We start from the raw sequence: 83,676 nt of genomic DNA, 5'->3' as shown, positions 1-83,676 counted from the left end.
GTCAATCAACCATGGCGCATCATGTCAATCGGACTGCGCAATTGGGCTCATGGGTTATAGCAATCAACGGTTGGTATTATCGCCTTGATGACGGCGGCTATTACTTCGTGGGCATGGATGCCTCGCCCCTGACGCATCTCCAACGCGCATTATGGACAACGATCCTGTGGGGCATTGCAGGATTTGGTCTGATAGGGGTAGCGGGCGGCCTTTTCCTGAGCAACCTGATCCTGAAATGGATCGAGACGATAAGCAGGACGGCACGGAGCATCATGCAGGGCGATATGTCTCGCCGCATCCCGCTACGTGGCACGGATGATGAGCTTGATCATCTCTCGGAGAGCCTCAATGCGATGCTCGACCAGAATGAATACCTGATTGCAAGTCTGAAACAGGTCTCCAATGACATCGCGCACGACATGCGCCGCCCGCTGGCGCGTATGCGCCAGAATCTTGAGCGCGCCATTGGGGCACATGGACCTTCCGATACCATGCATGAGCAGGTCGAGTGTGCAATCGAGGATCTGGATGCCGCATTGGAAATATTTTCCTCGCTGCTCAAGCTGGCGCAACTTGAGTCCGGGGCATGGAACAACGAAATGGAACCCCTCGATCCCGCACGACTTCTGGAATCAGTTCTAGAACCGTATCGCTCCGTTATCGAAGACAATGGACAGCGCCTGGAAACCGAAATCATTCCCGCCTGCCCTACCGTCACCGGTCATCCAGTCCTTTTACGGCAGGCGTTCTCCAACCTGATCGAGAATGCCGTACGCCATACGCCCGACCAGACCACCATCACAGCGACCATAATGCTTTCGGACAAGACCATCACGATAGAAATAGCCGATAATGGTCCAGGCATTCCGGACGAAGCCATGCTTCGGGTATTCGACCGCTTTGTCCGTCTTGATACAAGCCGTACGCATGACGGTAACGGGCTAGGGCTTACCATGGTGAAAGCCGTAGTACAACTGCACCGGGGCACGATCGTCTTGTCTCACAACAACCCTGGCGTAAGGTGTATCGTTAAATTACCCATAGAGCTCTAGCCTTCACGGCCTCATAGACAGCAGGCCTCCTGGCTGGTTAGAGATGTGCAAATACGACTGAAGATTGGGGCATTGTAAGCTGACATCCCCGTGAGCTTTCGCCAGAAATAATGATGCCGCGCGCCCATGCGATGTGGCCGCCTGCAACGGTCCCGGCGAGCAGGGATCCAAATCGGGATTCATACAAACCATGCTGCTCTGGTCCCTGATTCTGGTTGCATCAGCCGCGGCATTTGGCCTGAGCGCCGTGTCGGGAGGCGGTGCCGGGCTGCTCCTAATGCCCCTGCTGGGGCTGGTGCTGCCTGGCACTCAGGTGCCAGCCGCCCTGTCGATCGGGACAGTTGCCAGTTCGGCGACGCGCATCATCTCGTTCCGGCAGGCGATCCGGTGGGACATCGTCCGGCATTTTGCGCCCACCGCGTTGCCCTTCGCCGCCCTGGGCGCATGGGCATTGAGCCGTATGGAGCCAGCCTATCTGTCGCTGCTTCTTGGCGTATTCCTGATGGGCAATCTTCCCCTTCTCTTTCGCAAGCCTGCACCCCAGGTCACTGTGAAAACGCCCCACGCTATCGAACTGCACGTGCTGGGTGCTACCGCCGGCTTCATTTCCGGTTTTACCGGAGCGGTCGGCCTGGTGTTCAATGGGTTTTATTATCGACTTGGTCTGCGGAAGGAAGAAATCGTCGCAACCCGCGCGGCCAACGAAATCATGCTGCATGTGCTCAAGATCGCTCTCTACGCTGAGTTCGGCCTGTTGAATACCCGGGCCAGCATTGCGGGTATCGCTGTTGCTGCGGCGGCGGTTCTGTCATCAATAATCATGAAGTACCTGTTGCCGCACCTACATGATCGCTTGTTTCACCATATTGGTCATGCCGCCATGGTCGTGGCGGGTGTCATGATGGTGATCTCCGCCAGTAGTCAGTTAGCGCGGTAGGCAAATGTCACGGTGCATTTCGCCCACGTAGCCCATGAAGCCGCAGCGTCCGTGTCATGGCGGCAACACACTTTCGCGGTCGAATGGAAAAATGGTGATGAACGCGAGTTGAGCCCCCGAGTGCTTTCCAGACTGGCTTCATCCCCTATGATAACAACCCATTGATTTGAGTGCGGGAATCTGATTCAGGCTCTGTGAGGAGACTGGAGATGAGCGACCTGTTTTGGCTGCCGGACGAACAAATGGAGCGTCTGCGGCCCTTTTTCTTTAAGAGCCATGGTAGAGCCTGCGTTGATGACCGCCGAATGCTGAGCGGCATCATTTTTGTCAATCGGAACGGCTTGCGCTGGCGCGATGCGCCCCGGGAATACGGTCCACATAAGACGCTCTAAAACCGTTGGAAGCGCTGGGGCGCCATGGGGATCTGCGCCCGGATGATGGACGGTCTGGCTGCCGGAAAGGCAGAGCCCCAGACCATCATGACTGATGCGACGTATCTCCAGGCACACCGCACGGCTTCGAGCGTGCGGCTAAAAAAGGGGATCCAGGTCGCTTGATCGGCCGCACCAGAGGGGCATAAACACGAAGCTGCATGCGATCACCGACCAGAGTGGGCGACCGCTGAGCTTTTTCATGACTGCGGGACAGATAAGCGATTATACCGATGCCGCTGCCCTGCTGGATAGTCTTCCTGAAGCACAATGGATGCCGGGAGATCGCGGGGATGACGCCGACTGGTTCAGGGACGCCCTGGAAGCAAAAGGTATAAAAGCCCTGCATTTCAGGACAGAAATCTCGCGGAAAACCGGTCAGATACGACAAGAGAAAATATAAACGCCGCAATCGCATCGAGATCATATTCGGAAGGCTCAAGGGCTGGCGGCGGGTTGCAACCCGCTACAACAGGTGCCCGACCGTCTTCTTCTCAGCCATCTGTCTCACCGCAACCGTCATGTTCTGGCTATGTGTCCCGAGCCTAGAAGCCGTCCGTACTTTGGTAAAAATCTTTCAACACCGTAATAATAATAACGTCCGCTATCATTATATTACCCGCAACAAAGTGAACTTTTCACCTGAAGATTATATGAATCTTACTTCACACGAGATTCACTATGACTACAGTGATATTTTTTTCATCGACGGCTTCAAATGTTCTATCAAGTGTTTGAGGGAGGCATCATGCCAGGATGGAAAAGTGAGCAAACACATTATCCTGAACCACTAGTGAGATCCAGTAAGCTCATCCCATCGGAAAATGCCATAAATGCATCAACGGCCTGTACTATGAGATGGCGAGACTGACAAGCATTGCCCAGTATACACTGGTTATTGCCAGATGAGTGACAGGCACCAGGGGATTCTTTTTCAGTTTCCATGAGCCGCATAATATGACCGACGTTTATGTTTCTGGCAGACACAGCCAGACGGATGCCACCAGTACGTCCCCGGGTACCTTGTACGATCCCGGCATGACACAGGTGTTGTACAACTTTCACAAGATGATTGTGCGAAATGCCATGCAACTCAGTGATGTTCCTGACGGTAACACGCGAATCAGGATTACACGCCAAGTGGATCAACACACGGAAAGCGTAGTCGGTACGCAGCGAAAGACGCATCAACCCCACCACCCATAGGCACGTGTTGACTGATTTTCCCAAGCAGCCTCTCAGAATATTGCCAACGGGCTGCTACCAGGCAACCGTGACGCAGGGCATTCGTGACATAGGGGAGTAGAGTACGCAAAATGGAGTTGCCTGCGCGTCTGTTCCTCTACAGTCATGAATTAGGTTACCTTCGAGTTTGGAAAGGTGACACACACACCAAATCCTCTGGCAGATCCTGTAAGTGGGGAACGTAAGCGCAGAGTAACGTCCATTTGGGTAGCGATATTACTGGCAATGGCGAGACCCAGGCCACTGCCATGATTACCGGTCCCGCCGCGCACGAATGGGCTAGTCAGCCGCTGGAATATGCCGGGTGGCAGCGCGGGGCAGTCATTGGTGATGTCGATTCCACCATCTGGTAGCACGGCCACCCGCACGGGCATATGGTGCCCTCCATGCAGCAGGGCGTTTTCAAGCAGGTTGCGCAACATGATGCCGGTCGCATCCATGTCACCATGTACGAATATGTGGTGAATCCCGTCTGGCGCGATGACAATGCCCTGCCCGTCACACGGATTATGCCCAAGATCATCGACAAGGACACGCACTACGGTCATCAGGTCGAAACGGTCGCGCCGGAAAGCGACGCCGGACGAGGCGCGGGAAAACTGCAGCAGTTTTTCCACCGTGCGGCCCAGCCTGCGGGTCCGGTCGGCAATGACCTCCACCCGCCGGCCCGTATCCGAACCCGCCGGCATCAGTCGGCCCAGCATCTGTACCTGCGCCAGAAGGGCTCCAAGCGGGTTACGCAGTTCATGCGCAGCGCTTGCGGCAAAGGCGCGCTCGGTAGAGAGCGCTGCCTCCAACCGCGCCAACAGCGTATTGATCGAGCGCTGGATGGAGACTAGTTCGTCAGGGAGATCAAGGGGGGGAATGGGCTGAAGGTTGCCGCTGCCACGTGCGCGCATCTCGTCATGCAGCAGGTCCAGCGGGCGCAGGGCGCGCCGCACGATCAGGCGCACCAGCCACCAGATCACCGGCATGAAAAGCAGCATGGGCACGACAGAGATCAGCATCGCGCGCCGGACGGCCTCGCGCCGGTGGAAGGTCGGTTCCCCCACAAGGACACGGTATTTCTCCGCCACGGGTGACGCGACATAAACGCGAAAATGCGGGACGTTGGCAAACCCGGTCCGCCAGTTGCTGACAAATGCGGTTTGCGGGGCATTCTGGGAACGCAGCACGACATGTCCACTCACGTCCACGACCTGATAGGCCAGTGTGCGCGGTCCGGCCTCGGGCAGCCAGGCGATGGATGACGCCGCACCCGGTTCGTGCAGTCGCGTGGCCACCGCCGTCTGCAATCGCTCGGCCACTTCCTGCAGCGAGTTATCCAGCCGTTCCGTCACCTCGTAGCGGGTAAATCCGCCCACGGCGATACTGAGGATCAGCAGCCCCAGAATAACGACCATAAGTACGCTGCTGATGATGCGGGTGGACAGGCTCCAGCTTTTCATGAGCCGTTCTTTCCATCCAGGCAGTAACCACGACCGCGTATGGTCCGGATCACGTTATTGCCCAGCTTGCGCCGCAGGCGGCTGATGAAGACCTCGACAGTATTGCTGTCCACTTCGCGATCCAGCGCATAAAGGACCGTGTCGATCTGCTGGCGCGAATAGATCCGGCCCGGACTGCGCGAGAGCAGTTCCATGATGCTCCATTCGCGCGCGGTCAGGTCCAGCCGCTCGCCATCACGCGTTACGGACCGGTTCTCCCGGTCTATCGTAATCTCTCCCACGCGGCAGTGCGCCTGCCTGCGCGGCGATGCATACCGGCGGGCTACCGCCGCAATGCGGGCCACGAGTTCATTCAGGTCATAGGGCTTGACGATATAATCATCCGCCCCTTCGGACAGACCCGCGATACGGTCACTGATCTGGTCTTCTGCCGTGGTGATGAGGATGGCGATGTCAGACGATGTCCGGCGGACCTCACGCAGCAGGTCGCGCCCGCTTCCATCGGGCAGGCCAAGGTCGAGCAGTATGAAATCATAATCCACCGTTGCCATGGCCGCGCGTGCGTCCTCCAGCGTCGTGAACCAGTCCACGGCATGCCCGTCCAGACCCACGCGCTCCTGCACCGCCACACCCAGATCGTATTCATCCTCGACAATAAGGATACGCATCAGTCCTGATCCTTTTCCCGCATGACCCGGGCATACAGTGATGGCAGCACAAGCAGGGTCAGCAACGTGGACGTGACCAGCCCGCCGATCACCACACTGGCCAGCGGGCGCTCGACTTCCGCGCCCGCACTTTCGGAAAACGCCATGGGAAAAAAGCCAAGGCTGGCGACAAGGGCTGTGGCCATGACGGGACGGAAGCGGGATTCCGCGGCCGCAAAGGCCGCCTGTGCCACGGCCATTCCCCGTGCCCGCAGGGCTGCGATCTCACTGACCAGCACCACGCCATTCAGGATCGCCACGCCAAACAGCGCGATGAAGCCGATCCCCGCCGAAATGCTGAACGGCATGCCGCGCAGCGTCAGCGCCACGATGCCGCCGGTTGCCGCCACCGGCAGGTTGACGAACACCAGCAGCGCGGGCCGCACCGCGCCAAACGCCACCACCAGCAGCGCAAAGATCAGGCCAAGGGCAACGGGCAGCACGATTTCCAGCCGCCTTGTGGCTGATTGCAGGTTACGGAACTGCCCGTCCCACTGCATGGTATATCCTGCGGGCAGTTTCACCTCCCGCGCCACACGGGCCTGCGCTTCGGCCACGTAACCGGCCAGGTCGCGCCCGCGCACATTGGCCTGCACCACCATGCGCCGGCGGACCCGGTCACGGCTTATGCGCGGCGGGCCATCGACTTCATGCACATGCGCCACCTGTGACAGCAGGACATTGCCCTGCCCGTCCATGCGCCGGACCTGCAGCGCGGCGACGGCGGCGGCAGATGTAACAGTGCGGGGGTCAAGACGCACCTGCGTGCCGATGATGGCATTGTTCACGATGACCGGCCTTGTACCGACATGCCCGCCAACCGCCTCCACCGTATCCAGAATGTCCTGCACCGCCACATTGCGGCTGGCGGCCTGCGTGCGGTCGATATCGGCGACGATCAGCGGTACGGTGCCATCACCCGCCGCCGCGACGTCTGCCGCTCCCTTCACCCCCGACATGGCTGCCACCACCCGGTCACCCAGATCGGCCAGCGTGGTCAGGTCATCGCCAAAGATCGACACCGCGATCTGCGTGCGCACGCCAGACAGCAGGTCGTCCATGCGCATCTGCACCGGCTGGCTCCACGAATACAGCGCATCGGGCAGTTCGCGCCGCAGGGTGTCATCCATCGCGGCCACAAGCCCCGCCTGCGTGCGGGCGGTCTTCCATGTAGAGGGCGGGTTGAGGAAGATGAAGCTGTCGGTCTCGTTCACGCCCATCGGGTCGGTCGGAATGGCGGATGTGCCGGTATTGCTGACCACGGAGCGCACTTCGGGAAAGCGGCGCAGGATCTGTTCCTGCTTCGTGACCGACGCCAGCACGGTGTCGAGCGAGGCCGAGGGCAGCCGCGTGGTGGTGACCGCCAGCGCCCCTTCATCAAGCTGGGGAATGAACTCACCGCCCAGCCTCATCGCAAGCCCCGCTGAAAGGGCCAGCACCACCAGCGTACCGCCAAACAGGATGCGTGGATGGGTTTCCCCCCATGTCACCATATGGGTATAGGGCCGGCGCAGGAAGGCAATCAGCCGCGTATCACCCGCAGGCCGCACGCCCCCCAGCGCAAGGGCGGCCAGAACGGGCACGCAGATGAAGCAGTACGCCAGCGACGCCAGCAGCGCCATGATGACCGTCTGCGCCATGGGGCGGAACATGTGCCCCTCGATCCCCTGCAGGGTCAGGATCGGCAGGTAGACCATGATGATGACCAGTATGGCAAACCCCACCGGGCGCATGACCTGCTGCACGGACGAGATGACCAGCGGGATGAATTCCGCTTCCGGTTCTTCCTCCCGCCGCGACAGCACATGTTCGATCACCACCAGCGAACCATCGACAATCATGCCGAAATCGATTGCGCCAAGGCTGAGCAGGTTGGCCGAGATACCGAACTGCCGCATGCCCGCCATCGCGCAGACAAGGGCAACCGGAATGACCGAGGCAATGACAAGGGCGGCCTGCCAGCTCCCGATCACCACCACCAGCACCCCCACCACCAGCACGGCGCCCATGACCAGGTTGTCACGCACGGTGGCGATGGTCTGCCCGGTCAGGGTGGCGCGGGTGTAATAGGGTTCGATCGTGACACCCATGGGCAGCGCCTGCCTGATGCCCGGCAGGGCGCGGTCGATCGCGGCAAGCGTTGCGTTGGAACTGGCCCCGCTTTCCATCATCACCACGCCGATCACGATCTCGCCCTGCCCGTCACGCGTTACCGCCCCCAGACGGGTGCGCGCGCCTGCGCGCACGCGGCCAAGATCGCGCAGCCGCACGGCGGACCCATCGGGGTTGGTGCGCACGGCAATGTTGCCAAAGTCGGCCAGGCTGCCGACCAGCCCGCGTCCGACCACGCTCTGCTGTTCGGCATGGTGCGTGATCCATCCGCCACCGGATGCCGCGTTGCCGGCATCCACCGCACGATAGACCTCGCCTACCGAAAGGTTGCTGCCGATCAGCCGCGCGGGGTCCAGCGTCACCTCATAGGTTTCTTCCGCCCCGCCATTGACGTTGACATCCACCACACCGGGTACAAGACGCATCTGCGGCACCACGGTCCAGTTCATGATGCGGTTGAGTTCCATGAGCGAACGCCCCGCGCCACGGATCTGGAACTGCATGATTTCGCCCATGCCAGTGGCCAGCGGCCCCATGCTGACGGTAATGCCGGGCACGGATATGTTTGAACGCGCCTGCTGTATGCGCTCGTTCACGCGGGTGCGGTCCAGGTTGATGTCGGTATCATCGGCAAACTGCACATACACCACCGAGACGCCGCCGCGCGATACGGAACGCAGGTCAGTCATGCCGGGGATTCCGGTCATGCTGGTCTCGACGGGAAAGGTGATGAGTTTTTCCACTTCCTCCGTCGCAAGGCCCGGCGCCACGACCGAGACGAGAACCTGCCGGGGCGAAATATCCGGCACCGCTTCCACCGGCAGGCCCAGGACAGTCATGATGCCCGCGGCCAGCAGCAGGCCAAGACCGCCCAGCACCAGCATGCGCGCGCGGATCAGGGTGGCAAGGTAGGCATGTGCCATCAGTCTGCATCCATTCCGGCCAGACCGATGACGGAACGCAGGGCAAAACTACCATGACCCACCACCGGCTCGCCCCCTTTCAGGCCGGAACGCAGCACTGCCTGTCGCCCGTCATCCAGTGCCACATCGACCACGACCGGCCGGTAATCCGTCGCGTTCACCCGCACGAACACGACGTTGTGCCCGTCAATCTGCTGGATGGCTTCGGACGGCACGACAAGACCCGCCACGCTGTCACGCTGGGCCAGTGCAGAATCCAGCACCATACCGGGCACCAGCGCGCCAGTGGGGTTGGACACACGGCTTATGACCCGGACCAGCCCGGTCAGGGAACTGGCCATCCCGTCCACCGTATCGATACGGGATGTAAACGGGCCGTCTGCCGTCTGCGTTACCTGCTGGCCGCCTGGTGCGATCCGTGCCGCCTGGTCTGGCGGGATGTCGGAAACAAGCCATATGCTGGACAGATCCGCGACGGTGGCCACATCCATGCTCGGGTCCACATCACCCGCCACTGACGTACCGATCACCTGCACCATGCCATTGACAGGGGAGATCAGGGTTGAGGTTTCATCTTCCGCGCCCTGACTGTCCTGCTCCGATGAGGAATTGAACTCCTCGGCAAAACGGTGGCCCAACGTGTCCACATCCGCCTGGCGTGCGCGCATGGTGGCATCCGCCTGTGCCAGCACGTCCTGCCTGCGGCGCAGTTCGGCCAATGATATGCTCTCGCCAGCCAGGGCCTTAGCCCGCTGCACCGCACCTGCCGCATCGGTCCGGGCCGCAATGGCGGCAGCAAGCGCTGCACGCATCTGAACCGCCTGCAGGCGCGCAACATGCAGGGAATGATCCTGATAGCGCACCAGCGCCTGCCCCCGCTGCACGGATGCGCCGGGCTGTACCAGTACTGCCAGCACCTTGCCACTGCCGGCGGGGTGGATATGCACGACCTGCGTCGTATCGGGCATGACCCGGCTCATGACCGGCAGCATGGGTGCCATACGACCCGGCGTGGCCGTGACGATGGTGACCCCTTCATTGGCAACCGCCGCCCCGTCCAGCTTCACGATCGGGGGCAGTGCCCCCTCCCCGGCATGGGCAGGCAGGGCGGGCAGGCCGAGAAGAAACAGGATGGAGGCAATCCGCTTCATGGCACAACACCTGTTGCAATCAGCATGCGGATGCTGGCGACATGCCATTCCACCTCAGCCCGGGCACTGGCCAGTCGGGTATTGGCGGCCGCCTGCCGGGCGGCAAGCGCCGTATCCACACCGGCTTCGCCTACCCGCCAGGCCCGTTCCTGCGCCTGGGCCCGCTTTTCCATATTCTCTGCGGCACTGCGGGTAGCCTGTCGTGCCGTGGTGGCCGCGATCAGGCGTTCACGCACGCGCATCATTTCCAGATGCACCATGCGCCGCGCCTGCGTTTCCTGACTGGTGGCCGTGGCCAGGCGGTTGCGGGCTTCGGACATGATGGGCGTGTTACGGACCTCGCTGGGCAGGGGGATGCTGAAATTCACGCCCACACGATCATCCCACGGGCTGCCGTACTGCTTTTCATGAATGGCGTCCACGCCGATTTCCGGGTTGGGCATGAACGAACGGCGCGCCAGTTTCATGTTCGCTTCGGCGGCTTCCACATTGCGGTGCGCGACCTTTATGCGGGGATCGTTGTCTTCCATGTCGCGCGGGCTGACAAAACGGGCCTGCGTCACGTCGCCGCCACCATAACGGCTCAGGTCAGGCACAACCGGGCGCCCCAGCAGCACCTCCAGGGCCGTAGTCGCGTTCTGCGCTTCCTCCTGTGCCAGGGCCAGTTCATCGCGCGCGTTCTCCATCGCCGCCTGCGCCACCTGCCCGTCGGTCGCGGCCAGTTCGCCCCCCTGCACCGCGCGCGTGGCGCTGGCGGCCATGCGCGCGGTCGCATCATACAGGGTGCGGGCCACATCCACCCGGCTGCGGGCGATCAGGGCGGCGGCGCCTGCATCAAGCACCCGGATGGACAGTGCCATGTGTTCGACATTGAGCTGTTCATCAATCGACGCGGCTTCCGCGCTGGCGACCTGTTTCGTGGCGCTGCCCTGCCCCGGCAGCCATAGCGGCACCGACACGCCGCCCTGATAGGTTGTATAGCCTTCGTTACTGCCCAGCATGTGGTCATCCATGTATTCACCCGACAGGGTCGGGCCGCCGGCAAACCATGACCCGGCAGCGCTGGCGCGGGCGCGGGCGGAATGATGGCCGACCTGAAGTTCGGTGCGGACGGGATCGATCGCCCAGGCCATGCCGACGGCTTCATGGAAGGATGGGCCAGGGCGGGCGTCCTGGGCCAGGGCCATCCATGGCAGGGCACAGGCCATGGCGATCGACACGATGGGGGGGATGGCGCGGTTCATGCTTCAGGCCATCATGGAATGGCGCGACCACCATGGCTGATCCGTTCGGCCAAATCGCTCCACAGTCGCGCCATCAGCAGATTGATCTCGGACGTGACCGAAAACGGGGACTGCGAACGCGCCAGGGGCGAAAGGGACATGCGTTCCCCGATGACAAAATGCCCCTGCGAGAACAGCCGGGCCGAAATCGCCCCCTGCTGCCCCTGCCCCATGGGCCTCGTAACGGAAATACGCAGGTGTGGCGGCGGGTCGGCAATGAGACCGAAGACATGCCGTTCAGCTTCATCAGAGGGGCACGCCACGCCCTGCAGCACGGCGTCACGCAGTACGGAATGGGGATAACCCCCATACATGCCATCTACATGCAAACGTATACCATGCCGGACCGTCATACATATGCCCTCTGTCCCATCATCCGCCCAAGCGGCCGACACCCCTAGGAAGAAAATACAGGCTGCATACAGACTATCCCGCACTATCCTTTGCATAATAAGCGTCTGTTCCCCGGCGTACATAAAGTTCCTGCCATCACGACGACGACTTTCTGACGGTAACAGAGAAACCTGACGTGAACCTGAACATCCGGTCTACAAAAGAAAATTTATATTATGAAAATGATTATCATTTCTATATTTAGAGTAAGCGATAATTTCATATGTGAATTTAAGGCTCTGTTAGAGCCTGAATTAGAAAGCGGTTTGATTGATTTGTCTCAGCACGCTGCAGATATGGACAATCATCAACTGTGCACAGGATAACGAGATTGGTGCCTCGACATGTTTCGTGAAACGGCGGCAGCGTCCGAGTCATACGAAGCGACGCTCCACGATCCAGCGTTTCGGCATGATGATGAAGCCTTCAGCCCGATCGCTGCGCTTGACGATCTCGATCGTCCGTCGGCCACGTTCGACCAGCACACCACGCAACTTCTCGCCAGCATATCCACCCTCACCAATCAGATGGCGCAGCCAAGCGAACAATGAGCGTATTTTGCTTGCTGCCGGCGGCGCACCGTTATGATCCTGAATGTCGGCGGGATGCACGACAGCTGCCACGACATGACACAGCGTGTCGGTCGAGATATGCCGCTCGCGACCCTTGATTTTTTTTGCTCGCGTCATAACCACAGCGGCCGCTGTTGTAGCGGTTTTAACCGACTGGCTGTCAATAACACCCACCGAAGGCGTGGCGTCTTGCCCACTTGTGCTGCTCTGCCACAGCTGGCTAGGCTCGTATCTCGGATTTGAGCATCTGTTAAAGTTCCTTGCTACGGACGGACATGATGCTGTCGTGCCCTCGGTACCCAGCTCTGCCTTTTTCAACCCGATCACCGGTATCATACATAGGCCCGCGTTGTGCAGCCGCACTCATATGCGGGCTGATGGCTCGTCTAGCCGGTACCCGGCGTTTTGAACGCTCATCGGCGTCAGGATAAGGCTCCAGACTCACCCCGCACCCAGACTGAAACAGGTGATTTCACACCCCTGCCCAATTAGAGTACAAAACCCGACCACAGCCCGGTGCCATTGCTAACGTATAGCAACCTACCGCCAGGAATGTGCTGGCAGCCGCAACCGAACGTGACCCTGTTCGGCTGTGCTGCACATCTCATGTTTCCGTTTTCTGGCGCAGAGGCCAACGTTGCCCTGTATGTCGGCGTAGAACGTGGTTGATCGCTCATCAGACAAGCGCATGCAGCGTCGAACCTACAACACATATTAAGAAGTCCGGCAGGACATGTTTGAATACATTGAAATGTTCGGGCTTCCCTGTTTTCCTCGGCCAGCCAGTAATCTGGCATGCTGACGAACTGCCTCAATTTCCTTTGCCGAGACCTTTCCTTTGAGCTTCGCGTTCCGCATCCGCCAGTCCAGACTTCTCACCTGATCAGAGAGGACCACACTGGCGGGTTTTACTACTACGGCTACTTCAAACGAATAGCCTTTGATTTTAGTGGTCATGGGGCAGCAAAGCGTCATCCCCGCTTTGGCATTATAACTTGCAGGGCTGAGAAGCACCGCAGGCCGATGCACAGCCCGTTTCCGCCCCGGCTGAGGGATCAAATTCCAACCAGACAATGTCGCCGCAGTCCGGAACCCACGTGACCTGCGATTTGGTGTTCACCAGCTTTCGTCACCTACAGACTGTCCAAAGTCAATTTCATCATGCCCGTTCAGATCGGTAATCCCGGCGACGAGATCTTCCAGTTTGAGCAGTGTGGCGCGAACTGGCGCAATGATAACTCGAACATCTTCCTCATGAACATTCATCATCTGATCATCCTGACGTTCGGGTGATGCCTGGCTGCCTTATGACAAAGCCGGATAGGCTGGGCTGATCAGTCAGACCTTGGCCCCTTTTGCTTTCGTGCCGGTCTTCCGTACCGCACGCGGTCTCGCTGAAGTCTTGGAACCCGGCGTTTTCTTTGGCGATGCCGCGGAAGATCCGGTTTCAGTTGCCGACGACCTGGATCGCTTCGAAATCGTTTTTTTGGGGGGTAATACAGCCTCTGCAGTGTCGACCAACACTTCTTTCGTCGCACTATCGACAGAAGGTGCTGCGGTTGCTTCGTCCACGGGAGCGGTCTGGGGCACCAAAACCTTACGTCCGAGACCCGCGTCTCGCGCCAGAGTCGCCCGCATTTTGGCATACTCCGGAGCAACCATGGGATAATCCATAGGAAGCTGCCACTTCTCTCGGTATTGCGTTGGCGTCATTCCGTACCTTGTCTGCAGGTGACGCTTGAGCATTTTGAGTTTTTTGCCATCTTCCAGACAGACGATGTAGTCAGGAAATACCGACTGCGCGACTGGAACTGCGGGTTGCTGGGCAGGGATGCTGCTGTTTTTCTGTGTGGCCGGTGTTGTTTCGCGGATAGCGGCGTAGACATCGCGGATAAACGCCGGGACATGTTCTGTCGGCAGAGAGGTATTGGTATTGCCGAGATGCGCTGCCACGATGTCGCTCATGGCAATTACAATTGCCGGGGATAGGTCGTCTGATTGGTCCATGATAAAGCCTCTCCGCTATATTTTTGCCGAATAACATTGCCGGAGTGTAAGTCTTTATGCAATCGGCAAAATATGGCGTATCGAAAGCTGAATTATATATTGCGGTACGTTGCCTACATCGATCACATTGCACCATGAACATCAAGTTTTACGCAAATTGTATGCGGCGGAGCCTGCCCCTGATTACGCTATCAGACGGCGTAGACTGGCTTATGCAGCGGGCCTTTCACGAAAACTACGGCTCACCTCAATGTCGATGATAAGTTTTTTAGTCCGAATATATCCACACACGAATTTTCCATGACGTGGTGAGCGGATACAGTATTTATCTCTATCACCTGTCTGATGATCACCCCGGGTTATCCTGCAGATAATGCTGCCAGTCATGACTGTGTAACGATATAGCCGCGTTTCAGGCGATAACGGATCATCGCGGTCAGAGCATTCACCGCAGCGCCTTCGTCGGGATAGAGATCCACGCGCTGGGTGCCAGCTGTCCCGATCCTGCCCCAGTTACGAACAAGTGCAGCACCACCGAACAGGTCGGGCTGAACTGACAGTCCGTAATACCGCCACTCATTGAAACTGGGTTGAATACGGCGCAACTGGACCGATAGCGGGAACAGTCCAAGTTGTATTGTTTTCCCTGGGGGAACGGCGCTCCTTGATCTTCTGGATGTCATATTGGTCCTGCGCATCGCATGATGCTAACATGATCTATTATCCAAGTACAGATATTCTGAACTTCTTTCAGCCTTTTGCAACTCCGCGTGGAGCATGCATGGATCATTTCCTACGATCTATGGGTCGGATGATACGATGCGGATGTCTTCCGATACGTCAATCATCCAGCACATTGGTGGTTGCCTCAAGCCATGACCCGGTCGAAGATGACGTAGAAGACGCTTTTTCTCGCCACTCAGGCGTGACTGCCCTTCGATCAGCCAGAAAGTGCAGGGCATGTTTCGAACATGCGTTGCCCGCAGAATATTGACGAAACACTTGGTAACAATAATGAGATATACGTTACAACAAGACGGAATCGTGTAGATTGAGCAGCCTGATCATGATTCCGTGGAGCCAGGTGACCAGATTAAATCACTACGGAAATCGTCAACAATAGCAAAGTATATCGGGTTATGCCGCTCCAGCGCTCCGTAAGAAACATGGCAACCGTGCACTGCGTTGCTTCAGTGTGTTCGTCTTGATCCGTGTGAGGATGATATGAAGTTTGATGAACTTCGCTCGCGTTTCGAGCTTATCGATGACGAACAATCCGGACAGCTATGTCTGACGCTGGTTCAGGCGATTTTAGCGCTGAGATGCAATATTGAATACATTGCTTCTCCAGCGAAAACATCAACTGCCAGGCGTGAGCAGGCAAGATCATTGCACCCCATTCTGGTGCTTTGCCACGAAAAAGGCCGTCAGTTGAAAGACGACCACCCGAATTCCCATTATTTGCAACTCCGCGTTGATATTCTTGTAAAAATGATAAGCGAGATGTCGGTCGAGGAGTTAGGAAGCGAAGCAGAAGATACGTTTATTCTCTCCCCGATCCCCCCCCCTTTTGAAAATCTCCTGTCTCGAGAAAGGGGAAACGACAAGGGATGATTTTTTAATCGCAGTCGCATGATCAGGGCGTACAGGACATAGGTATTGTCCGGAGTCCGCCATGCGCTGTTTCTACGTGTTGCCATTTCTCCTGCTCATGCACGCGCCAGCGCGAGGACAGCAATGCTCTGTGTCTACTCCGATTGAGTCCAGGAGCGACACCATAGGGCCGACCCTGGAACATGATGATAAAGGTAGGACCGATGCAGTCGCCCACCTTGGGATCGCAGGGGCCAACATCGAAAAACTACCCGATCTCCACGGGTTCGAAGCTGGCATCGCCCATACCCGGAACGAACTCCTCGTCTTTTTCGCTCCGGAAAGCCATGCAATCGTGCTTAGCGGCACGATGATTCCGGTACCCTACGACACCCTACGTTCACTGGCCGGGTCGCGCGCCCACGATCTCGCACCGGTCGATGGCATCAGGGGAATGTTTGTTCGGGCAGATAATCGTTTTCAGGTCGTCTATGCGACCCCGGATGGCAAGGCAGCAGTCGCGGCCCGGATGTGGGGTGCCGCTGGACAGGACATCACGAAAGACCAGATCAGGGGCATTCCTGGAGCCGTCCCAGAAATCAGTATCTCTGGCGCTTCATCCGACGCTAACGAACAGTCCGAGTTCCAGGGGCTCTCGGGAGGCCTTATAGGGATACCTTCCGCCCCGGAAGTCATCATGTTCATAGACCCGCAATGCATTTACTCGATGAAGGCGATGCATATCCTTCAGCCCGCAATCGATGCAGGGAAAGTTCGCCTGAAAATAGTCCCGCTGTCATTGCTTGATTACGAGGATAACGGCGCCAGTACCGTCAATGCGAGAGCCATGCTATCGCTCCCGGCAAACGAGATGGCACAAGCGTGGGTCAACGGTCGTCTAAACCCGGGATTGGCTGCACCTGAACCGGATAGTGGGGAGAAGCTTGCCCGTAATACCCGGATTGCACGGCAGATAGGGCTCACAGGGACACCAACGTTCGTCTGGATGCACCGCAATGGCGGGACCGGCCGGCTCGACGGCGTTCCCACGGATGTCGCCACATTTCTCACCTCGGTCTCGCAATGAAGACACGACAGGACCAGACCGGCCCGCGGCGTTTTTTTGAAAGAACGCGCAAGGTGGCCCGCGTGGTGATTGGCGACCCACGTACATTGGTCGCCTGGTCCGATGTAACAAGGAATGCCGCGCTGATTGAAGCCCTCGGGAAGGCATTACTGAAGCCTAAAGCCGGTATGCAGGGCCCGCGGGCGCCAGACGGTACCCCTATTGATATCGCCGCGGTCGCTGCCGAATACGGCGTCGAACCCCGCGTTGTGGCGATCTTACTCGATCAGAGACAGCATGAGACATACAGGCGGGCGCTTGCTGCCAGTATGCTCGCTGTTGTTCTGGTGCTTGGCTGGACCGGAGAAATGCTCCTTTCCCACTGGAAGGGCAGCCAACTCCTTGCTGCGCTGGAGTTCGCACCCTTCTGGACATTTCTGACACTCGTGGCGTTTCAGAACGCGTGGCTCAACTGGCAGATCCGCGAACGCCGCCTGGGTTCCGCCCGCCAATTTGTCGCCACCGCCGACAGCCTCATTCCACGCAGGCCGTAACCGCAAGTCCATCTGCTTTACGCTGGTGAATAGATAGGATTGGCGGAGCACTCAGAACGTGCCGGGTGGCGCGTTCTTGTCGCCGCCCTGAGCGCCTGTTGCCCAGGAGGCATGTTCGTAATCCTCGCGCCCCGACATCGCCCGTGGATCATCAGGCCGGACGATCGTACCGGCGCGATCGTACGTAGGGGGTGTCCAGATTACACGTGTCGATCCGTAGGCCACGTGCGGATCATAACGCGCATGCCTGGTCGGGGGAGCCTTTGGGCCATGCACATGTGCAGCAGACGACACGTTGCCAGCGCTGCATGCCGCAAGCCAGGGGGAGAGGACAAGAGGTAGAATGAGATGTTTCACGAATGGTCTCCCGCTTAGAGGAGACCATCCTGACAAAGTATCTTGCGACTAGGACTGCCGCTTTCTCCATTCATTTTCCATGGAAAGATAGCCCCAAATCCGTCGTTCCATGTTCTCGGCTTTAGTCTTCAGCATTGTATGGTCGTCGCTAAGTCGATGGTATTTATCGTGGGCTGCCGCAAGATCGCACGCCAGGCGTTTCTCTCGGTCCCCAGCAGCCTTAAGTTGAACTGCCTGCCGCGCAGTTGCTGCATCTGCGAGAGCGAGAGTGTCTTTCAGGTCTTTGATCTGAGCCTCCAGACCAGAAGCATATTCCCTAGATCTGAGCAGATGCTCCTCAAGTCTGTCAGATTCCGCGTTCTTCTGTCGCAGTAGACTTGTCATCTGCGAAAGCAGGTGAGCAAGTTCATCGGCTTCTGTCGGTCGCGCAGGCCGTCGGCCGTAAAGCGCACGTTGTATGGAGTTCCCCAACGTCTGTTCGTACTGGTGCGATGCACGTCCCAACATGAACGCTGCAGCCCCGCTCAGGCCACCACAGTTCGACATCTCAGTTCCTCCTGACCCTAAAGTCAGACGCTCTTTTTCATTGTTGTATCACTTATCAGGGCTCGAGCACCAGAAGATATGCCACCGTTGCCTTGTCCCGGCCCATTCTGATTATCTGCTTTATTTCCTGCCAGAGACTGCTGAATCGAGAGCAACGTGCCCGCCATACCGACAACGGCGGCGTCCCGGCTGAACTGGTCGATGTCGACCCGGTCCACGTCACCAAATCCGATCATGGCGGGAACCCGCTGGGGCAGGATCGAGATCATCCTGAATGAAATGAACGCCAAAGTGACATGAATCATGACAAACAGGCTGACCAGAACAATCATGCCGAGGAAGTTGCTCACAATCCAGCCGTTTGACAGCACCAGCCCGGCCGCAATGCCGAAACACATGTGGATCAGCCACGACACTGAATCAAATATAAAATATCCGAGGAAAAGCCCGAATAGCATCAGTACCGGCCGGAAGATGACATTGAACAGAAGAGCATAACCCTGTTTTGCATGACCGTGCAGCCCCTCCCCGTTCATGGTCATATGCGCGAGCATCCACAGAGGCGCTGCAATCACGGACTCACAGACCATGATGAACCATCCAGCCACGGCAAACATCCACATGACAAACGGGATCATCGGGATGACATAGGCGATGGTGAGGCCTGGCATAAGCATGGCGAAACAGCCGCCGATAATCGGCGCGCCAAAAAAGTGCATCAGCGCGTGCCCGACCCCTGCCGCTACGGCACCTTCAGGATTCCCGCTCAGAAGCGACAGCACGCCGATACCGACGGTCCCGGCCGTAGAAGAAAGAACCGACGCAGTGCCCATCGTGAGAAGGGCGGTCGTGATCATCCAGTTTCCAAGTGACATGAGATTGCCAAACGGATCGGTCCAGTAGCCGTTCGTCCCGGACGGCTCGATAAATCCGGTCACGATCTGCAGGGCGTAATCGTTCAGGTGCAGGGCGCGGAACAGCTGGTCGAGCACACCCGCACCGTCTCCGCCCGGTATCGCGCCCGTGTACAGGTCAGCATTCCCGCCCGGCGCGGTCACGCCATCCTGCGTCGCAACCATGCTGTCGATGTTTTCCATAAAGGTGTCCGCAGACTGCACAAGAGGCGCAATGTCCGAGGCAAGATAGTTTCCGAGACCGGAATAGGATGGCGTGGTGATGGTTGGCGTTGCGGTCATGAGAGACAGGGTCTGGCCATTGAGGCGCGCGAATTCGAGATAGTAGGCTCCTGCGCCGGTCCACCCGAGAGTATCCATCTGGTTGCTGGTGTTGACCGAATCCCCGTTCGTCGAAATCCCCCATTGGTGGAGCGCGAGCGTCTGATTGTTGACCGTGTCCTGAAGCTTAGACCGCAGTTGTGCCGCCTGCGTCGTGAGACGCGACGCATAATCGTTGGTGGCATTGACGATGATGGTCATGAGTGGGGCCAGGGATGCTGTCGTTTTCGTTTGCCAGTAATTCTGCGCGACCTGCGCAACCTGGCTGCGAATGTCGCCAAGGATCACGGAATCAAGAACCTGTTTTTGCATACCCGCCTGGTCGACCTGGAAACCGGCCAGATTCACTGCGTCAGTATTGGGCGCCTGCAGACTTACGGCCCCGCAAACCGGTGTCCCGTCTCCTGCGCCGGCTGCCATATTGTAAGAATAGTTGATGATTCCCATCTTCCCGCCGGTCACGGACAGGACGGTCTGCCCGGTCGGGGCTGCAATCAGGTTCGCGTTATTCGCAGCAGTGTTAATAATGGCCCGGCAGAACTCATTTTTCACAAGACCAGTCACAATCCCCTTTGTGCCGGGGATAAGGGGCTGTGCGATGACCTTGCCGTCTGGTCCGATTGCCTGCTTCGCCTTGTCATAGACGACCTTCGCCATACCGATGCCCCAGAGCGAACCCTGCACGACAACGGCCTGCGCCGCATTGAAACCGGTTGTCGGAAGCGGCCACATCAGAATGGCCGCAATCCCGATCCGCACAATTGACATGCTGGTCTGGTTGTTACCAAGGAGTTGCGCTGTTTCTGCCCCCCGGTGGATGTTCATGAAGTAGATATAGCTTACGACCGCCATCGCAAATGCCATGACAAACCCGGAGAACCACCCGATCATGGTTCCTATGACGGTCGCCTCGTTGCCGATGCTGGGCGCGCCCGTATCCTGGCCGAAAACCGGGAACACGGACCGGATGACCTGCGCCGCCCAGTCACTGCCTGGATCAAGCAGGTCCCATGTCACGTTATAGCCCGTGCTGCTGGCTGCATCTCCCGAACCGGTCGCAACAACCGTCTGCGCTGCAGCGGACACGGTAAGAGCCGACAGAAACAGGACTGGCAGGATCGCGAATACAGGGCGACGAAAGGGCGTCATGGTTTGTCCTCCAGCAGCACGGTCACGGCGCAGGACTGGCGGTGGGACCGGGATGCATCCGCGTCATGAAATCCGTGACCGCAGTCACGGCCTTGTGCATCATCTCGCGGACTTTCTCGCTCATGTCTTCCAGCGCACTGGCCCCCTCTTTTTTTCCGGGCACTTCGGCAGCAGTCCTGCCAATCTCAGCATCGATCTGGGTGAAGCGCTGCGTCACACTGCCGGACATTCCCATGCGCTGGCCTGTTGCCTCGGCGGCTTCCCTTCCCTTTCCGTAGGCTTCGAGCCTGCTGGTGACATTCTCCAGTTGCGCCGCGAACGCCTGGTTATTCTGTTTCTCCGTCACAAACTGGCTATGCAGATCGGCATACCGGCCACCGGCCTTCATCTCTGACAACACACCGGCAACACCGTCAGGGTCGCCCTTTCCTGCATCTGAAATCGCCGCCATGATAGAGGAAGCTGGCCGCTCCATGAGGTCACGCAGGGCCTCCACCGCCTGCTTTCCCAGACGTTCGGTCGCCTCCAGGCTCTTTTCGTCACGCGCGTTGTGCAGCCGGGTGCTGAAATCGACGGCCTTTTCCATCCATGATGATGCCGGGCTCGCAGGCTGGCTATCAATGCGCGAGGCAATCGCTTCCGCAAGGCGGGCAAAGCCGCCACCGCGAATAACCTTGACGTCCTCCTGATCCCTGGCCGCCGCGTTCATTTCCCGCGTGTTCGCTGCCGCATTTTCCGTTGTTCCGTTGCCATCCATCGTCGATCGGCTTTCCGGCGCATCTTTTGCCGAACCTGTCTGTTTCTCTTGAAAATCCTTCTGAGGATCCATCGTATGGGTCTGTCCGGGTTGGCTGCTGGCCGACTGCTCCGGTCCTGGCGGAGCGCCCTCCCCCGGGGACGCCATTCCTCGGGTTTTGTCCGGCTGACCTTTTTCATCGTGAGCAGACCCGGCCGCATGGTCATGCCCTGGCGCTGGCTGGTGCCCTGGTTCGGGAAAGACGGTCGCCCTCAGGTTCTCGATGGTGTGCGCGATGTCCGGGTGGTCTGGATCCTGACGTCCTTCAACCAGTTCGCTGGCAAGTGTCCGGATTGCGTTTACTTCTGGCTGCTGAAGGCGATGCGTTTCACGCATCATCGCAGCGACCACAGGTTCGTTCAGACCTGGGTAATGCGCCGCGCGCTCTGTCATCTCGGCGCGGAGAGGATGCTCCTTTTCGAGCGTCGGTCCCAAAAGACGCTCTACATCCTGCACGGCGTATGCGATGCGCGTACGGAAGCCGGGATCATTATGGACGTCAGGCTCGCGGGATTCCTGCCGCAGCCGATCATATGCGGCGGCCTGCCCGGGTGCCTGCTTCCTGTATTCGGACTGCACGCGATCAAGGGTTTTCAGCACATCCTCGATATCGCCGGTTTTCTGCTGGGCCTCAGACATGGCAAACCTCTAGGGATTGATCGTGGGGGAAGGCATCGGTGTCAGGCCGTCCTTGAAGGCGACCTCTTCTTCCTGCGCGACCCGGGCAGCTCCCATGGTCGCGAGGTAGAGCCCGAGACGGTAGTTCTGCAGCGCAAGGTAATTGGACTGCGCCATCTCGGTGGCAACTTCGCGCATGACCGACGCGGGAGGCATTGCCTGGAGCGAGGCGTTCCAGCTTACGCTGGAGACCCTGCGATTGACTTCCAGCGCCATGGCCTGCAGCCACGACGCCTTGTCGAGCGGCGTAAGCCCCTCGGCCGTCATTTCAGCCTTCTGGTCCCGCGTGAGCGTGACAGACGGAACGCCAAGAGATGTGACGTAGCCCGTGACCCAGCGAGCAAGAGACATACGACTGTTATACGACCGGCGCCGGGTTGCGGCTTCACGTCCCCGAAGGCTGGACAGTTGCTCGCCACGCAGGGCCGCCGGTGCTACCGGCTGGATGAGCGTGGTCGCATAATCATTGGCGGCATCCACTGCGCCATCCGCGGACAGGGTATCAGCGCCGAACAGGCTGGCGGCACGCTGGTCGGCGTTCGGCAGCCGGGACACGGAAGAGCAGAGCCCCTGCGCCACGTCGTCGGATGAACAGTAGCGCTTGAGGTGCAGGGACATGTTCGCATCCGTGCCCTGTGACTTGCCGTAATAGGAGGGCGTCCCCTGACCTGCCTCACCGCGGGGATCACTCACGGTCGCAATGGCGTACACTGCAGAGCGCGCCGCTTTGGACGCGGCCACGGTGGACTGCTGGGCATCAAGGCCCGCGCAGAATTCCGGGTTCATCATATGCTCATCCCGGATTCCGGTTTCCTGCTGACGCCGTAGAAATCCGGCCATCGCCGCGTCCTGGGCATCCATGAGTTGCGACTGGGCACCGACCTGGGCTTTCGCGTAATTGGCAACCTGCGTGAAACCCTTCGTCAGGAGAGACGCAACGGAATTCGGGTTTGTAAGGCTACTGAGATTTGAATCGATGCTGTCCGTCAGGTTTTTCGTCATCGTATTGAGGGCATTGCCCGTGAACGCCTGAAGAAGCTTGATCGCTGCAACGACCGCGGCATCACTGAAAAGCGCGTATGCCGGACGCGGCGTGACTGCCAGCACGCAGACGCACGAAGCAGCACCAATGGCAACCATCTGCAGCCTGCGCATCAGAACACTCCGTCCACGAGATTGCTCAGGCTGTATCCGGTCGGAAGCTGGGGAGAGCCGTTGATATACAGGTCAGTCGTACCGCTCGACGTCCCCGCAATGGCAGTTGCAATTGGCGGCCCACCACCACCGAAACTCAGGCTCGGGCACATGAGTCCGCTACTTGAGCCAAAACCGAGCCCCAGGTTAACGCCCGACAGACTGAGTCCACATTGGGTCGACCCCATGGCGTTCCCCCATGCCGCCTGTGCGGCCTGACAGACCTGGCCACCTATCTGGCCCTCGACGGCCTGCAGGAGGGCTGCGGGGTCAAGGCCGTTCGTGATGAGATTCAGTCCGGTGCCGTTGAAAAAATTGCTCAGGCAGGACAGGCCGTTGACGCTATCCGGCTGCTTTTCATAGGCGTCGTTGGCCTGGACGCGTTCGTTTACGGCTGTTGCCGCCGCCTGGGTCAGGGCGGCGCAGCCGACGCTTCCCGTAGATGTCGTGGCACCAGAGGCGCCTGATGACGTGGTCTGTGCATGCCCCTGTATCGATACAAGAGCGGCAGCCACTGACAACAGGACACGGAAGCGAAGACGGATCATGCGGCCTCCTGACGTCTAGCCGGACGCGTCACAGCCTCCAGCAGGGCAATCCTTTCCGGAGCAAGAAGGCGATGAAGCGCCTGGCGCCTGCTTTCCGAGATCACGCCATGTCCAAAAGGGCTGTCCGCCGACAACAGGTCCCTGCGGCCGCGCAGATAGGGGATCAGCGCATCAAGGGAGCTGACCAGATCAGGCCATTCATGCGGCGCAACACCAGCGAGGATGGCGTGCCAGGCCGTCCTCGCTGTCATATCATTGTCCAACATCGCAATGACGTCCTCTCCGCCCCTGATGCGCCAGATCTCGCCGAGCGCATCCAGCGCAAGGGCGACATTGGGCATCGGGGAAGAAGGTCCGGATTTCCGGACGGATGAGGGCTTGTTCATGGAACCTTCCTCGGGTGATTACGACGAAGGTGTCGGGCCATCATGCGACCGGTCAGCGAATTCGACGTCGGACCGCGACTTTATTATGACCGACATCAATGACGTCGCCCGCCTGGGCTACCGTGGTCGCCAGAACCTTGTTCCATTCCCGGCCGCCCTGCCAGTCAACAGGAACGCTGGTGTCCACGTCCGCCGCGAACACGACACGCACCCCATGCGGAACGATCTGGCGTATGGCGAAGCCAAGTGGAACCTGCTTTCCGTATCCACTGGCGATATGGAAATATCGACGGGCTGGAACATTGCCGGATGTTCGAGGATCCGTACCAGTACCCGGCAATACGCCCGGCCCTTCCTGACCAGCATCTCCCGGTGAGGGTAAGGTCTCCCCGCCGGTCGTCCCCGTTGAGGGCAACGTCAATGCCAACTGGGGCGGAGTGTCCGGAGAGGTTGTCTGGACCAGATGAAACGCGGCAGGTGTGGCAGATATGGGGCCAGAGGCCAGCGCCATAACCACGGCAGGCATAACAGGCATATGAGTGTCTCCATCAAGTTCTCCTGACCAGAGCAGCGGCCTTTGCGACCTCAGACACCTTTTTTACGGGCTCCAACTCGACTATCATGACGTTCCGTCACGGCTGATCCGCTGTCAGGACGCGGCCAGTCGATATCTTCTGGATGTTGGAAGTTTCTTTTGCTGAGGAAAATGCCTGCCGTGAGAGTAAACGAAAATGTCCCATGACAATGGCAAGATGCAAGCCGAGGCTTTATTTGCGTCCGGCCAATTATATAAAGACATCGGGGAAATCATTTATGACAGGCGGACTGCGCTTGACTGGACGCAGGTGCACGTCGCCAAACTGGCACGGTTGAATGTATCGGTCATACGGAGCATCGAAGCAGGTCGTCCGGTTTCCCTGGAAACATTATCGGCGCTGCTACGGGTATTCGAGATAGATCCGCGCGATATTCTTCCGCAAGGTGCACCGGAAGGAACATGGTTTGCCCATCTGGATCTGGCGGCATCCGCGACGCAGCTGAAAAAGACCATGAAGCAGTGTTCGGACTACAATCTGGCGATCCAGAAATTACGCGACATTATTGGTAATATTTCCAAAACGTTTAACCTGCCGGAAATACCGGCCAGATTGCCGATCGATCATTATTCACACAGTGTCGCCTTCACCTCGGGGGAACGGCAGGACCTCCTCGAGATATTTGGGCGCAGGATCCAGATCTTCAGGACGCTTCAGGGGGCAACAGCGAGCCAGATCGCCCATAAATCACACGTTTCCCTGACCAGCCTGAGCCTGATCGAAGCAGGGCTGAGAAATCCAAGCCTTGAAACGGTTTATCGCATTGCCGAAGGCCTGGCCGTCTCCGTTTATTACCTGATCCCGGGAATACATGACGACGCAGACCTCTTGCGTTCCCTGGACATGACCGCGTGGGCAATGTCTGCGCAATCACAACTCGAAGCCCTCGCTGATCTCGAGTCCATTATTGGTCACCTCGACGATATCGCAAACCACTGACCGGGTGCATGAAGGTATGGAGACTGCCAGGAAAGGGATCTCCTTTCTTATGGCAGACACTATGCCTTGGGCTGTCCATTCCAGGTGATGTGCCCCGGCTGATCACCAACGCGGACCGGAAACCGCGTCCGGAGTCATATTAGCGCGTTCTGTGCTATTTATTTCTTGACGGTTATATAACGCTTAAGAGATATTATTCCCAAAACACTCAGACTATCCCGAAAACGCGATGACGAGGGCATACCGCCATGAAGTCAGCATCGTTCGGCCAGGTCATAAAACACGGTCTGTTTACATGGCTTCAGACCTATCCCACGCCAGAAATGACACGCGCCCTCTATGCCAGGCTGTGCGACGAGGTCCTTGTAGCGACAATGCTTACCCTGACAGTGCAGGAGGTAAAGGAGTCAGTCGCGCAATGGGCCGACCGACCCCAGAATGTTTTTTATGCAGCGCCTGCACGCAGGGGAGCATGGACAAGGACCCAGTTGCTCATCCTTGGCCAACGCTGGCTCTGTGGTGATAAAACCGCCGACATAGCCGAGATGGTTGGCCGCTCGGCCGGGAGCGTGCGTGCAAAAAGAAAGCAGCTTGGCCTGCCACCGCGCTTCAGGCTCTCAAAAATACAGGCGGAGACCATACTTGCCGAAAAGCGGAGTGCCATTCCCGCAGATCCCGAAGCTGTCCTGACATGGGAACAGGCCTCCCTGCTTCCTCATGAAGCCCGGCGGGGACGGACATGGCTTGTCAGGAACAGCCTCAACAGGCTGACCCTCACAGGACATAAGGGAGGAGACAAGGTACGGTGGCACGAGGCCGCCAACATTGAAATCGCCTACCGCCATTTTGCATTTCAGAACCCGCGTGAAATTGCGCGGGACTTCCTTATTTCGGAAAGCGCGCTGAAATCCCAAAGCTGCTGGGAACAGCTTCCGCCACGACGCGGCGCAAAAGTGCCCTGGTTCATTCACGCGAGGGCCGAATATTATATCGGCGAACACCAGTACATCCGGCGGGAATGTCTTTGCAAGAGCGGATGCTTTTTCTGGACCACCCGCAAGGGAGGCGACCGGGTCAGCAGACGGTACCGCCGCAGCATTGCCGCCACGCATGGCATTGCCGCCTGAGTAGTAGCGGGAATCATCAAAGAAAAAACGTGCCGGTCGCAAGATAGACTTCCAGCCTGCTCTCATCACCGTCGGGAAATGAGAGTAGAGTGATGATCGCCTTTTTTCATGCCCCCGTAAGGGAGGCGCGCCATGCGGCTGTTTAATTCCGCAGTAACCAGGCGGCTTACCGACCCCGACTTTCAGGGGATTGTTGTAGACAGATCACTGCTGCTCAACATCGCACTGGCGGGCGTGGTCATCGTGTTCGCGGCGCACGACGCCTATATCCGTGCACACCCGCCCACACCCCTCTATTTCTACGTTGACGGCCAGAATGCTCCCCGACCGGCCGTGGCCCTCACCAGTCCGGTACTTGGCCAGGACCAGCTTCTCGGCTGGGCCGTCAAATGGGCGATCGCACCCTACAACATCAACTATCGTGATTTTCCAACCCAGATGAACACCGCGGGCGCTCACTACACGCTCAACGGATGGAACACCTTTGCAAAGTCTTTCATTACGCAGGGGAATCTGGCGAAACTCAGGGATGCAAAACTGCTCTGTTATGCGCAGCCGACACGGGCCGCGACCGTACGCGCCGAGACAGTCGTGCAGGGACACGCGCGCTACGTGATACAGTTTCCTTTCATCCAGACCTGCGAAAACGTCAACCAGCAGAATACGCAAATGCTGATGGCAACCGTGACGATTGATCGCGTGGAGGACCTGGATCACCCGGATGGACTGGCCATCGAACAGCTTGTCGTCTCGTCGGGGAGGGAGTGACAACCGTGCGAATTCTCTCTCTCTTTCCGCTGACCCTGTCCATCCTGCCACTTGCGGCACTCGCACAGCAGCCATCACAGCCCGGGCCTGCGGCAACGACACCTGCAGACGATCAGGATCAGGCAGCCGAAGATGAAGCCGAGCATGAGGCCATTCCGTTCACGCCCGAAGAAATCCTTCGGCTGGGGGAACGCCTGAAGAACGTGCGTCGTGCCACGGAGCAGGTCGGTACGGAATTCGCGACCCCTAATGCGCGCCCTGCGATCCGTGTCTCCTTTGCGCCTGGTCAGCAGACAAGCCTGATCTTTACGACAAAAGGCTATCCGACCGCATTGTCCTTCGTGGACAGCACGGGACAGCCTTGGCCGATCGCATGGAATACGTCTGGCAATTCCGCCAACCCGGACGGCAGCACGAACTGTGCTTCCGGCAAAAGCGGCGCGTCGGCCGGGAATCCTGCGGTCGAGACAACGGGTTTCTATACCTGCGTCCCGTTCAAGGGCTCCAATACCATCAATATCGAACCGATGTCGCTCCAGCCCAGAGGTGGACTGCTCGTAACGCTTCAGAACGCGCCAAAGCCGGTCTCCTTCCTGCTGATCGCGGGGCGTGGATCCTACGATGACAACCTGACCGTTCGCATGTCCGAGGGAGGGCCCAATGCCCGGGAGCCGGTCGACAGCCGCCCCGGAGTGCCCGCGACAGGCGAGCCCTACATGAACGCCATGCTAAGCGGCATTCCACCAGCGTCAGCCGTTCCGCTGGCCGTCGAGGGTATTTCACCCGACGACGTGCGCGCCTGGCGGATTGGAAACGAGGTCTATCTTCGCACGCGCCTTCATCTCATGACGCCCTCCTCGGACAGCATGGAGCACGGTGAAGGGGGATACACGCTCTATGCCTTCCATGAGTCCCCCGTTGTCCTTCTCTCCGATGCGGGACGGACGGTCTCGGCCCATATCAGGGACGCACAGTGATGAAACCCAGATTCAACCAGCTATTCAGTGATGCGTCGCGGGGCGGAAACCGGCGTCTGCTCGCAATCCTTGGGAGTATAGGCACCGTTCTTGGTGTCACGCTGCTCATCTCCACCATCCACCGTAAGGAGCTTCCACGCTCGGACCCCGGCAGGCCGCCCGCCGCCAACCCCCTGCCCGGCGGCCTGAATTCCAATCCGCGCCAGCAGGAACTCCGCGAAGATCAGATCCGCGACGAGGCAGGTCGGGCACAGACTGCGGGACAATCGTATTCACCCGATATTGCACCGGGCACGCCCACCCATCCCGACGACAAGCCTCCCCCGCCCGCAGTCGCCCAGGAGGTCGGGGCGGACGTCAACCCGGCGATGGCCAAGGCCGCCGCGACGCCAGCCCCGCACGCGCCTGAGGTCGTGCCAAGCGTTCCCGTCGTACCAGTGCAGACGGATGCAGCCTTCCGTGCAGCCATGCCACGTGACCCGCAGCTCCAGAAAGACGCCATCACCGCATACAGACATGCGATCATGGATCTCGCGGGCCGTCTTGATGGACGCTTTCCGGTCACAAATGTCCTGTATGAAAAGACGGAAACCGGAAGGGAGCAGACAAAAAAACCGGTGGTCTCCCCTTCAATAACTTCGGCGGCGACAGCAAATTCCCAGACGGCCCTCTCCCGCGTCCTTGTTCCTGCCGGGCGGGGGATTTACGCCCATACGGTTTCAGCAACCAACAGCGATCTCGGGGGAGAAATCATCCTGGAAGCTGATTCAGGTCCACTCGCTGGCGACAGGATGAAAGCATCCGTCAGAAGGGCCGGGGGACATCTGAACAGGCTGGTTGTCCGCGTTGATCAGGTCTTCCATAAAAACGATCCGACCCCGATCCAGGTCGAAGGTATGGTGGTTGCACCGGACACCATGGAAGCTGCGGTGGCCTCAAGCGTTGACCAGCTATACGTTGAGCGCTTTGTTCTTCCCGCCGCTGCCGCCTTTGTCCAGGGTCTCGGGCAGGCGATCGAAATGACGTCGAACACAACCGGTTCGATCGGAGCCCTCGGCAACGTCAACTACGTCCAGTCACTGAATTTCCCGCAACAATTGGGCGTGGCGGCCGGTGCAGCGGCCTCGCAGGTCAATAGCGCGCTCATGCAGCAGATGCCGACCCAGCCGCGCGTAAACCTTGCCGCTCAGGTCAGTGTTGGCGTGATCTTCATGTCGGATGTCGTCATGAAGAAGTAAGTTTCGCGCACCGGTCGCATGATATCGGCGAATTCTGCACTCTCTACCAGAAGGCAGCATTCACCATGACCTCAGCCGCAACCGCAACGACGTCCCGGGATCCGTTCAGCGCGGATCGCGGCATTGAACCTGTGCCGTTCCGCAAGCTGGCCACGACGCCCGAGCCTGACCCTTCGCCCGGAGCGGACATAATTGCCGAGCCTCCCTCCCCTCACCCGCAACCTGTGACAGCAGCACCTGACAGGAACCGACCCGTTCCACATGCAATGGCCCTTTTCAGGGCGCTTCCGCGTCGCAGGCAGGTCATCATCGCGGGTACTGCCGTCGGCAGTCTGCTTTCCCTCTTCCTCGTGATGGGCATAGCAAAGAAGCAGGCGTCTCCCGTGGGCCAGGAAGTCGGAATGATTTCCGCCCCGCTGCCATCAGGCCCCAAAGCGTCTCCAGCGCCAGGGCACTCACCTACATCATCGCCATCACCCCCGGCACCTCAGGTCTCGGCTACAGATGAGGATCTCAAGGCACTCCTTGCTATGAAAAAGCCGCCCCATCCCGCCGTCCCGACACCGGCACCTCTGCCGACCGAGAACACGCCCGCGCAGAAACACGACACTGGCATCGAAAAGGCTGTTACGACGGACGATGCGGTCCAGAAAGCAACCCGCCTGCAAGCTGCTCCCATGACATCGGACGACCAGTTGCAGGTGCTGCAGCTTGTAACGGAAGAAGCAGCACTGGTGCAGCGGACCCGCAGCGACATCGCAGCACTCCGGCAGGATCTTGACCGGCTGCGTATCGCAGATACGGCAAAAGCTTCGGATCTCAACCGCCGGATGTCGCTCCTCGAAGCCAAACGGGCCGTGGCCGACGCCGAAGCGCCCCCGTCAGATGGACCGGCCGCAACACGCGCCGCGGCCGACAAGGCACGGGCAGCTCTGGAAGCCGCGGCGGCCGAGCCGCAGCCAGCACCAACGCCGCCACAATCTCCAGCGTCCCGGACAGCGAAAATGCGCCCGACACCTCCTGCTCCGCCCCCGACATGGACGCCGCACTACCGGATACTTGCCGCATCTCCCCAGCTTGCCATGGTGCAGGACGATGCGGCGCCAGCCGGGCAACCGCCGCAGTCCGAAATCGAAATCGGCACCGATCTCCGCGGATATGGTCGTGTGCGCGCCATCTCTCAACGCGGCACGATGTGGGTGATCCAGGCTGAACGCGGCATCATCCAGTAAGGCAAGGACACATCGACGTGCAAGGTCTGGTCAACCTCGTCAACGATCTCGCTCTCGCCATGGCCTGGCTGCTGCCAATGGCCTGCTATATTGCAGCGTGGATTGCCTTCCTGACCGGGGCATGGGGATTATGGCAGCAGCGCCAGCCCCAGAACCCGTTCGTCGGCCGTCCCTGGGTGCCCTGGATCGGGATTGTCCTGTCCGGCGTCTTTGCCTCCTTTGACAGGATACTCACCAAGTCCACCACCTCTGCCGGTCTCGATACGCAGGTTGCGCTGGGAGCTTCTGTCACCGGCTACACGGAAGCGACGACGGGAAGCGTCATTTCCGAGACTGGCCCAGAGGATGCCATCCTGTCAATCGTCAGTGATTTCGCCCTGTTCTTCGAAATGTTCGGCGCCTGGGCGGCGTTCATGGCAGTCGTTGCGTGGAACGCGTCGGCGACCGGAAAAACAAACCGCTCAAAACTCAGTTGCCTCATCCAGTTCGTTTTCGGCGTGATCCTCCTCAATCCCGTCAAGGAAGCAACCTGGATCCTGAGCCACTGGACAATGTCCGGCTAAAATCATGACCCAACCCGTAGCGCTGAGATTGGCCAAGGTTCGAGACTTTCTTCCTGCGCATTTTTTTGATAACCGATAAACATGATAAAATTGGGAAATAATAACCCGAAAAAGCAGGGCGCGCCCCATCTGGAGAGATGGTCACATGTGGCCGTGCGCCAAGGCTTTAACCGTGCTGGAGCAATCCGCTGCCTGATCGCAAGAGAACTTGAAGCCGCCGAACGCGATGGCTGGGATGGGTAATCCTGTTCATAACGAACGGACCAAGCTGCGGGCAAACCTGCTGAATACCGCTGCAGGATCTTGTCTTTCGCTAGGTGTTCTATCTCCTTTGGCTGCGTCATTTTTTAATCTGACAGCCAACCGCGTTCCTGCTCATATCGTTATCTTGGGAGTCGCTTTCTGGCTGGGAATGGCGTATTTTCGCCATCAGCGGGCACAGACCGTTTTAGGGGGGCTTCGAGAATGACCTTTATGCAGTTCTTCGCCTTTATTGGCATGCCAATCATCATTGGCGTTCTTGGTTATGGTATTTCTAAAATGCCTATCAAGGACAATTGAAAGTTTATCGTCCATTCCAACCAACGCTTGACCGTGTGAAACTTGTTTATGATGAGGGTAACAGACCCATCAAAGTTGAGGTCCGTGCAAAAAGAGGGGTGTATTCGCGGTAGTACCTAAACTACGCTCGATCACTTTCGCTTACTGTTCATATTTTCCAGAAATTAAACAAGAAATATTTCGTTATTACTAAAGATTCGGGCGATTCTGGATAAAGATATATGCGCCGGATTTTTATGCTATCGGGCATACGAGGTTGATGGCGACCTGTCGAAATGGCTAAAAGTTACGGGATACCCGTAGTTTTCACTTTACAATAACTACGGGTATCCCGTATTATCGTCTCATGGGTAACAGGTTTGACCCCGCAAAAGACCTCGCCAACCAAAAAAAGCACACGCTGTCTCTGACCTTTGGCGACCGTATTTTCGAGGACGATAATCACCTGATCTTGCCCACCATCCGCATTGAGGATGAGGAGGATCGCTACAAAGTGGTTGGCGTCGTGGGCGAGAAGCTGTTCACCGGTGTGTTTGTCTGGCGGGACGATCTGCCCCGCTTCACTTCCGTGAGAAGGAGCAACAAAGGTGGAGAGAGAGCATATCATTCAGCCTGCTGATCCGGCGGATTCCAAAGACCGCGCGGTATCCATCGAAGGCATGGAGCGTGGGCAAAGGGCGCGGTTGATCCGTAAAACCCGTAACGATCTCGGTCTGTCTCAGGTCGAGTTTGCCAGCCGTTTCCGCGTTCCTGTCGGCACGTTACGGGACTGGGAGCAGGCACGGGCGATGGCCCCCGACTTCGCTGTAGCCTACGTTCGGGTCATCGGACGGCACCCCGATATGGTAGCTCAGGCGGTGGCCTGAGCTGCCTTCCCAACGAACCGGGGATTCAGCCCATCAACCCCAAACGCCGGATAGCCATTTTTATACCGAAGTCATAGTATACCATTCGATAAGACAGATTTTTTCGGAAAAAACATTCGCAGTCGCATGTTACTGGCCGAAGACTCCCCCGAGGGACATGCCTCCCTCTTTAACGGAGCCCTTGACCATGAACCTCTCTCGCACAAGCATCCCCGACACGGGGCGATCGACGCGTCTCTTGACCAAACGGGTCGGATACAGCCAGCGTGCCGTCACGGCACTTGGCACATTGGCCGTCCCGATCCTCATTGCCAGCCATGCGCTGGCCCAATCCGCAACCGGCAGCGCAAACGGTATCGGGGCCCAGATGCAGGCCACCGCCCAGGAGGGGCTGACAGCGGGCGGCTTTGTCGCTGCAGCATGCATGTATGTCGCTGCCTTCATCTGCTTCATCGGCGGCGTATGGGCGGCCTGGCAGAGCCGCAACGAACAGAACCGTTCGCCCGGAAAGGTCGGTATGGCAATCGCCGGCATCGTGCTGTGCGGTCTTTTCGCAACGGGTCCGCAGTGGATCAACAAGGCTGCCAACACCGCGTCCGGCGGCTCGGCAACCGTTGGTACGCAGGCTCAGGCCTATCAGTTCACGAGCGGCGGCTAGGAACCCGATCGCAATGGCCCGTCTCACACAGTCTTTCCGGCTGCTGCCGCGCCCATGGGATCCGTCAGCGCCAGGCGCCAGGGAGATGGGTGAGCCGGGCCTTTTCACATGTGCCTGCTGCGGCCTGATAACGCCTGGTCGCAGGTTTCCATGGCATGGTGACGGACCCGGGCCTGTCTGCGCCTTATGCAACATCCTGCAGGATCCGACCCGTCCGGCCATTGAACGCGAAGCCGTCCTGATATGGTGGCCGAAACTGCCGCAGACCCGCATCATGACCCTGACCCGCTGCGCGCATCAGACCCTCATGCAGACGCTCGGCAATGGGCCAAACGGACAAGATATCGTCTGGCATCGTGCAATGGACGCGATCGCGTCAGGGGCGGATACCGCGATGATGCCTGCGCAATGCAAAAGCGCTCTCGCTGTGCTCCGCGCTCTGCACGCGCGAACTGCCGAAGCCCGGCGGCGGCTGGAGACGACGTCACCCCGGCTGCTGGCGACTGCACTGCTGATGGCGAACCGGGCAGACCCGCAGATCAATGAAAGCGCGACCGCCCTGATGGACGGCATCCGGCTCCTCCCCCTGGGCCGTCTCCATAACGGACCCACCGACATCTACCCGGCGCTTGTCAGGGAATGGCTTGATGCCGATCCCCAACCGGTCATGACATGACAGGATCATATCAATGGGCGGCATTCTTTCCAGTCTGCTGGCCGGCATCAGCCTCGGGCTACGCCAGCCCCTTGCCTCATTCTGCGATGTGGAAAGTACGCACGGGGACCATCTCATCACCAAACGCGGTGAATATGTCTCCGTACTGCGCATCAATGGCCTGCGTCGCATGTGCACGCGGCAGGAAGTGGAAGCGCTCGCCGAGCAGCAGCGTATAGAATTGCAGGGTCTCCTTGAAGAACGTGGCCATGCCATTGTGGGATGGTATATTTCCGATCCCGAGCGCTCGGGTATCGAGATTGACCGCCTGAGCCTCAATGGCTGCCGGTCCATAGCCCGACAGATCGGAGCGGACCTTTCGGACGTCATTGAAGAGAGGCGCCGGCGCTGGCCAAACGTCATGCGCTGGGAGGCCACCTGTTACGTCCTGTGGACCCGGCCCAGCGTGCTGACACGTGAGGACCGCAAACAGGTGGCAGAGGAGCGCAGGACCCTTGCCTCCCAGTTTCCCCGCGTGGGCAATACCCAACGTTTTGCCCTGCGCTCCGATATCATGGCGGCCCGCCATGAATCGTTCATTTCGCGCGTTCAGGCGGCCTTGCAGGGGGTCGATATTTCCTGCGAATTTCTCGGTCCACATCAGGCATTGCAGGTCGCGCGCGAGGCAACCTACCGTGAAACGGCGGGCTCCGTCTGGAAACCGACCCTGCTGGGTGACCGGGTCATGCCACGGCTTCCCGACGATCTGGATGACCCGCAGCCACATCCGCAGGGCCTGCTCTGGCCGGCGATCCGGGACCAGATCTTCAATGCCGACGCCGAAACGAAAGGCGGACAGCTCGTGACCGTGGGGGATTATACATACGCCCCGGTCGACATGACGATTGGCCCAGAGGATCCGCGCCCGTTCTCCGAACTCTCCAGCGTGCTTGGCCGCAAGAGACTGCCATGGCGCAGCGCCATGATCCTGGAGGGCGGTGGCCGCGCCGCCTTCGGCTTCAAGGAAGCCGGAGCCGGGTTTCTGGCGATGTTCCCCGGAAATAGCGACATTCGACGGGCGTTTGCCGCACTCAAGCTGGAGCGCCAGAAAAACAACCATAATTCCGTGCGGATGCGCATGACCGCCACAACCTGGGCTCCGGTTGGAGCAGAGGCGAAGCTGCGACGGCAGGCGTCGGACCTCTCCCAGGCGATTGATGCGTGGGGCAACAGCAAGACAACGCGGATCTCTGGCGATCCGCTGGAGGCGGCCATGGGTTCTGTCCCTGCCCTGGCGCTCGGTTCGACTGCGACCTCATCGCTCGCTCTTGTCGGTGACGCGTTCTCCATGATGCCGTGGGCACGCAGTGCGTCACCGTGGCAGAGGGGATCCATTCTCTTCCGCAAGCCCGATGGTTCAATCTGGCCCTATGATCCGACCGGGGGCGGGCTACGCCCATCCGTCGTAGACATTATCGTAGCCCCGCCTGGCGGCGGAAAATCCGTTCTGGCCAATACCATTCTGCTGGGCTTGATCCTCAGCAGCGCCGCGATCAGCAGCCACGGCACGAAGCTCCCCTATATCGGCAAGCTCGATATCGGGCCGTCCTCGCGCGGACTGATCGAGATGCTGCGCAACGCGCTTGGCCCCGAACGCCAGCACGAGGCGGTTTACGTCAAGATGCAGGCAATCCCGGGCTTCGAGGTCAATGTCTTCGATACCCAGGTCGGACTGGAATATCCTCTGCCACTCGAGCGCGTTTTCCTGCAGAATTTCATCTCGCTCCTTGCTACGCCGCTGGATGGCAGGCCGTGGGAGGGCATGGACCATCTGGTAGAGGACGTGATTGATGAAGCCTACCGCCTCTGTACCGGGGTGCAGGGGGGCACGCCCAAAATCTACACTCCGGGGATCGAGCCCGACGTCGATGCCGCAATAACATCGCTGGGCATCAGCCTGCCCCACCATGCGGGAGAGGACGATCCGACATGGTGGCGGGATGTCGTCGATGCCCTTGTCAATCTCAGGGAATACCGCCTTGCAGGTTTTGCCCAGCGCCATGCAGTACCGGTCCTGCAGGATCTGCTGATTGCGGCCCGCAGCCCGGAAATCGAAAAACGCTATTCCAAGATCACCCTGGAAACTGGAGAAAGCCTGATCGACACGTTTGATCGCTACATCATGAACGTGATCAAGAATTTTCCCATGCTGGCGTCCCCGACAAGGCTGGATATGGGGGACGCGCGCGTGATCGTTCTCGATCTTGCCGAGGTGGCACCATCCGGCTCTCCCGCGGCCAACCGCCAGACAGCGCTCATGTATATGCTTGGCCGCCATATCCTGGCCCGGAATTTCTTTCTCCATCCCGATTATGCCGACGACCCGCATATGCCCCCGTCCATGCGGGACTATCATCTCGCCCGCTTCACTGAGATGTATGAAACGACGAAGCGTGTCGACTTCGATGAGTGGCACCGTACCGAACCAGCGCCCCAGGTAGACAAGCAGGCTGTCCGCGACGGCCGCGAGGGGCGCAAGCACAACGTCCAACTCGCCTTCATTTCACAGAACCATACCGATTTCAGCGAGGACCTTTACAAGATATCAACCGCCCGATGGGTCCTCAAATGCGGTGATCAGGAGACGGCAGACAGCCTTATCCGACGCTTTAAGCTGTCCGATGCCAGCGCCTATGTGATCCGCAACGCACTGCCGGGACCGGGAAAGAATGGTGCGCCATTCTTCGTGGACATGTCGGCCGGAGAAGCAAAGTATGAACAGCTTCTGGTGAACGTCCTGGGGCCAATCGAACTCTGGTCTTTCTCGACGACGCCTGGCGACACGGCGCTCCGTTCGCGCCTTTACAAACGGATCCACTTTGCTCGAGCCCTGCGGATGCTCGCCACCGTATTTCCCTCGGGAACAGCAAACAGCGAGATCGAACGCAGAAAAAGCGAGCGCATGAATGTTTTCGGTCTCGCGACCGATGAAGCGTTTGCCGGCGTTCTGGATGAACTGGCGGATGAGATCGTGGAAGGTAGAGGCGTGGCCGCAGGATTGTATGAAACCCTGCGCGCCATTGATGAACAATCGGAACTCGAATTTACCATTGGGTAGAAGGTGACCGATATTTTCCTGACGGCCTCACATCCCGATCATTGCGGACACAATGATGTTGACCATGCTGTTCGATCAATAGCGCGGCGACGTCTGGCAGGGATAGATTCGACAAATTTATGTGTCGTATCTGGTATATTATACGATATTATCAGTCATATGTGACTATCAGATCGTTAGCGCGATCCCGATCTGATCGTTTATGAAGGCGGCTTCATAATGACGCGCCATCGCCCCGGAAACACCAACCTCTCGCAGAACAGGCCTCCACTCATCCGAAATTCGCCGCGCTGTCACGCGGATCATCTGCCGGGCCTCAGCAGGGGTAATTTCGAAGAATTCACACGCCTCCAGTGCCAGACGGATGGACCGATCATGCGGACCGCCCTCCAGTATCGCCGTTTCCAGATGCGGGTTACGGTCGGGTGCTGGATTCACATCGAAAACGGGGGATAACCGCCAGTGTCCAGCGCCCACATAGAGAAATCCATGATTTTTCAGATGATCGTCCTTATTTGACACGAGAATGGTATAAACCAGACGCAGGAAGAGTTCGCGGAACTCTGCCTGGGGATCGGCGGCATAGGTCCGGATAAAATCGACAATCTCCGTATAGGAACCAAGTTCCGTTCCGGTTTTCCCCAGAGCAGTCCTCGCCGAAATATAAGGAATCCGGCCAGGCCCACGCCGATCAAACCGCTGGATCAGAGCCACAGGAAACGGCGTTTCAGCCAGTTCCAGCCTGACCTCTGGCGTCCGGATTCCGCATGCCCTTGCCAGACGAAGCGTGGCAACTTCAATACGTTCTATTGGCCACTGGTCGTGAACCGAGGTAAATTTTGCAAGCCAGAGCACATCGCCGTCCCGAACATTGGCCTTCGGTCGCGCCCCACCCGCACCAGCAAGCGCCTGCATATCCCTTGCGGATACGTCCTTGCCCTGTTCATATGCCCGCGCAATAGCCGTAATAGCGGCAAGATCGACCAGACGCGGTATGGTGTCATCGGCGCCGCGACGAATGATTTCTCCGTTATCATCGGCGAAACGAAGCGCACCCTGCCGACATACGTCATCCGACAGTGTGAGATATTCAAACTCGGAAAGCCCATTGCCGTAGGCACGCTCGAGAAGCCTGCGCCCCCAACTGTCGGGCGCGGCATCAGCAAAGACACCCGCGAGGGCATCGCGCACGTTCCCTGGCTGGCCAGCCGCATGAAACGGCCCAGAGCCAAGGGGAAAGGTTGGCTGGATGGCAAAGGCCCGAGAATTCTCGACCCAGGCCGGATCATAGGTGAAGGTCGAAAACTGCCGCGGACCTGCCTGCGTGAAACGCAGTTGACCCACGGGAGTCAGGCTGTCGCCAAGAACGACATGGGCGCTGAAATCAGGCATCAGAACGAAGCACCGTCCAGATCAATAACATCCGTTCTCCCATGCGCGGCCTTATCCTTGTCCTGCTGCCTGCGTAACGTGGTCGCGGAAGTTCGGCCTCGACGAGGCTGACGTTCAGCAGCCAACGCCAGTCCCAGATCGTCCTTGCGGATATCAATCAGGTCGGCCAGCCGGTCCAGAAGACCAAGCACGTCGGCCAGAGTGCCGATCTCAACACCGGAATCTCCCTTTTCCAGGCGCGCGACAGAACTTGCTGACGTGCCGGTACGAACGGCCAGATCGGCTATCGCCATGCCGCGCCGAAGGCGCGCGCCACGAAGGTCATGGCCAAGTTGTTCAAGAGCCAAGCGAGATTTGGGTGAGCCCATGACTATAATTCATATTTGACATACAACACGCCTTATACCGTCATATGTGACCTTCTGCGAACTCTGGCACCCGCCTTTTACGGCACCGTTCCTACCAGCAGTCGGCTCCTCGCGTAGAAAACTGTGTCCGCACTCCCCACCATAGTGCAGGTGCGTATAAAAAAGAGCGCAGATCCGCCACCCTGCTCCCGGCGCAGCATCGGTCTTCAAGGCACCAAATTTGCCTTCAATGCTGCCCCAGGCCCCGTTCGTTCCCATATTGCCCGAAGCCCTTACGCGTGCCTCAATCGACTTCGAACTCGCCACCTCACAAGTGGTGTTAGGCCTCGCCTGCTGCATCACCCGTCGCGGAACGATCACCGCCACGCACCATCATTGACTAGGTAGGATATCTATATATATATCTATCCATCATATCCCAGGAGGGAATCATGGTCGCAGTCCCAAATCGAGAAATCACGAACACCGGCATTAAGCCGATAACTGGCTCTGTTCGTGAAATTCGCGAAAGTCTGCAGGATACAGACAACAATCAATTCGTTGTGTTTCAACTTGCACATGCCAATAAAAGCACCGCATCGGCATTTGCAGAGGCCGTTCGGCTTATTGCTCCCCTGATCATTGATCGGCTTGCCATTCATAAAACAGCGACCCTCAAGAAGCTTGTTGATGCACTTGTTCCGGCTGCGTCTCCTCCCGAGCACCTCATTACTGAGGCACGCATGAACGCAGATGCTCGGCAAACGGTTCTTGAGAGCGCAGAGTGGATCAGCGCTGTTCGACTATCTGAAATTGCAGGTTTCAAAGGCCAAAATGCCAGCGCCCAGCCAAACAAATGGAAACGCGAAGGAAAAGTTTTTGCTTTGCGACATGACGGGAATGATCTGTATCCGGCGTATGCACTCGACCGCGACATGCAATACCGCCCAATCAAGGGACTTGTCCCAATTCTAAAGGTGTTCAAAGGCAAACTGGATGCATGGGACATTGCAATCTGGTTTGCGTCAGCAAACAGCTTTCTTGGCGGCACGGCTCCTAAGGATTTACTTAAAAGTGCGCCAGAGCGCGTCTTAGCGGCAGCAGAAGACGAAATTGCAGGTGTGCTCCATGGTTAAACCGAGGCGGCCAACTCAGCCAAAGTCTCGTAGCACCGCGCATTCCGGTACAACGAAGATATCCACATCTCGCGCAAAACCGAAGACGACAGAGTCACCGTCGACCCCGCCTGTCGCCGTCACAACAACGTCCCGCACAATCGCGCGTCCCCCTCCAGACCTTAATGCTCTCGTAAAAAAAACGATTTGGTCGGCAGACAAGACAATCCACCGCATCCATCCTGAGACTTACGGAGCAAATACGTTCAATCCTGGTCCCCAAGGAAATGCCCGATTTAGCCCGATCATTGATGCAAATGGTATATCCATTCCGACCATTTATGGCGGCACGACGTTAGAATGTGCAGCCATGGAGACCGTCTTCCATGATGTTCCCCATGAGCCAGGACTGAAGACCGTTGCAAAGCGAAAGCTAAAGAACCATCAATATTCACAACTTCAGTCCTCGACTGACCTCACGCTTGCAGATCTTAGCAGCACAGCCTTGCGCAAGCTCGGTATTCCACGTGTTGATCTCATTGAGACTGATAAGGATATATATCCTCAAACGCGCAAGTGGGCCGAAGCCATTCACGCTCAGTGCCCAGACGTTCAAGGTTTAGAGTGGGTGTCGCGTCAGGACGACCGTGCGCGCGCTATCATCCTATTTGGAGATCGCTTGCCACCAGATCCATTGAGCAGTATTGCACCTTCGGTCGATATCGTGGAAAATGAAGACACTTATGCGGCTCTAGTCGAGTTAGCCGAGACCATCGGTGTCCAGATCACTGGGAAGTAATATCATTCTTTTGCCGATTCAGTTCCAGTCTCTATGGCATCAAAAATACCCATCTCGGCCAATGCACCAGCCGCCCGCCGGAAACTACGGACCGGATATGGACGCCCAGGTTTGGGATAAGCCTCCGTGTAAGCAATAGCAGATTCAATCTGTTCCTCGGTCAGGGTCGGATAGTCCGCTTTGATCTCCTTGATTGTCTGTCCCTGTGCGAGGGCAGCAACACGATAAGCAGATATATCCGTTCCCTTGATAACAGGATCAGTCCCATCCTCCTCTAATATATTTTTCTTGGCATCGAGGAGTTTCTTGTATTTGGATAGAAAGTTACGCTGAATTTCGGTAATATTGGCTTTAAAAGGACCAAAGCTTACGGTTCTGGCTTTTGCTTCATTTTTTTTGAAGGCCTGATATAGCTTCCGACGCCCCATCGGAGTTAGATCCGCATGCATCTGCTTTTCAAGCGCCAGAAACAACAACTCCGAGAGGCCGATCTTTCGTACCCGCCTACGCCCTTTCTCCACACCGTGAACCGGCATGCCCTCTTCCGGCTCGCTGATCTTCTCTACTTCCCCACGATCAATCGCCCGGTTGATATCCTTTTCTGACATACCGATTAGAAACTGCGCTTCGCGTGGGGTAACGGGCTGGATTTCTATCATGTGCGTCTCCAATTGATCCCATAATAGGGAATAATTAGGATATATCAAGTCGTACTAAGCGCCTGCCATGACCCTGCGGGTCAATTTAGCGAAAGCAAATTCCAAAGAAGACCCAAATCTGCTCTCGGGGCCTGCATGAAATAAAAAGCAACGCAGCCAATTTTTGCTGTAGCAGTCGCAAGATGATCTTCGAAGCTGCTCCCATTATCCGGAGAAGCTCATGAAACATTCTCTGCTCATTTTTCTTTTGCCCATGGCGCTCAACGCCTGTGCGCAGAGCCTGTCGTCACCTTCTCCCATTGCGACGACCGGCATGGCCAATCCTGAACTGGCCTTGCAGCGGTCAATAGCAGAGACCACGACTGATCTTCGGGAACTTGGCAGCATCCGCCCGTCTCCGGTCGTTGCATCTACCAACCAACCCCCGCTCCCCGATGACCTGACCCGCCGGATCTGGTTCGTGTGGGACGGCCCGCTGGGCAAGGCCGTCGCAAAACTCGGCCAGGAAATTGGCTATAGCGTGACTGTCACCGGCCATCCCCGAGCAATGCGCGTCGCGACCAACAGCGTTGCCGCTGTGGTGGATATCCTTCGGACATTGGGCGATCAGGCCGGAGATCAGGCCATGGTCTCGGTAGACCCGCTTCACCACGCGATAACGGTGGCATGGCATGCGTAAGATGGCGCTCTTTCTATCTTCGGCCATCGTCGTGACGGCCGCAGGCAGCCCGACCCATGCGGCTTCTGTCTCCACGGGGAAGGTTGTCATTGAGGGGGGGCAGCACGTCCGGCTACCGACATCGTCTCCATCCCCACCACCGGCCCGCAGCGGCACATTGGTCCCGGAGCCACAGCCGCCCCAACCGGGTGCGGATCAGGTGGACGGGGCTGACCCCGCCCTTGCCAATCCCATCAATAAACCGGTGACAGGGGCGTCAACGCTCGACGAGGTGGTCGGCGGCGAAGCGCCGCCCTCTCTTGAGGCCCTTGAGAACACCCGCCCCAATGACGAGCATGGCGATGACCTGAAACCCGGTCGAAGCGTCCAGCTTCGGGAAGCCGCGCATATTTACGGCGCGCAGGGCGGTCTGGCAGCCCGGGCATTCGCCATCAACGAGATGCTGCGGCGCCATGAGGAGACACTCGACGCCACTTATGATTTCCGGTCGATCGTGCTTCCGATCGGGAGTGGCCAGACCCTCATGCAGCCCCCCATCGTCACCGAGGCACAGATGGCCTTTGCACTCAATGACACCGGTCAGGTGGCGCACGAGACAGAATGTGTTTTCGAGATCACCCGGGAGGCACAACTGACATCCGCGCCCCCGGACTGGCGCACGTATCTCGTCCGGACATGGGGCAAACCGCATCATCCGGTAGCCGCGGCCCTGCCTCGCACAAAGGCGGAAGTGTCACACTGGAACCAGTGGGTAGCTGAAGGCTGGGCAGATGGAGAAAAGCAGGAAACCGAGATCTTCCTCTCCGATCTGTCGCGCCTGCAGCGCGACATTACCGGCATGGCCCGCTACCGGGTGCTGCTGAACGCCGGGCGCGTTGAAGAACCGCGCGTCGTGTTTGAGCATAAGGATGCGGTGGGGGGAGGAGACACCCTCCACCTCAACGACCGCACGATCCGGATCGCGAGCCAGCCCGGGCTTCAGAGCCACATCCGTCGCGGAAGCGATTACGGTTATCCGGAGCATTGCCGATGAATATCATCACCCCCGTCACGACCGACGAACCCTGGCCGGATGAAGGCAGGAAAGCGTTTGCCTGGGTCGAGGAGCGACGGCGTAACGCGCCGGGGCTGGACTCCCTCCTTCGTTGGGCGCATGGCCTCGGCGCCTCGCGCATCGACATCAAGACCGGCCATCCGGTCACGATCAAGGTGCACGGCGTGATCCGCTATGCCACATGCAAAGCGACGGACTCCCTCGCGCTGGCGGATATCGTCGGCCATGTCTATGCCTCTGACGGGATGGCCATGCTTGGTGTCGGCCATATCCTCGATACAGCCTACAGCGTGGCACTGGACCGCAAGGTCAATCTCCGTTTCCGGATCAATCTTTCACCCATTTCGGTCAAGCGGGGCAGCGGCGTCCACATCGTCATGCGTCCGATCCCCGCCCGCCCCGCAAGCCTTGACCAGCAGATGGTCGAACAGGAAATCCGGGACACGAACAGGCTCAAAAGCGGCATGGTGCTGTTTGGTGGGGCAACCGGTTCCGGAAAGACCACGTTGCAATTCGGGCTCGCCATCGAAAAACTCATGGACCCGACCGTGTATTGCGACATGGCAACTGGCGAGGAGCCCATCGAGTTCCTGCTGGACGACCTGCGACCGCCTTCAGGCTCGCGGATCAGCCAGACGGAGATCCGCCCTCCTACCCTGACTTTTCCCACGTTCACCCGCAGCCTGACACGCCGCGAGATGAGCGATGGCATCATCACGGAATGTCGGGACGGCGAGACCATGAATGCAGCCATCAATATTGCCATGATGGGCGGTATCCTGGGCACGACGCTGCATGCAGACAGCGTCTCCCTCATGATCCAGCGCGCGATCGCGCTCTGTCCGCCCTCGGAACGTGACAACCTCGTCTCGGCCCTCGCTCAGGCGCTTCGGTTCTGCATCAACCAGCGCCTTGTACCCCGCAAGGGCGGCGGGCGTGTTGCGATCCGCGAATTCCTCACTTTCGATCGTGATCTGCGCCGCAAGCTCACCCGGACCGAGCCGACGGACTGGCCCGACGTAGTGGCCGACGCGGTCGAGGCGCAGGGCCAGTCTTTCGGAAAGGCCATCCGCAAACTGCTCGATGCCGATCTGATCACCGAAGACACCGCTCTGGCGGAAGAAAGGAGAGACGCGTGATGTGGCGTGCAACGGCCTATCCTGTCCGGGTTTTCATTCTCGATGCCCGCAGTTGCTTTCCCATTCTGATCTCCGTGACACACTGGAGCCTCACCACCCTGCTGATCGGGGTCTTCGGCGTGGTGTTTTTCGGCACGATCTCGTTTTTCGGGCTGACGCTGCCGGCCGCGATACGCTCCATGCGACGCTTCCTCATCGGGCCGGTCCGCACCGCCCTGCCGACATGGCAAAGGAGGCGGTTCTCATGAGCACGATCGATCTGGCGGCGATCAGTGCCGCGCAGACACGGCTTCTGGCCGAAATCGGCAAGCCGATTGAGCTGCTGGACCGTGGCACCGGAAAAAGGGTGGTCGTACCACCGGCTGACGCGGCGCACCCTGAAGCCTATCTGCCGGTTTTCCTGATCAGCGCCGAAGCCCTGTGGCTGGAACTGACAGGGACGGGCTTTGCCCTTGATGTCAGCAGGACGCCCGACAGCGCGCTCGGCTATGCCGTCCGCAAGGTGCGCGCCGGTTCATTTACGGTCGTGATGTTATGTCTGATCGATGTCACGATGAGGCTTGCGGAGATGGACGACGCGCTGGTCCTCAATCATCTGATCGACTTCTGGGGCGAAGCCCATGGCCGGATCGCTGATGTCGCGCCGACCCTGCAGGGGGCGACATGATCCCCCGCCTCGCTCTGGCGGCACTCGGGGTATTTCCCCTTTTTGCCGCCAGCACGACCGCCCGCGCCGCGAGCATCCAAGAAGATGGCCGCCAGATTGCAGCCTGTCTGGAGGCTTCGGCAAAAATCTCCGGTGTGCCCCGTGGCGTGCTGCTCGTCCTCCTCTATGTCGAGGCAGGCCGTCCCGGAATGGTCAGCCCGAACAGTAACGGCACGGCGGATCTCGGGCCGATGCAGGTCAACACGACATGGGTCGATCGCATCGCGAGGCGATGGCACAGCACGCCCGCGCAAACATATGCGGCGCTGCGCGACAGTTCGTGCGCCAATATCGAGGCAGGCGCCTGGATCCTTGGTCAGGCGATGCACGAAGCACACGGCGACCTCTGGCAGGCCGTGGCATTCTATCACTCTCATACCCCACGCCATGGCAATGCCTATCTCCGGCGTTTCTACGATATCGCCCTCACGATGATGGCCAGAAACCGCAGGGGAAATCGCTCATGAGCACGAGCCGCGTCCCATGGTCATCCAGCGATGACTATCTGCTCTTTTCCTCGATCATCATCATCGTCGGGGTCCTGCTGTTCAGCTACATGGCCTGGAGCCTGTGGCATACGCAGATCACGGCCTTCTATCTGCGGGCCCTGCTGGGGCAGATCAACCTGCTGCATACGTCTAATCCCGACCTGATGCGCCTGCGCTTCCAGTTGCAGGCCGCGCAATATCGACCGGACCTGGTGCGGGCGATCCAGCTTTATTATGGCCTTGCGATCCTGGGCAATGCCCTGAAATGGCCGGTGGCCATCGTGATTGCCCTCATGGGCGGGTTATGCATGTGGCGTGCTGCCCCCGGCCGATTTGCAAAAGCGCTCGATCTGGAAGGTCTGATCGCGGTCCAGGCAGAAATGTTTCCAACACTGAAAGGCTTCGTCCGACGTCGACTGGACAGGCTTGTAACGCCTACGGATGGTACTCCCCTGCCCGCGGACCCGGCCCTGACACGTGCCGAATGGGGCGCGCGCTTCGCTGTCGATGCACAGGACCGCTACAGTGAAACCGGCGCGCTCGAGGCATTCACGCGCCAGTTGGGCCGCCACTGGTCCAGCATCCACGCCGCATCCCCTGTCGAACAGGTGCTTCTCGTTGCCTTTGCGATGCACTACCTCCAGAGGCGCCGGGAAGCCCTCGCCCTGCTTGGTGAACTCTCTGCCGGTCTGGCCGACGCTGGCCTTGATGGTCCGCATGGTCCGCTGGCGCCGCTCACGGTGCCAGAGTCCGTTATGCGCAGCGCCCGCTCTGCCCTGCAGGACAAGGAAATCACAAACTGTATCGATACGGTCTGCGAGCGCAGCGGATGGAGCGTGACCGCGCTCATGACCCTGCTGCACGAAGCCCGGCGTCAGGCGGGCGTGCTCGCCCCCTCCTCATTCGCCATCGTGAAGCTCATCGACCGATCATTGTGGTACGCGCTGCACTCACTCGGCTTTCCTGCTGAGATCCCGGCCGAAGACCTTCATCCCAATCCCCGCATCGAGGCCGCCGGCGCACGTGCGCACTGGAGCGAAGAACGACGCTACCAGCGTCCGATCTACATCCCTGCGGTTGAGAACGCACTCGCCATCCTGCGCCCGATGCCCGAAGCACAAGGATCTTCCCATGACCCGTATCATCCTGCACGCTGATGGCCGGACTCCCATCACCATTGAACTCGACGGGACAGGCTTACAGCCCCTCCATCTCCATCTCGGATCTGATTTCGGGCAGATGGAGACGAGCAGCGCGGTCCCGACTTTACCGGCACCGGAAGCATCACGGCACTGGCGCCTGAAAAAAGCGTTGCCCGCGCTCATCGCTGGAGGACTGGCCGCCATCCTGATCATCGGCACACGTCAGGCCATGGTTTCCGACCGCACTGTTCCCGACACGGGGCCCGCTGGCATGCTACGGCCGCCTGCAATTCTACCCCCACTCTCCGGCGCGCCCATGACGGACGAAGGCGCGCCAGGGGTCCGCTCAACCTATGTCCCGGGCGAGCACATGCCGGTCGACGGGAATGTGGTCGGCAATCCCGACGGTCACCCGGCGAGCGCGGAAATTGATGCCGCACGACGCATCATGACGCAGCGGCCCGTCGTCATTTATCCGCACCCCCCAGGTGGCGCGCAGACAGCGCCGACGGCGCCGGTTTCCCCCACGGCACCAACAGCGCCCGTACCGCATACGATCGGCACGGGAAAATCTCCTTTTGGGCTGGAAGACTGAGGCATGGTGAAGCGCGAGATCGGCGGACCGCAGGTCCACCAGCAACTGAAACACGGCGCTACCTATCGCGATACGCGTCCCTTCACGGTCCGGATCGCCGAAGAGTTGCAATCCAGCAGTTCCGGGTTTGCTCTCATGATGCTGGCAGGGCTCAGCGTGCTGGCTCCCGCGATCGTCGGGATCACCTTTCCCCTCGCCCTCTGCCTGACGCTCTGGGTCATGACCCGCCAACCCGTGTTGCCTTTTCATCTGCCCAGGTATTGCGGACTGAAGGATAAACACGATCTTGATCCCAAAACCCGTCGGCCGCGGGCGGCGGCAGGCATCATATATCTTGGAACGGACGGACTGACCGGCCAGCAACTCTGGCTTTCATCCGACGCGGGACGCCAGCACGCCGCCGTGCCCGGCACAACGGGTGCAGGCAAAACGACATCCGCCATCTCCCTGCTGGCCAATCCTCTCGCGCATGGATCTGGGTTCATCCTGATCGACGGCAAGGGTGACAACACGGTCCACGGCGATGTACTGGCGCTCGCCCGCCGCTTCGGGCTGGACGACCAGGTGCTCAATCTCAATTTTCTGACCGCAAGCGGCATCCGCCAGTCCAATACGTTCAATCCGTTTGCGACCGGCAATGCCGACGCCATCCGTGAAATGCTGGTCAGCCAGCTTGGTGAGCCGTCGAGCAACGACGCCAACGGCGTCTTTCGGGACCGTGCTGTCGGCCTTGCCGGCACGATCGCGCCAGTGCTGACCTGGATGCGCGACACCCACGGCGTGCCGATCAACATCGAGACCATGCGCTACGCCATGGAACTGCGCTGGATCGGCACGCTGGCCCGGCATCGCGTATTCCTGATCCGCAATCCCGGCTCCGATCACCCCATCGAGATCAGCGTTCCCGAAATTCCCGACGATATCCTCTATCCAGCCCAGGCCTATCTGGGCGAACTGCCGGGGTATGATTCCTCGCTGGCGTGGAATGAGCAGAAAGAAAACAAACCGAGCGAGCAGCATGGCTACGCCAAGATGTATTTCACCCGAGTCTTCACGCAGCTTGGCGTCAGTCTCGGGCATATCTTCCGCGCCCAGACGCCCGACATCGATATGCGCGATGTGGTGCTGAACCGCCGCATTCTCGTCGTCACGCTGCCCGCGCTGGAGAATTCCTCGGATACGCTGGCCGGACTGGGCAAGATCGTGGTCGCGGCCGGTCGCGGCGTCATGGCCCAGCTTCTTGGCGCCCGCCTCGACGGCCCCGCCGAGCAGGTCTTCAAGCTCAAGGCAGGCAGCGGCGACGCGCCGTTCCATTTTTTCTACGATGAACTCTCCGCCTACGTCACGGACGGCATGGACCGGCAGCTGGCCATGGGACGCGGCCTGAACTGCATGTTCTGGCTGGGGTTTCAGGATCTTCCGGGTCTCACGACACGCATCGGCGACAAAGCCTTTACCCTGCTCGGCAACGCCAACCTTACCCACGCCATGCGCCTGCAGGATGCCATGCGCACGCGCGAGTGGATCGAAAAGCAGTCCGATCGGATCGAGGTCAGTCAGGCCACGCATTTTGAAGGCAACTCCGCGGGAAGTTACCGGGAAGGACGGGGTGCCGAAGTCCGGGAAGTCGCTCGTATTCCCTGGGCAGACCTTCAGTCGCTCATCGAGGGCGAGGCCATAACGATGTATGCCGGTCGCATCGTCCATTCGAAGACGTTCTTTGCCGCCGTCAATGGGCGGTCAGGCGCGATCCGCATGGCCCAGCCGGTCATGCTTGCAGCGCCGCTGGACCTGAATCGGGTGCCCCCGGACCAGCAGTTGCTCGCCCTCCTCGCGACGATCGAAGGCGGCCTGTTTCAGTCTGAACTGACCACGGTACACGACGAACCGGATGTTCGCGCACTCGAGGAAGCAGTCGACCGCCTCGGTTCAGGTTCTCAAGACATCCTGCGCAATTTTGCACAGATTGGTGCAGCAGTCGCCGCCGCACCATGCCGGGTTGCGACCGCCAATGACGATGAAGGGAACGAACACGCAGCCAGAACAGACATGCTGACACCGTTCTCCTATATGCTGCGTGATGCTGCCTCCACCCCGAAACCCGGTTTTCAGACACAGCCCCGCACCATACCTCCCATCGACGGTCACCTGCTTGGACGCCTGGAGGCCATTGAACGCCGCGTGGACCGGCAGCCTGGTGTAGCCCGGCATCAGGCACTGCTTATATTGGGTGTCAGGGACGCGATGACAAAAGGCGCACCGAAGGAGGGCGCGGCTGGCACCGGGATGACCGAGAAGGAAATCCTCGCCCAGATCAGGATATTGCGAGAAAAAACCTCGGCATGACCGGCACGATCATCATCCTTCCCGGCGGGGAAAGGTTCCAGCTCGAATGGCGCCGCACCGACCCGGAGCGCTGGGAACGCCGCCTGAAGGCAAAATATGATGAGAGCCGGAGCGCGGAGCGTTCTGACAAGGCGCGATGCCTGTGCCAGCATCGCGGGGCCTCACTGCCTCTACAGATCCGTTACCGGGCGGACAGTCACAGTTATCACCTCGCCGTATGGCCAAACGAAGGGCCACTTCATGAAAAGACATGCCCGTTCTACAAACCTGATCCGGAGAAAAGTGGGCGCGCCAGCTATGTAAATAGCGTAATTCGCGAGGGTGAGGATGGGGATGTCGCTGTGACCCTGTCGATCGGCCTGCGCCGCAAGGGGCCACCCCGGCCAGTCGATGACACGCCGCTGCCTGCTTCAGATCGGCCCGGACAGGCGCGACAGCGCCGAATGACGCCTCTCGGGCTGCTCCATCTTCTATGGGAACGGGCGGGGCTGACCGAATGGCTGCCGCAATTTGCCAGACACCGCACACCGACGGTTGCCCTGGGTCGGATTGCCTCTGCCGGAACCCGGATCCGGGCGCAGGGCAGACTGATCTCCGATCTTCTCTGCCCTGTTGCCCCAGGGCATGAAAAGTTCGGACGGCGTTTTCATGCCATTGTCAGGACAGAAGGACAGGAAAACCATCTGTTCCTGATCGGGTTTGTGGAGGCTCTGGAACCAGACCCCAGGGGCAATTTTACCATGGCCCTGAACGGTCAGCGCGACGGTTACCGCTGCTTTCTGACAGTGCCTGCAGCCGAGAGGAACCGTCTTGCCCGGTCGCACCAACTGGCGGCAGCCACGCTCGCCCTGCCCGAAGCGGCGCGGCAGGCGCACGTTGTAGCGCTGCTCTATGTGACGGCACGAAACATCGGAACGCCCAATAGCCGGTGGAGGGGCTGGATCCAGGCGGAAGTCAGGACCGGTGCCCTGATGACCGTCTCTCGCAGCATGCTTCCTTTCGAAAGCAGTCATGAACTGGCGGTAGCCGATGCCCTCGTGGCAGCGGGACGCGCATTCGAAAAACCACTGCGTTTCGACGCGGAACGGGATCTCGTTTTTCCCGATTTCATCCTGTGGGACACTGCGCGGAATGCCGGATATCCAATGGAAGTTTTTGGTCGCACGGACGAGGCCTACACCGCCAGACGAGCCGGGAAGGAAAACTACTACAACATGACTTTTGGCAGAGGCGGATGGTGGTCATGGGATGCAACAACGGAAAGCCGAATTCCAGCCTTTCCGCCCGCCAGAAAAGGAGCGACGCTGAGCTGATCACGCCAGACAATGACTTTCATCCGGCCTGACCGGGCTCCAGACTTTGTCGACGCAACCGAACCCTATCGGGACCACATCATTGGACACCGCGCATGGAATGAGAAATGCGGGTTTCATCCAGGACGCTGATATGAAACATCGAGACTTCTGCGGTCTGCAGCATTATAATTAGAGACATGAAGACGAACTCCCGTCAGGTTGTTTTGGCAGCAATCAGAAAGCAGACTCTTGCGAACACCAGGAGCAAACAGGCTGCTCATGCGGCGCTTCAGCGAATGGGAATTATTGATCACAAAGGCGAAGTGACGAAAGAATACACGCGTGACCCGCGCGTCGAAGGGATGCTTCGAGCGTAACTGCATGGACGGCTCTCCACACATTTTTTATGTCCGATTATCACGGTTGTTCTGAAGAAGGCCGTCGAAAACTGATGATGATTGGCTTGAACCTGGTTTCTACATCCGGGAGTTCGATCCAATGCGGGCACAGAAATGGGCACACCAGAAACAGCGCAAAGTGTAGCTTCCAAGTTTCTGATCCGGTCACCTTATACGGCAACGGCCGAGGTTGTCCGCCAGTTCCAGATCGCCCAGAATGAGACGGGCAGGCCAACATCGACCATAGATCCCACCCTGTCGGCGTTGAGCTTCTTCATCACCCGGACACTCACCTGATCTTGCGCATCGGCTACTCCAGATCAAACGGGACAAGGGTGCACGATACCGGAACACCCTGCTTCCGGCAGACCTGCCGTCCTTGCTGCAGGAGTGGTAAAGGCCGAACGCCAGCAGGACGTGATGCATTCTGGTAGCTGGCTTTTCCCCAGGCAGGACATCATGAATCCCATCGGCACACGGCAATTACATCGCATGTTTGTCGCTCCGGCACGGGCAGCTTCGATCACCAGACATATGGGGCCGACAAAGGCAAACCCACTTATTTACGACAATGAAGACCGCCTGGATCTGGCTGCGTTCGAACATGGCAGTCAGAGTTGCTGGACAATACGCGCAGCTAAGGCTGTTCATATATATATATTTTTACACAAGACACCGTTTATATGCGATTTTAAGCATCAATAAACGGTTTTGGACAATTCAGCAGGAATTTAATTCCAATGGCAGACCCGATCGGCGGCATGTGGCTCGCACTGAAATATGATGCAGAGCCATTCGGCGGACTGGCTGTCAAAAGCCAGCTTGGAAGTCGCCGGTCGAGCAGTCATCATAATTTATACAGCATCGAGACGTATCCCGAAAACATGCGTCCGGCCGACACGGCAGCCGCGCATCTGCAGTTTCATCTGCGACACGAACCCACCAGCCTTGAGTTGCTGGCGCGCGTCTTTGCGAAGACCGGACCAAGTTTTGTCCAGGAGTGGATAAACAATGCACCGACCGGACAATATGCCAGACGGGCATCGTTTCTCTATGAATTCGTCACCGGACAAACGCTCGTGCCGCCAGTCGACCTCGGCGGCAACTACGTTTCCGCCCTGGATGCATCTTTTCAGGTAACAGCTTCTCCGGACAAGATGAGCAACGTCAGCAGATGGCGCGTCCGTGACAACATGCCTGGGAACCGCTTTTTTTGTCCCTTTATCCCGCTTTCCAGTCAACTCAGGACGGCTGCGGAGATGGACGTATCTGCCGGTTACGGTGAACTGGTGCAGGAATTCGGCGAGAGCATGCTTGCCCGGGCCGCAGTGTGGCTGACAAATCATGAAAGCAAGGCAAGTTTCACCATTGAAGGCGAGGCGCACCAACTTGACCGGATCCAGCGCTTCAGCCACGTACTCGCCACGAGGACAGGGCATGGGGCAGTCCCCCTGACAGATACTGACCTTGCCGACTTGCAACGCAACATCCTCGGTGACGTCACAATAACCGAGCATTTTGGCTTGCGGCTGTCACCGGTATTCGTTGGAGAATACACGATGAGGTACGAGAATGTTGTTCATTACCTCGCGCCTCCCGCACAAGACGTAGCGGATATGCTTGGAGGATTAAAAATTTTCCTCGACAGGACGGAAGGACAGTCCCCTGTCATGCGTAGCGCCGTGGCAGCCTTCGGGTTCGTCTACATCCATCCTCTTTCTGACGGGAACGGCCGTGTACACCGGTTCCTGATAAACGACGTTCTCAGGCGGGACGGCGCCATCCCCGACCAGATCATCCTTCCCATCTCAGCCACCATCATTGGAGACCCGACGAGCAGGCGAAACTACGACCAGATTCTGGACAGGGTTTCAAAACCCCTGATACGACAGATCACGGATCATGTCTCTTTCGATCGTGACATGAAGACCTATCCTGATGGGATAAAATCCAATCTTGACTTCTCGAACCCTGATCTGGCGAGACCGGCCTGGCGCTATATCAATTTCGCCCCCCACGTTATCTATCTCAGCGCAGCACTAGAGATGACCATCAAGCACCACATGAAAGAGGAAGCCATATATCTCCGGTCACACCATAACGCCCGGCAGGCACTCAAGGAGCTTGTTGAAATGCCGGATATGGATGCCGACCGCATCATCCGGTCATTACGGGACACTCGTTTCATACCAAGCGGCAAGATTCAGAAAGAATATCCCATGATCGAAAAATTCAGGCTTTGGAACGCCATCTCTGAGGCGCTGAGGCGTTCATTCTCTGAATGATTACACGTGGACCGCCCGTAATAAGGAGAAAGTTGTCTGTCACCAGACATGGGATCTGAAAAAGGATTGTCCGAGCTGAAAAGGCAGGCTGCCCTCGTGAGAGCACAACTTTGTAGTCATCGCCTATGGATTTTCACTGAGAACTGACTTCTTCTACAAGGTGCATAACGCAAAGGCTTAGGATCGCAATCCGCAACCTGGATTGTATAAAAGGCATCTTTCGTCCGGATTTATCGACGTAACGCCCCGAACTGGATCATGGTCCGGTCAAACAGGAACAGCCGCAGTCGGCACCCTACGGCGTAGCGAAGAAGTTCTGCCTTCGTATATTGCTACGTTCCTAAGCCAGGAGATCGCCGCGCCGCCCAGTCCGACGGCGCGTTCCCCTTTTAGTGGGCGGCCTTCTTTCTACCTCGGCGGCGTCCTTGCGGCCTGTCAGGCAATGCAGGCTCTGTCGTGCCCTCATCACCAGATTTGGTGGCAGTGGACGTTATATCCCGCCCCAGTCCAATCTCTCGTGCAAGTTCCGATCGGCGTGCTGTGTAATTGGGAGCGACCATAGGATAATGAGACGGAAGTCCCCATTTCCGCCGATATTCTTCAGGCGTCATGCCATATGATGCCTGCAGATGCCGTTTAAGCATTTTCAGCTTTTTCCCATCTTCAAGACATATGATATAATCCGGAAATACGGACCGCTTGATGGGAACGGCAGGTATCTGTTCTTTTACTCTCGAAGCGGTCGGGACGGACAATGAATTGTAAACAGTCCCAATCAGCCTGATAAGTTCGTCCGGCGATATTTTATTTTCCGATACATAAGCAGTTATGATTTCCACGGTCAGCGCCAGCTGTCTTTGTTGTTCTTCGGGCATTGTCCATCACCTTAACAGACGAAAAAACTCTGGCCCTGTATATAACACCGCTACTGGGAATAGTCCTCGACGTTTTCGAGGATCTGGCAGATTGCAGAACAGGTATGCTCTTGAACTGATATCTATAGGGTCCTGTGCCCGCTCATCTGTATTTTATCTGATCGTCAACACTTCTTGTCTTCTGCCGTGATCCTATTAACTGTTGCCCGCACAGCATCAAGACGCCATATCTGCGATACGAAATCATCTGGAGCCGGTATCAGCCAAGTAATCAGACACAGCTTCCTCTTCGGTCCAGGAAGGTCTTGAAGCGTGAACATGCCCGGAAGCTTCAGTCGCGCCAATAATGCGCAGCAGACTTTCAGGGATCGGTTCACGCACAACATCATTGAACCGGGCACGCAATTCGTTTTTCAACCAACAGTCGAACGGATCAGGATCTCCCCGGAAAGACACATCGTCCATCATTGACCTGCTATCTGCTGCTCCCCGCCTGCCTAACGATACGCAGCCGACTTCGTTGCGCAAATGACCAAAGCGTGCGTCAGATCTGAGATGTTGTCGCGGTATGGCGCACTGTCGGCAGGATCCAAATTCGGGTGAGAACAGCAGAAAGCCGAACGCTCTAGCTGGCGGCGCCTGGCGACGCAGATGGCACATGGGGACGCCTGCCCAGCACCTGAGCGGCCCGTTGGCTCCGAAGCATCTGCTCCGCACCCGTCATGACCGCTGGTGCGTTCCTGATCATGACCTGCAGCCTGGCGTCGATCTCGGCCAGACGCGCCTTATGCAAGCGCTCGGCCAGACGCGCCTGGGTCTCCAGAATAATCTCCCTGCCATATGGGCGACCTGACTTCATCAGTGTCTCCTGCGTGCGCCCAAGCGCGATCAGTTCCCGGATCCTCGCATCCCGGGCCTTGCGGGTTCGGGCAACCAGATCCGTGCCCAATGATTTATATGGTTTATGCGCCATTTTCTTTGCGACATGATTCCAGAGGTCGTCACTGGTGATGGGCGTCGTATCCCCGAGCGGCCTCTGGTTCCGGACCGCCTCAAACGTCGCGCCATCGGAGATCATGGTCCATGTGGTTCCACGCGCCCGGCTTTCCGCGACGTATGAGGTAAATCCCGTCGCCAGTTCAACGCCTCGCGGCAGGGCGTTGATGTGCTCGTCTGAAGTAAGCCCCTGTGCGGCATCAATCGTCATGGCATGTCCGAACCCCAGCATTACCCGACCTGTCCTCGCATCACAAAACCGCCGCCATTCGACATCGGCAACAAGCCCGTCCTTCGTGCGGACGCGAAGCCCTGCATCGCCATGAGCCAGAACTTCCACCACATCGCCGTTATTTCCGACCGTGGCGCCCTTTCCGTCCACGCTGCCCCATGTCCGACGATACAGCCGAAGCCGGTCGCCCGTCGCGATCGCGAGATCATAGGTTTCGCCACGCTGATCAATAGCCTGCACGGTGATTTCATGCGTCGAGATCTCGCCGCGCTCCTGCAGGATTTTACGGACGGCACGACTCAGGTCGGCAGCATCCTGATTGGTCAGCGCTGACATGCTGATCGTCTTGGCCCGGCCTCGCCGCAAACCGGCACCCTCGGCGACCAGGGTATCGCGACGCGTCACATACAGCCGGGCAATATCCTGCAGGACTTCCTCATGGTCGCCACCGACCAGACGGATCGTTCCATCCGCCCGTTTCATATCGATCGCATCCCGGACTTCCTTCAGATGGAACCTGTTACGGACGTCGTCATCATTTTCCTCGTCCGTATGTGCGTTGGCCGCAGCCCCCCTGAACTCGTGAGCTTCCAGATCGCTCTCTTCCGGCTCTGCGCCACGAAACATGTCGGCAATCTGGCGATTTCTTGCAGATACCTGCCGGACACTGGACAGAAGCTCAGGCATATCTTCTGGATCCAGGACCCGGCGCAGCATCTCAATGGCGTCCCCTGCCTCGATATTCTGCGCCTGCTCATGGTCACCCAGCGCCTTGATCGTGCAGCCAGTATCGCGCTGCAACTGTAACAGGCGAAGCATCTGGCGCGGGCCGACCTGACCGACTTCGTCAATCACCAGCACCGTATTCCGGTCCACATCGACGTCACCGCGCTCCAGCCGCGCCAGAAAGGGCAGCATCGCGCTTGTGTCAAAGATGCCGGCCTCACGTAATGCGTCCGCCTGACGCCAGGCATTGGCAATCCCGAGAACCCTGCGACCGTTCGTGTCATAACGCATATCATGTTTCCACGCATCAACCAGCGGAGACAGGAGGGCCGTCTTCCCGGCGCCCGCAACGCCGGTGAGCATGGAGAGCGCACCACCCCTGCCGAGAGCGTAAATCGCAGCCTTCTGCGTCTTTCCATGCTCGCTTGCGAAGTCGAGGGGCGATCGTCCAATGGCTTCTGTGATCTGGCGGTCCGACAGCGCCCCGCTTCGGTCTCCTGATGCACGAGCAGCCTGAATCGCGAGGTTCTCCTCGATGGCGATCTGCGCGGAATTCGTCACCCTCAGCCTGTCGCCGCGCATCTCCTGAATCAGCGAGACCCGTTCCCCGCCGAGTTCAAGACCACGCTGTTCAATAAGGGCCACGACATGATCAATGTCCTTCACCCCACCCTCGATGCCGGTGCCGATCAGGCCCCGGGCCGCATACGTTCTGAGCTTGTCGTGATCGATCACGGCGGCTGTTTCAAACTCCCTCGCGAGATGGCGCGCAGCGAAACGGTAGGCAATATCGTATCGTTGTTCCCTGGTGCCCACAGGCGCTACTGGCGTGCCAAGCAGGCTTTTTTCCTCCCAGCCAAGACGCTTGGCCTGTTCTCGCCATATCTCATGGTCGCTCGTGCCTTTGTCCTTGTCGAGCCGGGCTGCCAGGCCGGCCATGGACAGGATGCGGCGCTTGCGTTCGATCGGCATATGCGCCCAGTCCGTTCCTTCCGCCGCGGCGTACTCCTTGGCCGCCCTGATGACGTTGCGTCGTCCCTTGCTGAAGAAATCCGATATATCCTGTGGCACGGCCGAGATGACCGTCGCCTGTTCATTCGCATCGTATTGCTGGGCGATGCCGATCCGGCGCAGTTCATCAGCGAGCTGTGCCTGGAAATATGCTCCAAATTCGTGAACGCGCGATCGCAGCCGCTTCGTGTCGAGTGAACCCACATGCCCCTCTTCCGTGACCACGACATTGAACAGGGCGTTATGGATATGGGCATGGGGATCACCGCCTGCTGGCGTGTCGATCAAATAGGTCTGGCCTGTCCGCGCGTCACGCGCCTCGACCGTCGGGCGCGCGGTATCATGCCGGAATGACACCCAGGCGACCTCGCCCGGGTCGGCTCCACCTTCGCCCCCATGACCGCGCCGCGCGAAGCCGATTTCCCGCGCGACATAGAGCATGGTGGCGTCGTTTGCCCGATCAATAGCGTGCCAGATGGTTGCCCTCTCGGCCTCGGTCGGCGCGAACTCGGCCGCGAGAGTCACCGATTTGTGTGGTGCCAGGGTCAGATCATAGGCACTGATCTTGCGGGCGTTCCTTGACCAGTCCTCGCCATTATCGGCCCTTTTTGCTTCAAACAGACGATTGAGTTGCGCGTTCTTCGGTGGTGTTCTGGGATCAATGCCAAGAGCTGCCGCAATCTTGGGCTGCATGTCCGGTCGCCACGAGGCCCGCCCATCACGACCGGTATAATAGCTGGTCAGTCGGCCACCATCCGCGTCAAGCACTTTTCCGGGCTGGGTACGGAAATCGTGCTCTGGATCTGGCAGTTCCTGCGTGAAATAGGCAGTGATCAGGCGACCGCTGCTCTCAGCGGAGATTTTCCGGAACGTCATCATCAGGCATCGGCTCCATCCTCATCGTCGGGCCGGGCGGAGCGGGGCGTCCCCCCCTCCTGAATGTCGAACAACCTGCCGGTTGTAAGATCAATACGTCTGAGCATCGGGTTCTGGGCTGCGATCAAGGTTACCAATCGGCCGAGAATCTCATCAAGCGTGGGCCCGTCGGAATCTTCCGGCGAGAGGAGTTCAATGATCAGTGACAATTTGTCCTCAATCGCCCGCAGCCGTTCCCACAGGTCGTCGCCCCGGATTGGGAATGTGCCTTGCCTCCCGGTTGTCTCGCTCATCTTCATCGCATCCCACGTCAGAACATGGGAAAGTGTGACGTAGCATCACGCGACTTTACTGATTTTCTTCTGCCCGAGGCATCTTTCATTGCCCGCGCCTGCGCAAAAGGTGACTTTTGCGCAGGCCGGAACAGCAAATCAACATGTGCTCCCGGGTTACGACCTGCACCTGCCGCATCCAGACGGATCCCGCACTTGTCGACGCTACCAAGGTGACACCACGGGTTTGTCTGACGAACTGATTCCCCGCGACGTTCACGCGGTAATGGCTCCGTCCGAACGTCGTGTTTAGGCAGTAGTCATAAGATGTCACTTGCTACATCGACAACCCAATGCTTCCCCTGCCAAAAAGATGGGGAAGCCATGCCCAACTTGGTCAACGATGATCACCATGTCTTATTACGTGAACAGAGCCTGTTGTCCGGATAAGATTCAGATTCTCGGCAGCCGGCGTGCTATTCTTCCAGCTCCACCAAAACCGCCGGGTTAATCTCCAGAGCACGGGCGAGACGAAGAGTTGCCAGAAACGTGGGATTGGACTTGTAAACGGGGTCGGCATCCCACCAGGCGTATAGGAAAGCATCATCCTGCTCGTCTGAATTCCGCGAGCATCGCTCTCATCGTCAGACGCATATTCCGTTTGGTAGGGCGACATTTTTTCGCTATAAAGTGACCAGTTTAATGGTTCGGAGCCCGAAATGCAGACCGTCAACCTGGTGGAAGCCAAAGCCCATCTCAGTCGTCTGGTTGATCTGGCGAAGGAAGGAGAGTCCGTTCGTATTCTTCGTCGCGGCAAGGTCGTCGCACAACTCGTCAAGGCGGAGCCAGTACGTAAACCCATTGCAGTGAGTGCTCTTCGTTCACTTACCAGCATTATGACGCCGCAAAGGGAACCTGCTGCAGAAACTGTTCGCGCGATGCGTGATGAGGCAAGGTATTGAGTCTTTATCTCGATACATCGGTTCTTGTGGCGGCTCTGACCAATGAGGAAGAGACAACCCGGATGCAGGACTGGCTTGGCGCCCAGGCACCTGAAGATCTTTCCATCAGTGACTGGGTTGTCACCGAGTTTTCTTCAGCCCTGTCGATCAAGCTTCGCATGGGCCAGATTACCGTCACAGATCGAGCAAACAGCCTGGCCATGTTCACCCGTCTTCGCACAGAAAGCTTTGGTGTCATGCCTGTGACCAGTCAGAACTTCCGGACGGCGGCAAGATTTTCCGATCAGTATGCTCTGGGTCTGCGTGCCGGAGCCGCCCTCCATCTGGCAGTTTGTGCGGATCATGGCGCGACATTATGTACCCTGGATCGTCGTCTTGCCGAAGCGGGGCCCCAGGTCGGTCTGGCGACTACGCTCCTATGATCGATCCTTGATTGAGGACCATTGGAAAATATCGCGAATTTACGATTGCGGTTCCAGGACGCATTACGATCGCATGCAGTCACACATTTGCTTTATCCCCGGACTGACACGCAGGCTGCATCGATTACGGGTCAGCGCCCTGACATGATACAGGTAGGTCATATTGGACTGAGGACACCGCTTAGTGGGACCGGACGTAACGGCCGAAGCCGTTCATCAGATAGCCCACCATCCTGCCCTCAAAATGAAATCCTCAGGATGATCTCTGCAGGAGATGCTCCAATTGAGCGATCAGGGCAGGCAAAGCCTCTTCTACCGTACGCCAAACAATCCCATAATTGATCTCGAAATAGCCGTGCGCGATCCGGTTCCGCATTCCGCGCATTTGCCTCCACGGAATATGCGGATAACGCGCTACGTCATCCGGGTAGGCAGCCATAACTTTGGTCGTCGCTTCCCCAAGGATAAGCAGGCTCATGACAACGGCCTGCTGGGTCCTGCGATCCTTCAGAAAATCTTCGACCGCCATGCCTTGCACGAAGGAGCGGGCGTCGGTCGCTGCCTCGTGCATATGTCCCAGATAGTCAGTCAAACGAAAATGACGACTCACAAGGCACGCGCTTCAGACAGAACCTCATCCCGGAAGGCTAAGGGCAGATCTTCGGGCGTCCGGAGATCAACTGCTAGTCCCAGAAGATCTTCGAGATCGCTTTGCAGTCCGCCCAGGTCAAAAAGGGTGATTCCCTCGGGCGCATCAACCAGCAGGTCCAGATCACTTCCATCCCGATCCAGGCCATGCACAACGGAGCCAAAGACCCGGGGATTATCGAGTTTCCATTGCCGGGCCAGTCCAATGATGGAGTGACGATGCAGGGCAACGGCTTCAGACGGACGCATGAACACCTCTCCCTTTCCACAAAGCGGTTTATTCTATCAGATCGCTATACTCACCCCAAGGGCGCAAAGATTACTTTATATCTTTTTTTCGGCCTCAGATCGTCGCTACGGAACGTCCCGCACCAACGGTGCAATGGTGTATGAAGAGCCTCTATCAGGCCGGGTCCGACCCGGTTCCAAAGGTGGTACCGGTCCCACCCCGGGCAGGTGCCAAGACGTCGTTGAAATGGGTCCAGTGGTGGTTCATAAAGGGTTCGTACCGGGACCAAAAATGCGCCACCCGACGTCCACGCAGCGATTACCTCACACTGGTACAGCCACTGACACGGCCTGCAGGAGAAACGACGTGACGGAAATGGACTCACAGGCAGGCGGAAACCGTTTCATCCGACGCGTGGCCGGAGAAAAAATTCGTGGTCGGCAAGGACAGAAAGTCTCGCCACTTTACCGCTGGATGATGGAGAATTTCGAGGACATCTCGGAAGCGCGTCAGACAATCCGCGCTTGGGATATCTTCATCGAGATCGCACACGAGGATGGGATAACCGGAACGGTCGAGAACAAGGAAATCACCCGCAAGACGGCCGCCAAGACATGGGCTCGAGTCCGGCGTGCCCATGCCGGGCGATCCCACGATATCGTCCGAAAAAACCAGAAGCAGCTCCTGCCCAGTCGACAGTCTAAAGACTGGAAACCCGATATCATTGACGGGAAACACGGAAGCCTACCTCTTGCCGAAGCAGCCGTGCCGGCAGAAATTGCTTCCCTCCAAAAAAAGCCATCCCAGGTCGCATCATTACCAACGACCATTCCCGAGGCGTCAGTAGCAGACCTGGACGAGGAAGAAATCCGTCGCCGGGGTCGCGCACGGGCCGAAGAGATCATTCGGGATCTGGAAAACCGGCGACGGTTGCAGGAACCCGGCTTTCATCAGGAATGAAACATGACGGCACGCGAACCGAAGACCGCGGCGAAAGAGACCGTAAAGGCGCAACCGACCCTCATGATGGCAATCGGACGCCAGAGGGTTGGAAAAACGACATTCCTCAAGGTCCTCACGGAACTGACCCAGCAGCAGGGAGGCCACCCGGAAATCTGGAATACGGATTCACTCAACAAGTCCAATACCATCGCCTCTCTGGGTGATTACGTCCTGGAACCTGCGACCATAACGGCCAAGGGACAGGCGGCCTGGCTGGAACAGAGGATCGAGCAGCTGGTGGAAACCCAGAACGACGCGATTCTTGACATCGGTGGCGGCTGGACGGCGGTTCATGAACTGGTAAAGGCCTCCCCGCTCGTTGCACAGCTTGAGGAACTCGGGATCAATCTTGTCACGGTTTTCATGATCGGCTCGGAACATGCCGATATCGACTATCTTGAAGACCTGCAGGCAAACCGGGGCTTTATTCCCAAGAACACCGTCATTGTCATTAACGAGGCCCTGCTTAGCGGGCGCGTCGATGCTTCAGAGGAAATCCGGCATATCCTCCAATATCCCGCAATCGAGGGCGCACTTGGCCGCGGGGCTGTCTACGGGGTGTTTCCTGCGCTTGACGGGATAAAGCGTGTCTCGGACCGAGGGCAGTCTTTCATGGACTTTGCGGCGAACAGGCCGGTCCACGGCTTCCCGACAAGTTCGTTTTTCGACCGGTGTCGCGTCAGCCGGTGGCTGAGGCGCGACGTGCCGAAGTTTCTTGCAGCACTTGGCCCCGATTATCTGCCGTGGATGCCCGCAGGCCTGCCAGAAGTTATGGGGGTTGGTGTGTGATGACAGCGCCGAACGAAATCGAAGACGCGGATCGTGCGTTTGCCGAGCACGTCGATAACCTGCGGCGGGTTGCCAATCAGTGGATTTCCCGCCCGATCGCACCCGAAGCGGAAGTGATCTCCGCGCTGATTGTCACGCTGGACCAGATTGGCATGCTGGCCATAGAGGCACGACGCGCGTCGATCCGTTCCGTCACGGAAGCCAGGCTGATCGCAGAGCAGCAGCGCAGGGCACTCGCCGACGATACCGTGGTCATCCGCGAGCAGTTGCGCGACGGGATTGAAGCCGTGCACACGCTGCGCACCATCAACGAAAAGCTGGTCGAGAAAAAACTCCTCGCGATCACCGCGGATATGACGAAAGGATTAAGGGGCGCCATCGAGAGCCAGGCCACGGCCATGACCAGACGGTACAACCTGGAGACGGCCTTTCGCATCCTGGGATACAGCTCCATCGTCCTGATAGCGGGATTTGCGCTCGGACGGATGCCCTGAGCATGTCTGCAACGGGCACGCTCAGGACCGGAACCGAAACGCCGTACGAAGTACTGACACAGGTCGCATGATGCTGGCCGATCCTGTCCGCCTCGCAACAGGAGGCCAAGGTGATCCGGCTCCCCTTCCCATGCCGCCGCACGACGCAAGCGACCGTGGTCCTCGTAACGTGCGGCCTCGTCGCGCCGCCGATCGGGCACGCACAGACAGTAAACGTGCCGGGCGGGCTCCCGACACATGTCAACGCAACCTATCAGGAACCGGGGCTCGGTGGCTGGACCCCGGACACGACAGGCACAGCCCAGGCCACCAGCGGAAGCGGCACCGTCACCCAGACAACGACAGCAGGCACGTCCAACAGCGATGCGCTCGGGACCCTATACCAGCAGTCATGGGGCTATGCGGCAGCCCAGAACGCCGAGGCGCTGGGCGTCAATCCGTCAGCACTGGCCGCGACCTGCGTGGTGGAATCCGGCTGCCAGAACCTCTACACGGCCGGAAACGGCAGTACGATCACCGGCGCGTTCCAGATGAGCAACGGGACCTACAGCCAGACCCTTGGAGAGGCACTGGCCGCAGACCCCTCGCTGGCCTCATCCATCACCAGCGGCACGGCAGGTCAGCAGGACCCGGCGACGCAGGCGGTGGCTGCGGCGCAGTATCTCAAGGATGCCGCAACCAGTCTGCAGCACAGCGGCATCAGTAACCCGACAGCCCTTGATGCCCGGGCCTATTATAACTTTGGCCCGAGCGCGGGTGCTGAAATCGCGACGGCCGACGACAGCAGCCTCATGTCGTCCTACATATCGAGCACGGCGATGTCGGGGAACAATATCAGTTCAACCACCACGGTCGGCCAATGGCGCGCGGTAGTCGCAGCAAAAATGGGCAGTGCCGCGTCCAGTTCGATCCTGACCGGCTGACGAGGAGTCCAGCATGAGGTTTTCCTACCGGGCCGCGATCCTTGCGGCCCTCACCTGCAGCATCAGCCATCCGGCCTTCGCGCTGCACAGAACCCCGATGCGTGCGCTCGACGGGTACAGATGCATGGCCCTTGATGCGCCGGAGCGGGTCATGATGGATTTCCGGCATCCGGTTCCACTGCAGAGCGAACCACGGGACGATGCCCCGAGCATTGCTCCCGCGCTGGCGGTACTTCCGGTCGCCACGGACGCACCGCCTACGAACGGCTACGTCCGGAGCATGACCCTCGCATTGCGTCCCGGCTGGGTCTCGACAAGATGGCTGAAACCCTACGACGTGGTCCATCCCGGCATGACCTGCACGCCCTACGTCATGAATGACGGCAAGCTTGGCTTCGTGTTCGGCAGGGCGACACAATAGGTTTGTCATCTCCACAGTCCGGCATGCTGCATGACCGACATTGTTTTTCATGGGAGCGGAACAGGGAATGCCGCTGCCCGCCGGGAGGGCTGCGAGGCGCCCGGGTCAAGCCTGAGGGCATGCCCCTGAGGTGAACCGGATTGCCCGGAGCGCGGGGCACCGCCCTGCGATCCGGGCGGCCCTGTTCACTGAAAGGGGCGTGTCCTCACCGCGCGAAGCGCGGCGCGCAGCGGGCTTGAGGCGGGCGCCTCGCGGCGACATGCTGGTATCAGGGCATTTTTTTGCAAGCACGATGGCGACCCCGGACACCAGAAGCAGGAACCCGGTTTCCGGGCTCCTGCGGCGTGGTCTCTCAAGGCGTCGGATCGTCGGGCCACCAGGGGTCGGGAGCGTCCGCGATCTCGCGCGCTTTCGCTTCGGCTGCGGCTATGGCTGCGGCCCTTGCGGCCTCAGTCGCCTCCCGCCATGCGTCGATGCCGTGGTCGGCAATAAAGTCATGGGCGCCGTCATCTTCGGGGTGCGGCATTTCCGGGCCGTGATAAAAAGGATTGCGATGCCAGACGTCCCGGTCCGTCAGGACCCATGCGTGGTGGGGCGCAGCACGCGAAAGCGCAAGGGCTTCGTCGCGGTCTGCCATGGATTCATATTCGCTCATGCGGGTCGATCCTTGCGGAAAGGTGCCTTGCCGTGGGTGGCCGGACCCGCTGTGGGTCCGGCCGGGTCGGTCAGAAGCCGAGGGCGTCCATCTCGGCGGCTGCGGCCCGCTGGTCGATGGTACGGGCGTTGCTGGCCGTGTAGGGCTTCCACGGGGTGCCGATCATGTCCTCGTAGGCGGCAAGGGCCCCGCGGGCGGATGCGACCAGAGCGGCGGCCTTGATTCCTTGCTCGGCTGCGAAGCGGCGGGCGTTGGCCGCCCTGTTTTCCAGCCCGTCGACGCCCAACCGGTCCTCTTCGCGATATTCGTTGAACTGTGAGGACAGTTCGCGGGCCTGCGCGCGCTTGGCGTCATAGAACTGGGCGGCCCCGAAGGCGGACGCGACAGCGGCGCCAGCCATGCGCTGGAGGTGCATTTCCAGCCCCTTGTCGTTCTGCTCGCCGTTCCATGTGGTCACGACCAGCACGGGCGAGAGGCTGCGGGCGATGACGGTGAAAGCCTGCCGGGCCGTTTCCGCGAGGGCGTCGGCGTCGAAGTCCTCAAGGCCGAAATGGGAAACGATCTTGGTGATCTGGTCGGGAACGGGGATCAGGGCTTCGGCGGCCTCGATGGTGATGACAGGCGCGCGCCGGGCCGCTTCCTCGAAGCGGCGGGCGGCGGGGGCCTTCTGGCCCGATTTTGCCTTGCTGGCGGCTTTCTTCTCTTGCGCGGAAGCAAGGGCGGCGGTCATTGTGTTGGTAGCGTTGGACATGAAACTTGACCTTTCTGTCTGGCGTCAGCCCTGTCCGGTGTGTCACCATCGGGCGGGGCGTCTGTGGCGGGAACCATTTCCCTCTCCACAAATAAATAATAGTACAGACAGAATATAAATACAATAAAAAAGACAATATATTAGTAGTAAACATTAGTTTACTTATGGTTTTCTTCTCTTTATTTCCTTATGCCCATTTCATAACGTGCGATCTTATAAAGTATTACGTAAGTATTCATCCTGAAGAACCCCAGGGCGAGCGGTCGAACCGTTGCGCGAAAGCGTGGAGACCCCGCAGGGGGCTCCAGTGAGGTTAGCGGCGCAGCCGCTTAGCGAACCAGAGTGAGAGAACCCCGAAGGGGCCGCCCTGATTTTCTTTTTTTCCTGTTGAACAGAGATGTTTCCCGGACCGGCCCTTTCGGGAGAGGAAACCGTATCCAGACGCCCTGTACCTGCGCCGCGTTTTGCGGCCATGCGCTGCAGGGCCACAGCTCCCGTTCGTCTGTGACCCGCGACATTCCTTCAGATACTCTTGATGAAACCGGAAGGCGTGCCTTCGGCAGGATCGACAAACACCACGTCATCCGGTGCCCGGCGCGGTGTGTCAATGGCAAGAAAAATGACAGGATCACGCAGGATACGCGGCACCGCATGCACCGCACGCCGCGGAAAGACCAGCAGGTGCCCGGGGACAAACGGCGCTTCCTCAGCCGGATCATCAATCCAGAATGTCCCTTCTCCGGAAAGCACATGGAGGACTTCATCACACTGGGTATGATAATGCGGCGGCACGTCCCGATAGATCCGGAACACCCTGATACTGGCTTCAGGTTTGTCGGTCAGATAGGTATCCAGCAGCATCGTATCCGCGGTTTCCGGGAACGCCGCGGCAATCCTGTTGAGATCGAACCGTCCACCGGTACGGTTCATGGTCATCAGATGCTCTTCATCAGTCATGAGGCCTGTTCTCCGCCCATGTTCCACACCATGTCTCGACGAGCGCTTTCATGGTCTTTTCCATTTCAGCCAGGAAAACCTTCGAGCACGATCTTGCCCTTTGCCTGACCGCTCTCGATCAGGGCATGGGCCTGCCGCAGGTTCGCCGCCGTGATCAGGCCGAGGTTCCTGCCAAGCGTGGTGCGAATACGCCCGTCATCCACGAGGCGTGAGACTTCGTTGAGAATCTCGCCCTGTCTGCCCATATCGGCTGTGCCGAACAGCGGGCGGGTGAACATCAGCTCCCAGTGCAGCGACAGGCTTTTCTTCTTCAGCGGCAGGGCGTCGAGCGCGGCCGGGTCATCAATCAGGCCGAAATGCCCCTGGGGCGCGATCAGCGCGACAATCTCTGGCATATGCCGATCGGTCTGTGTCGTGGAAAAGACGAAGCCGGGAGCGCCGGTCGGAAGGGCCGCGACCTGCGCGGCAAGAGGCCTGCTGTGATCCACCACATGATGTGCCCCGAGGGATTTTACCCAATCGCGCGTTTCTGGCCGGGAGGCGGTGGCGATGACCGTGACATCGGTCAGGACCCGGGCCAGCTGGATGGCGATGGAGCTGACGCCGCCCGCACCCCCGATAATCAGCACGGCCGGCTTCACGCCAGGGACTGGCCGACGGATATCCAGGCGATCGAACAGCATTTCCCAGGCGGTGATCGCTGTCAGCGGCAGGGCCGCGGCTTCAGCCCAGTTCAGGGAACGGGGCTTACGGCCGACAATCCGCTCGTCGACCAGGTGGAATTCGGCATCGGTTCCCGGGCGATCGAGCGCGCCAGCGTAGAAAACCTCATCCCCGATGGCAAAATCCGTCACTTCAGGTCCGGTGCCGACAACGATCCCGGCGGCGTCCCAGCCCAGAATCCGCCATTGACCCGCGTCCGGCGTGGCGCTGCGACGGACTTTTGTATCGACCGGATTGACCGACACAGCCCTGATTTCCACCAGGAGATCCCGCCCTGAAGGAACAGGCTCCGGCAGATCGATATCCTGAAGGGACGCGGGATTGTCGATCGGGAGAGGCGTCTGGTAACCGACGGCGCGCATGATGTCTGCTCCTGTGTTGATGAAGGAGAACAGTGAGCATTATGCTGGGTTCGGACAAGAACGCACTTTTAACGCCCATAGTATCGGAAATGATACCGTCATGGCCCGTATCCGGCATAAATCACTTGATTGCAGTCCCGGCTGTGCCGTTGAAGCGACGCTTCAGCTGATCGACGGGAAATGGAAAGGGGTGATCCTCTACCACCTGCTTGAGGGAACCCTACGCTTTAACGAAATCCGCAGGCGCCTGCCCAATATCACCCAGCGCATGCTGACGGCGCAGCTCCGCGAACTGGAGCAGGACGGGTTTGTCCTGCGGACGGTCTACGCCGAGGTGCCCCCGAAGGTGGAATACAGCCTGACCGCACGGGGACGGACCCTGGAGCCGGTCATCATGGCCCTCAAGAAATGGGGGGACGAGAATACCGGGTTCAGGCGGGATCCTGAATCCTCTGCGGACCTGGACGAGCCTGCCGCCGATTGTCCGGTCTCCTGCGTTCAGGCTGGCGGGTAAGCGGGCACTGTTGGTGATCCGCATCCACGCTGCAGACATGTACCCGGCCCCTCACCCGGAACATAGACGGTTCCCAGTATTTCCTGCCCCAGTCGCATGACGGACAGATATACGGGACACGCTATCGGGCCATGGAACCACAGGGGGAAACTGCGTGGTAAGACTTCGACGTCGTCGCGTGAAGCCTCCCGACAGGTGCCGGCTGACGGCCCATGAGGCGCAGGTCTGGCGGTCCTTTCGCGCCGCCATCCAGGGCGAGAAAGGAGAGAGCGCCGTAGCCCATGTGCTCGACCGGAGCGGCCTGGCCGTGCTGCACGACGCCATGCTGCCGGCAGGTGGCGGCAGGACGACCCAGATTGACCACCTGTTTCTCAGCCCGAGGGGCATCCATGTCGTAGAGACAAAGCGGTATGGCGGCGAACTGACCGGACACCCGGAAGATGAACGGTGGCGACAGCGTTTCGCGGGCGAGGCGCCCGACGCCCCACCCCGACTAATTTACAGCCCGGTGATGCAGAATGCCGCCCATTGCCGCGCCGTCTACGCGCTGGCCCGCCTCGTGGACCCGACCATCCAGGTCTTCAGCCACGTCGTGATGACGGGAACTGCGGTCCTGTCACCTGCGCTTGTCGCCTGCACCCTTTCCCTTTCCGGGTTGGAAACCCTGCTGCACGATCTTGAGCGCAACGTGCCGCGGGGCACACTGATTGACGCATGGCGGCGCATCGGGCTTGCCTGCCATGCCAGCGGGCATCAGTAAGCGGCCTCCCTGTCGAGAAAATCGAGCAGTTCCGCGATTTCCCCGGTTGAAAGCATGCGCCCACCACAGGCCTCACCGTCGCGGGGAAAGTCGAGCGGCTCGCCGCCATGATCACGGTTGCCGGCGCTGATCCAGAGTACCCGCTCCGGCTCCTCGGGATCATAATCGAGGCGAACCCCGAGGCCATCTCCAAGGTCGATGAAATCGGAGAACAGGTCGTCCTCACACCGCAGCGGAAGCGTGCCGATTTCCACACCGACCCATCTGTCGGGAAATCTGGCCCGGAGAAGGTCGGCGAGCTGGCGCGTATGCAGCCTGAGGTCCGTCGGGTCCCGGACGGGCGGCGGTGGCTCCAGAGGCTGCAGGAAACCCGCCTCGTCATCATCCCAGTCATCGGGTTCAATCGGCGGCACTGGCTTTTTCGCCATAAAGCAGACGTCCTTCGACCAAAAGAAAAGCAATTTAAGACCGAAGCGTCGGACGGAACCAGCCTGTTTGGTGCAATGCCCTGGCCGCGCGAACGCATGTCGCCGCTGCCGGAGCATGCATTGTCCGCATTCACAAGCCAAGCGCATTCAGTTCCTGATCAACCTGCCTCCAACGACCGTCAGACTGGCGTGGTTCGTTCCTGCCGTGATTCCAGCTGCTGACCCGGTTCTCGAGTGGAATTTCGTCAATGAACCGGCTCGGACGGGAAGATCCGCCCTGGCGATAATCACAGAACGTGATCGTGGCCTGCTCCATAGCCCGGGTCAGCGCCACATAGGCAAGGCGACGCTCCTCTTCGGGATTGCGCGACATCGCACCGGGGAAAATCGCCTCTTCCCACGCAGGAAGAAAGACGTGCCGGAATTCCAGTCCTTTCGACCGGTGCATGGTCATGAGCTGAACGCGATCACGACCTTTTTCGCCAGGTGCTCCGCCTGCCAGTGCCGCGTGCTCCAGCAGGTGTTCCGCGCGCCGGAAACCTTGGGCCAGTTCGATCAGTTCCGCGAGGTTCTCCCGCTGGGTTGCCGCTTCATCCGAATCATCAGCCCGCAGCATGTCCAGATACCCTGTTGCCTTGAGCAGGCCGGTAAGGCGCTCCCCAAGGCTTTCCCCTTCCCGACATCCGATCTGTCTGAGGATCTGGACGAATCCCTGCAGCGCCACGGCACATCTCGGGGGCAGCCGGGTCCGTGTAGCCGCCGCGCATAGCGACAGACCACCCGCCGAAGCCTCCATCTCGATTTTCCCCGGGCCCCTGGCGCCAAGGCCCCGCGGGAGCCGGTTGGCCATCCGCCGAAAAGCTTCATCCGACCTGCGCTCATCAGGCCATGCGCAAAGCGTCAGCAGGGCCAGAGCATCCTTGACGGCAGTACGCTGATAGAAACCCACATCCCCGATGATCTCGTACGGAATGCGAGCGTGGAGCAGTGCTTCCTCCAGCGTTCGGGAGAGCCTGTTCTGGCGGTAAATGATAGCCATGTCATGCCAGGCGACGCCGGTCGCCGCGCGGCGGCCAATCTCCCGGGTGATCGCCGCAGCTTCCTCGGTGGCGTAGGAGAACCCCAGCACCTCGATCGGGAAGCCCTCGCCCCGACGTGTGAACAGTGTCTTTTCGATCCGCGACGGGTCAAATGAAATCACCGCATTCGACGCATCAAGAATATGGCGGGTGGAACGGAAGTTCTCCTCCAGCTTGAACATCTTCGCATCAGGAAACTCATGCGGGAAGTTTCGCAGGAAGCCGACTTTCGCCCCGCGCCAGGAATAGATGCTCTGGGAATCATCACCCACGCAGAACAGTTCACCAGACGTCCTGCTAAGCAACGTGAGCCACAGGTACTGGGCGCGGTTCACATCCTGAAACTCGTCCGCCATCACGGCCGTAAAACGGGCGGACCACCGGCGATGGTATGCCGCATCATGCAGCATCGCGAGGATCGGCCACATCAGCAGATCACCAAAATCCGCCGCGTTCTGCTCGCGCAAGATCGCCTGGTAACGACCATACAACCCGACGACAAAGCGCCAGCTTTCGTGATCCACATGGAGATTCGCCGACTGTCGCCTGCCGATCAGGCTTTCAACATGCGCGAAAGCAGCCACCGGTGTGATCAGATCCTCTTTCAGCCGCGCAATCCGCTCGGCCATTTTTTTAATCTGTCTCGCATCTCCTGGCGCTCCTTCCTGCGGCACGGGAAGCTTTTCCTTCGGGACAGTCCTGATCAGGCGGCGGACAATGGCGAGACTGTCCTCGGCGTCACGAATGTCAAAGCCGCTACGCAATTGCGCCACTTCAGGCTCGGCCCGTAGCTGTCGGGCAGCCAGGGCATGAAACGTTCCAAGCCATGTGGGTACCGAGTACGGCCCAAGAACGTCTCCGATGCGCTTACGCATTTCCTGGGCGGCCTTGTTAGTAAAGGTTACACAGAGGATCTGGCCAGGAACCATGCCATGCAGTTCGACGCGGGTTGCGACCCCGGCTGTCAGAGTTTTGGTCTTGCCGGTGCCTGCCCCTGCCAGAACCAGAACATATCCCAGTGCCATTGCCGCGCGCCGCTGTTCTGGCGTCAGGCTATCAAGGACTGGCGCAAGCGCACGCGGAACGGGAAGATTACCGGTCATAGCTCTTCCAGCCCTTCCGCCATGCAACCCGGGGTCGTGGTGATCTTACCGGTCGAGAGCAGGATCGTCGCCGGATAGGAAAGATCCCAGTTCCCAAGCCCGCGTTCCCAGCGTCCATCGATAACCAGGCCGACAGGACAGCCCGGCCGCTCGTACAGGCGGACTGCACTTTGCGGTATCGGGGGATCATTTGCTGCCCACGTCAGGCGCTGGCGCAGATGGCGGTTCCAGATGGTCTGGGCCAGGGGCGACCGGGTAAACGTCCGTGAAAGGTCTGCCTTCATCGCCAGACGCGCGATCCCCCGATCTGCATAGTCTGAAACAGATCCCATGACCTTCTCCTGTGTGAGATGATCCTGCGCGCAGGACCGTTCGGCGCCCACCTCTGTGGCACGCCAGCCGTAAATGACGATCATCCCGTGATCGTCGGCGAAGGAGGCGATGCGGCCTGCCAAGTCACCGCCTCGAGCCATCGAGGCCGCGCGTTGCCCCGCAATCGACGCGCCACCTATTTCCGCATATCCGTCGCCCTTGGCGGCAGGGCTATTCGCGCATGCACTCAGGCCCGCATATGTCCGGACAAAGCCTGCAGCCCGCGATGCCGTCTGCCCGGTGAGCCCAAAGGATTTACGCTGGTTCACAAGGACAGCCCCGGCGATGAACCTGGCCGTGGTGCGGCAGGCTTCCCGACAGGTTCAGACGGAGCAGGCAATGAGGCGTCCGAAACCCGCGGCGGCCGCTGCGTGCCGTGCGCCTCGGCCTGACCCAGCCATGACGGGGAAACCGTCTCCGGCTGCGCTTTCGACCCCGAACCCAGGACTTCGGACAGGCGGCAGAGCGCACCAGGAACGAAACCTGCCTGCATTCCTTCCCTGCGGGTCCTCAGGACCGCATTCCAGTCCTCTCCCGGCCCCTTCGGAGATATCCGTCCTGACCAGAGACCGACGTCCTGTGCCATCGCAGCGAATTTCCCGGCATAACGATCCCCCTGCATGTCGTTATCAACGGCGACAACCAGTCGCGCTTCAGGCTGGGCGGCGACCTGCATCATGACCCGTTTCAGGTTCGCTTCGCTCTCTGGGCTCATGCCGCCCCCTGTCGAGGTATAGAGCGTTCCCTTCGGAAAGCGATCAAGTGCAGCAAAGGACAGTGCATCAATGGCCGCCTCGGTGACGACAAGGCGCGTCACCGGTTCTTCTCCCCCGTCGGCCCGGAAACCGAAGAGACGCTTGCCAACCCCGCCCGTCGAAAACCCCTTGTAATCCGGCCCCCGCATTTCCATGCCGGTGAACTGCCCGTCCGCATCCCGGTGGCCGAACCAGGCGGTTCCGTGCGGGCCTTCCTTCAGCGCCCCCTGCTGTCCAGCAATCGCGACAATATGCTCGGGCAACCCACGGATCTCCGTCAGATAGCACCATGCAGCCGTCCCCTGCCCGGGTGCGGCGCGACGGTTCCACAGTTCAGCGGGATCGCGCCGCGGTCTGTCAGCGGCTCCCTTCGTACGCTCGACAACTTCGAGCGTCGGGCTCCTGCCGATCAGGGCGCGAAGTTCCTGCCTGACATGACCGAGGTTCTTCGAGGGATCGAGATACTGGACAAGCTTGAAGACATCGCCCTTGCCGTCGCCCTTGGGGTCCCACCAGCCCTTGCCATCGTGATTGACAATAATGGCCTCACTGTCACGGCGAAATTTTAGGTTACGGGCGGAACGCTGCGCGGTGGCCTGCCGATCCAGCCGGAACCCGGCTTTCTCCAGCACAACGGCGCAGTTTACGGCATTGCGAAGCTCATCAAGTTCTCTTTGCTGTGCCTCTGGGGAAGACGTGTAAGCCATGAAAGACACTCCTTCACAAACAGCATGGGTTGTGTTTCAGACCGCTCCGGCATTTACGATGAGTATTTGAGATGATCGCGCGGAAACACACGACGACCCCTGTATGGTCCGTCGAGATATTGCGTCCTGCTGATCCGCGTTGAGGGTTTTTATTCTGCGTGAACTGCAAAAGAATACAGGACGCACGAATGGCCGCAGTTTACGCGCGGCAGCAAACGGCACGTGCCAGCGCCACTGCACACGCATTACCGGGACTATGGACGAACGGGCATTCACGGCGCCAGATACTCCCTGTGGAGGATCCCGTCTGCGCCCACATCATGCGACTGACGAAAAAATAAGGTTCACGAACCCGCTTAAAGGTTGATGGAGAAACAGGAGAGACACAGTTCATCCCCGATGTGGACGGACGACCGGCGTTCCAATATCGGCCGATAGGCTTTCCCGATCGCCCACGCCATCAGGTCGGACAGGCCTCACAAGTATTCATGACGGGAACTGGCGCAGCAGAAACCGCTTTTTCTTCTCCCTGAACAGGCACAATGCTCCGGGTCGCTGACGACCCGGAACACCGAACGACCTAAAACGGGATTTCGTCATCCACGTCCTGCGCGCTGGAAGTTGTGGCAGGGGCCGGGCGCTGTGCAGTACTCCGCGACGGGCGATCTTCATCAAAACGTCCATCGCCCGTGCTTCGACCATTGGCCAGCACCTTCAGGTTTCCATCAAACCGATCAATGATGATCTCGGTCACATAACGATCCTGTCCCTGCTGATCGGTCCATTTGCGTGTCTCGAGATGACCTTCGACATAGACCAGCGTTCCCTTCTGGCACCGACGTTCGATCACGGCTGAAAGGTGATCGTTGAAAGAGACGACACGGTGCCACTGGGTTTTTTCCCGGCGCTCACCGCTAGCGCGATCGGTCCAGGTTTCGCTTGTCGCCACGCCGAAGGATGCGATTTTGCCCTCCCCTTCCCTGCGTGCGGCAAGATCCGGATCCCTGCCCAGGTGACCGATGATGATGGCGCGATTGACTGACTGGCTCATGGTCTTGTTCCTTTTTTCCTTCCTGGTCGTCTCCGGCGCCTGCCGGATCTCTGACCTGGTGCGGTCGCGCGGAAGCGGGCCTCAGGCGGTGGGCGCAACCCCTCGGGGCGGCAGTGGTGCGGAAGCCGCGCATGCGGCTTCACGGTGCCGTCCCGACCGCAGGCCTGGGGGTTGCGCCCGACGACGACCGCTTCAGACCGCAAAAACCAGGTCAGAGACCCGGCAGGGGCCGAGGTCATGCTTTTGGATTTTGAATTTTTATTTCTGTTTTATTTTTCTATTTCGCTCATAATCGTGTCATTTATTCTTGTACAATTATGATAGTCGTCCTAGAATTTCCCTGTCTCTACATTGGGAGTTCATCATGGCGGTGATTACTGCGTCGGAAGGACGCATCATCCTGAAGGCCGACTTTCATCCCGAACTGGCAATCCAGGCCCGGCGTTACAGGGGACGTTTTCTCGGCAAGGAAATCGGCTGGTCCTTCCTGCCCGAACATGCGCCGGCGATCCGCCAGCTCTGCCAGACCCTGTATGGTGTGGATGGCACGCCATCTGCATGGAATGACTGCTGCACCGTGCAGGTCGAAGTGGATGAGCAGGATGTCCGGGCACCGCTGTGGCGCCAGTTCAACGCCGATATTTACCTCGGGGGCCGTCACGTTGTCGGCGTTTTTGGTCCACGGCAGGCAGTTCGCACCGGCAGGGGCATAAAATTCCTGCGCGGCCAGCCGCATTGCGCCACCCAGATCGGCGCCTACCACATGGAAGTACCCACCGGCAGCGTTCTGGAAATCCGGAAATATCCGCGTGCCGCACTGGCGTTCCTGGGCCGGTGCCTCGACGGGCATGGCTCCTGGCACATGGCCCAGGGCTAGAGCAGCCCGAGTTGCACGGTGGGCACGGATGCATCCGCTGCCGTCGCTGTTCCGCCATGCTTTGCCTGCAGACGGGCCAACTCCGCTTTCTCGCGCGCAACCTGTTCCTCGCGGGCACGGGTCGTCCATGCCTCGACCAGCAGGTTTTCCCGAACGCGCAGCCTGATTTCCTTCTCTACATCCGACCAGACAAAAGTCGGGTCGCCCCAGCAGGGATATCGTGCAACCTGATCGAGGAAATCGCGCCGTGTGGCTGCATTGTCGAACCATGTCTGCGCGAAGCCGGTCCGATTATAATGCGCGATAAATCCGAACATATTGCACAGACGGTTATATAGGGCCGGGGTAAATTTTTCTGCAGGCATTCCGAGTGCGATGAACCGCAGGATCGCATTACCAAGCTTTGCCTTTTGCTGGACCGTCGCCCATTGGGTGGATTTCAGGACAGCCGGGTCGAAAGGCGGGATCCGAAGCCGCTCGCACAGGATCGGCCCCGCCGTCATGACACCTGGCTCCGGCATCGATAGCCGTTATGAAAGCGGCTCACATCCGGCAGATCAGGATAATGCCCCTCGCCCAGGCCTTCTTCATTCATCCTTTCCAGATAACGCACCGCCACGGTCACACGGCGGGCATTGGCGAGGCTGCGCAATACGACCAGATCCGAGCGGCCTCGCATATAACGGTCTTCCCAGAGACCGGTGACGGGGTTCAGGGCAGCCGCCCCCATCGTGGCGTTCAGAAAGCATTCCACGATCCACGGCCGGGTCCGATAGGGACGTCCCGAAACAGGAGCCGGAAGACGGAAGATGGTTCCGCTGGCAATGGTCCCGACCCGGAGCGGGTTATTACCGCCCTGGAATGGAGACGTATAATACTGGCGGATCATGCCACGTCTCCTTTGCAGGACGCCATGTTTCCGGCGTCGGCTGCGGATCGTCCATGCAGGATCCGTGCGCCATCAGCGTCGTTATCGACCATGAGAACCCATCTGTCGGTCACCAGGGCGCCAGTGCGGTAAGCCGCATCAAAGCCACGTGGCTTACGATCGCCCCGACGGATATGCACAGTGATGGAAAACGAGCGCCCGGGATGCGCGCCGGCGGTCCTCTCACCGTAAAGCGTTACGGCAGTCGAGATTTCCGTGAGCGTCCGGGCTTCTGTCATCCCCCGTGCACCAAGGTGTTCCATCGGCAGCGCCTGAAGGATGGTGCAGCCATCGGAACGGATGCGCACGGCGGGAGTGGCGATCAGGGCAAAGACAGGCATGATGAACTCCATCGCTCAGCACGCCCTCGCGGGCGCACAGGTTTTTACGGTTGGGTTTCAGGCGGCAGACGCCACGTCCTCGATGGACGGCTGACGTGTCGATGAGCCGAAAATGTATTGGGCCGCAGATGAAGCTGCGCTCGCTGCAGTGAAAATGGCGCGCTTGTCAGCCTTCAGCAGTTCCAGCCAGTTCCCGATGTAATCCGCATGGCGGACAGTCGGCTCGATCTGCAGTTCCGCGCATACGAAAGCAGATGTCATCTCTGCGACCAGTTCCTCGGCTGCGTAGGCATGGTCCCCGAACCGCCTGCCAAAGGTGCGCGACAGTCGGCTTTCAGCCCCGGTCCAATGCCCGATCTCATGAAAGACGGTTCTGTACCAGTCGATCTGGTTGAAATAGGACTGCTGGGGCGGAACCCGGATGAAGTCCGCATCCGGGGCATAAAATGCCTTATCGCCGCCGATACGGATGTCCGCCCCGGTTTCGCGCATCAGCGCTTCCGCGTGCGGCACGATTTCGCGTTCCGGCAACGGCGCGGTCGGCGCGACCATGCTCTCCGGCAGGTTCTCGCACTGGTCAACATTGAACACCGTAAACCGCTTTAGAAACGGGATCTGGCGTGGCTCGTCGGAACCTGCTTCCGATTTTGGCGTGAAACGGTCGGCATAAAATACCGTCGTTCCCTTCTCGCCTTTCCTGACATTGCCGCCCTGCGCATGCGCCTGGCGGAACGTCAGCCATTTCTGGGTACAAAACCCCTGCATCTCTACCGAACCCCACAGCATCAGGATGTTGATCCCGGAATAGGCCCGGTCGGTCGCGGCATTACGCGGCAGGGCAATGCCGCATTTCGTGCGGCTCCACGGGCAGACCCATGGCACGGTTCCCGCTTCAAGTTCGCGGATGATGCGGTCAGTGACGCACTGGTGGATGTCGGTACGTTCAGTTCTGGCCATGATCAGTCTCCAGAAAGTGCAGACGCCACCCCGAAGGGCGGCGCGGATGGGCAGCGGATGGCGAGGGTGGTGTCACCTGAGATCGATGATGCCCGTGCACGGATCGAGGAAGACATCGGGCAGCAGGAGGAAAGTGACCATGGAGGCCGTCCAGAGGAGCACGATGGCGACGAATTTGGCGATTTCGACGGCGGGGCGGGACGGCGGCGCAATGCGGTTCTGTGCCATTTCCAGATCCTTTTTTCGGGGGTTTCGACCCCTTCCGGCGACCGCAGGGCAGACTGGCGGGCAAGGGCGCCGCACAGCGGCGGCACCGGAGCCGCGCACAGATGGCGCAGCCATCGCGCACGGCGAGGAGCCACCCCTTGCGCGACAGGCTGGACTGTGGTGCCGATCCTCCCTATATTTGTTTTTTATTTATTATAATTATTTTATATTATCTTGCTTTATACACACATCTCGGAGAATTATTAAAAAATACTATATTTTATATTTGTAAAAGTTTCTGTTTCTCTGCTTGCAAACACGGTTCACATGCATGTCCTAATGGACCCTCTCAAAGCTACGCCGTATATTCATTGATGCGAATGGCGTCATCAACGGCGTCATCGGAAGATTTGTAATCCCATGCTGTTTCGAGAGAGCGATACAACCATCGTGCAAGATCACGCATGACATCAGAGAGTATCTGCGCGGCGTCTTCTGTCATTTCGAAACCGGTCTGACTTTTACGTATCACAGTGACGATCATTGTAAATTCGTGATAATAGGGCCCGGTGTGGCTAATCCGGGCGATTAGCTGGTAGAAATTCCGTCTCTGGATCTGCGCCAGGGTGTCATCAATCGCGTGGAGTTGCGTACGGGCTACGTCACGGCCAGTATTCCAGAAGTCTTCTGTTATTCTGAAAGTTTGCCATAAGTGGGATCGAGGCTTCGATGAATGGGCTGCGCCCGTCCCATCCAGGGCTGGGGGCGGATTTCCTTCAGCCAATCAACGAAACTCGGAATAAACCCAAAGTCCTCGCGCATATGCTGCTCGGCGATCAGCCGCACCGGGACAACCCGCCCGGTGGAAATTGTCAGCACAACGCCAAAAAGTCTCTCAGCGAGGAAAATTCCTTCCGCGTGATGTCTTAGCGCACGATGCCGAAAATCGGCCGAAATCAATTTTGATTCGTCGAACCATGTATGGATAGGCAGGAAGTCATCAGCCGTACCTCCCCACTGCCGCACCGACGAGAGAGCATGATAATAACTATGCGCCATTTCAGGCCTCCTCTGTCCAGCTATGCTCGGAATATTCAGTGGACATATATCGTCCGTTAAATTCGAGCGTCAGCGTTCTGTTGGCCACGTCAAACCTGAAGTCGCCAAAAGCACCCTCATTGTTTTCCCAACCACCGTTGGTCTCGGCCAATGCGGCGTAACAGACCTGTTCGATGACATCCCGCAGGGGAGTACGTTCCGAGACAATCTCGCAATCAGTCCACCTCGCCGTCACCGCATCGACAAGGACGTCGAGCCGTGAATCCTCCCCTTCAGGTACAACAGCAATCTCCTCGATCTGGCCGCTATCTCCTTCACCGTCAAACGACACTGTAACGGCTGTAATCCTGGATACCGAAAGCGTTTCAAAGATGATCCTGCGATTTTGCGCTGAAGCTTCATTGCATGCTCTTTCATGGCGAAGTAACCGCTCTGCATGCTCCGCAAAGCTTCGTTCGAAGTTCTCAGTCATGGCGAGTTCCCTCGGTTGCTCAGGCACGGGCACATACCCGCACTCGTTATCGGAAATGAAGTGGGCCGGACGTTGAAAACCATGTCGTAAGCAGAACAATGACAGGCAATTCCTTACTATAGGCTTGTTAAGCATGGCGTTTCTGATCGTATTTACCATGATTTTTATTATTTTTTACGCCCAGACCTCGCCCGTTACCCACATTTTTTCTTACGTTAATAAAGAATAGTCCTCGCGATATCCGCCGTATGCTTGTTTGCGTCAGGGTGTTTTCGGGGATGCCAGATAGGGGCAACTGATCTGCGCAGGCGTGACATCAATCCACAAACGACTGCCCGCAGTCGCCTCCAGTGCCTTGCGGATGGTATCGGCGGAAAGAAATTCCGCGCCATCATCACCGCCAAACGATGCGCGTTTGACGTCGTACCAGTCGTCAGGACATGTGCGCGGGTCCGCTTCGACGGCATAGGCGACAAGGTTCGCCTGACCCTCAGCGTCACTGAAGCGCGGATAACCATTCGACAATAGGGTAGACGTGGACACCGCTCAGAGAGCAAATGCCACGTCCCCCTCCAAACCGTGCGGGCAGCTTTCACTGCACACGGCTTTCCACCCCCGATTACGCTCTCATTCGAAGATCACGTTGCCGCCCAGCATGGACATTGCGATGGCAATTTATGCAGAGCGGGATACGCTTCCTTTGGCGAGCAGCTCTGACCTGTGCCATCAAAGGCGAGTTGACGTGATCTTTCAGCTTTCTGACGTGATGCACTTCAACCGGAACATTTGATGTTCCGCAAAGCGCACATTCTTCAGAAAACAGTCGATCTACCAAGTCCGTGCGAGCAAAAGCCGCAATGTATCTTGGTAGTGCGTCGACCTTGGCGAATTTCACGGACGGACGAGTGAGATGCCGAAGCTTCCATACCCGCACCCTCCTTAATTTCCCACCTAAGTCTCGGCTAGCCACATACCACTCTCCATCCCTATTACGGACGGAAGTCAAAACCTTGGCCAACGAGCTATGTCGCTTATTGGCAAGTGTCTTGAGAAGGCTTGTCTGTACTACGAACTGAAGCGAACGAAGCTGCGCTTTCACATTCACGCACAGCGCGTAATATTGAACAAACCCGCGGTATTCCGCATTGAACTGTGAAGCGATCTCGTACTCGCTCGAATTGATCAATGCCGGTCGGTCAATACCCCAACGCGTGTCGGGGTAACCGTAACCGTGGCGTTGACAGAACTGGCGGATTTTCGTCCGCGGAACATTCAACGTGATCAGACCGTCTGGATTACGCTTCGTGTAGTTGCGCCCCAGAGTGTCCCTCACGCTCCTTACCTGGTTTGAATTCCAAGTATGGATGTCATAGCCAAGAAATTCTACTCCGTCCGAGGCATGTCGAATGCCGCTCTTTTCCTCAGATACATTAAGTTTCAGGTTTCCAAGAAATTGTCGAACGGCATCCATCATTCTCCGGGCATCATCTTTGCTGCCGATAACACCAATGAGGAAATCATCAGCATACCGGACATAACGAAAGCGCCGATAATCCGGATCCTGTGATGCCAGCGCAGGCACAGATTTGCGAGCCTTATCGAGGACTTTTATATCCTGTTTGAGAGCCGCTATCCTGCCCTGATCTCCTACTGACAGACTTTCTTCTGATCGTACGATCCGACGAATTTGCATCTGTCTGTAATTGATCAACTTCGAAAGACGATTCCATTCTTGCTCCCGGCGACGTTTCACGCCCTTATTTTTAGCCTCCATCCATGTTTCCATGAACAAATCGAGTTCATGAAGATAGATGTTGGCCAAAATGGGCGAGACAATGCCACCTTGCGGAGTTCCACTGTAAGTCCTGCTGAACCTCCAGTTTTCAAGATATCCAGCTTCAAGAAAGCGTCTAATCAGATCAATGATCTTCTTATCAGCAATCCTCTTGCGAAGCAGGTTCACGAGAATGTCGTGGTCGATATTGTCAAAATACCCAACAATATCGACCTCAACGAACCATTTTGTCCCTCTCCACACCTTCTGGATATGCTCCAGTGCAGTATGACAGGACCTATTTGGACGAAACCCATGTGAGTGATTAGAGAAAATCGGCTCATATATGGTTTCAAGGATCGTCCTCAAAGTTTCCTGCACGAGGCGATCCCGAATACTCGGAATCCCCAACGGTCGGAGTTTACCGTTTGATTTTGGTATGTAGACCCGACGAACCGGATTTGGTCGGTAACGTCCTTCCACGACCTCGCTAATCAACGCTTCAAGCTTGTCGAGCGAAAACCCGTCAAGCGTATCTCCGTCAATACCGGGGGTCAGGGAGCCCGAGTTTTGGGCAACCTTCTCATATGCCGCTTTCCAGAGATCACGGCAGGTCATGAGGCGGAATAGGCCGTTAATCGACTTTCCGGCTTTCGAGAGCTTTGGAAGAGTATCCAATCTCTTCATGACGATAGCAGTTTGCATCAGCAGAACCCGTCTTCCGTTAGAGGATACTGTTTTGGGAGCTGCCACCCTTCACCCAAGACCTGACGCTTTCGGTGCGATCGCTCGTACCTTATACGGTGTCTTGCCCTGCTTAAACGCAGGTTGTCCGTCCCATTACAGGAAAGCATTTGGCTACTATGGTGACTCTGTAACCATGCAGGTTTAGGAAGCCTGTTTAGGTTATCCCGGCTTTGCGCTGATGAAAGATGCGACGCACTTAGGTCCTCTGTTCGTTTCATTCCTCGTATGGAGGCAGTGTCGCAAGACTGACATCCCCGGATAGACAGGGGCTTCGGACTGGGCAACCTCATGATACCCTTCCCTTGCGAAACAGTCGTATCAAACGGTTTAATGACTGCTATGGCGTTAATCATCACCGAAACTGGAGTTAAAGCAGTATAGCCTTGACCATATGCATCTTCCCCTGACCCTCTAAACCGTAACCGTTCTTGGCTATTCGGGCCTTGCTCCAACCATGCTATGTTCATTGTCACCTTTCGATTTCAACTAAGGTTGGTGGGGACGGGAGTCGTCAGTTCTCCCGGCGTTTGAAACGCACTTTCGATTCAGCGCCGAACCGGCGCACTCAGGTACACCCCATGATCGCCAACCAGCATCAGGCCTGCCGGTATTTTGGTACGATCGACATCCGCACTGGTCGGATGGCGTGACGACACGCCAGCCTTGAGAAAGGCCGGGTCAACAAGCTGATCATAGGTAGGGGAATGTTCGCTCGCGGCTTGCGCATGAGCGAGAAGACGCGCCACGAGGGCATGGTCGAAATGAAGTTTCATGGCAGTATTCCTTTGTGTAATCCCCTTGCGAGGACACAAAAAAGGCGGAACACCGAAGTATCCCGCCTTAAGAAATAAGAACCGGCGCCTCTGGCCCGAGGGACGCCCGATGCCGTTGCCGGTCATTCATCTTCATCGTCATCAAAAAAACGAAGCGCGGCATCGACCGGGCCGTCCGCATCAAACAGGACGTAATCACAATCGTGATTCCGGGCCAGGGCGAGAATGGCCCGCAGTGACCGCGACCCCGGCCAATCATGGGAGTATGGATCCAGATGGGGTGGACGGCCTCCATGCGACATCAATGTGCCATGATGAGGTCGGAAGACCATTCAGAGGAGACCGC

General features: G+C 58.6%; 87 protein-coding genes and 4 pseudogenes. 42 read left to right on the top strand and 49 right to left on the bottom strand.

The features are described from left to right. The 3 genes and pseudogenes from DV027_RS08980 to DV027_RS08970 form a co-directional block, all read left to right on the top strand. A partial coding sequence (locus DV027_RS08980; RefSeq protein WP_242621814.1) for a sensor histidine kinase occupies positions 1-1,052 on the top strand: 1,052 nt, incomplete at its 5' end. A 190-nt stretch (positions 1,053-1,242) separates the two neighbouring features. Then, a complete protein-coding gene (locus DV027_RS08975; RefSeq protein ID WP_241503147.1) occupies positions 1,243-1,989 on the top strand; it encodes a sulfite exporter TauE/SafE family protein in 747 nt (248 codons plus the stop codon). A 209-nt stretch (positions 1,990-2,198) separates the two neighbouring features. Next, positions 2,199-2,953, top strand: a pseudogene (locus DV027_RS08970) (IS5 family transposase); the annotation flags it as partial. Positions 2,954-3,197: 244 nt separating this feature from the next. Here DV027_RS08970 and DV027_RS08965 read toward each other — a convergent pair. From DV027_RS08965 to DV027_RS08915, 12 genes and pseudogenes are all read right to left on the bottom strand, one after another. After that, complete coding sequence (locus DV027_RS08965) at positions 3,198-3,608, bottom strand: RrF2 family transcriptional regulator (RefSeq protein ID WP_116703191.1); 411 nt, start codon at positions 3,606-3,608, stop codon at positions 3,198-3,200. Positions 3,609-3,775: 167 nt separating this feature from the next. Next, positions 3,776-5,113 (bottom strand): histidine kinase dimerization/phospho-acceptor domain-containing protein, encoded by a 1,338-nt coding sequence (locus DV027_RS08960; RefSeq protein WP_014106854.1) that lies wholly within the window; start codon positions 5,111-5,113, stop codon positions 3,776-3,778. Beyond that, positions 5,110-5,781 (bottom strand): response regulator transcription factor, encoded by a 672-nt coding sequence (locus DV027_RS08955; RefSeq protein ID WP_116703192.1) that lies wholly within the window; start codon positions 5,779-5,781, stop codon positions 5,110-5,112. The genes DV027_RS08960 and DV027_RS08955 overlap by 4 nt, the downstream gene beginning before the upstream one ends. Continuing rightward, positions 5,781-8,855, bottom strand: a complete 3,075-nt coding sequence (locus tag DV027_RS08950) for an efflux RND transporter permease subunit (RefSeq protein ID WP_116703193.1) — start codon at positions 8,853-8,855, stop codon at positions 5,781-5,783. The genes DV027_RS08955 and DV027_RS08950 overlap by 1 nt, the downstream gene beginning before the upstream one ends. Further along, on the bottom strand, positions 8,855-10,006 hold the full coding sequence (locus DV027_RS08945) for an efflux RND transporter periplasmic adaptor subunit (RefSeq protein WP_116703194.1): 1,152 nt from the start codon (positions 10,004-10,006) through the stop codon (positions 8,855-8,857). Before DV027_RS08945 ends, DV027_RS08950 begins: the two co-directional genes overlap by 1 nt. After that, positions 10,003-11,250 carry a TolC family protein gene (locus DV027_RS08940; RefSeq protein ID WP_019092071.1) on the bottom strand — a complete coding sequence of 416 codons (1,248 nt, stop codon included), beginning with the start codon at positions 11,248-11,250 and terminating at the stop codon, positions 10,003-10,005. Before DV027_RS08940 ends, DV027_RS08945 begins: the two co-directional genes overlap by 4 nt. Before the next feature lie 11 nt (positions 11,251-11,261). Continuing rightward, positions 11,262-11,738: a hypothetical protein gene (locus DV027_RS08935; RefSeq protein WP_370664434.1), complete on the bottom strand. Its 477-nt coding sequence runs from the start codon at positions 11,736-11,738 to the stop codon at positions 11,262-11,264. 198 nt (positions 11,739-11,936) lie between these two features. Further along, positions 11,937-12,449: pseudogene (locus tag DV027_RS08930) on the bottom strand (transposase); the annotation flags it as partial. A 519-nt stretch (positions 12,450-12,968) separates the two neighbouring features. Further along, on the bottom strand, positions 12,969-13,268 hold the full coding sequence (locus tag DV027_RS08925) for a type II toxin-antitoxin system PemK/MazF family toxin (protein WP_116703211.1): 300 nt from the start codon (positions 13,266-13,268) through the stop codon (positions 12,969-12,971). A 102-nt stretch (positions 13,269-13,370) separates the two neighbouring features. Further along, the gene (locus DV027_RS17510; protein WP_053323998.1) at positions 13,371-13,523 is read right to left on the bottom strand and encodes an AbrB/MazE/SpoVT family DNA-binding domain-containing protein; all 153 of its coding nucleotides are present in this window, start codon (positions 13,521-13,523) and stop codon (positions 13,371-13,373) included. A gap of 69 nt (positions 13,524-13,592) precedes the next feature. Continuing rightward, positions 13,593-14,219, bottom strand: a complete 627-nt coding sequence (locus DV027_RS08920; protein ID WP_241503148.1) for a Ros/MucR family transcriptional regulator — start codon at positions 14,217-14,219, stop codon at positions 13,593-13,595. A 425-nt stretch (positions 14,220-14,644) separates the two neighbouring features. Then, positions 14,645-14,944 (bottom strand): WGR domain-containing protein, encoded by a 300-nt coding sequence (locus DV027_RS08915; RefSeq protein WP_110569789.1) that lies wholly within the window; start codon positions 14,942-14,944, stop codon positions 14,645-14,647. 541 nt (positions 14,945-15,485) lie between these two features. Here DV027_RS08915 and DV027_RS08910 point away from each other — a divergent pair. The 3 genes from DV027_RS08910 (at position 15,486) to DV027_RS08900 (ending at position 17,474) form a co-directional block, all read left to right on the top strand. Then, entirely contained in the window at positions 15,486-15,875 is a 390-nt protein-coding gene (locus tag DV027_RS08910; protein ID WP_116703196.1) for a hypothetical protein, read from the top strand. 61 nt (positions 15,876-15,936) lie between these two features. Then, on the top strand, positions 15,937-16,941 hold the full coding sequence (locus DV027_RS08905) for a thiol:disulfide interchange protein (protein WP_186336129.1): 1,005 nt from the start codon (positions 15,937-15,939) through the stop codon (positions 16,939-16,941). Next, on the top strand, positions 16,938-17,474 hold the full coding sequence (locus tag DV027_RS08900; protein ID WP_110569791.1) for a hypothetical protein: 537 nt from the start codon (positions 16,938-16,940) through the stop codon (positions 17,472-17,474). Before DV027_RS08905 ends, DV027_RS08900 begins: the two co-directional genes overlap by 4 nt. 405 nt (positions 17,475-17,879) lie before the next feature. Here the strand turns inward: DV027_RS08900 and DV027_RS08890 are convergent, their stop codons facing one another. From DV027_RS08890 to DV027_RS08865, 6 genes are read right to left on the bottom strand one after another with little or no spacing between them, the layout of a single operon-like run. After that, positions 17,880-18,377, bottom strand: a complete 498-nt coding sequence (locus tag DV027_RS08890; protein ID WP_112209948.1) for a hypothetical protein — start codon at positions 18,375-18,377, stop codon at positions 17,880-17,882. 23 nt (positions 18,378-18,400) lie between these two features. Further along, the gene (locus tag DV027_RS08885) at positions 18,401-20,761 is read right to left on the bottom strand and encodes a DotA/TraY family protein (RefSeq protein ID WP_130731473.1); all 2,361 of its coding nucleotides are present in this window, start codon (positions 20,759-20,761) and stop codon (positions 18,401-18,403) included. 22 nt (positions 20,762-20,783) lie between these two features. Further along, positions 20,784-22,196: a hypothetical protein gene (locus DV027_RS08880; protein WP_130731472.1), complete on the bottom strand. Its 1,413-nt coding sequence runs from the start codon at positions 22,194-22,196 to the stop codon at positions 20,784-20,786. Between the two features lie 9 nt (positions 22,197-22,205). After that, positions 22,206-23,390: a hypothetical protein gene (locus DV027_RS08875; protein ID WP_130731471.1), complete on the bottom strand. Its 1,185-nt coding sequence runs from the start codon at positions 23,388-23,390 to the stop codon at positions 22,206-22,208. After that, positions 23,390-23,977: a hypothetical protein gene (locus DV027_RS08870; protein WP_010511933.1), complete on the bottom strand. Its 588-nt coding sequence runs from the start codon at positions 23,975-23,977 to the stop codon at positions 23,390-23,392. Before DV027_RS08870 ends, DV027_RS08875 begins: the two co-directional genes overlap by 1 nt. After that, positions 23,974-24,363 (bottom strand): hypothetical protein, encoded by a 390-nt coding sequence (locus tag DV027_RS08865; protein WP_242621813.1) that lies wholly within the window; start codon positions 24,361-24,363, stop codon positions 23,974-23,976. Before DV027_RS08865 ends, DV027_RS08870 begins: the two co-directional genes overlap by 4 nt. On the opposite strand from DV027_RS08865, the gene DV027_RS08860 reads away from it, so the two are divergent. From DV027_RS08860 to DV027_RS08795, 13 genes are all read left to right on the top strand, one after another. Next, a complete protein-coding gene (locus DV027_RS08860) occupies positions 24,362-24,739 on the top strand; it encodes a hypothetical protein (protein WP_130731470.1) in 378 nt (125 codons plus the stop codon). The genes DV027_RS08865 and DV027_RS08860 overlap by 2 nt on opposite strands. A gap of 355 nt (positions 24,740-25,094) precedes the next feature. Next, positions 25,095-25,898: a helix-turn-helix domain-containing protein gene (locus DV027_RS08855; protein WP_130731469.1), complete on the top strand. Its 804-nt coding sequence runs from the start codon at positions 25,095-25,097 to the stop codon at positions 25,896-25,898. 488 nt (positions 25,899-26,386) lie between these two features. Continuing rightward, the gene (locus tag DV027_RS08850; protein WP_241503150.1) at positions 26,387-27,025 is read left to right on the top strand and encodes a hypothetical protein; all 639 of its coding nucleotides are present in this window, start codon (positions 26,387-26,389) and stop codon (positions 27,023-27,025) included. A 132-nt stretch (positions 27,026-27,157) separates the two neighbouring features. Further along, positions 27,158-27,793 carry a DotI/IcmL/TraM family protein gene (locus tag DV027_RS08845; protein WP_053323851.1) on the top strand — a complete coding sequence of 212 codons (636 nt, stop codon included), beginning with the start codon at positions 27,158-27,160 and terminating at the stop codon, positions 27,791-27,793. Further along, positions 27,790-28,770, top strand: coding sequence for a DotH/IcmK family type IV secretion protein (locus DV027_RS08840; protein WP_112209942.1), 981 nt, complete (start codon positions 27,790-27,792; stop codon positions 28,768-28,770). Before DV027_RS08845 ends, DV027_RS08840 begins: the two co-directional genes overlap by 4 nt. Next, positions 28,770-30,008, top strand: a complete 1,239-nt coding sequence (locus DV027_RS08835; RefSeq protein WP_130731468.1) for a DotG/IcmE/VirB10 family type IV secretion system protein — start codon at positions 28,770-28,772, stop codon at positions 30,006-30,008. The genes DV027_RS08840 and DV027_RS08835 overlap by 1 nt, the downstream gene beginning before the upstream one ends. A 530-nt stretch (positions 30,009-30,538) precedes the next feature. Beyond that, positions 30,539-31,240: a hypothetical protein gene (locus tag DV027_RS08830; protein WP_235450580.1), complete on the top strand. Its 702-nt coding sequence runs from the start codon at positions 30,539-30,541 to the stop codon at positions 31,238-31,240. 17 nt (positions 31,241-31,257) lie between these two features. Beyond that, entirely contained in the window at positions 31,258-31,803 is a 546-nt protein-coding gene (locus tag DV027_RS08825; RefSeq protein ID WP_130731467.1) for a hypothetical protein, read from the top strand. A gap of 907 nt (positions 31,804-32,710) precedes the next feature. After that, positions 32,711-32,983, top strand: coding sequence for a BrnT family toxin (locus DV027_RS08815; RefSeq protein WP_130731466.1), 273 nt, complete (start codon positions 32,711-32,713; stop codon positions 32,981-32,983). Continuing rightward, positions 32,952-33,230 carry a helix-turn-helix domain-containing protein gene (locus tag DV027_RS08810; RefSeq protein WP_026019699.1) on the top strand — a complete coding sequence of 93 codons (279 nt, stop codon included), beginning with the start codon at positions 32,952-32,954 and terminating at the stop codon, positions 33,228-33,230. The genes DV027_RS08815 and DV027_RS08810 overlap by 32 nt, the downstream gene beginning before the upstream one ends. Before the next feature lie 187 nt (positions 33,231-33,417). After that, complete coding sequence (locus tag DV027_RS08805; protein WP_112209937.1) at positions 33,418-33,888, top strand: hypothetical protein; 471 nt, start codon at positions 33,418-33,420, stop codon at positions 33,886-33,888. 274 nt (positions 33,889-34,162) lie between these two features. Beyond that, positions 34,163-34,564 (top strand): hypothetical protein, encoded by a 402-nt coding sequence (locus DV027_RS17870; RefSeq protein WP_235450581.1) that lies wholly within the window; start codon positions 34,163-34,165, stop codon positions 34,562-34,564. A 13-nt stretch (positions 34,565-34,577) separates the two neighbouring features. Further along, the gene (locus DV027_RS08795; protein WP_130731465.1) at positions 34,578-37,661 is read left to right on the top strand and encodes an ATP-binding protein; all 3,084 of its coding nucleotides are present in this window, start codon (positions 34,578-34,580) and stop codon (positions 37,659-37,661) included. Between the two features lie 168 nt (positions 37,662-37,829). Here the strand turns inward: DV027_RS08795 and DV027_RS08790 are convergent, their stop codons facing one another. Continuing rightward, positions 37,830-39,053 (bottom strand): type II toxin-antitoxin system HipA family toxin, encoded by a 1,224-nt coding sequence (locus tag DV027_RS08790; protein WP_061275708.1) that lies wholly within the window; start codon positions 39,051-39,053, stop codon positions 37,830-37,832. Further along, the gene (locus DV027_RS08785; RefSeq protein ID WP_026019701.1) at positions 39,053-39,421 is read right to left on the bottom strand and encodes a helix-turn-helix domain-containing protein; all 369 of its coding nucleotides are present in this window, start codon (positions 39,419-39,421) and stop codon (positions 39,053-39,055) included. The genes DV027_RS08790 and DV027_RS08785 overlap by 1 nt, the downstream gene beginning before the upstream one ends. A 431-nt stretch (positions 39,422-39,852) precedes the next feature. On the opposite strand from DV027_RS08785, the gene DV027_RS08780 reads away from it, so the two are divergent. Both DV027_RS08780 and DV027_RS08775 read left to right on the top strand, forming a co-directional pair. Next, positions 39,853-40,536: a hypothetical protein gene (locus DV027_RS08780; protein WP_010512313.1), complete on the top strand. Its 684-nt coding sequence runs from the start codon at positions 39,853-39,855 to the stop codon at positions 40,534-40,536. Beyond that, complete coding sequence (locus DV027_RS08775; RefSeq protein ID WP_242621812.1) at positions 40,529-41,314, top strand: RES family NAD+ phosphorylase; 786 nt, start codon at positions 40,529-40,531, stop codon at positions 41,312-41,314. The genes DV027_RS08780 and DV027_RS08775 overlap by 8 nt, the downstream gene beginning before the upstream one ends. A gap of 2 nt (positions 41,315-41,316) precedes the next feature. Here DV027_RS08775 and DV027_RS08770 read toward each other — a convergent pair whose 3' ends face one another. Then, positions 41,317-41,973: a DUF433 domain-containing protein gene (locus DV027_RS08770; protein WP_048852619.1), complete on the bottom strand. Its 657-nt coding sequence runs from the start codon at positions 41,971-41,973 to the stop codon at positions 41,317-41,319. A 220-nt stretch (positions 41,974-42,193) separates the two neighbouring features. On the opposite strand from DV027_RS08770, the gene DV027_RS08765 reads away from it, so the two are divergent. The 10 genes from DV027_RS08765 to DV027_RS08720 are packed head-to-tail and all read left to right on the top strand — an operon-like array spanning position 42,194 to position 51,435. Beyond that, positions 42,194-42,652 (top strand): DotD/TraH family lipoprotein, encoded by a 459-nt coding sequence (locus tag DV027_RS08765; protein WP_025440151.1) that lies wholly within the window; start codon positions 42,194-42,196, stop codon positions 42,650-42,652. After that, on the top strand, positions 42,645-43,685 hold the full coding sequence (locus tag DV027_RS08760) for a type IV secretory system conjugative DNA transfer family protein (RefSeq protein ID WP_130731464.1): 1,041 nt from the start codon (positions 42,645-42,647) through the stop codon (positions 43,683-43,685). The genes DV027_RS08765 and DV027_RS08760 overlap by 8 nt, the downstream gene beginning before the upstream one ends. Continuing rightward, entirely contained in the window at positions 43,682-44,845 is a 1,164-nt protein-coding gene (locus DV027_RS08755) for a type IV pilus twitching motility protein PilT (protein ID WP_130731463.1), read from the top strand. The genes DV027_RS08760 and DV027_RS08755 overlap by 4 nt, the downstream gene beginning before the upstream one ends. Then, positions 44,845-45,093, top strand: a complete 249-nt coding sequence (gene icmT, locus DV027_RS08750) for an IcmT/TraK family protein (protein WP_010511855.1) — start codon at positions 44,845-44,847, stop codon at positions 45,091-45,093. The genes DV027_RS08755 and icmT overlap by 1 nt, the downstream gene beginning before the upstream one ends. Continuing rightward, positions 45,090-45,512, top strand: a complete 423-nt coding sequence (locus DV027_RS08745) for a hypothetical protein (RefSeq protein ID WP_130731462.1) — start codon at positions 45,090-45,092, stop codon at positions 45,510-45,512. Before icmT ends, DV027_RS08745 begins: the two co-directional genes overlap by 4 nt. Further along, on the top strand, positions 45,509-46,018 hold the full coding sequence (locus DV027_RS08740) for a lytic transglycosylase domain-containing protein (protein WP_130731461.1): 510 nt from the start codon (positions 45,509-45,511) through the stop codon (positions 46,016-46,018). The genes DV027_RS08745 and DV027_RS08740 overlap by 4 nt, the downstream gene beginning before the upstream one ends. Further along, entirely contained in the window at positions 46,015-47,196 is a 1,182-nt protein-coding gene (locus DV027_RS08735) for a secretion/conjugation apparatus DotM-related subunit (RefSeq protein WP_130731460.1), read from the top strand. Before DV027_RS08740 ends, DV027_RS08735 begins: the two co-directional genes overlap by 4 nt. Continuing rightward, positions 47,171-47,776, top strand: coding sequence for a hypothetical protein (locus DV027_RS08730; protein WP_130731459.1), 606 nt, complete (start codon positions 47,171-47,173; stop codon positions 47,774-47,776). Before DV027_RS08735 ends, DV027_RS08730 begins: the two co-directional genes overlap by 26 nt. A 3-nt stretch (positions 47,777-47,779) precedes the next feature. After that, positions 47,780-50,122, top strand: coding sequence for a type IV secretory system conjugative DNA transfer family protein (locus tag DV027_RS08725; protein ID WP_130731458.1), 2,343 nt, complete (start codon positions 47,780-47,782; stop codon positions 50,120-50,122). Beyond that, entirely contained in the window at positions 50,119-51,435 is a 1,317-nt protein-coding gene (locus DV027_RS08720) for a DUF1173 family protein (RefSeq protein WP_130731457.1), read from the top strand. Before DV027_RS08725 ends, DV027_RS08720 begins: the two co-directional genes overlap by 4 nt. 116 nt (positions 51,436-51,551) lie before the next feature. Here DV027_RS08720 and DV027_RS17725 read toward each other — a convergent pair whose 3' ends face one another. Further along, the gene (locus DV027_RS17725; protein WP_174520969.1) at positions 51,552-51,800 is read right to left on the bottom strand and encodes a hypothetical protein; all 249 of its coding nucleotides are present in this window, start codon (positions 51,798-51,800) and stop codon (positions 51,552-51,554) included. 755 nt (positions 51,801-52,555) lie between these two features. Here DV027_RS17725 and DV027_RS08710 point away from each other — a divergent pair. After that, positions 52,556-54,100, top strand: a complete 1,545-nt coding sequence (locus DV027_RS08710) for a Fic family protein (protein ID WP_130731456.1) — start codon at positions 52,556-52,558, stop codon at positions 54,098-54,100. 389 nt (positions 54,101-54,489) lie between these two features. Here DV027_RS08710 and DV027_RS08705 read toward each other — a convergent pair whose 3' ends face one another. From DV027_RS08705 to DV027_RS08690, 4 genes are all read right to left on the bottom strand, one after another. Then, positions 54,490-54,975 carry a Ros/MucR family transcriptional regulator gene (locus tag DV027_RS08705; RefSeq protein ID WP_130731455.1) on the bottom strand — a complete coding sequence of 162 codons (486 nt, stop codon included), beginning with the start codon at positions 54,973-54,975 and terminating at the stop codon, positions 54,490-54,492. A gap of 243 nt (positions 54,976-55,218) precedes the next feature. Beyond that, positions 55,219-55,443: a hypothetical protein gene (locus DV027_RS17505; RefSeq protein ID WP_162531789.1), complete on the bottom strand. Its 225-nt coding sequence runs from the start codon at positions 55,441-55,443 to the stop codon at positions 55,219-55,221. 157 nt (positions 55,444-55,600) lie between these two features. Then, the gene (gene mobF, locus DV027_RS08695) at positions 55,601-58,819 is read right to left on the bottom strand and encodes a MobF family relaxase (RefSeq protein ID WP_130731454.1); all 3,219 of its coding nucleotides are present in this window, start codon (positions 58,817-58,819) and stop codon (positions 55,601-55,603) included. After that, positions 58,819-59,115, bottom strand: coding sequence for a hypothetical protein (locus tag DV027_RS08690; protein WP_102325851.1), 297 nt, complete (start codon positions 59,113-59,115; stop codon positions 58,819-58,821). The genes mobF and DV027_RS08690 overlap by 1 nt, the downstream gene beginning before the upstream one ends. Before the next feature lie 692 nt (positions 59,116-59,807). Here DV027_RS08690 and DV027_RS08685 point away from each other — a divergent pair. Together DV027_RS08685 and DV027_RS08680 are read left to right on the top strand one after the other, a co-directional pair. Next, the gene (locus DV027_RS08685) at positions 59,808-60,050 is read left to right on the top strand and encodes a type II toxin-antitoxin system Phd/YefM family antitoxin (RefSeq protein ID WP_010518306.1); all 243 of its coding nucleotides are present in this window, start codon (positions 59,808-59,810) and stop codon (positions 60,048-60,050) included. Continuing rightward, on the top strand, positions 60,047-60,472 hold the full coding sequence (locus DV027_RS08680) for a type II toxin-antitoxin system VapC family toxin (protein WP_019086860.1): 426 nt from the start codon (positions 60,047-60,049) through the stop codon (positions 60,470-60,472). The genes DV027_RS08685 and DV027_RS08680 overlap by 4 nt, the downstream gene beginning before the upstream one ends. A 253-nt stretch (positions 60,473-60,725) precedes the next feature. Here DV027_RS08680 and DV027_RS08675 read toward each other — a convergent pair whose 3' ends face one another. Both DV027_RS08675 and DV027_RS08670 read right to left on the bottom strand, forming a co-directional pair. Next, positions 60,726-61,064 carry a HepT-like ribonuclease domain-containing protein gene (locus DV027_RS08675; protein ID WP_026018796.1) on the bottom strand — a complete coding sequence of 113 codons (339 nt, stop codon included), beginning with the start codon at positions 61,062-61,064 and terminating at the stop codon, positions 60,726-60,728. 14 nt (positions 61,065-61,078) lie between these two features. Continuing rightward, positions 61,079-61,369, bottom strand: a complete 291-nt coding sequence (locus tag DV027_RS08670) for a nucleotidyltransferase family protein (RefSeq protein WP_010518281.1) — start codon at positions 61,367-61,369, stop codon at positions 61,079-61,081. Between the two features lie 355 nt (positions 61,370-61,724). On the opposite strand from DV027_RS08670, the gene DV027_RS08665 reads away from it, so the two are divergent. From DV027_RS08665 to DV027_RS08645, 5 genes are all read left to right on the top strand, one after another. Then, the gene (locus DV027_RS08665; RefSeq protein ID WP_130731476.1) at positions 61,725-62,309 is read left to right on the top strand and encodes a hypothetical protein; all 585 of its coding nucleotides are present in this window, start codon (positions 61,725-61,727) and stop codon (positions 62,307-62,309) included. Between the two features lie 3 nt (positions 62,310-62,312). After that, positions 62,313-63,140 carry an FAD-binding oxidoreductase gene (locus tag DV027_RS08660; RefSeq protein WP_010518286.1) on the top strand — a complete coding sequence of 276 codons (828 nt, stop codon included), beginning with the start codon at positions 62,313-62,315 and terminating at the stop codon, positions 63,138-63,140. Continuing rightward, on the top strand, positions 63,140-63,634 hold the full coding sequence (locus tag DV027_RS08655; RefSeq protein ID WP_034926264.1) for a hypothetical protein: 495 nt from the start codon (positions 63,140-63,142) through the stop codon (positions 63,632-63,634). Before DV027_RS08660 ends, DV027_RS08655 begins: the two co-directional genes overlap by 1 nt. Positions 63,635-63,744: 110 nt before the next feature. After that, positions 63,745-64,557 (top strand): hypothetical protein, encoded by an 813-nt coding sequence (locus DV027_RS08650; protein ID WP_130731453.1) that lies wholly within the window; start codon positions 63,745-63,747, stop codon positions 64,555-64,557. A gap of 13 nt (positions 64,558-64,570) precedes the next feature. Then, positions 64,571-64,978, top strand: coding sequence for a hypothetical protein (locus DV027_RS08645; protein ID WP_130731452.1), 408 nt, complete (start codon positions 64,571-64,573; stop codon positions 64,976-64,978). 352 nt (positions 64,979-65,330) lie between these two features. On the opposite strand, the gene DV027_RS08640 is transcribed toward DV027_RS08645, so the two are convergent. The 4 genes from DV027_RS08640 to DV027_RS08625 all read right to left on the bottom strand — a co-directional run bounded on the left by DV027_RS08640 (position 65,331) and on the right by DV027_RS08625 (position 68,426). Further along, the gene (locus tag DV027_RS08640; protein ID WP_129552119.1) at positions 65,331-65,633 is read right to left on the bottom strand and encodes a hypothetical protein; all 303 of its coding nucleotides are present in this window, start codon (positions 65,631-65,633) and stop codon (positions 65,331-65,333) included. 70 nt (positions 65,634-65,703) lie between these two features. Next, positions 65,704-66,384, bottom strand: coding sequence for a hypothetical protein (locus tag DV027_RS08635; protein ID WP_130731451.1), 681 nt, complete (start codon positions 66,382-66,384; stop codon positions 65,704-65,706). 522 nt (positions 66,385-66,906) lie between these two features. Beyond that, a complete protein-coding gene (locus tag DV027_RS08630; RefSeq protein WP_130731450.1) occupies positions 66,907-67,341 on the bottom strand; it encodes a cupin domain-containing protein in 435 nt (144 codons plus the stop codon). A 65-nt stretch (positions 67,342-67,406) separates the two neighbouring features. Next, positions 67,407-68,426, bottom strand: coding sequence for a zinc-binding alcohol dehydrogenase family protein (locus DV027_RS08625; protein ID WP_130731449.1), 1,020 nt, complete (start codon positions 68,424-68,426; stop codon positions 67,407-67,409). Between the two features lie 100 nt (positions 68,427-68,526). Here DV027_RS08625 and DV027_RS08620 point away from each other — a divergent pair, with 100 nt between their 5' ends. After that, positions 68,527-68,940 carry a winged helix-turn-helix transcriptional regulator gene (locus DV027_RS08620; RefSeq protein ID WP_180967607.1) on the top strand — a complete coding sequence of 138 codons (414 nt, stop codon included), beginning with the start codon at positions 68,527-68,529 and terminating at the stop codon, positions 68,938-68,940. A 154-nt stretch (positions 68,941-69,094) separates the two neighbouring features. Next, a complete protein-coding gene (locus DV027_RS08615; RefSeq protein ID WP_242621811.1) occupies positions 69,095-69,700 on the top strand; it encodes a nuclease-related domain-containing protein in 606 nt (201 codons plus the stop codon). Here the strand turns inward: DV027_RS08615 and DV027_RS08610 are convergent. The 5 genes from DV027_RS08610 to ssb form a co-directional block, all read right to left on the bottom strand. Next, positions 69,694-70,128, bottom strand: a complete 435-nt coding sequence (locus DV027_RS08610; protein ID WP_061275296.1) for a hypothetical protein — start codon at positions 70,126-70,128, stop codon at positions 69,694-69,696. The two genes, DV027_RS08615 and DV027_RS08610, sit on opposite strands and share 7 nt — an antisense overlap. A gap of 130 nt (positions 70,129-70,258) precedes the next feature. Continuing rightward, positions 70,259-72,310: an ATP-dependent helicase gene (locus DV027_RS08605; protein ID WP_130731448.1), complete on the bottom strand. Its 2,052-nt coding sequence runs from the start codon at positions 72,308-72,310 to the stop codon at positions 70,259-70,261. Then, positions 72,307-72,765, bottom strand: coding sequence for a hypothetical protein (locus DV027_RS08600; protein ID WP_242621810.1), 459 nt, complete (start codon positions 72,763-72,765; stop codon positions 72,307-72,309). Before DV027_RS08600 ends, DV027_RS08605 begins: the two co-directional genes overlap by 4 nt. Positions 72,766-72,947: 182 nt before the next feature. Continuing rightward, positions 72,948-74,144 (bottom strand): DUF3991 and TOPRIM domain-containing protein, encoded by a 1,197-nt coding sequence (locus DV027_RS08595; RefSeq protein ID WP_130731447.1) that lies wholly within the window; start codon positions 74,142-74,144, stop codon positions 72,948-72,950. Positions 74,145-74,724: 580 nt separating this feature from the next. Next, positions 74,725-75,195 carry a single-stranded DNA-binding protein gene (gene ssb / locus DV027_RS08590; RefSeq protein ID WP_130731446.1) on the bottom strand — a complete coding sequence of 157 codons (471 nt, stop codon included), beginning with the start codon at positions 75,193-75,195 and terminating at the stop codon, positions 74,725-74,727. 364 nt (positions 75,196-75,559) lie between these two features. Here ssb and DV027_RS08585 point away from each other — a divergent pair, with 364 nt between their 5' ends. After that, entirely contained in the window at positions 75,560-76,072 is a 513-nt protein-coding gene (locus DV027_RS08585; protein WP_130731445.1) for a hypothetical protein, read from the top strand. On the opposite strand, the gene DV027_RS08580 is transcribed toward DV027_RS08585, so the two are convergent. The 12 genes and pseudogenes from DV027_RS08580 to DV027_RS18220 all read right to left on the bottom strand — a co-directional run bounded on the left by DV027_RS08580 (position 76,069) and on the right by DV027_RS18220 (position 83,662). Further along, entirely contained in the window at positions 76,069-76,575 is a 507-nt protein-coding gene (locus tag DV027_RS08580; protein WP_130731444.1) for a hypothetical protein, read from the bottom strand. The two genes, DV027_RS08585 and DV027_RS08580, sit on opposite strands and share 4 nt — an antisense overlap. Then, positions 76,572-76,961 carry a hypothetical protein gene (locus DV027_RS08575; protein ID WP_130731443.1) on the bottom strand — a complete coding sequence of 130 codons (390 nt, stop codon included), beginning with the start codon at positions 76,959-76,961 and terminating at the stop codon, positions 76,572-76,574. Before DV027_RS08575 ends, DV027_RS08580 begins: the two co-directional genes overlap by 4 nt. After that, positions 76,958-77,341 (bottom strand): hypothetical protein, encoded by a 384-nt coding sequence (locus tag DV027_RS08570; protein WP_242621809.1) that lies wholly within the window; start codon positions 77,339-77,341, stop codon positions 76,958-76,960. The genes DV027_RS08575 and DV027_RS08570 overlap by 4 nt, the downstream gene beginning before the upstream one ends. 57 nt (positions 77,342-77,398) lie before the next feature. Next, complete coding sequence (locus DV027_RS08565; RefSeq protein WP_130731441.1) at positions 77,399-78,298, bottom strand: ArdC family protein; 900 nt, start codon at positions 78,296-78,298, stop codon at positions 77,399-77,401. 72 nt (positions 78,299-78,370) lie between these two features. Continuing rightward, positions 78,371-78,526 (bottom strand): hypothetical protein, encoded by a 156-nt coding sequence (locus DV027_RS17500; protein WP_010512122.1) that lies wholly within the window; start codon positions 78,524-78,526, stop codon positions 78,371-78,373. A gap of 334 nt (positions 78,527-78,860) precedes the next feature. Next, complete coding sequence (locus DV027_RS08560) at positions 78,861-79,007, bottom strand: hypothetical protein (RefSeq protein WP_227000938.1); 147 nt, start codon at positions 79,005-79,007, stop codon at positions 78,861-78,863. Positions 79,008-79,195: 188 nt separating this feature from the next. Beyond that, a complete protein-coding gene (locus DV027_RS08555; RefSeq protein ID WP_130731440.1) occupies positions 79,196-79,564 on the bottom strand; it encodes a DUF6915 family protein in 369 nt (122 codons plus the stop codon). A 1-nt stretch (position 79,565) separates the two neighbouring features. Continuing rightward, positions 79,566-80,036, bottom strand: a complete 471-nt coding sequence (locus DV027_RS08550) for a DUF6878 family protein (protein ID WP_014106771.1) — start codon at positions 80,034-80,036, stop codon at positions 79,566-79,568. A gap of 261 nt (positions 80,037-80,297) precedes the next feature. Then, positions 80,298-80,564, bottom strand: a pseudogene (locus DV027_RS08545) (DUF3085 domain-containing protein); the annotation flags it as partial. A gap of 91 nt (positions 80,565-80,655) precedes the next feature. Continuing rightward, positions 80,656-82,515, bottom strand: a complete 1,860-nt coding sequence (ltrA, locus tag DV027_RS08540; protein ID WP_048883769.1) for a group II intron reverse transcriptase/maturase — start codon at positions 82,513-82,515, stop codon at positions 80,656-80,658. Positions 82,516-83,123: 608 nt separating this feature from the next. Next, positions 83,124-83,330, bottom strand: a pseudogene (locus DV027_RS08535) (DUF3085 domain-containing protein); the annotation flags it as partial. Between the two features lie 122 nt (positions 83,331-83,452). Next, positions 83,453-83,662, bottom strand: coding sequence for a DUF5983 family protein (locus DV027_RS18220; protein ID WP_475584074.1), 210 nt, complete (start codon positions 83,660-83,662; stop codon positions 83,453-83,455). Positions 83,663-83,676 lie beyond the last annotated feature (14 nt).

The sequence above is a fragment of the Komagataeibacter xylinus genome (genome assembly GCF_004302915.1).
In the GTDB taxonomy this organism is placed as follows: domain Bacteria; phylum Pseudomonadota; class Alphaproteobacteria; order Acetobacterales; family Acetobacteraceae; genus Komagataeibacter; species Komagataeibacter xylinus_C.
The sequence above is the reverse complement of the archived record's forward strand: the minus strand, read 5'-3'. Positions and strand labels throughout refer to the sequence as shown.

Excerpts from the sequence above, each read along its gene's own strand:
- DV027_RS08975 (WP_241503147.1), top strand. The coding sequence starts at position 1,243 with ATGCTGCTCTGGTCCCTGATTCTGGTTGCATCAGCCGCGGCATTTGGC.
- DV027_RS08965 (WP_116703191.1), bottom strand. The coding sequence starts at position 3,608 with ATGCGTCTTTCGCTGCGTACCGACTACGCTTTCCGTGTGTTGATCCAC.
- DV027_RS08960 (WP_014106854.1), bottom strand. The coding sequence starts at position 5,113 with ATGAAAAGCTGGAGCCTGTCCACCCGCATCATCAGCAGCGTACTTATG.
- DV027_RS08955 (WP_116703192.1), bottom strand. The coding sequence starts at position 5,781 with ATGCGTATCCTTATTGTCGAGGATGAATACGATCTGGGTGTGGCGGTG.
- DV027_RS08950 (WP_116703193.1), bottom strand. The coding sequence starts at position 8,855 with ATGGCACATGCCTACCTTGCCACCCTGATCCGCGCGCGCATGCTGGTG.
- DV027_RS08945 (WP_116703194.1), bottom strand. The coding sequence starts at position 10,006 with ATGAAGCGGATTGCCTCCATCCTGTTTCTTCTCGGCCTGCCCGCCCTG.
- DV027_RS08940 (WP_019092071.1), bottom strand. The coding sequence starts at position 11,250 with ATGAACCGCGCCATCCCCCCCATCGTGTCGATCGCCATGGCCTGTGCC.
- DV027_RS08935 (WP_370664434.1), bottom strand. The coding sequence starts at position 11,738 with ATGCAAAGGATAGTGCGGGATAGTCTGTATGCAGCCTGTATTTTCTTC.
- DV027_RS17510 (WP_053323998.1), bottom strand. The coding sequence starts at position 13,523 with ATGATGAATGTTCATGAGGAAGATGTTCGAGTTATCATTGCGCCAGTT.
- DV027_RS08920 (WP_241503148.1), bottom strand. The coding sequence starts at position 14,219 with ATGAGCGACATCGTGGCAGCGCATCTCGGCAATACCAATACCTCTCTG.
- DV027_RS08915 (WP_110569789.1), bottom strand. The coding sequence starts at position 14,944 with ATGACATCCAGAAGATCAAGGAGCGCCGTTCCCCCAGGGAAAACAATA.
- DV027_RS08910 (WP_116703196.1), top strand. The coding sequence starts at position 15,486 with ATGAAGTTTGATGAACTTCGCTCGCGTTTCGAGCTTATCGATGACGAA.
- DV027_RS08905 (WP_186336129.1), top strand. The coding sequence starts at position 15,937 with ATGCGCTGTTTCTACGTGTTGCCATTTCTCCTGCTCATGCACGCGCCA.
- DV027_RS08900 (WP_110569791.1), top strand. The coding sequence starts at position 16,938 with ATGAAGACACGACAGGACCAGACCGGCCCGCGGCGTTTTTTTGAAAGA.
- DV027_RS08890 (WP_112209948.1), bottom strand. The coding sequence starts at position 18,377 with ATGTCGAACTGTGGTGGCCTGAGCGGGGCTGCAGCGTTCATGTTGGGA.
- DV027_RS08885 (WP_130731473.1), bottom strand. The coding sequence starts at position 20,761 with ATGACGCCCTTTCGTCGCCCTGTATTCGCGATCCTGCCAGTCCTGTTT.
- DV027_RS08880 (WP_130731472.1), bottom strand. The coding sequence starts at position 22,196 with ATGTCTGAGGCCCAGCAGAAAACCGGCGATATCGAGGATGTGCTGAAA.
- DV027_RS08875 (WP_130731471.1), bottom strand. The coding sequence starts at position 23,390 with ATGCGCAGGCTGCAGATGGTTGCCATTGGTGCTGCTTCGTGCGTCTGC.
- DV027_RS08870 (WP_010511933.1), bottom strand. The coding sequence starts at position 23,977 with ATGATCCGTCTTCGCTTCCGTGTCCTGTTGTCAGTGGCTGCCGCTCTT.
- DV027_RS08860 (WP_130731470.1), top strand. The coding sequence starts at position 24,362 with ATGGAACCTTCCTCGGGTGATTACGACGAAGGTGTCGGGCCATCATGC.
- DV027_RS08865 (WP_242621813.1), bottom strand. The coding sequence starts at position 24,363 with ATGAACAAGCCCTCATCCGTCCGGAAATCCGGACCTTCTTCCCCGATG.
- DV027_RS08855 (WP_130731469.1), top strand. The coding sequence starts at position 25,095 with ATGTCCCATGACAATGGCAAGATGCAAGCCGAGGCTTTATTTGCGTCC.
- DV027_RS08845 (WP_053323851.1), top strand. The coding sequence starts at position 27,158 with ATGCGGCTGTTTAATTCCGCAGTAACCAGGCGGCTTACCGACCCCGAC.
- DV027_RS08835 (WP_130731468.1), top strand. The coding sequence starts at position 28,770 with ATGAAACCCAGATTCAACCAGCTATTCAGTGATGCGTCGCGGGGCGGA.
- DV027_RS08830 (WP_235450580.1), top strand. The coding sequence starts at position 30,539 with ATGAAAAAGCCGCCCCATCCCGCCGTCCCGACACCGGCACCTCTGCCG.
- DV027_RS08815 (WP_130731466.1), top strand. The coding sequence starts at position 32,711 with ATGGGTAACAGGTTTGACCCCGCAAAAGACCTCGCCAACCAAAAAAAG.
- DV027_RS08805 (WP_112209937.1), top strand. The coding sequence starts at position 33,418 with ATGAACCTCTCTCGCACAAGCATCCCCGACACGGGGCGATCGACGCGT.
- DV027_RS17870 (WP_235450581.1), top strand. The coding sequence starts at position 34,163 with ATGACCCTGACCCGCTGCGCGCATCAGACCCTCATGCAGACGCTCGGC.
- DV027_RS08795 (WP_130731465.1), top strand. The coding sequence starts at position 34,578 with ATGGGCGGCATTCTTTCCAGTCTGCTGGCCGGCATCAGCCTCGGGCTA.
- DV027_RS08790 (WP_061275708.1), bottom strand. The coding sequence starts at position 39,053 with ATGCCTGATTTCAGCGCCCATGTCGTTCTTGGCGACAGCCTGACTCCC.
- DV027_RS08785 (WP_026019701.1), bottom strand. The coding sequence starts at position 39,421 with ATGGGCTCACCCAAATCTCGCTTGGCTCTTGAACAACTTGGCCATGAC.
- DV027_RS08780 (WP_010512313.1), top strand. The coding sequence starts at position 39,853 with ATGGTCGCAGTCCCAAATCGAGAAATCACGAACACCGGCATTAAGCCG.
- DV027_RS08775 (WP_242621812.1), top strand. The coding sequence starts at position 40,529 with ATGGTTAAACCGAGGCGGCCAACTCAGCCAAAGTCTCGTAGCACCGCG.
- DV027_RS08770 (WP_048852619.1), bottom strand. The coding sequence starts at position 41,973 with ATGATAGAAATCCAGCCCGTTACCCCACGCGAAGCGCAGTTTCTAATC.
- DV027_RS08765 (WP_025440151.1), top strand. The coding sequence starts at position 42,194 with ATGAAACATTCTCTGCTCATTTTTCTTTTGCCCATGGCGCTCAACGCC.
- DV027_RS08760 (WP_130731464.1), top strand. The coding sequence starts at position 42,645 with ATGCGTAAGATGGCGCTCTTTCTATCTTCGGCCATCGTCGTGACGGCC.
- DV027_RS08755 (WP_130731463.1), top strand. The coding sequence starts at position 43,682 with ATGAATATCATCACCCCCGTCACGACCGACGAACCCTGGCCGGATGAA.
- icmT (WP_010511855.1), top strand. The coding sequence starts at position 44,845 with ATGTGGCGTGCAACGGCCTATCCTGTCCGGGTTTTCATTCTCGATGCC.
- DV027_RS08745 (WP_130731462.1), top strand. The coding sequence starts at position 45,090 with ATGAGCACGATCGATCTGGCGGCGATCAGTGCCGCGCAGACACGGCTT.
- DV027_RS08740 (WP_130731461.1), top strand. The coding sequence starts at position 45,509 with ATGATCCCCCGCCTCGCTCTGGCGGCACTCGGGGTATTTCCCCTTTTT.
- DV027_RS08735 (WP_130731460.1), top strand. The coding sequence starts at position 46,015 with ATGAGCACGAGCCGCGTCCCATGGTCATCCAGCGATGACTATCTGCTC.
- DV027_RS08730 (WP_130731459.1), top strand. The coding sequence starts at position 47,171 with ATGACCCGTATCATCCTGCACGCTGATGGCCGGACTCCCATCACCATT.
- DV027_RS08725 (WP_130731458.1), top strand. The coding sequence starts at position 47,780 with ATGGTGAAGCGCGAGATCGGCGGACCGCAGGTCCACCAGCAACTGAAA.
- DV027_RS08720 (WP_130731457.1), top strand. The coding sequence starts at position 50,119 with ATGACCGGCACGATCATCATCCTTCCCGGCGGGGAAAGGTTCCAGCTC.
- DV027_RS17725 (WP_174520969.1), bottom strand. The coding sequence starts at position 51,800 with ATGCAGTTACGCTCGAAGCATCCCTTCGACGCGCGGGTCACGCGTGTA.
- DV027_RS08710 (WP_130731456.1), top strand. The coding sequence starts at position 52,556 with ATGGCAGACCCGATCGGCGGCATGTGGCTCGCACTGAAATATGATGCA.
- DV027_RS08705 (WP_130731455.1), bottom strand. The coding sequence starts at position 54,975 with ATGCCCGAAGAACAACAAAGACAGCTGGCGCTGACCGTGGAAATCATA.
- DV027_RS17505 (WP_162531789.1), bottom strand. The coding sequence starts at position 55,443 with ATGATGGACGATGTGTCTTTCCGGGGAGATCCTGATCCGTTCGACTGT.
- mobF (WP_130731454.1), bottom strand. The coding sequence starts at position 58,819 with ATGATGACGTTCCGGAAAATCTCCGCTGAGAGCAGCGGTCGCCTGATC.
- DV027_RS08690 (WP_102325851.1), bottom strand. The coding sequence starts at position 59,115 with ATGAAGATGAGCGAGACAACCGGGAGGCAAGGCACATTCCCAATCCGG.
- DV027_RS08685 (WP_010518306.1), top strand. The coding sequence starts at position 59,808 with ATGCAGACCGTCAACCTGGTGGAAGCCAAAGCCCATCTCAGTCGTCTG.
- DV027_RS08670 (WP_010518281.1), bottom strand. The coding sequence starts at position 61,369 with ATGCGTCCGTCTGAAGCCGTTGCCCTGCATCGTCACTCCATCATTGGA.
- DV027_RS08665 (WP_130731476.1), top strand. The coding sequence starts at position 61,725 with ATGGACTCACAGGCAGGCGGAAACCGTTTCATCCGACGCGTGGCCGGA.
- DV027_RS08660 (WP_010518286.1), top strand. The coding sequence starts at position 62,313 with ATGACGGCACGCGAACCGAAGACCGCGGCGAAAGAGACCGTAAAGGCG.
- DV027_RS08655 (WP_034926264.1), top strand. The coding sequence starts at position 63,140 with ATGACAGCGCCGAACGAAATCGAAGACGCGGATCGTGCGTTTGCCGAG.
- DV027_RS08645 (WP_130731452.1), top strand. The coding sequence starts at position 64,571 with ATGAGGTTTTCCTACCGGGCCGCGATCCTTGCGGCCCTCACCTGCAGC.
- DV027_RS08640 (WP_129552119.1), bottom strand. The coding sequence starts at position 65,633 with ATGAGCGAATATGAATCCATGGCAGACCGCGACGAAGCCCTTGCGCTT.
- DV027_RS08635 (WP_130731451.1), bottom strand. The coding sequence starts at position 66,384 with ATGTCCAACGCTACCAACACAATGACCGCCGCCCTTGCTTCCGCGCAA.
- DV027_RS08630 (WP_130731450.1), bottom strand. The coding sequence starts at position 67,341 with ATGACTGATGAAGAGCATCTGATGACCATGAACCGTACCGGTGGACGG.
- DV027_RS08625 (WP_130731449.1), bottom strand. The coding sequence starts at position 68,426 with ATGCGCGCCGTCGGTTACCAGACGCCTCTCCCGATCGACAATCCCGCG.
- DV027_RS08620 (WP_180967607.1), top strand. The coding sequence starts at position 68,527 with ATGGCCCGTATCCGGCATAAATCACTTGATTGCAGTCCCGGCTGTGCC.
- DV027_RS08610 (WP_061275296.1), bottom strand. The coding sequence starts at position 70,128 with ATGGCGAAAAAGCCAGTGCCGCCGATTGAACCCGATGACTGGGATGAT.
- DV027_RS08605 (WP_130731448.1), bottom strand. The coding sequence starts at position 72,310 with ATGACCGGTAATCTTCCCGTTCCGCGTGCGCTTGCGCCAGTCCTTGAT.
- DV027_RS08595 (WP_130731447.1), bottom strand. The coding sequence starts at position 74,144 with ATGGCTTACACGTCTTCCCCAGAGGCACAGCAAAGAGAACTTGATGAG.
- ssb (WP_130731446.1), bottom strand. The coding sequence starts at position 75,195 with ATGAGCCAGTCAGTCAATCGCGCCATCATCATCGGTCACCTGGGCAGG.
- DV027_RS08585 (WP_130731445.1), top strand. The coding sequence starts at position 75,560 with ATGGCGGTGATTACTGCGTCGGAAGGACGCATCATCCTGAAGGCCGAC.
- DV027_RS08580 (WP_130731444.1), bottom strand. The coding sequence starts at position 76,575 with ATGACGGCGGGGCCGATCCTGTGCGAGCGGCTTCGGATCCCGCCTTTC.
- DV027_RS08575 (WP_130731443.1), bottom strand. The coding sequence starts at position 76,961 with ATGATCCGCCAGTATTATACGTCTCCATTCCAGGGCGGTAATAACCCG.
- DV027_RS08570 (WP_242621809.1), bottom strand. The coding sequence starts at position 77,341 with ATGCCTGTCTTTGCCCTGATCGCCACTCCCGCCGTGCGCATCCGTTCC.
- DV027_RS08565 (WP_130731441.1), bottom strand. The coding sequence starts at position 78,298 with ATGGCCAGAACTGAACGTACCGACATCCACCAGTGCGTCACTGACCGC.
- DV027_RS17500 (WP_010512122.1), bottom strand. The coding sequence starts at position 78,526 with ATGGCACAGAACCGCATTGCGCCGCCGTCCCGCCCCGCCGTCGAAATC.
- DV027_RS08560 (WP_227000938.1), bottom strand. The coding sequence starts at position 79,007 with ATGACAGAAGACGCCGCGCAGATACTCTCTGATGTCATGCGTGATCTT.
- DV027_RS08555 (WP_130731440.1), bottom strand. The coding sequence starts at position 79,564 with ATGGCGCATAGTTATTATCATGCTCTCTCGTCGGTGCGGCAGTGGGGA.
- DV027_RS08550 (WP_014106771.1), bottom strand. The coding sequence starts at position 80,036 with ATGACTGAGAACTTCGAACGAAGCTTTGCGGAGCATGCAGAGCGGTTA.
- ltrA (WP_048883769.1), bottom strand. The coding sequence starts at position 82,515 with ATGCAAACTGCTATCGTCATGAAGAGATTGGATACTCTTCCAAAGCTC.
- DV027_RS18220 (WP_475584074.1), bottom strand. The coding sequence starts at position 83,662 with ATGGTCTTCCGACCTCATCATGGCACATTGATGTCGCATGGAGGCCGT.